This is a genomic window from Bacillus sp. Marseille-Q1617 (assembly GCF_903645295.1).
Lineage (GTDB): Bacteria > Bacillota > Bacilli > Bacillales > Bacillaceae_B > Rossellomorea.
On record NZ_CAHJXM010000001.1, the window covers coordinates 1,578,085 to 1,693,427 of the forward strand.

At 42.8% G+C, this 115,343-nt stretch carries 115 protein-coding genes and 1 other annotated feature (1 of these 116 running past the window's edge); of the genes, 114 read left to right on the top strand and 1 reads right to left on the bottom strand.

The annotated features are described in order from the left end of the window. The first annotated feature begins 244 nt into the window (after positions 1-244). The 35 genes from HWX64_RS07885 (at position 245) to pyrE (ending at position 35,901) form a co-directional block, all read left to right on the top strand. Positions 245-1,705 (top strand): UDP-N-acetylmuramoyl-L-alanyl-D-glutamate--2,6-diaminopimelate ligase, encoded by a 1,461-nt coding sequence (locus HWX64_RS07885; RefSeq protein WP_175989683.1) that lies wholly within the window; start codon positions 245-247, stop codon positions 1,703-1,705. A gap of 2 nt (positions 1,706-1,707) precedes the next feature. Further along, positions 1,708-2,124: a hypothetical protein gene (locus HWX64_RS07890; RefSeq protein WP_175988826.1), complete on the top strand. Its 417-nt coding sequence runs from the start codon at positions 1,708-1,710 to the stop codon at positions 2,122-2,124. 1 nt (position 2,125) lies between these two features. Further along, positions 2,126-3,100 (top strand): phospho-N-acetylmuramoyl-pentapeptide-transferase, encoded by a 975-nt coding sequence (mraY, locus tag HWX64_RS07895; RefSeq protein WP_175988828.1) that lies wholly within the window; start codon positions 2,126-2,128, stop codon positions 3,098-3,100. Then, on the top strand, positions 3,101-4,450 hold the full coding sequence (gene murD / locus HWX64_RS07900) for a UDP-N-acetylmuramoyl-L-alanine--D-glutamate ligase (protein WP_175988830.1): 1,350 nt from the start codon (positions 3,101-3,103) through the stop codon (positions 4,448-4,450). 115 nt (positions 4,451-4,565) lie between these two features. Continuing rightward, positions 4,566-5,666: a stage V sporulation protein E gene (gene spoVE / locus HWX64_RS07905; RefSeq protein ID WP_175988832.1), complete on the top strand. Its 1,101-nt coding sequence runs from the start codon at positions 4,566-4,568 to the stop codon at positions 5,664-5,666. Positions 5,667-6,416: 750 nt separating this feature from the next. Then, positions 6,417-7,229, top strand: coding sequence for a cell division protein FtsQ/DivIB (locus HWX64_RS07910; protein ID WP_175988834.1), 813 nt, complete (start codon positions 6,417-6,419; stop codon positions 7,227-7,229). Then, entirely contained in the window at positions 7,207-7,914 is a 708-nt protein-coding gene (locus HWX64_RS07915; RefSeq protein WP_175989684.1) for a DUF881 domain-containing protein, read from the top strand. Before HWX64_RS07910 ends, HWX64_RS07915 begins: the two co-directional genes overlap by 23 nt. A 50-nt stretch (positions 7,915-7,964) precedes the next feature. Then, positions 7,965-8,693, top strand: a complete 729-nt coding sequence (locus tag HWX64_RS07920; protein ID WP_175988835.1) for a DUF881 domain-containing protein — start codon at positions 7,965-7,967, stop codon at positions 8,691-8,693. A 1-nt stretch (position 8,694) separates the two neighbouring features. Continuing rightward, the gene (locus HWX64_RS07925; protein WP_175988837.1) at positions 8,695-9,057 is read left to right on the top strand and encodes a small basic family protein; all 363 of its coding nucleotides are present in this window, start codon (positions 8,695-8,697) and stop codon (positions 9,055-9,057) included. A 115-nt stretch (positions 9,058-9,172) separates the two neighbouring features. After that, entirely contained in the window at positions 9,173-10,474 is a 1,302-nt protein-coding gene (gene ftsA, locus HWX64_RS07930) for a cell division protein FtsA (RefSeq protein ID WP_175988840.1), read from the top strand. A gap of 40 nt (positions 10,475-10,514) precedes the next feature. Beyond that, positions 10,515-11,672, top strand: coding sequence for a cell division protein FtsZ (ftsZ, locus tag HWX64_RS07935; RefSeq protein ID WP_175988842.1), 1,158 nt, complete (start codon positions 10,515-10,517; stop codon positions 11,670-11,672). 267 nt (positions 11,673-11,939) lie between these two features. Beyond that, complete coding sequence (gene spoIIGA / locus HWX64_RS07940) at positions 11,940-12,863, top strand: sigma-E processing peptidase SpoIIGA (RefSeq protein ID WP_175988844.1); 924 nt, start codon at positions 11,940-11,942, stop codon at positions 12,861-12,863. Between the two features lie 44 nt (positions 12,864-12,907). Further along, a complete protein-coding gene (gene sigE / locus HWX64_RS07945) occupies positions 12,908-13,627 on the top strand; it encodes an RNA polymerase sporulation sigma factor SigE (protein WP_175988845.1) in 720 nt (239 codons plus the stop codon). 194 nt (positions 13,628-13,821) lie between these two features. Further along, on the top strand, positions 13,822-14,598 hold the full coding sequence (gene sigG, locus HWX64_RS07950; RefSeq protein WP_032088921.1) for an RNA polymerase sporulation sigma factor SigG: 777 nt from the start codon (positions 13,822-13,824) through the stop codon (positions 14,596-14,598). Positions 14,599-14,763: 165 nt separating this feature from the next. Next, entirely contained in the window at positions 14,764-15,045 is a 282-nt protein-coding gene (locus tag HWX64_RS07955) for a YlmC/YmxH family sporulation protein (protein ID WP_175988847.1), read from the top strand. A 60-nt stretch (positions 15,046-15,105) separates the two neighbouring features. Next, complete coding sequence (gene pgeF / locus HWX64_RS07960; protein ID WP_254871067.1) at positions 15,106-15,930, top strand: peptidoglycan editing factor PgeF; 825 nt, start codon at positions 15,106-15,108, stop codon at positions 15,928-15,930. Then, on the top strand, positions 15,930-16,604 hold the full coding sequence (locus HWX64_RS07965; protein ID WP_175988851.1) for a YggS family pyridoxal phosphate-dependent enzyme: 675 nt from the start codon (positions 15,930-15,932) through the stop codon (positions 16,602-16,604). Before pgeF ends, HWX64_RS07965 begins: the two co-directional genes overlap by 1 nt. Positions 16,605-16,620: 16 nt before the next feature. Next, positions 16,621-17,070, top strand: a complete 450-nt coding sequence (locus HWX64_RS07970) for a cell division protein SepF (RefSeq protein ID WP_175988853.1) — start codon at positions 16,621-16,623, stop codon at positions 17,068-17,070. A gap of 8 nt (positions 17,071-17,078) precedes the next feature. Then, positions 17,079-17,342, top strand: coding sequence for a YggT family protein (locus HWX64_RS07975; RefSeq protein WP_175988856.1), 264 nt, complete (start codon positions 17,079-17,081; stop codon positions 17,340-17,342). Between the two features lie 114 nt (positions 17,343-17,456). Beyond that, the gene (locus tag HWX64_RS07980) at positions 17,457-18,224 is read left to right on the top strand and encodes an RNA-binding protein (protein ID WP_175988858.1); all 768 of its coding nucleotides are present in this window, start codon (positions 17,457-17,459) and stop codon (positions 18,222-18,224) included. A gap of 89 nt (positions 18,225-18,313) precedes the next feature. Beyond that, entirely contained in the window at positions 18,314-18,829 is a 516-nt protein-coding gene (locus HWX64_RS07985; RefSeq protein ID WP_175988860.1) for a DivIVA domain-containing protein, read from the top strand. Between the two features lie 54 nt (positions 18,830-18,883). Beyond that, positions 18,884-19,128 (top strand) — a binding site (T-box leader). Positions 19,129-19,309: 181 nt separating this feature from the next. Then, complete coding sequence (gene ileS, locus HWX64_RS07990; protein WP_175988862.1) at positions 19,310-22,081, top strand: isoleucine--tRNA ligase; 2,772 nt, start codon at positions 19,310-19,312, stop codon at positions 22,079-22,081. A 188-nt stretch (positions 22,082-22,269) separates the two neighbouring features. Further along, the gene (locus tag HWX64_RS07995; RefSeq protein WP_175988864.1) at positions 22,270-22,557 is read left to right on the top strand and encodes a hypothetical protein; all 288 of its coding nucleotides are present in this window, start codon (positions 22,270-22,272) and stop codon (positions 22,555-22,557) included. Between the two features lie 100 nt (positions 22,558-22,657). Then, the gene (gene lspA / locus HWX64_RS08000; protein WP_175988866.1) at positions 22,658-23,158 is read left to right on the top strand and encodes a signal peptidase II; all 501 of its coding nucleotides are present in this window, start codon (positions 22,658-22,660) and stop codon (positions 23,156-23,158) included. Beyond that, positions 23,124-24,029, top strand: a complete 906-nt coding sequence (locus tag HWX64_RS08005; RefSeq protein WP_175988868.1) for an RluA family pseudouridine synthase — start codon at positions 23,124-23,126, stop codon at positions 24,027-24,029. Before lspA ends, HWX64_RS08005 begins: the two co-directional genes overlap by 35 nt. Positions 24,030-24,245: 216 nt before the next feature. Continuing rightward, complete coding sequence (gene pyrR, locus HWX64_RS08010) at positions 24,246-24,791, top strand: bifunctional pyr operon transcriptional regulator/uracil phosphoribosyltransferase PyrR (RefSeq protein WP_175988870.1); 546 nt, start codon at positions 24,246-24,248, stop codon at positions 24,789-24,791. Positions 24,792-24,939: 148 nt separating this feature from the next. Continuing rightward, a complete protein-coding gene (locus tag HWX64_RS08015) occupies positions 24,940-26,271 on the top strand; it encodes a uracil-xanthine permease family protein (RefSeq protein ID WP_175988872.1) in 1,332 nt (443 codons plus the stop codon). A 143-nt stretch (positions 26,272-26,414) separates the two neighbouring features. Continuing rightward, on the top strand, positions 26,415-27,293 hold the full coding sequence (locus tag HWX64_RS08020) for an aspartate carbamoyltransferase catalytic subunit (RefSeq protein ID WP_175988874.1): 879 nt from the start codon (positions 26,415-26,417) through the stop codon (positions 27,291-27,293). A gap of 15 nt (positions 27,294-27,308) precedes the next feature. Beyond that, entirely contained in the window at positions 27,309-28,595 is a 1,287-nt protein-coding gene (locus HWX64_RS08025) for a dihydroorotase (RefSeq protein ID WP_175988876.1), read from the top strand. After that, a complete protein-coding gene (locus HWX64_RS08030; protein ID WP_175988878.1) occupies positions 28,592-29,683 on the top strand; it encodes a carbamoyl phosphate synthase small subunit in 1,092 nt (363 codons plus the stop codon). Before HWX64_RS08025 ends, HWX64_RS08030 begins: the two co-directional genes overlap by 4 nt. Then, positions 29,676-32,888 (top strand): carbamoyl-phosphate synthase large subunit, encoded by a 3,213-nt coding sequence (carB, locus tag HWX64_RS08035; RefSeq protein ID WP_175988880.1) that lies wholly within the window; start codon positions 29,676-29,678, stop codon positions 32,886-32,888. The genes HWX64_RS08030 and carB overlap by 8 nt, the downstream gene beginning before the upstream one ends. After that, positions 32,885-33,661 (top strand): dihydroorotate dehydrogenase electron transfer subunit, encoded by a 777-nt coding sequence (locus tag HWX64_RS08040; RefSeq protein WP_175988882.1) that lies wholly within the window; start codon positions 32,885-32,887, stop codon positions 33,659-33,661. Before carB ends, HWX64_RS08040 begins: the two co-directional genes overlap by 4 nt. After that, entirely contained in the window at positions 33,658-34,599 is a 942-nt protein-coding gene (locus tag HWX64_RS08045; RefSeq protein WP_175988884.1) for a dihydroorotate dehydrogenase, read from the top strand. Before HWX64_RS08040 ends, HWX64_RS08045 begins: the two co-directional genes overlap by 4 nt. Next, positions 34,571-35,281 carry an orotidine-5'-phosphate decarboxylase gene (pyrF, locus tag HWX64_RS08050; protein WP_175988886.1) on the top strand — a complete coding sequence of 237 codons (711 nt, stop codon included), beginning with the start codon at positions 34,571-34,573 and terminating at the stop codon, positions 35,279-35,281. Before HWX64_RS08045 ends, pyrF begins: the two co-directional genes overlap by 29 nt. Then, complete coding sequence (gene pyrE, locus HWX64_RS08055) at positions 35,278-35,901, top strand: orotate phosphoribosyltransferase (RefSeq protein WP_175988888.1); 624 nt, start codon at positions 35,278-35,280, stop codon at positions 35,899-35,901. The genes pyrF and pyrE overlap by 4 nt, the downstream gene beginning before the upstream one ends. A 46-nt stretch (positions 35,902-35,947) precedes the next feature. Here pyrE and HWX64_RS08060 read toward each other — a convergent pair whose 3' ends face one another. Then, on the bottom strand, positions 35,948-37,651 hold the full coding sequence (locus HWX64_RS08060; protein ID WP_175988890.1) for an NFACT RNA binding domain-containing protein: 1,704 nt from the start codon (positions 37,649-37,651) through the stop codon (positions 35,948-35,950). 484 nt (positions 37,652-38,135) lie between these two features. Between HWX64_RS08060 and HWX64_RS08065 the strand changes: the two genes are divergently transcribed. From HWX64_RS08065 to HWX64_RS08455, 79 genes are all read left to right on the top strand, one after another. Then, a complete protein-coding gene (locus HWX64_RS08065; protein WP_175988891.1) occupies positions 38,136-40,814 on the top strand; it encodes a cation-translocating P-type ATPase in 2,679 nt (892 codons plus the stop codon). A 183-nt stretch (positions 40,815-40,997) separates the two neighbouring features. Further along, positions 40,998-41,873, top strand: coding sequence for a YicC/YloC family endoribonuclease (locus HWX64_RS08070; protein ID WP_175988894.1), 876 nt, complete (start codon positions 40,998-41,000; stop codon positions 41,871-41,873). 56 nt (positions 41,874-41,929) lie between these two features. Then, a complete protein-coding gene (gene remA / locus HWX64_RS08075; RefSeq protein ID WP_172248446.1) occupies positions 41,930-42,202 on the top strand; it encodes an extracellular matrix/biofilm regulator RemA in 273 nt (90 codons plus the stop codon). Further along, complete coding sequence (gene gmk, locus HWX64_RS08080) at positions 42,203-42,817, top strand: guanylate kinase (RefSeq protein WP_175988896.1); 615 nt, start codon at positions 42,203-42,205, stop codon at positions 42,815-42,817. Then, entirely contained in the window at positions 42,818-43,039 is a 222-nt protein-coding gene (gene rpoZ / locus HWX64_RS08085; protein ID WP_071617929.1) for a DNA-directed RNA polymerase subunit omega, read from the top strand. 142 nt (positions 43,040-43,181) lie between these two features. Further along, on the top strand, positions 43,182-44,405 hold the full coding sequence (gene coaBC / locus HWX64_RS08090; RefSeq protein WP_175988898.1) for a bifunctional phosphopantothenoylcysteine decarboxylase/phosphopantothenate--cysteine ligase CoaBC: 1,224 nt from the start codon (positions 43,182-43,184) through the stop codon (positions 44,403-44,405). Further along, positions 44,389-46,815 carry a primosomal protein N' gene (gene priA / locus HWX64_RS08095; protein ID WP_175988900.1) on the top strand — a complete coding sequence of 809 codons (2,427 nt, stop codon included), beginning with the start codon at positions 44,389-44,391 and terminating at the stop codon, positions 46,813-46,815. Before coaBC ends, priA begins: the two co-directional genes overlap by 17 nt. Positions 46,816-46,841: 26 nt before the next feature. Further along, complete coding sequence (def, locus tag HWX64_RS08100; protein WP_175988902.1) at positions 46,842-47,327, top strand: peptide deformylase; 486 nt, start codon at positions 46,842-46,844, stop codon at positions 47,325-47,327. Continuing rightward, positions 47,324-48,265 carry a methionyl-tRNA formyltransferase gene (fmt, locus tag HWX64_RS08105; RefSeq protein WP_175988904.1) on the top strand — a complete coding sequence of 314 codons (942 nt, stop codon included), beginning with the start codon at positions 47,324-47,326 and terminating at the stop codon, positions 48,263-48,265. The genes def and fmt overlap by 4 nt, the downstream gene beginning before the upstream one ends. A gap of 1 nt (position 48,266) precedes the next feature. After that, positions 48,267-49,607 (top strand): 16S rRNA (cytosine(967)-C(5))-methyltransferase RsmB, encoded by a 1,341-nt coding sequence (gene rsmB / locus HWX64_RS08110; protein ID WP_175988906.1) that lies wholly within the window; start codon positions 48,267-48,269, stop codon positions 49,605-49,607. A gap of 259 nt (positions 49,608-49,866) precedes the next feature. Further along, entirely contained in the window at positions 49,867-50,616 is a 750-nt protein-coding gene (locus HWX64_RS08115) for a Stp1/IreP family PP2C-type Ser/Thr phosphatase (protein WP_175988909.1), read from the top strand. Positions 50,617-50,622: 6 nt separating this feature from the next. Then, entirely contained in the window at positions 50,623-52,632 is a 2,010-nt protein-coding gene (gene pknB, locus HWX64_RS08120) for a Stk1 family PASTA domain-containing Ser/Thr kinase (protein ID WP_175988911.1), read from the top strand. Positions 52,633-52,765: 133 nt separating this feature from the next. Beyond that, positions 52,766-53,647 (top strand): ribosome small subunit-dependent GTPase A, encoded by an 882-nt coding sequence (gene rsgA / locus HWX64_RS08125; protein ID WP_175988912.1) that lies wholly within the window; start codon positions 52,766-52,768, stop codon positions 53,645-53,647. Between the two features lie 3 nt (positions 53,648-53,650). Then, positions 53,651-54,304, top strand: coding sequence for a ribulose-phosphate 3-epimerase (gene rpe / locus HWX64_RS08130; RefSeq protein WP_175988914.1), 654 nt, complete (start codon positions 53,651-53,653; stop codon positions 54,302-54,304). 65 nt (positions 54,305-54,369) lie between these two features. After that, positions 54,370-55,026, top strand: a complete 657-nt coding sequence (locus HWX64_RS08135; protein ID WP_175988916.1) for a thiamine diphosphokinase — start codon at positions 54,370-54,372, stop codon at positions 55,024-55,026. Positions 55,027-55,127: 101 nt separating this feature from the next. After that, positions 55,128-55,208, top strand: a complete 81-nt coding sequence (gene spoVM / locus HWX64_RS08140) for a stage V sporulation protein SpoVM (RefSeq protein ID WP_032088878.1) — start codon at positions 55,128-55,130, stop codon at positions 55,206-55,208. Positions 55,209-56,027: 819 nt separating this feature from the next. After that, a complete protein-coding gene (gene rpmB, locus HWX64_RS08145) occupies positions 56,028-56,216 on the top strand; it encodes a 50S ribosomal protein L28 (protein ID WP_032088875.1) in 189 nt (62 codons plus the stop codon). A gap of 194 nt (positions 56,217-56,410) precedes the next feature. Beyond that, positions 56,411-56,773 carry an Asp23/Gls24 family envelope stress response protein gene (locus tag HWX64_RS08150; protein WP_175988918.1) on the top strand — a complete coding sequence of 121 codons (363 nt, stop codon included), beginning with the start codon at positions 56,411-56,413 and terminating at the stop codon, positions 56,771-56,773. Between the two features lie 15 nt (positions 56,774-56,788). Beyond that, positions 56,789-58,453: a DAK2 domain-containing protein gene (locus HWX64_RS08155; RefSeq protein WP_175988920.1), complete on the top strand. Its 1,665-nt coding sequence runs from the start codon at positions 56,789-56,791 to the stop codon at positions 58,451-58,453. 94 nt (positions 58,454-58,547) lie between these two features. Continuing rightward, entirely contained in the window at positions 58,548-59,210 is a 663-nt protein-coding gene (gene sdaAB / locus HWX64_RS08160; RefSeq protein ID WP_175988922.1) for an L-serine ammonia-lyase, iron-sulfur-dependent subunit beta, read from the top strand. Between the two features lie 51 nt (positions 59,211-59,261). Further along, on the top strand, positions 59,262-60,155 hold the full coding sequence (gene sdaAA, locus HWX64_RS08165) for an L-serine ammonia-lyase, iron-sulfur-dependent, subunit alpha (protein WP_175988925.1): 894 nt from the start codon (positions 59,262-59,264) through the stop codon (positions 60,153-60,155). After that, entirely contained in the window at positions 60,136-62,193 is a 2,058-nt protein-coding gene (gene recG / locus HWX64_RS08170; RefSeq protein WP_175989685.1) for an ATP-dependent DNA helicase RecG, read from the top strand. The genes sdaAA and recG overlap by 20 nt, the downstream gene beginning before the upstream one ends. 93 nt (positions 62,194-62,286) lie before the next feature. Beyond that, entirely contained in the window at positions 62,287-62,868 is a 582-nt protein-coding gene (fapR, locus tag HWX64_RS08175; protein WP_175988927.1) for a transcription factor FapR, read from the top strand. Further along, positions 62,869-63,864 carry a phosphate acyltransferase PlsX gene (gene plsX, locus HWX64_RS08180; RefSeq protein ID WP_175988929.1) on the top strand — a complete coding sequence of 332 codons (996 nt, stop codon included), beginning with the start codon at positions 62,869-62,871 and terminating at the stop codon, positions 63,862-63,864. It begins immediately after the preceding gene. Beyond that, positions 63,857-64,801, top strand: a complete 945-nt coding sequence (gene fabD / locus HWX64_RS08185) for an ACP S-malonyltransferase (RefSeq protein ID WP_175988931.1) — start codon at positions 63,857-63,859, stop codon at positions 64,799-64,801. The genes plsX and fabD overlap by 8 nt, the downstream gene beginning before the upstream one ends. Then, entirely contained in the window at positions 64,802-65,545 is a 744-nt protein-coding gene (gene fabG / locus HWX64_RS08190; protein WP_175988933.1) for a 3-oxoacyl-[acyl-carrier-protein] reductase, read from the top strand. It abuts the gene before it with no gap. A gap of 105 nt (positions 65,546-65,650) precedes the next feature. Continuing rightward, on the top strand, positions 65,651-65,884 hold the full coding sequence (gene acpP, locus HWX64_RS08195) for an acyl carrier protein (RefSeq protein ID WP_032088865.1): 234 nt from the start codon (positions 65,651-65,653) through the stop codon (positions 65,882-65,884). A 170-nt stretch (positions 65,885-66,054) separates the two neighbouring features. Then, on the top strand, positions 66,055-66,801 hold the full coding sequence (rnc, locus tag HWX64_RS08200; RefSeq protein ID WP_175988935.1) for a ribonuclease III: 747 nt from the start codon (positions 66,055-66,057) through the stop codon (positions 66,799-66,801). A gap of 11 nt (positions 66,802-66,812) precedes the next feature. Next, positions 66,813-70,382 (top strand): chromosome segregation protein SMC, encoded by a 3,570-nt coding sequence (smc, locus tag HWX64_RS08205; protein ID WP_175988937.1) that lies wholly within the window; start codon positions 66,813-66,815, stop codon positions 70,380-70,382. A 14-nt stretch (positions 70,383-70,396) separates the two neighbouring features. Next, positions 70,397-71,383 carry a signal recognition particle-docking protein FtsY gene (gene ftsY, locus HWX64_RS08210; RefSeq protein WP_175988939.1) on the top strand — a complete coding sequence of 329 codons (987 nt, stop codon included), beginning with the start codon at positions 70,397-70,399 and terminating at the stop codon, positions 71,381-71,383. Positions 71,384-72,201: 818 nt separating this feature from the next. After that, on the top strand, positions 72,202-72,537 hold the full coding sequence (locus tag HWX64_RS08215) for a putative DNA-binding protein (protein ID WP_175989686.1): 336 nt from the start codon (positions 72,202-72,204) through the stop codon (positions 72,535-72,537). A gap of 12 nt (positions 72,538-72,549) precedes the next feature. Beyond that, a complete protein-coding gene (gene ffh, locus HWX64_RS08220; protein WP_175988941.1) occupies positions 72,550-73,893 on the top strand; it encodes a signal recognition particle protein in 1,344 nt (447 codons plus the stop codon). 118 nt (positions 73,894-74,011) lie between these two features. Continuing rightward, complete coding sequence (gene rpsP, locus HWX64_RS08225) at positions 74,012-74,284, top strand: 30S ribosomal protein S16 (RefSeq protein ID WP_032088859.1); 273 nt, start codon at positions 74,012-74,014, stop codon at positions 74,282-74,284. A 12-nt stretch (positions 74,285-74,296) separates the two neighbouring features. Further along, the gene (locus HWX64_RS08230) at positions 74,297-74,530 is read left to right on the top strand and encodes a KH domain-containing protein (RefSeq protein ID WP_175988943.1); all 234 of its coding nucleotides are present in this window, start codon (positions 74,297-74,299) and stop codon (positions 74,528-74,530) included. A 184-nt stretch (positions 74,531-74,714) separates the two neighbouring features. Continuing rightward, positions 74,715-75,101: a YlqD family protein gene (locus HWX64_RS08235; protein ID WP_175988945.1), complete on the top strand. Its 387-nt coding sequence runs from the start codon at positions 74,715-74,717 to the stop codon at positions 75,099-75,101. Positions 75,102-75,118: 17 nt separating this feature from the next. Continuing rightward, positions 75,119-75,637, top strand: coding sequence for a ribosome maturation factor RimM (rimM, locus tag HWX64_RS08240; protein ID WP_175988947.1), 519 nt, complete (start codon positions 75,119-75,121; stop codon positions 75,635-75,637). Beyond that, positions 75,637-76,371, top strand: a complete 735-nt coding sequence (trmD, locus tag HWX64_RS08245; protein WP_175989687.1) for a tRNA (guanosine(37)-N1)-methyltransferase TrmD — start codon at positions 75,637-75,639, stop codon at positions 76,369-76,371. The genes rimM and trmD overlap by 1 nt, the downstream gene beginning before the upstream one ends. 135 nt (positions 76,372-76,506) lie before the next feature. After that, positions 76,507-76,851, top strand: a complete 345-nt coding sequence (gene rplS / locus HWX64_RS08250) for a 50S ribosomal protein L19 (RefSeq protein WP_175988950.1) — start codon at positions 76,507-76,509, stop codon at positions 76,849-76,851. Between the two features lie 282 nt (positions 76,852-77,133). Then, on the top strand, positions 77,134-77,673 hold the full coding sequence (lepB, locus tag HWX64_RS08255) for a signal peptidase I (protein ID WP_303049469.1): 540 nt from the start codon (positions 77,134-77,136) through the stop codon (positions 77,671-77,673). Between the two features lie 29 nt (positions 77,674-77,702). Next, positions 77,703-78,569: a ribosome biogenesis GTPase YlqF gene (gene ylqF / locus HWX64_RS08260; protein ID WP_175988952.1), complete on the top strand. Its 867-nt coding sequence runs from the start codon at positions 77,703-77,705 to the stop codon at positions 78,567-78,569. Between the two features lie 104 nt (positions 78,570-78,673). Further along, positions 78,674-79,444 carry a ribonuclease HII gene (locus tag HWX64_RS08265; protein WP_175989689.1) on the top strand — a complete coding sequence of 257 codons (771 nt, stop codon included), beginning with the start codon at positions 78,674-78,676 and terminating at the stop codon, positions 79,442-79,444. Between the two features lie 17 nt (positions 79,445-79,461). Next, on the top strand, positions 79,462-81,246 hold the full coding sequence (locus HWX64_RS08270) for a hypothetical protein (protein WP_175988954.1): 1,785 nt from the start codon (positions 79,462-79,464) through the stop codon (positions 81,244-81,246). After that, entirely contained in the window at positions 81,243-81,527 is a 285-nt protein-coding gene (locus HWX64_RS08275) for an EscU/YscU/HrcU family type III secretion system export apparatus switch protein (protein ID WP_175988956.1), read from the top strand. The genes HWX64_RS08270 and HWX64_RS08275 overlap by 4 nt, the downstream gene beginning before the upstream one ends. A 221-nt stretch (positions 81,528-81,748) precedes the next feature. Continuing rightward, positions 81,749-82,909 carry an ADP-forming succinate--CoA ligase subunit beta gene (sucC, locus tag HWX64_RS08280; RefSeq protein ID WP_175988958.1) on the top strand — a complete coding sequence of 387 codons (1,161 nt, stop codon included), beginning with the start codon at positions 81,749-81,751 and terminating at the stop codon, positions 82,907-82,909. Positions 82,910-82,925: 16 nt separating this feature from the next. Further along, complete coding sequence (gene sucD / locus HWX64_RS08285; protein ID WP_071617899.1) at positions 82,926-83,828, top strand: succinate--CoA ligase subunit alpha; 903 nt, start codon at positions 82,926-82,928, stop codon at positions 83,826-83,828. 83 nt (positions 83,829-83,911) lie between these two features. Continuing rightward, the gene (dprA, locus tag HWX64_RS08290; protein WP_175988960.1) at positions 83,912-84,787 is read left to right on the top strand and encodes a DNA-processing protein DprA; all 876 of its coding nucleotides are present in this window, start codon (positions 83,912-83,914) and stop codon (positions 84,785-84,787) included. 296 nt (positions 84,788-85,083) lie between these two features. After that, entirely contained in the window at positions 85,084-87,159 is a 2,076-nt protein-coding gene (topA, locus tag HWX64_RS08295; protein WP_175988962.1) for a type I DNA topoisomerase, read from the top strand. A 265-nt stretch (positions 87,160-87,424) separates the two neighbouring features. Next, on the top strand, positions 87,425-88,732 hold the full coding sequence (trmFO, locus tag HWX64_RS08300; protein ID WP_175988964.1) for an FADH(2)-oxidizing methylenetetrahydrofolate--tRNA-(uracil(54)-C(5))-methyltransferase TrmFO: 1,308 nt from the start codon (positions 87,425-87,427) through the stop codon (positions 88,730-88,732). Between the two features lie 57 nt (positions 88,733-88,789). Continuing rightward, positions 88,790-89,689, top strand: a complete 900-nt coding sequence (gene xerC / locus HWX64_RS08305; RefSeq protein WP_175988966.1) for a tyrosine recombinase XerC — start codon at positions 88,790-88,792, stop codon at positions 89,687-89,689. Between the two features lie 16 nt (positions 89,690-89,705). After that, positions 89,706-90,248, top strand: a complete 543-nt coding sequence (gene hslV / locus HWX64_RS08310) for an ATP-dependent protease subunit HslV (protein WP_175988968.1) — start codon at positions 89,706-89,708, stop codon at positions 90,246-90,248. Between the two features lie 51 nt (positions 90,249-90,299). Further along, positions 90,300-91,715 (top strand): HslU--HslV peptidase ATPase subunit, encoded by a 1,416-nt coding sequence (gene hslU, locus HWX64_RS08315; RefSeq protein WP_175988970.1) that lies wholly within the window; start codon positions 90,300-90,302, stop codon positions 91,713-91,715. Positions 91,716-91,819: 104 nt separating this feature from the next. Then, complete coding sequence (gene codY, locus HWX64_RS08320; protein ID WP_175988973.1) at positions 91,820-92,599, top strand: GTP-sensing pleiotropic transcriptional regulator CodY; 780 nt, start codon at positions 91,820-91,822, stop codon at positions 92,597-92,599. Between the two features lie 608 nt (positions 92,600-93,207). Then, a complete protein-coding gene (flgB, locus tag HWX64_RS08325) occupies positions 93,208-93,597 on the top strand; it encodes a flagellar basal body rod protein FlgB (protein WP_175988975.1) in 390 nt (129 codons plus the stop codon). A 2-nt stretch (positions 93,598-93,599) separates the two neighbouring features. Then, positions 93,600-94,064: a flagellar basal body rod protein FlgC gene (flgC, locus tag HWX64_RS08330; protein ID WP_175988977.1), complete on the top strand. Its 465-nt coding sequence runs from the start codon at positions 93,600-93,602 to the stop codon at positions 94,062-94,064. A gap of 14 nt (positions 94,065-94,078) precedes the next feature. After that, positions 94,079-94,384 carry a flagellar hook-basal body complex protein FliE gene (gene fliE, locus HWX64_RS08335; protein ID WP_175988978.1) on the top strand — a complete coding sequence of 102 codons (306 nt, stop codon included), beginning with the start codon at positions 94,079-94,081 and terminating at the stop codon, positions 94,382-94,384. A 33-nt stretch (positions 94,385-94,417) separates the two neighbouring features. Next, positions 94,418-96,007, top strand: a complete 1,590-nt coding sequence (gene fliF, locus HWX64_RS08340) for a flagellar basal-body MS-ring/collar protein FliF (protein WP_175988980.1) — start codon at positions 94,418-94,420, stop codon at positions 96,005-96,007. Positions 96,008-96,019: 12 nt separating this feature from the next. Next, entirely contained in the window at positions 96,020-97,033 is a 1,014-nt protein-coding gene (fliG, locus tag HWX64_RS08345; RefSeq protein WP_175988982.1) for a flagellar motor switch protein FliG, read from the top strand. Next, positions 97,026-97,805, top strand: coding sequence for a flagellar assembly protein FliH (gene fliH, locus HWX64_RS08350; RefSeq protein ID WP_175988983.1), 780 nt, complete (start codon positions 97,026-97,028; stop codon positions 97,803-97,805). The genes fliG and fliH overlap by 8 nt, the downstream gene beginning before the upstream one ends. Then, complete coding sequence (gene fliI / locus HWX64_RS08355; RefSeq protein ID WP_175988985.1) at positions 97,802-99,130, top strand: flagellar protein export ATPase FliI; 1,329 nt, start codon at positions 97,802-97,804, stop codon at positions 99,128-99,130. The genes fliH and fliI overlap by 4 nt, the downstream gene beginning before the upstream one ends. Continuing rightward, entirely contained in the window at positions 99,127-99,573 is a 447-nt protein-coding gene (gene fliJ, locus HWX64_RS08360; protein WP_175988987.1) for a flagellar export protein FliJ, read from the top strand. The genes fliI and fliJ overlap by 4 nt, the downstream gene beginning before the upstream one ends. A gap of 4 nt (positions 99,574-99,577) precedes the next feature. Continuing rightward, the gene (locus HWX64_RS08365) at positions 99,578-100,162 is read left to right on the top strand and encodes a MotE family protein (protein ID WP_175988989.1); all 585 of its coding nucleotides are present in this window, start codon (positions 99,578-99,580) and stop codon (positions 100,160-100,162) included. 30 nt (positions 100,163-100,192) lie between these two features. Next, complete coding sequence (locus HWX64_RS08370; protein ID WP_175988991.1) at positions 100,193-101,428, top strand: flagellar hook-length control protein FliK; 1,236 nt, start codon at positions 100,193-100,195, stop codon at positions 101,426-101,428. A gap of 8 nt (positions 101,429-101,436) precedes the next feature. After that, positions 101,437-102,069: a flagellar hook assembly protein FlgD gene (gene flgD / locus HWX64_RS08375; protein WP_175988993.1), complete on the top strand. Its 633-nt coding sequence runs from the start codon at positions 101,437-101,439 to the stop codon at positions 102,067-102,069. 14 nt (positions 102,070-102,083) lie between these two features. After that, positions 102,084-102,476, top strand: coding sequence for a TIGR02530 family flagellar biosynthesis protein (locus tag HWX64_RS08380; protein ID WP_175988995.1), 393 nt, complete (start codon positions 102,084-102,086; stop codon positions 102,474-102,476). A 71-nt stretch (positions 102,477-102,547) separates the two neighbouring features. Further along, positions 102,548-103,771 carry a flagellar hook protein FlgE gene (locus HWX64_RS08385; RefSeq protein ID WP_175988997.1) on the top strand — a complete coding sequence of 408 codons (1,224 nt, stop codon included), beginning with the start codon at positions 102,548-102,550 and terminating at the stop codon, positions 103,769-103,771. 79 nt (positions 103,772-103,850) lie between these two features. Further along, entirely contained in the window at positions 103,851-104,066 is a 216-nt protein-coding gene (locus tag HWX64_RS08390) for a flagellar FlbD family protein (RefSeq protein ID WP_175988999.1), read from the top strand. After that, positions 104,063-104,488: a flagellar basal body-associated protein FliL gene (gene fliL, locus HWX64_RS08395; RefSeq protein WP_175989001.1), complete on the top strand. Its 426-nt coding sequence runs from the start codon at positions 104,063-104,065 to the stop codon at positions 104,486-104,488. Before HWX64_RS08390 ends, fliL begins: the two co-directional genes overlap by 4 nt. Before the next feature lie 33 nt (positions 104,489-104,521). Continuing rightward, on the top strand, positions 104,522-105,517 hold the full coding sequence (fliM, locus tag HWX64_RS08400; RefSeq protein WP_175989003.1) for a flagellar motor switch protein FliM: 996 nt from the start codon (positions 104,522-104,524) through the stop codon (positions 105,515-105,517). Further along, positions 105,507-106,712, top strand: coding sequence for a flagellar motor switch phosphatase FliY (gene fliY, locus HWX64_RS08405; protein WP_175989004.1), 1,206 nt, complete (start codon positions 105,507-105,509; stop codon positions 106,710-106,712). The genes fliM and fliY overlap by 11 nt, the downstream gene beginning before the upstream one ends. 52 nt (positions 106,713-106,764) lie before the next feature. Beyond that, positions 106,765-107,127 carry a response regulator gene (locus HWX64_RS08410; RefSeq protein ID WP_032088822.1) on the top strand — a complete coding sequence of 121 codons (363 nt, stop codon included), beginning with the start codon at positions 106,765-106,767 and terminating at the stop codon, positions 107,125-107,127. A 24-nt stretch (positions 107,128-107,151) separates the two neighbouring features. Continuing rightward, positions 107,152-107,805: a flagellar biosynthetic protein FliO gene (locus tag HWX64_RS08415; protein WP_175989005.1), complete on the top strand. Its 654-nt coding sequence runs from the start codon at positions 107,152-107,154 to the stop codon at positions 107,803-107,805. After that, complete coding sequence (fliP, locus tag HWX64_RS08420) at positions 107,798-108,463, top strand: flagellar type III secretion system pore protein FliP (protein WP_175989007.1); 666 nt, start codon at positions 107,798-107,800, stop codon at positions 108,461-108,463. The genes HWX64_RS08415 and fliP overlap by 8 nt, the downstream gene beginning before the upstream one ends. 12 nt (positions 108,464-108,475) lie before the next feature. After that, the gene (gene fliQ / locus HWX64_RS08425; protein WP_175989009.1) at positions 108,476-108,745 is read left to right on the top strand and encodes a flagellar biosynthesis protein FliQ; all 270 of its coding nucleotides are present in this window, start codon (positions 108,476-108,478) and stop codon (positions 108,743-108,745) included. Between the two features lie 4 nt (positions 108,746-108,749). Continuing rightward, a complete protein-coding gene (gene fliR / locus HWX64_RS08430) occupies positions 108,750-109,526 on the top strand; it encodes a flagellar biosynthetic protein FliR (protein WP_175989011.1) in 777 nt (258 codons plus the stop codon). Between the two features lies 1 nt (position 109,527). Continuing rightward, positions 109,528-110,610, top strand: coding sequence for a flagellar biosynthesis protein FlhB (gene flhB / locus HWX64_RS08435; RefSeq protein WP_175989013.1), 1,083 nt, complete (start codon positions 109,528-109,530; stop codon positions 110,608-110,610). Between the two features lie 21 nt (positions 110,611-110,631). After that, positions 110,632-112,668, top strand: coding sequence for a flagellar biosynthesis protein FlhA (gene flhA, locus HWX64_RS08440; RefSeq protein WP_175989015.1), 2,037 nt, complete (start codon positions 110,632-110,634; stop codon positions 112,666-112,668). After that, complete coding sequence (gene flhF / locus HWX64_RS08445) at positions 112,665-113,828, top strand: flagellar biosynthesis protein FlhF (protein ID WP_175989017.1); 1,164 nt, start codon at positions 112,665-112,667, stop codon at positions 113,826-113,828. Before flhA ends, flhF begins: the two co-directional genes overlap by 4 nt. Next, a complete protein-coding gene (locus HWX64_RS08450) occupies positions 113,809-114,675 on the top strand; it encodes a MinD/ParA family protein (RefSeq protein ID WP_175989018.1) in 867 nt (288 codons plus the stop codon). Before flhF ends, HWX64_RS08450 begins: the two co-directional genes overlap by 20 nt. A gap of 1 nt (position 114,676) precedes the next feature. Beyond that, positions 114,677-115,343, top strand: partial view of a chemotaxis response regulator protein-glutamate methylesterase gene (locus tag HWX64_RS08455; protein ID WP_175989021.1) — the 5' portion only. 452 nt of this gene lie beyond the right edge of the window; 667 of the gene's 1,119 nt are visible here — the first part of the coding sequence; the start codon lies at positions 114,677-114,679; its stop codon lies off the right edge, out of view.

Genomic DNA, 115,343 nt, shown 5'->3' on the forward strand with positions numbered 1-115,343 from the left:
GGTCGGTTCGGCTTATGACATGTGCCTCCAAGCCCTGCAGTTGGACATTGAAAACCCCCTTAAGATTTTTGGAGGAGGCTCACGGGTCACCCGCGGAAAGTGAAGTCTTGCACGGAAATCACGACTGCGGTGTTTATCAGAGCAGCTAAGAATTTAAGAACTAAGTTAAAAGGTTGATAGCTTTCAAGTCTGTTTTTATGTAAAATATAAAAAGGTTGCTTTCTACCTGTGAGGAGTTGAAATGATGAGATTGCACACTTTGCTGGAAGTACTTCCGTTTTATAAAGTACATGGTGAAGGAAATCCGGCTATTTCAAACATCGCTAATCACCATAAGAAAGTAAGGGATGGTGACTTATTTATCTGCATTCAAGGACTGGAGGTCGACAGCCACTCCCTTGCCCATGTTGCAGAGATGAATGGTGCAGCTGCTATTCTTGCAGAAAGGAAAGTGGATGTTCATATACCCGTCATCCTTGTACCGGACACTAAAAAAGCCATGGCTGTGCTATCGGATTATTTCTATAAACAGCCTTCACATCAATTATTGCTGGTGGGTGTGACCGGCACGAATGGTAAGACGACAACCACGCATCTCATCGATCAGGTTTTTACCGGTAACGGAATAAAAACCGGCCTTATCGGTACGATGCATATTAAAGCGGGCGACGAGCTCGAGGTGAGTCATAATACGACGCCGGATAGTTTGACCCTGCAGCAGACGTTCTACCGATTTTGTCAGAAAGGGATTACTTCTGCCATTATGGAAGTTTCTTCGCATGCCCTTGATCAGGGCAGGGTGCATGGATGTGATTACGATATTGCAGTTTTCACAAATTTATCGCAGGACCACCTGGATTATCATCGCACCATGGATGAGTATCGGAATGCGAAAGGCTTATTGTTCTCTCAATTAGGAAATACTTATTTTAAAAAATCACCTAAATATGCCATTATCAATTTGGATGATGATTCAGCTGAATATTTTATCCGATCTACTGCAGCACATGTGTTCACATACGGCTTAACAAATGAAGCCGATTTCTATGCTAAAGACCTAGAGTTGAAATCCTCGGAATCTTCCTTTAGGCTGGTGAGTCCGTTCGGGGAGAAGGAAATGGTCCTTAACATGGCAGGCAGGTTCAATGTATACAACGCATTAGCTGCCATTGCTGCAGCATCGGCTGCCGGCATCCCCATCGAACAAAGTGTAAAGGTCCTGGAAAAAGCACAGGGGGTCAGAGGAAGGTTTGAATCAGTCGCTGAAGGCAAGCCTTTTTCAGTGATCGTTGATTATGCTCATACACCGGACGGTTTGAAAAATGTGCTGGAAACCATTCAATCCATTACTGAAGGTGAAATCATCGTTGTAGTCGGATGCGGAGGGGACAGGGATAAAATCAAACGTCCCATCATGGCTGAAATTGCATGTGACTACGGTGATTTTGCAATCTTCACCTCGGATAATCCCCGTACTGAAAATCCGAGGGATATCTTGAAAGATATGGAAGCGGGGGTTGTCGGCAAACAATATAAGTTGATTGCCGATCGAAAAGACGCGATAAAAGAAGCTATTCTTCGTGCAAAAGAAGGAGACATTGTGCTCATTGCCGGTAAAGGGCATGAAACCTATCAAATAATCGGGCATGATGTATATGATTTTGATGACCGTGATGTTGCAAGACAAATCATAAGGGAGATGTAACCATGCTCGTTTATGATGATGTTAAGAAGTTGTTTCCGAAAACACGCGGCGTCGGTCTGCAGGGGATAGGATTCCATAAGGTTTCCTCTTTGCCGGATGTAAGATTGGAAAGGGGCTTATATATTCCATTGGAGTCTCATGAAAAGCTTTTTGAGAGCATAAATAATGGTGCAGTCGCTTCTCTTTGGCAGGGAAGTGAAAAGGTCCCTTTATTCGTACCGAATCATTTTCCGTTGTTCATTGTGGAAGATGTCCATTCAGCTTATCGTGAACTAATACAATATTACAAACAAAAAAACAATCAAGAAAAGTGGGAAATTATGACGAAGTTTATATGTGGTAATGAATCTGATTTATTCGAAACAGTTGACGCAGAGTTTTTTGAAGTTTTGAACCTGAAGAAGAAAGGAGGGGAATAAAGTGCTGGAACAAGTTATCTTTTTTACAATCATAATGGCGTTTCTGATAACTGTGCTTCTGGCTCCAATCTTTATTCCCTTCTTACGAAGATTGAAGTTTGGCCAGAGTATCCGGGATGAAGGTCCCCAGTCCCACCAAAAGAAAACAGGGACTCCCACGATGGGGGGGATTGTATTCCTGCTTTCCATTATCATCACGACCTTTGTGATGACAGGCAAATATTCAGAGCCTGGACCAGAGACATATTTATTGCTTCTTGTCACAGTCGGGTTTGGATTGCTTGGATTCCTGGATGACTTCATTAAAGTTGTCATGAAACGTAACCTGGGATTGACCTCCAAGCAGAAGCTTCTGGGGCAGATTGTAATATCGGCTATATTTTATTTCATCTTTAAACAAAACGACTTTCCTACGACTGTATCCATTCCTTTGACAGACTTTTCTTTTGATCTCGGATGGTTTTATGTCGTGTTCATCGTATTCTGGCTGGTCGGTTTTTCAAATGCCGTGAATATTACAGACGGCCTGGATGGATTGGTATCAGGTACATCGGCTATTGCTTTTGGTGCCTTGGCAGTTCTTGCCTGGAATCAAGGCCAATATGATGTTGCGATATTCGGTGTGGCTGTAGTCGGAGCGGTACTTGGGTTCCTGGTGTTTAACGCTCACCCTGCCAAGGTTTTCATGGGTGATACCGGTTCATTGGCACTAGGTGGAGCGATTGCAACGATTGCCATCTTAACGAAATTAGAGATTATCCTGATCCTGATCGGCGGGGTCTTTGTCATCGAAACATTGTCAGTGATATTACAAGTTGCTTCGTTTAAAACGACTGGAAAACGAATCTTCAAAATGAGTCCTCTTCATCATCACTACGAACTTGTCGGGTGGTCTGAATGGAGAGTCGTCGTTACATTTTGGACGGTTGGTTTGCTTTTTGCCGTATTAGGAATCTATATCGAGGTGTGGTTATAATTGAAGAAAATTACGAAGTTTAAACACAAAAAAGTTCTTGTACTGGGGTTGGCAAAGAGCGGGGTAAGCGCCGCTTCCTTACTACATAAGCTCGAAGCTTTTGTCACAGTGAATGATCGAAAGCCGTTGGCGGAAAATCCCGAGGCTCAGGGTCTTCTGCAGGAAGGAATCAAAGTGATCTGTGGAAGCCATCCGATCGAGCTGTTGGACGAAGGTTTTGAATATGTCGTCAAAAATCCGGGTATTCCCTATCATAATCCTCTAATAAAAAGGGCGGTTGAAAAAGGGATCCCCGTCATTACAGAGGTGGAGCTTGCTTATTTAGTATCAGAAGCAGAAATGATCGGCATCACCGGGACGAATGGTAAAACGACGACTACCACTTTACTTTATGAAATCCTGAATGAGGACAGACAGCAGCCCCTGATTGCGGGTAATATCGGAACAGTGGCCTCGGAAGTGGCACAAAAAGCGAAAAAAGATGAAAAGATGGTGGTGGAATTATCCTCCTTCCAACTAATGGGGATCGAGGAATTCTCCCCTCATATCGCGATCATTACGAACTTATATGATGCACATTTGGATTACCACGGTCATATCGAGGAGTATTGGAACGCTAAAGCCAATATTACAAAGAATCAAACAGAAAAGGATTATTTGATTGTCAATCAAGACCAGGAGCATCTTTTAAACGTCACAGCATTCACCAAGGCATCCATCATTCCTTTTTCCACTACCCAGGAAGCGGAAGAAGGAGCTTATATAAAAGATGGGGCAATCTATTTTAAGCAGGAACGTATCGGTGAATTATCCGCTGTTGTATTACCCGGTGCTCACAACCTTGAGAATATCCTTTGCGCAGTCGCGGCTTCAAAATTATATGGAGTCTCTAATGACAGCATCATGAATGTGCTTGGTACTTTTACAGGTGTGAAGCACCGTACTCAATTTGTAAAAGAAGTGAGTGGAAGAAAATTTTATAACGATTCCAAAGCGACAAACATTCTTGCGACCAAAAGTGCCCTTAATGCCTTTGACGGTCCTACCATTTTATTGGCAGGGGGTTTGGACAGGGGGAACGCTTTTGATGACCTTATTCCTCATTTGAAAAATGTGAAGACGCTGGTCACATTTGGTGAAACGGCTGATAAATTACAGCAAACTGGTCAACAGGCAGGGATACAAACCATTATTCGTGTCGATAATGTTGAGAAGGCAGTGCCGGCTGCTTATGAACATTCAGAAGCTGGTGATGTGATCTTGTTATCTCCGGCATGTGCAAGCTGGGATCAATATCGAACTTTTGAAGAACGCGGTGACATTTTTATTAAAGCGGTGCATAACCTTTAATAAGGGCTTGTCATAAAAAAGCAAAATTACTAAAACAACCAGAAAGGCAATCTAAGAAATTGAACAGTATGTATTGCTTGAAACGGCTCAAATACGTCTATTCGAGGTGTTAAGATTGCCTTTAAAAAAATCGACTCCCGATTTTATCCTAATCATCGTCACCCTTACACTTTTAGCTGTGGGGCTGATCATGGTTTACAGTGCAAGTGCGGTATGGGCGGATTATAAATTTGATGATTCATTTTTCTTTGCCAAAAGACAATTGCTCTTTGCAGCTGTAGGGGTCTTTGCCATGTTCTTCATTATGAATGTGGAATATTGGACCTGGAAAAACTGGGCGAAAGTCCTTATCATCATTTGTTTTGTCCTATTGGTGCTGGTATTGATCCCCGGTATCGGAGTTCTTAGAAACGGATCCCGGAGCTGGATTGGAGTCGGGGCATTTTCCATTCAGCCTTCAGAGTTCATGAAACTGGCTATGATTGCGTTCCTCGCCAAATATCTATCTGAAAATCAGAAATATATCACATCCTTCAGAAAAGGAGTGCTCCCTTCTTTACTGCTGGTGTTTTCAGCGTTTGGTATGATCATGCTCCAGCCTGATTTAGGGACAGGTACCGTGATGGTGGGGACCTGTGTGGTGATGATCTTCATTTCCGGAGCCAGGGTCATGCATTTTGCTTGGCTGGGGATCGCAGGATTGGCAGGGTTCGCTGCATTGGTTCTTTCGGCACCCTACAGGATAAAACGGATCACCTCGTTCCTTGATCCCTGGGAGGATCCATTGAACAGCGGCTTTCAAATCATTCAATCACTGTATGCAATCGGTCCAGGGGGGCTGTTTGGATTGGGGCTTGGTGAAAGCAGACAGAAGTTCTTCTATCTGCCTGAACCACAAAATGACTTTATCTTTGCTATATTGGCAGAGGAATTGGGTTTCATCGGCGGGACATTTGTACTTCTGCTGTTTTCCCTGATACTGTGGCGGGGTGTGCGTATTGCACTCGGTGCCCCCGATTTGTTTGGAAGCTTCCTGGCTGTTGGAATCGTGTCGATGATTGCGATTCAAGTCATGATCAATGTGGGAGTTGTAACCGGATTGATGCCTGTAACGGGTATCACCCTTCCATTCCTCAGCTACGGGGGATCTTCATTGACCCTCATGCTCATGGCCGTGGGAGTTCTGCTGAATATCAGTCGATATTCAAGACATTAACCAAAAAAAGATTGGCTTCATCATACATTCAGTAAAATCCTTCCCTCGATGCAGAGTAAGGTTGGGCTGAATGTATGATTGAGAGTCAATCTTTTTTGCTGTCTTTTATATCTATTGATGTTAATAAGTGCTGCCATTTTAGTGTTCCAGCAGTTGATTCGAGTGAAAGACGAAGACTCCTGCGGGGGATGCCGCCAATGTGAGGGGCTCACGGGCTGCCCGCGGAAAGCGAAGTCTTGCACAGAAATCAACAGCGGCCAGGAGAGGTATTTTTACTTAAAATCTTCGTAGAGTGAAAATAGTACTAATACGAAAATTTTATTGAAATAACAATAGGATATTTGAAGGTTAGATGTTACAATTAATTACATAAATGCAACCTGTGTAAGGGTTTCGGTTTTCAATAATATAGGAGGTTATATTACTTTTTTTAACCAAAACTTTTACAATTCAATGACATCCTTTCATAACATGGAATTCGTGTTTAAAATAGAAGGAAAGAGTGTAATATACAAGATGTTGTTCTCTTTTTAGATTCCATGTAATGTACATAAATATCATTTGAGATTTTCATTATGTTTGATGTTGTCAAGGGAATGTAAAATGACCTTTCAAATTGATAACCGTCCTATTCTCTTTCACATACTTTGCCTTCACACTGACAAAGAAGGTAACTCGGACAAGAGTACTTTCATTTTTAGGCGTGACGACCATGCCCCATAAATACGAAATGAAATTGAGGAAAACGTAATGAGAAAAGAAAATGTTGTTTCCATTGAAGAAAGAATCCCCAAACTGAAACAGCACAGAAAAAAGAAAGCAAACAGAAGGCTGCTATTCTTACTGACACTTTTCCTGATCATGATTTTATCTGTTATTTATTTCCAATCACCGCTGAGTCATGTGAAAACAATCGAGGTCAAGGGAAATGAAATTGTCTCCAGTGAAACGATTCTTTCTGAAAGCAAGCTTAAACCGGGAATGAATCTCTGGAGCGTCAATAAAAATGAAACTGCTGAACGATTAAATAAACTTCCTGAGGTAAAGAGTGCAGAAGTCAAATTGTCTTTTCCCAATTCCTTTGTGATTGAAGTGGATGAATTAGGCAAAAAAGCCTATCTCCTAAAAGATAATAAGTTTCTGATCATCCTTGAAAATGGTAAGGTCCTGAATAAAGGAACAGAATCCATCCCTGTAGATGCTCCGCTCCTAAGAGGGTTCAAAGAGGACAAGACACTCAAAAAGATGATCTCGGAACTGGGGGAGCTTCCCAAAGAGGTTCAGCACCTGATCTCAGAAATAAACTTAGTGCCAAAGAAGACGGATCAATACCATTTGACATTATTTATGAATGACGGTTATGAAGTAAGTGCGACGATTCGTACATTTTCAGAGAAAATGGAGCATTACCCATCGATTGTCAGTCAATTGGACCCTTCCAAAAAAGGGATCATTGATCTGGAAGTAGGCTCTTATTTCAGATCATATGAAACGGAAGCAGAAGCAGAAAGTGAAGCACAAGAGCAAGGCGAAGGAGATGATGGGGATGAAAGTGAAGGGTAAACATGTTATCCTCTCTCTCGTAAGTTTAGTGCTTGGTTTCATCCTTGCTTTTTCTTACAGCCTTGCCAATACTAAAGAAGCAGGACTGGGAAAACGCAGTAACGGTCAATGGAAGCAGGAAGAAGAACTTAGGGATCAGATCCTCTCCCAGCAGCAGAAGAATAATAACCTGCAGGAACGGCTCTATGAAAAACAGGAAAGAGTAGTCAATATGGAAAAGGAGTTCTCTAAAGAAAAGCAAATTTACTTCAACCTTGCTGAAGAAGCAGAGAAGTACCGCATGTTCTTAGGGAAAACCAAAGTCAAAGGTCCGGGAGTGAAAGTGACACTCTCAGATTCTGACTATAAACCAAACGAAGATAACGCAAACAATTATATTGTTCATGAACACCATATTTTCAAGGTAATAAATGAATTGTATATTGCCGGAGCCTCTGCAGTTTCCATAAACGGACAGAGACTGAAACATGATTCATACGTTTTGTGCTATGGTCCGGTCATACAAATCGATGGGGTTGAATACCCGGCTCCGTTTGAGATCACAGCCATCGGAGATCCGGAGGTACTCTCTTCTGCCATGAATATAACTGGTGGGGTAAAAGATCAATTGGTGAATGAGAATATTGAATTCTCCTTGGAAAAGAAAACAGATATTGTTCTGGAACCACTAATCGGTGAATCATGAAGTTTGCACTCCAATAAAAGGATAGTGATTGGAAAGCAAGGTGAAGGGGAATGGACAACAAGCTTAAAGCGAGTTTTACGGTTATCACCATCATCATCGGTTTCATGATTGCCATTCAATTCCAAACAGTCAAGGAACCTGTTGTCCGTGATACGAGAGACATTTGGGAATTAAGAGATGCATTGCTGAAAGAGAAAGAATTGAACTCGAGTCTGCTTGAGGAAATGCGAGCTGTGGAAGAAAAGCTTGAAACGTATGAAACAGAGAGAAAAGCAAGTCCTGAGCAGGCACTGAAACAAACGCTGGAAGAACTGAAAACAGAAGCAGGTTTAACCGAGAAAAAAGGTGCCGGCCTGATTCTGACGATCGAACCTGCCATGGAAGAAATACTGCTGGGTGAAAAAGTACGTAGCGTGTCCCCGCAGCTCCTTGAAAGGTTAGTCAATGAATTAAATCAATATGATGCGATGGATATCTCGATTGACGGACATCGTTTAATCAATTCATCGGTAATCCGGGATATAAACGGGGAAACAAATGTAGACGGTTACTCCATTACCAAAATCCCTTTTGAAGTCAGAGTATTGACAAAGGATCTTGAAACGGCTCAAAAATTGTATAACCGGATGCAGGTGTCACAATCTGTTGAGGATTTCTTTATCGATAATCTCAGGGTATCCATATCCAAGCCGTTAGAAGAAGTGGTTTTACCGGCATATGAAGATACAATCCGTGTCCGCTATATGGAACCGGTAAGTGAAAGAGGAGGTAACGGATAATATGTGGCTTCCCGTTTTAGGGTTGCTAGTAGGGGTCATACTCGGCCTCCTTACGGATATTAGAATTCCAGATGAATACTCGAATTATTTATCGATAGCAGTTCTCGCAGCTTTGGATACGCTGTTTGGCGGAATCCGTGCTCACCTCCAAAATATATACGATGATAAAGTCTTTGTTTCGGGATTCTTTTTTAATATTTTACTAGCAGCAAGTTTAGCTTTTCTAGGGGTCCATCTTGGTGTAGACTTATATTTGGCAGCTGTTTTTGCTTTTGGAGTCAGATTATTCCAAAACATAGCAGTCATCAGACGGATACTCATAAGCAATTGGACTACTAATCAAGAAAAAAGAGAAAAAAATTAGAATTTTAAAAGGGAATCGTTTTTGTCACGACGAATATCTTATTTAAGATATACTTAGAATTGAGACTATCTAGGGTTGTTGTTCCCATAAACATTCTTTAAGGAGGTGCCATAGAGTGAACAGCAATGAAATATACGTTAGCCTAGACATCGGTACATCCACAGTGAAAGTGATCATTGGTGAAATGTCAAATGATTCCTTGAACATTATCGGTGTAGGAAATGTAGAATCTGAAGGAATCAGAAAGGGTTCCATCGTAGATATAGACGAAACTGTTCATACAATCAAGAAAGCAGTTGAGCAGGCAGAAAGGATGGTCGGTTTATCCATAAGCCAGGTCATCGTCGGGATTACAGGAAATCATGTTTCTCTTCAAAATTGTCACGGTGTGGTAGCCGTTTCAAGCGAGAATCGTGAAATTGGGGATGAAGACGTCCTGAGGGTGATGGATGCAGCGCAAGTTGTTTCTATCCCGCCTGAAAGGGAAATCATCAATGTAATTCCAAGACAATTCATAGTTGACGGTCTGGATGAGATTACAGACCCGAGAGGCATGATTGGTGTCCGTCTCGAAATGGAAGGCACCATCATTACAGGATCTAAGACGATATTACATAATACTTTGCGTTGTGTGGAAAAAGCAGGGCTCGAAATTGTGGATATTGTTCTGCAGCCGCTGGCAGCAGGTTCGGTCGCCCTTTCTAAAGATGAAAAAAATCTTGGGGCTGCACTGATTGATATTGGCGGCGGTTCAACGACGATAGCTGTATTTGAACAAGGTCATTTAAAAGCCACTACAGTTTTACCTGTGGGGGGAGAACATATTACAAAGGATTTATCCATCGGACTCCGGACATCAACCGAGGATGCCGAAAAGATAAAGACAAAATATGGACATGCTTTTTATGATCATGCTTCAGAGGATGAAGTATTCAGTGTTCCAATTATTGGCAGTGATCAACATCAACAATTTAATCAATTAGAAATTTCTGATATTATAGAAGCAAGGCTTGAAGAGATACTTGACCTTATCAGTCATGAACTGAAGAGAATGGGTATCAGGGATCTGCCTGGCGGATATGTATTAACTGGTGGTGTAGTAAATCTGCCAGGTGTGTTAGAATTATCACAAATTGTTTTTCAAAATCGAGTTCGCGTAGCTATTCCGGATTATATCGGGGTAAGAGAGCCTCAGTATACGACGGCTGTCGGGTTGATAAAATATGCTCAGAAGAATGCCAGATTACAAGGGAAAAGCGTAAGTGCCGAACCTGTACCGGTTGATGCATCTGAGAAAAGACAGCAGTCGAAACAAACGAATAAGAAGCCAAAGCCAGCAAAAGTAACAGAGGAAACACACGAAGATGATAAGGCGATGTCAAAAGTGAAAAAGTTCTTTGGATACTTCTTTGAATAAATAAGGAATCCATTGATTCGACGAGTTAGGAGGATTTGTCATGTTGGAGTTTGATACAAATTTAGATTCATTAGCGACAATAAAAGTTATTGGTGTCGGTGGAGGAGGAAACAACGCTGTAAACCGAATGATCGAGCACGGTGTACAGGGTGTTGAATTCATCGCTGTAAATACAGATGCCCAAGCTCTTAATCTATCAAAAGCAGAAATTAAGATGCAAATCGGCGGCAAATTGACTAGAGGTTTAGGTGCAGGTGCCAATCCTGAAGTCGGTAAGAAAGCTGCTGAAGAAAGTAAAGAGCAGATCGAAGAAGCGTTAAGAGGAGCAGATATGGTCTTCGTTACAGCTGGAATGGGAGGCGGTACCGGAACTGGTGCGGCACCTGTGATTGCTCAGATCGCACGTGAAATCGGTGCATTGACGGTGGGGGTAGTAACCCGTCCATTTACCTTTGAAGGCCGTAAGCGTTCAAACCAGGCAAGCGGCGGTATCGCTGCCATGAAAGAAGGAGTGGATACGTTAATCGTCATCCCTAATGATCGACTTCTTGAAATCGTCGACAAGAGCACTCCGATGCTTGAAGCCTTCAGGGAAGCGGATAACGTATTGAGACAAGGTGTACAGGGTATCTCTGACCTTATCGCTACACCGGGCCTGATCAACCTTGACTTTGCAGATGTTAAAACGATCATGTCCAACAAAGGATCTGCATTAATGGGAATCGGTGCAGCTTCTGGTGAGAATCGTGCTGCAGAGGCTGCGAAGAAAGCAGTTTCCAGTCCATTGCTTGAGACATCGATTGATGGAGCACAGGGTGTTCTGATGAACATCACAGGTGGAACGAGCTTGAGCCTGTATGAAGTACAGGAAGCTGCTGATATCGTCGCTTCAGCATCAGACCAGGACGTAAATATGATCTTTGGTTCTGTCATCAACGAAGACTTAAAAGATGATATCATCGTTACTGTCATCGCTACTGGATTTAACGAAGAAGTTCTTCAAGCGCCAAAGCAGACACGTCCAACATTTGGCGGTGTGAAGCCTAATCCAGCTCCAAGTCAGCAGCAGATCAAGCGTGAACAGCCAAAACGTGAAGAACCTCAACAGCAAGAACCTGTACGTTCTTCGTCTAACCAGGGTGCAGAAGATACACTTGATATTCCGACATTCCTGCGTAACCGTAACCGCAGACGATAATCAGTGCCAGGTTCATACAGCTAAATAACTTTCACAAAAAAGACCCCTCATCGAGGGGTCTTTTTTGTGTTTACCTTCCTTCACTCAAGGGTTACTAACCCTTGAGTGAAGGGAGGTGACATATTTCGTTTCTTTCTCTTAAAAGTTTTCCTTCCTGGCATACATAAAATGACAAACTTTTAGAGGGTATGTACGATATACTTCGTATAAGTCATTCAGTTTCAGTAAATAGCGAGCAAACTAGATGAAGTTTAAGGAGGGTAGCGATTGACCTTATATTTAGATGTCATCTGGTTGTTGAATGTATGTGTGGATTTTATGTTGCTCTGGCTGACAGGTTTGCTCCTCAAAAGACAATTCGCTCTCTGGAGGATAGCGATAGGAAGTCTGATCGGTTCTGCCATTATAATACTTTCCTTTTCACCCTATGCCTATGTTGCCGGGAATCCTTTGGTTAAGCTGCTGTTTTCACTGATCATGGTTTATTCGTCATTTGGTTATAAGAGATTTCGTTACTATCTTACGAATCTTCTTATGTTTTATTTTGTCACTTTTCTGACAGGTGGAATCCTCATTGGTGCCCATTACTTCCTTACGTTTGATCCTGGAGCGGAGACGACCGTACTTTTGGCAAGTATCAAGGGATTTGGAGATCCAATCAGCTGGGTATTCGTCATGATTGCATTTCCACTTGCTTGGTATTTCTCGAAAGGCAGGATGGATAGTGTGGAGCACGTTAAGATCCAATACGATCAACTAGTGGATGTCACCATCATTATCGGGGATTATGAATTCAGCGTAAAGGGACTTGTGGACAGCGGCAATCAGCTGCAGGATCCTATATCAAAGGCACCCGTGATGATCGTTTCCACAACATCTTTAAAGGATACAGTCCCTGAAGAAGTGAAAATGTTATGTGAAGAAGCGGAGGACATCTTCTCGGGTCAAACAAACCTCGAAGTACAATGGTCTGACCGATTAAGAATCGTACCTGCCCAGTCGGTCGGAAGGAAAAGCCAGCTTTTAGCAGCAATTAAGCCTGATTCCATCATTTTAAAAGATCATGAATCCTCCTGGTCATCAAGCGGCTTGATCGTCTTCAGGCAGGAACCGCTCTCGGCTGATGAAAGCTTTGGAGCGATCGTTCATCCCAGAATGGCTTCAGGGAAGCCGGTACAGAATGTTTCATAGTATTACTATACTCACATTCTATAGAAATAGAAGGGGGAACAACGATGAAAAAATTAAAAATGAAATTTTTATATTTCTGGTACAAATTGTTAATCAAACTTGGAATAAAGACGGATGAAATCTATTACATAGGAGGCAGTGAGGCACTTCCTCCTCCCCTGACAAAAGAAGAGGAAGAAGTCCTTCTGAACAAATTGCCAGGTGGCGATAAAGCGGCACGCTCATTACTCATTGAACGAAATCTGAGATTGGTCGTATATATTGCCAGAAAATTTGAGAACACAGGCATAAACATTGAAGATTTGATCAGTATCGGTACGATTGGATTAATCAAAGCAGTAAACACCTTCAATCCAGAAAAAAAGATCAAACTTGCCACCTATGCATCCAGATGTATTGAAAATGAAATCCTTATGTATCTAAGAAGAAACAATAAAATACGTTCAGAAGTCTCATTTGATGAACCGTTGAATATTGATTGGGATGGAAATGAACTGCTGCTTTCAGATGTCCTTGGGACGGATGAGGATATTATCACGAAAGACCTCGAAGCCACTGTGGATAAGAAATTGTTGTTCAATGCACTCCACCAGCTTTCCGATCGTGAAAAACAAATCATGGAGCTGAGATTCGGCTTGATGGGGGAAGAAGAAAAGACTCAAAAAGATGTGGCGGATATGCTGGGGATTTCACAGTCTTATATCTCCAGGCTCGAGAAAAGGATTATCAAGAGGTTGAAAAAAGAATTCAATAAAATGGTATAAATTCTAAACGGCTGATCTTTCAAACAGGATCAGCTTTTTTATTTGTCCCCATAAAATTTTTTTCGACCATTCTTTCTTGTATTTACAAGGGGTTCGACGGAAACAAGCCATCATCCAACTGAAAGAAATGCATATTTTTCCTCCTCAAGGAAATACTGAAATTTGTACAACAGCTCCTGCAAGGAGGGGAAAGAATGACACGTAATAAAGTTGAGATTTGTGGTGTAGATACTTCCAAATTACCAGTATTGAAAAATGAAGAAATGAGAGTCCTTTTCAAACAAATGCAAGCAGGCGATATATCCGCAAGAGAAAAGCTTGTGAATGGAAATTTACGCCTCGTCTTAAGTGTAATTCAACGCTTTAACAACCGTGGTGAGTATGTTGATGACTTGTTTCAAGTCGGGTGTATCGGATTGATGAAATCTATCGACAATTTTGATTTAGGTCAAAATGTACGGTTCTCCACCTATGCAGTACCGATGATAATAGGAGAGATACGTCGTTATCTGCGTGACAATAACCCGATCCGTGTCTCGCGCTCTCTGCGTGACATTGCTTACAAAGCGTTACAAGTGAGAGAAAAGCTGATGGGTGAAACCTCCAAAGAACCTACTGCAGAAGAGATTGCCAAGGTTTTGGATGTCCCGCATGAAGAAATTGTTTTTGCTCTGGATGCAATCCAGGATCCGGTTTCCTTGTTTGAGCCCATTTATAATGACGGAGGCGATCCGATCTTTGTAATGGACCAGCTCAGCGATGAACGAAACCGTGATTTCCACTGGATAGAGGAAATCGCCTTGCAAGAAGGTATGCGAAGATTGAATGATCGGGAAAAGCTGATTATCAGTAAACGCTTTTTTCAAGGAAAAACTCAAATGGAAGTAGCAGACGAAATAGGGATTTCACAAGCTCAAGTATCTCGATTAGAAAAAGCAGCCATAAAACAAATGAATAAGAATATTCAATAAGAATCATCGGGGGAAGAAGAAATATTTCCTCGCTGATCAACTTGAGAAAGGCAGATCCATAAATCCCGGGTCTGCCTTTCTTTTTGCTGCATACAATGTAGTAAGGTGCATAATGTTGTCCGGCAGGTTTTCCGGTCACATTCAAAAGTTGCAGGAGGGGATCTTGTGGTACGAATATCTGAATTCCAAATTAAAGACGTGGTCAATATATCGGATGGAAGAAAGTTAGGGAATATTGGAGACATTGAAATCAATTTGGATACGGGCAGGATTGAAGCGATCGTGATCGGGGGAGGCGGTAAGCTGCTTGGGTTCTTTGGGAAAGATGAGGATATTGTCATACCGTGGAAAAGTATCGTGAAAATTGGTGAAGACGTCATACTGGTCCGGCATAAAGAAAGCCATTATATACAAGGTCAGCTTGAGGAACCCAAAGAATCTTCGTGATGATAAATGACGAATATTCAGATTCTGTGGTACACTTATAAAAAAGAAGGAGATTCAATCGTGTCTAACGAGCCATTTTACAAAGAAACCGATTCGTATTATACAATTAAGAAATGGACAGAAGAATTTCCCGGGTTGAAAGCTGGTATGACTACAAGACTTGGTGGAAACAGTAAAGGCTGCTATGATTCATTAAATATGGGCCTGCATGTTGGTGATGAAAGCCAAGCTGTTGTAAAAAACAGAACATTGATATCCCGTTCATTACAATTCCCTCTGGAAAACTGGATAGGTGCTGAACAGACACACGGGAACAGGATTCATACAGCGATCCCTTCTGATGGGGGAAAAGGGAGCCTGTCATATTCCACGAGTATCAAAGATACGGATGGTTTTTTGACTGACCATAAAAATATTCTGTTAACGATGTGTTACGCAGATTGTGTCCCTCTATATTTTCTTGATAAAAAGACTGGGAAGATCGGGGTGGCTCATGCTGGCTGGAAGGGAACAGTAGATGAGATAGGACCGGCCATGATAACCGAATTCATGGACGAAGGTTCCCTGCTACCAGATCTTGAAGTCGTCATCGGTCCTTCCATTTGTGAAAAATGCTATGTTGTAGATGACAGAGTATTGAATCGAGTAAAAAAAGTACTAGAAGATGGTAACGACTTGCCCTATAATTTAAAGGAAGAGGGGCAGTATCATTTGGATTTGAAGAAGTTGAACAGACTCCTTCTGCTTCAAACCGGTTTAGATGAACAGCAAATCCATACTTCTGGTTATTGTTCTTCCTGCAGCAGTGAATTTTACTCTTTCCGAAGAGATGATGGAAAGACAGGAAGAATGATGAGTTTTATAGGCTGGAAGGAGAAAATGTAATGAGAGTTGAAGAAAACCTGAAAATCATACAGGATAACATTAACGAGGCTTGCAGCAGGAGTGGAAGAAAGCCTGGAGATATTAATATTGTCGCCGTAACCAAGTATGTTTCGACAAAAAGAGCCGAGGAAGCCCTGCAGGCCGGGTTGATTCATTTAGGTGAAAACAGGGATTCAGGCCTCCTGTCCAAATGGGAAGAGCTGAAAGATGAACCCGAATGGCATTTCATCGGTACACTTCAATCTAAGAAGGTTAAGAATATCATTGACAAAGTATCATACATACACTCCTTGGACAGGTTATCCCTGGCCAAGGAAATTCATAAAAGAGCGGACAGGCCTATATCTTGTTTCGTTCAGGTGAATGTATCGGGAGAGGATTCAAAACATGGCATGCCTCCCCAGGAAGTAGAAGACTTCATCAGAAGACTGCAAGATTACCCTTCAGTAAGGGTGATCGGATTAATGACGATGGCGCCTAACACTGATGATGAAGGATTTTTAAGAAAGTGCTTCCGTACCTTACGAGACCTTCAGGAGAAGATCCATTCCTTGGACTTATCAAATGCACCATGTACAGAGCTATCAATGGGGATGAGTAATGATTACACGATTGCGATTGAAGAAGGAGCTACTTTTATCCGTATTGGATCAGCGTTAGTTGGAAATGACTGAGAGGGGATGTACGTAAATGGGCATTAAATCTAAATTGAAAACCTTCTTCTTGTTAGATGAAGAAGAATATGATTATGAAGAAGATGAGAAGTTCGAAGAGGAATTCGAGGAGAAGAAGAAAATGAAAACACAACCAGTATCCGGATCGAAGCAGAATGTAGTGAGCCTTCAGAGCGTCCAGAAATCCTCCAAGGTGATTCTGGTAGAACCAAGAGTATATGCAGAAGCACAGGAAATTGCAGACCATCTGAAAAATAGGCGTTCAGTGCTTGTGAATCTGCAGCGTATTCAGCATGATCAGGCCAAACGCATTGTCGACTTTCTCAGCGGAACAGTTTACGCGATAGGAGGCGACATTCAGCGTGTAGGTATGGACATCTTCCTTTGTACACCTGATAATGTCGAAGTAAGCGGGAATATTTCAGAATTCCTGAAAGAAGAAGATATATCTGATTCAAGGTGGTAATGTAAATTATGGCATTTGTTTATGACGTTTTATCTACACTTATTCAGCTTTATTCATGGGCATTAATCATTTATATATTAATGTCATGGTTCCCTAATGCGAGGGAATCTTCCATCGGCCAGTTTTTGGCCAGGATTTGTGAACCTTACCTGGAACCATTCAGACGGTTCGTGCCGCCGCTTGGGATGATCGATATCTCCCCGATCGTTGCATTCATTGTGTTGAATTTGGCACAAATGGGTCTCCGCCAATTATTCCTTTGGTTCATTTGAATGGATGCATAGTAAAAATGTTTTTTTCCGTAAAGAGCTGAAACAATTCAAATCGTTTCAGTTCTTTTATTTTGGGGTCATCGGTATACAAGAATTTGTTAGGAGGTGAGGAAGATGTCCATATATCAGCATTTCAGACAGGATGAAAAAGAATTCGTTGACAGTGTGCTCCAGTGGAGAGAGCAAGTGGAAAGTCAATATGCACCTAAACGGACGGACTTTCTTGATCCCAGGCAGCAGCACATAGTAAAGTCGATCATCGGGCAGAATGAACAGGTGCTGCTATCCTTTTTTCCAGAACATACAGAAAGGAAAAGGGCTTTGCTGTATCCCTCCTATTTCCAGCCTGAAGAAGAAGATTATGGTATACGCTTATTCGAGATTGAGTACCCAAGTAAGTTTGTTACAATAGAACATAGGCAAGTATTAGGAAGTATCATGTCTTTGGGTCTAAAGCGTGATAAATTTGGCGATATCCTGACAAATCAACAAAAAGTCCAGCTGATTCTCGCCGAAGAGATCTCTGAATTCGTCAGAATGGAATTAAATGAGATCGGGAAAGCAAAAGTGACATTACAATCCGTCCCTTTTACAGAATTGATCGAGACAGGCGAAAAGTGGCAGGAGAAAGTAACGACTGTGAGTTCACTTAGACTGGATGTTGTGCTCTCAGCAGTTTATAATATTTCACGTCAGAAGGCTCAAACCTACATCAAAAGCAACCTTGTGAAACTGAATTGGAAGATCACAGAAAATCCCTCCATGGAAGTCGAAACAGGAGACGTATTGTCAGTAAGAGGTTACGGAAGAAGTAAGCTTATTTCGATCGAAGGCAGGACCAAACGGGAAAAATGGCGAATTTCTTTAGGGATTCTCAAATAAATTGAAGAAAAAAGAAGGAAATCCCCCACATACTGTCGAAATTTTAGTTATAATAAAAGTGTAATCACCAAGTACTGGAGGTGGCTCCCATGCCTTTAACGCCATTAGACATACATAACAAGGAGTTTAGTCGTGGCTTTCGCGGTTATGATGAGGATGAGGTTAATGAATTCTTAGATCAAATCATTAAAGATTACGAAATTCTTATCCGTGAAAAGAAAGAAACTGAAGAACGTTTGAATTCCCTTAATGAACGATTAGGTCATTTTACAACCATTGAAGAAACGCTTAACAAATCCATCGTCATCGCTCAAGAAGCAGGGGAAGAAGTAAAGAGGAACGCAACGAAAGAAGCCAAACTGATTATCAAAGAAGCTGAAAAGAATGCAGACAGGATTGTCAATGAATCACTTTCAAAAGCAAGAAAGATCGCGATTGAAATTGAAGAGCTTAAGAAGCAGTCGAAAGTATTCCGCACACGTTTCAAGATGTTGATTGAAGCGCAGCTTGATCTGCTTGATACTGATGATTGGGATCGGTTGATGGAATTTGATTTAGATGCGACTGAATTGAAAACTCTTAAAGAAGAAGAGACTCTTTCTTGACGAAAGCTGCTTTCATTTCATATAATTGTAAAACAATCTGATTTGCCATAATAAATAAAGGCTGAGATAGGGACAGTACGTTTCTACTTTGATTCCTATATAGCGAGCCGGGGATGGTGCGAGCCCGGTAAGGAAATAGAAGCGGAAGATCACCCTTGAGCTCCATGCATGAAAAGCCCAACTGACTCGGGAAGACTAGTGTATGGCGTTTTATTCACGTTACGAATGAAACGAGTGAAAGTGTCCTATAGGATATTTTTATGAGGGTGGTACCGCGGGAAAGCTTTCTCGTCCCTTTTTAGGGATGAGAAAGCTTTTTTGTTGTTCCGGATTGATTTTTAAAAGTCCGACTCTATTCAGAAAAGGTTTTTAAAGGTTGAGTGATTCCAGCAGTTGCACGGAAATCAACCGCGGTGTTTAAGAACACAAGAAAGTAGAAAAGATGGCAATTAAGATACATGCTGAAGGAGGAAAAAATAAATGGAGTATAAAGATACTTTATTAATGCCGAAAACTGAGTTTCCAATGAGAGGGAACTTACCTAAAAGAGAACCTGAAACGCAAAAGAAATGGGAAGAAATGGATATCTACAAAAAGGTTCAAGATCGCACGAACGGACGCCCGCTATTTGTCCTTCATGATGGACCTCCATATGCAAATGGAAATCTTCACATGGGCCACGCATTGAATAAAATCCTTAAGGATTTCATCGTGCGTTACAAATCGATGAACGGGTTCCATGCACCATATGTACCAGGCTGGGATACACACGGACTCCCAATTGAGCAGGCACTTACGAATAAGGGCGTGAAGCGTAAAGAGATGACGGTCGCAGAATTCCGTAAACTTTGCGAAGAGTACGCTTATGAGCAAGTAGATATCCAGCGCACTCAATTTAAACAATTGGGAGTCCGCGGTGACTGGGAAAATCCTTATATCACATTAAAACCTGAATATGAGGCGCAGCAAATCAAGGTGTTTGGCGACATGGCTAAGAAAGGCTATATCTACAAGGGGAAAAAGCCAGTTTACTGGTCTCCTTCAAGTGAATCTGCATTAGCCGAAGCCGAGATCGAATATCAGGACAAACGTTCACCATCCATTTATGTAGGGTTCAGCGTAACCGATGGAAAAGGAATCCTTGAAGAAGGTACCCAGTTCATCATCTGGACGACAACTCCATGGACAATTCCTGCCAACCTTGGGATCGCGGTTCATCAGGACCTCACATACGTTGTTGTATCGGTTAATGACAATTCCTATGTAGTGGCTGAAGACCTTGTGGAAGATGTTGTTGAAAATCTAGACTGGGAAGGTTATGAAGTAACGAAAAAAATCAAAGGGGCTGAGCTTGAGCGCCTTAAAGCTAAACATCCGCTATATGACCGCGAATCCCTGGTCATCCTTGGGGATCACGTTACTACCGACTCAGGTACAGGCTGTGTACACACTGCACCGGGCCACGGGGAAGATGACTTCCTTGTCGGGAAGAAATACGGATTGGAAGTACTCTGCCCTGTTGATGATAAAGGTGTAATGACTTCTGAAGCCCCAGGCTTTGAAGGGCTGTTCTATGACAAAGCAAACAAACCGATCACCGAGAAGTTGGAGGAAGCAGGAGCATTATTGAAGCTTAACTTCATCACGCATTCATATCCACATGACTGGCGTACAAAAAAACCTGTTATTTTCAGAGCGACAGCACAATGGTTCGCGTCCATCGATAAATTCCGCGATGAGCTCCTTCAAGCTGTCAAGGATACGAAATGGGTCCCAAGCTGGGGAGAAACCCGTCTCTTCAATATGGTGAGAGACCGCGGCGACTGGTGTATATCAAGACAGCGTGCCTGGGGTGTCCCAATTCCGGTATTCTACGCTGAAAATGGCGAAGAAATCATCACAGATGAAACCATCAATCATGTTTCTGGTTTATTCAACGAGCATGGTTCAAATATCTGGTTTGAAAAAGAAGCGAAAGATCTGCTTCCAGAAGGATTTTCTCATGAAGGAAGCCCTAATGGCCAGTTCACTAAAGAGCAGGACATCATGGATGTTTGGTTTGACTCAGGTTCTTCCCACCAGGCAGTTCTTGAAGCACGTGATGACCTGCAGCGTCCTGCAGACCTTTACCTTGAAGGCTCCGATCAATATCGCGGATGGTTCAATTCATCCTTGACGACAGGTGTTGCTGTTACGGGGAAAGCACCTTATAAAGGCGTATTGAGTCATGGTTTTGCGCTTGACGGTGAAGGAAGAAAGATGAGTAAATCACTTGGAAATGTAGTTGTTCCTGAAAAAGTCATGAAACAACTGGGTGCAGATATCCTGCGCCTTTGGGTAGCTTCGGTTGACTATCAATCAGATGTCCGTGTATCTGATCCAATCTTAAAGCAAGTAGCTGAAGTTTATAGGAAAATCCGTAACACTTACCGCTTCCTGCTTGGTAACTTAGCTGATTTTGATCCGAAGGCCGATGCGGTCTCCTATGAAAAGCTCCGTGAAGTCGATCAGTTCATGATGGTGAAGTTGAATGACTTAGTGAAAAATGTGAAAAAATCTTATGACAACTATGAATTTGCAAGCATCTATCATGCTGTGAATAACTTCTGTACACTTGATTTGAGCTCATTCTATCTCGATTTCGCTAAAGATGTGCTTTACATCGAAGCAAAAGACAACTATGAGCGCAGAGCGATGCAGACGGTATTGTATGAAGCTCTAGTTGTTCTTGCTAAATTAATGTCACCGATCCTTTCACATACAGCAGACGAAGTTTGGGCTCATGTTCCTGGTGTGGAGGAAGAAAGTGTACAATTAACAGATATGCCTGAATCCAAGGAACTTCCTAATGCAGATTCACTTAAGGAAAAATGGAATGCCTTCCTTGAGCTGAGAGATGATGTATTAAAAGCGTTGGAAGAAGCGCGTAACCAAAAGCTGATCGGTAAGTCGTTAACAGCAAAAGTCACTCTTTACGTTAATGAAGAAACAAAATCTTTATTGAATTCAATTTCAGAAGACCTGAAACAATTGTTTATCGTTTCAGCCATTGAAATCGGCGGTGGAGCAAATGATGCACCGGAACATGCCTTAAAAGTCGGACAAAACAGCATTGTCGTTGAAAAAGCGGAAGGCGAAACTTGTGACCGCTGCTGGGTAGTCACTCCGACAGTAGGAGAAGACAAAGATCACCCAGACCTTTGTACGAGATGTGCTTCCGTCGTCAAAGAAAATTATTCCCACTTAGCATAATTCACGATAGAGACTGGTCCGATAATGCCGGACCAGTCTTATTTGTGTCTGAATATCAAAAAGAAATCATTAACATTTTTCATTAAATGGCTCTGTAACGTCACTACTGGGCGTGATTCCATAATTACTATATCTTGCAAGACAAATTTTATGACGCTTACCTCCATACTAAGAGTGGAGGGATCAAGATGACATATGACCGATACACAACCATCATTCAAGAATTAACTGCATCCTTGAAAGAGCTGGAGGCAAGTCAATCTCAACATCCTTTAATACAACATTATATAAACCAGGAAATTTCAGATGTAAAGCATGCACTATACCTCGCCTCGCAAAACCGTTATGGTCTCTGTGAGTTTAGCGGAGAAGAAATTCCTTTTGATTTAATGAAAATGAACCCGACACTCACTTCATTAACGGAAGCAAATGATTGGAGACAATACGGGAAAATTCATATGGGCAAGTATTCATAATGCAACCTTTCAAAAAGGACCTTCAGTTTAAGTGTCTTTATTCTATTGTTTGTGCTAAAATGCAAAGGTAATCATTTCTTACGATGTGGAGGTTGCCTTTGTGTTTTATTATTTATTGGCTTTGGTTGTAATTGGATTGGATCAACTGACCAAATGGTTGGTTGTGAAAAGGATGACAGAAGGGGAAAGCATAGAAATCATTGGAAATATTTTCTATTTGACTTCTCATCGAAATCAAGGTGCAGCATGGGGAATACTCCAGGGGCAAATGTGGTTTTTTTACATTATTACGTTAATAGTTATTGTAGGTATTGTGTATTATATGCAAGTCCATGCAAAAGGGCAGTCCTTATTTAGTTTAAGCCTTGCCTTTATGCTTGGCGGAGCAATTGGAAACTTTATTGACCGTGTTTTTCGAAAAGAAGTTGTCGATTTTTTAAATACATATATTTTTTCCTATGATTTCCCGATTTTTAATATTGCCGATGCGGCATTGACAATTGGAGTAGCACTATTAATTATTTATATGTATCTGGACGAACGAAAAGCAAAGAAGGAGAAAGAGAATGGAAGTAATTCAGCACATCATACGACAGAATGAACAGGGCGAACGAATTGATAAGATTGTCAGCGGTTTGAATAAAGAATGGTCACGTTCACAGGTCCAGCAATGGATTAAAGAAGGACATATCAAAGTGGATGATGAGAAGGTCAAACCAAACTTTAAATGTCCGGTGGAATCGACCATAACCGTTACGATTCCTGCACCGGAAGAATTGGATGTCGAACCGGAGAACCTTCATCTTGACATAACCTATGAAGATTCAGACGTCATCGTAGTAAACAAGCCAAAAGGGATGGTTGTGCACCCGGCACCCGGTCACTATTCAGGAACGATGGTGAACGGGCTCATGTATCATTGTAATGACCTTTCAGGAATAAATGGTGTATTAAGACCGGGCATCGTTCATCGAATTGATAAAGATACATCAGGTTTACTGATGGTGGCGAAAAATGATTTAGCACATGAACATTTAGTCAACCAGCTTGTAGAAAAGACGGTCACAAGAAAATATACTGCTGTCGTCCATGGATTGATCCCGCATGAATACGGGACGATTGATGCTCCTATTGGACGCGATCCCAAAGACCGCCAAAGCATGACCGTCGTTGACAATGGGAAGAATGCTGTCACGCATTTTAGAGTACTTGAGCGGTTCAAGGATTTCACTTTAGTACAGTGTGAATTGGAAACAGGCAGAACACATCAAATTCGTGTCCATATGAAGTATATCGGGTATCCACTCGCAGGAGACCCTAAATATGGTCCCCGTAAAACGTTAGACATTGGCGGACAGGCACTCCATGCCGGCGTATTGGGGTTCAACCACCCGAGGACGAATGAATATATGGAATTCAAGGCCGAGCTGCCAGCGGAGTTCAAAGAGCTGTTAGCTCATTTGAAAAAATAATGATTGACAAAGCATGGCACAACCTGTACCATGTAGTTAATTGAATAATACCTTTAATACGGTCCCGTGAGGCTGAGAAGGAGCAATGTACGGCCAAACAATTGGCGTGCAATGAAACTATACGATAAGTGTGCCCTCTCATCCAAACGGTGAGAGGGATTTTTTATTGATGTACATCCATAAATTAAGATGAACGATTAGAAAAGAGGTGCAGTAATGACAAAGAAAGCTACGGTATTAGATCAGCCGGCCATCAGAAGGGCACTTACACGAATCGCGCATGAAATAATCGAACGAAATAAAGGGATCGAAAATTGTGTCCTCGTCGGTATCAAAACGCGAGGGATCCATATTGCCAACAGACTGGCTAAACGCATCCATGATATCGAAGGGGAAGAAATTCCTGTAGGTGAAATTGACATCACACTGTACAGAGATGATCTCAGCAAAAAGACCGCTGATAACGAACCGGAAGTAAAAGGATCGGATTTGCCGGTAGATATTACAAATAAAAAAGTCATACTTGTTGATGACGTATTATTTACAGGAAGAACAGTAAGGGCCGGGCTCGATGCACTTATGGATAGAGGGCGTCCAAGCCAGATTCAATTAGCGGTCCTTGTAGACAGAGGCCACAGGGAACTCCCGATCAGAGCAGACTTTGTCGGAAAGAATATTCCAACTTCAAGTTCTGAAAAAATTATGGTCTTGCTTTCTGAAGTAGACGGAGAGGAACAAGTAACCATACACGAAAAAGAATAAAGGATAATCCTTTTAAGATTGGTCCAGAGAGGCTGACAAAGGATGGGAATGAAGTGCACCACGGACTTCTTATACCCTCTTTGTACCCTCTTACAGGACAAAGAGGGTTTTTTTATGGAGTAAAACAGAATCAAGGGAGGAACAAGTAATGAATGAAAATCAAAAAGCAGTACTTGATGTAGAAGAAAGACCGAATCCAGGAAAATGGCTCACATTAAGCATACAGCATCTTTTCGCTATGTTCGGCGCAACGGTATTGGTTCCTTTCCTGGTAGGGTTGAGTCCCGGAGTTGCACTGATTTCAAGTGGTTTGGGAACACTGGCATACATGCTCATAACAAAAGGAAGAATACCCGCGTATTTAGGTTCATCCTTTGCTTTCATTGCACCGATACTTGCAGCTAAAAGCTTCGGGGGACCGGAAGCAGCCATGATGGGAAGCTTCCTGGCAGGGATTGTTTACGGGATTGTCGCACTGCTTATTTCAAAACTGGGGTTAAAATGGCTGACACGGATTCTGCCGCCGATTGTAGTAGGGCCTGTAATCATGGTGATCGGGCTTGGGCTTGCAGGAACTGCAGTCAACATGGCGATGTATGAAAACCCTGGTGCAGAAAATCTGGTTTATAGCAACACTCACTTCATGGTGGCACTAGCTACGCTGGCCATAACGATCATTTGCTCGATTTACTTCAAGGGGTTCCTTGGGATGGTACCGATACTTGCGGGGATAGTCGGCGGTTATATCATTGCCATATTTGCCGGTCTGGTTGACTTTCAAAAAGTGATCGATGCTCCAGTCTTACAAATGCCTGACTTCTTCATACCTTTTGTAAACTATACACCAAGCTTTTCATGGGAGATTGTTTCGATCATGGTACCGGTTGCCCTCGTAACATTGGCTGAGCATACTGGAGACCAGATGGTACTAAGCAAGGTCGTCGGCCGGAACTTCATTGAAAAACCAGGACTTCATCGTTCGATTCTCGGTGACGGGGTGGCAACAGTGATTGCATCCTTGATTGGAGGGCCGCCAAATACAACTTACGGTGAAAACATAGGAGTCTTGGCCATTACACGGGTATTCAGCGTATTCGTCATTGCCGGCGCAGCTGTGCTGGCCATCACATTCGGGTTCATCGGTAAGATCACAGCACTGATCAGCTCGATTCCATCAGCTGTAATGGGCGGTGTCTCGATCCTCTTATTTGGAATCATCGCTTCAAGCGGACTTCGCATGCTGATCGACAACAAAGTGGATCTAGGAAATAAGCGTAATCTGGTAATCTCATCCGTTATCCTTGTAATCGGGGTCGGCGGCGCATTCGTAAAAGTGAGTGATGAGGTCTCATTATCGGGCATGGCACTGGCTGCCATTGTAGGAGTAGTGCTGAACCTGGTCTTACCTGGCAGAGAAGAAAGTGAAGGGAATAATAATCTCTTTCAAGAAGAACACTCTTCAAAAAATGAAGTTGCATAGAAACACCTTTTAAAGTTAGTCCAGAGAGTCTACAAGGGTGAAATTGAACAGGACAGGGAGCCGTCTGCTCTCATGTCTTAAGACGTATGTTCAAAGCCACCCTGTCGATCTTAGACAGGGTGGTTTTTTTAGGAGGGTTCATCGTGAAGAACTTATTGACTATGAATGAATTAACGAAAGAAGAAATCATCGATATTCTTGACCAGGCTGAACGATTCAAGGAAGGAGAGTCCTGGGACAAAGGTTCAGATAAATATGTGGCGAACCTATTCTTTGAAGCAAGTACTCGTACCAAGTGCAGTTTTGAAATGGCGGAAAGGAAGTTGGGACTCCAGGTGATTCCATTTGAAGCACATACTTCAAGTGTGCAAAAAGGGGAAACACTCTACGACACAGTACGGACCTTGGAAGCGATCGGGGTTGAAACGGTCGTCATCCGACATACACTCGAGCGCTACTTTGATGGGTTGGAGGGTATGAAGGTAAAGGTGATCAACGGAGGCGACGGCTGCGGGAATCACCCAACTCAATGCTTATTGGATCTTTTAACCATACGTCAGGAATTTGGTGGATTTGAAAACCTGCAAGTGGCGATCATTGGAGACATTGCACACAGCCGGGTTGCACGGTCAAATGCCGAGGCGCTGAAGAAATTGGGAGCCAAAGTTGTCTTCTCAGGACCCCGTGAATGGTTCCCGCCTGAATATCAGAACAAGTATATGACGGTGGATGAAAGTGTGGCGACCTCTGACGCCGTGATGCTTTTAAGAATCCAGCATGAACGCCACGGCAGCACTTCAAACCTCACGAAAGAAGAATATCACCAGAGCTTTGGACTGACGGTAAGCAGAATAGAAAGAATGAAAGAAAACAGCATCATCCTTCATCCGGCACCTGTCAATCGCGGGGTCGAAATTGCAGATTCATTGGTGGAATGCGATAAATCAAGAATCTTCAAGCAGATGGAAAACGGAGTATTTGTGAGGATGGCTGTCTTGAAAAGGGCTCTGGATAACAACTAATAGGGGGAATGACAAATGAACTGGTTAATCCGAAATGCAAGTATCATAAAAGAGAACGGTGAACTTGAGAAAATTGATATAAAGCTCCAAGGAAATAAAATCTCCGCAATGGGTGCAAAGCTTGACAGCAGCGAACATCAAGAATTCCAAGCGGAAGGTTTGTTGATCTCCCCGGGGTTCGTCGACCTGCATGTTCATTTGAGAGAACCTGGCGGCGAACATAAAGAAACGATAAAAACGGGAACGAGAGCGGCGGCAAGGGGAGGGTTCACGACAATTGCAGCAATGCCGAATACGAGGCCTGTACCCGATTCAGAAGAAACATTGAGATCCCTGAATGAGAGGATCGCAGAAACAGCCAGCATCCGGGTCTTGCCCTACGCAGCGATTACTGAACGGCAGACAGGTAAGAAGTTGAATGACTTATCATCCTTAAAAGGAAATGGGGCATTTGCTTTTACGGATGACGGTGTAGGGGTTCAATCGGCAGGGATAATGCTGAAAGCGATGAAAAAGGCTGCAAGCATCGGTGCATCGATTGTCGCTCACTGTGAAGAAAATACATTAATCAACAAAGGAGCGGTGCACCAAGGGGAATTTTCAAGGAAACACGAAATCGCTGGAATCCCATCTGTATGCGAAGCCGTACATATCGCAAGGGATGTGCTGCTGGCTGAAGCAGCGGGCGTTCATTACCATGTATGTCATATTTCAACGAAAGAGTCAGTAAGGGTGGTAAGGGATGCAAAGAGAGCTGGAATCAACGTCACTGCAGAAGTAACACCTCATCACCTTCTACTATGTGAAGACGATATTCCGGGTCTGGATCCAAACTTTAAGATGAATCCCCCGCTTAGAAGCAAAGAAGATCAACAGGCTTTGATCGAAGGATTAATGGAAGGGACGATTGATTTTATCGCTACAGATCATGCACCGCATACAGAAGCTGAAAAATCAGAAGGGATGCAGCTGGCCCCTTTCGGGATCGTCGGTCTTGAAACAGCATTCCCGCTGCTATATACAAACTTTGTAGCTAAAGGAATTTTTACTCTTAAGCAGTTAGTCGAGTGGATGACGATTAAACCGAGTTCGGCATTCAATCTTCCATTTGGGCGCCTGGAAGTGGGTGGAGAGGCTGATTTTACACTAATCGATTTATCAAAACAAAAGGCCGTTGATCCCGCTGAATTTTTATCCAAAGGAAAAAATACTCCTTTCAAAGGATGGGAGTGCAAAGGCTGGCCTGAAGCGACTTTTTATCAAGGATCCCTTGTATGGGAAAAAGGAGGAAATGAAGAATGAAAAGACAACTCATTTTAGACGATGGAACAGTATTCATTGGGGAAGGTTTTGGAGCAAATGAAGAAACGATCGGGGAAGTTGTATTTAATACAAGCATGACAGGCTATCAGGAAATTCTTTCAGACCCCTCCTATTGTGGACAGTTGGTTACAATGACGTATCCCTTGGTAGGAAACTACGGCATCAATCGGGACGACTTTGAATCCATCACTCCAGCCATCAAGGCATTCATCGTAAGGGAAGCGGCTGACTTCCCGTCGAACTGGAGAAATGAATCAACGCTGGATGAGTTATTGAAAGTGAAAGGCATTCCAGGAATTGCCGGTATCGATACAAGAAAACTGACTCGGATCATCAGGAAGCATGGAGCAATGAAAGGAATCGTTTGTTCAGCCGAATCGGACACAGAAGAGATGCTTGTAAAGTTACATGAAACATCCTTGAGAAGAGATCAAGTTAAACAAGTATCAACAAAAACGGCTTATGCGAGTCCGGGAAGAGGATTCAGGGTTATCCTGATGGATTTTGGCATGAAACACGGAATCCTGAGGGAACTCAATAAACGTGATTGCGACGTTGTTGTAGTCCCTCATGATACTTCAGCAGAAGAAATCCGCAGGCTTCAGCCGGACGGCATCATGCTGTCGAATGGACCTGGAGACCCGAAAGACGTACCTCATGCAATTGAAACGATCAGGGAGTTGATTGGTGAAATACCGCTATTCGGAATCTGCCTGGGCCATCAATTATTCGCACTTGCTTGCGGAGGGGATTCATTCAAGATGAAGTTCGGCCATCGCGGCGGCAATCATCCGGTGAAAGACTTGATCACGGGAAAAATAGCATTGACTTCACAAAACCACGGATATGCAGTCGAAGAAAAATCACTCGCAGGAACCAGAGTGGAAGTCACTCATATCGCAATCAATGACGATACAGTTGAAGGTTTGAAACACCTTGATTATCCTGCATTCACGGTTCAATATCATCCGGAAGCCTCACCGGGGCCGGAGGATTCAAATTACTTATTCGATCATTTCATGAAACTAATGGAAGATGAGAAAAGAAAGGAGCTTCAACATGCCTAAACGTACAGACATTAAAAGCATTTTAGTAATCGGAAGCGGACCAATCATCATAGGACAGGCAGCGGAATTCGACTATGCAGGGACCCAGGCCTGTATAGCCCTTAAAGAAGAGGGGTACCGTGTCATACTGGTCAATTCCAACCCGGCAACGATCATGACAGACGCTGAAATGGCTGACAAAGTTTACATTGAGCCGCTGACACTCGAATTTGTGAGCAGGATCATCCGTAAGGAACGCCCGGATGCCGTCCTTCCTACACTTGGGGGACAGACCGGCTTGAACCTGGCTGTTGAGCTTTCAAAATCTGGAGTATTAGATGAATGCGGCGTTGAAATACTCGGAACTAAACTATCTGCCATTGAAAAAGCCGAAGACCGTGATTTATTTAGAAATCTTATGAATGAACTTCATGAGCCGGTACCAGAAAGCGAGATTATCCGAAGTGTAGAGGAGGCATTTCATTTTGTCGATGGAGTCGGCTTCCCGGTCATTGTAAGACCAGCTTACACACTCGGAGGGACTGGCGGCGGAATCTGCCATAATGAAGAAGAGTTGATTGAAATCGTAAGCTCCGGCTTAAAATACAGCCCTGTGACACAGTGTCTTCTTGAGAAGAGTATCGCAGGTTTTAAAGAAATAGAATACGAGGTTATGAGGGATGGAGCCGACAATGCGATTGTTGTGTGTAACATGGAAAACATCGATCCTGTAGGAATCCATACTGGGGATTCTATCGTGGTGGCACCGAGTCAGACCTTAAGTGACAGGGAATATCAAATGCTCAGGAACACAAGCCTTAAGATCATCCGTGAACTGGGTATTGAAGGAGGCTGCAACGTTCAGCTCGCACTGGATCCCGACAGTTTCCAGTATTACATCATTGAAGTGAATCCGCGTGTGAGCCGTTCATCGGCACTTGCTTCAAAAGCAACCGGTTATCCGATTGCCAAGCTTGCAGCGAAGATCGCTGTAGGTCTTACATTGGATGAAATGAGGAATCCGGTCACTGGAAAAACATACGCCGCCTTCGAACCGGCGCTTGATTATGTGGTAACTAAGATCCCGCGCTGGCCATTTGACAAGTTTGAAGCAGCCAAACGGAATCTTGGCACCCAGATGAAAGCAACCGGTGAAGTGATGGCGATCGGCAGAACTTTTGAGGAATCATTGTTAAAAGCCATCCGCTCATTAGAAAGCAATACGTATCACATGGAGTTAAGCGATGCGGAGCAAATGACCGATCAGTGGATTGAGAAAAGGATCCGTAAAGCTGGTGATGAACGTCTCTTCTATGTAGGTGAAGCACTCAGGAGGGGAGTGAAGATCGAAACCATTCACGAATGGAGTAAGATTGACCTCTTCTTCTTATATAAGATGAATAGAATTGTAGAGTTTGAAAAGGAATTAAGTGATTTGCCATTCCATGTTGAACTGGCTCTAAAAGCAAAACGTATGGGCTTCTCTGATATCACTTTAGCAAAACTTTGGGGCAGTACGGAAAATGAAGTCTATCAGTGGAGAAAAGAAAACAGCCTTCTTCCGGTGTATAAAATGGTCGATACCTGTGCAGCCGAGTTTGAATCTGAAACACCATACTTCTATGGGACGTACGAGGATGAAAACGAATCTAAAGTCACAGATAGAGAAAGTGTCATCGTTCTTGGCTCAGGACCGATCCGAATCGGTCAGGGCGTGGAATTTGATTACGCAACCGTCCATTCTGTATGGGCAATTAAAGAAGCAGGATATGAAGCGATTATCATAAATAACAACCCTGAAACGGTATCAACGGACTTCAGTATTTCAGATAAGTTATACTTTGAGCCGCTTACGGTTGAGGATGTCATGCACATCATTGATTTAGAGAAACCTAAAGGGGTTGTGGTCCAATTTGGAGGACAGACGGCGATTAACCTGGCAGAGGAATTGGTGAGAAGGGGTGTCACGATTCTTGGAACTTCACTTGAAGATCTCGACCGTGCTGAGAACCGGGACAAATTCGAATATACACTTAACCAATTAGGGATTCCCCAGCCAGAAGGAAAAACCGCAGTTTCTGTAGAAGGAGCACTTGAAATCGCAGAATCCATCGGGTATCCGGTACTGGTCAGACCTTCTTATGTACTCGGCGGAAGGGCAATGGAGATTGTATATAGGAGAGAAGAGCTCCTTCACTATATGAAAAACGCAGTAAAGGTTAATCCGCAGCATCCTGTACTGATCGACAGATACCTGATCGGGAAAGAGATTGAAGTGGATGCGATTTCAGACGGAGTCGATGTCGTTGTACCAGGAATCATGGAGCATATCGAACGGGCAGGCGTCCATTCAGGGGATTCCATTGCAGTGTACCCCCCGCAGCAGTTGACACAGGAACAAAAAGAAACATTAGTGGATTACACTACCCGATTGGCAAAAGGGTTGAATATTGTCGGCCTGCTTAACATTCAATATGTCATATCAAAAGGGGAAATCTTTGTTCTCGAAGTGAATCCGCGCTCAAGCAGAACGGTGCCATTCATAAGTAAAATCACGAATGTGCCGATGGCCAATATGGCAACGAAATCAATCCTGGGAATTTCTTTGAAGGAGCAGGGGTACGAATCAGGTTTGATTCCAGAAAAGCAAGGAGTTTTTGTCAAGGTGCCGGTATTCTCTTTTGCAAAGCTTAGAAGGGTCGACATCACATTGGGTCCTGAAATGAAATCCACCGGGGAAGTCATGGGGAAAGACTCTACTTTAGAGAAAGCACTTTACAAAGGAATGGTCGCGGCAGGAATGGAAATGAAGGAGCATGGATCCGTCCTGATGACAGTGGCAGATAAAGATAAGGAAGAAGCGGTGTTATTAGCGAAACGCTTCGTGAATATCGGCTATCAGATCCTTGCCACGAAGGGGACCGCTCAGCATTTGATGAAAGCAGGTGTCGGTGTTAAAGAAGTCGATAAGATCGGTGCTGAGGGTCCGACACTGCTTGACCTCATTCAAAGCGGAGAGACGCAGCTTGTCATCAACACCCTTACTAAAGGAAAGCAGCCGGCCAGGGACGGTTTCAGGATCCGAAGAGAATCAGTGGAAAATGGAGTCCCATGCCTAACTTCTTTAGATACGGCAGAAGCGATCTTGCGGGTGATCGAATCCATAACCTTCTCGGCAGAGGCACTGCCAGCGTCGCCGGAGAAAAGAAAGGCGGTTCATCAATGATCGTAAACGACCAGATGACGGTGGTTTCCCATGAACAGATTGCAAAGAACATCTTTGAATTGGTCCTGAAAGGGGAATTGGTGAATCAAATAAAGGCCCCTGGACAGTTTGTCCATGTGAAAGTCGGGACCGGGATCGACCCTCTGTTAAGGAGGCCGATCTCCATTGCAGCACACAATCAAGAAGAGCAAAGCATGACGTTGATTTACCGTGCTGAAGGCAAGGGGACGAAACTTCTTTCCCTCGTCGATATAGGGGAAACAGTTGATATTCTGGGCCCTCTTGGAAATGGATTCACTGTGGAAGAGGGGGAAAGCAAAACCGCATTATTGGTAGGCGGGGGAATCGGTGTTCCTCCCCTATACGGTCTTTCCAAGAGTTTAATCGCTAAAGGCTGGGAAGTAAAACATATCCTGGGCTTTCAAGACCGGTCTGTCAGCTTTTATAAAGAACGATTTGAGGAACTGGGTGAAACGTTTATTGCCACAGTGGATGGATCACTCGGGACAAAAGGGTTTGTCACCGATGTCATTCAGAAGGAAGCACCCGGTTTTGATGAGTATTTTTCTTGCGGTCCGACACCGATGCTAAAAGCCTTACAATCCAGATTAGAGATGAAAAGCGGTTTCATTTCTTTAGAGGAGAGAATGGGCTGCGGAATCGGCGCATGCTTTGCATGCGTATGTCATAAACAGGACGATCCTGATGGTTACAGTTATGTGAAAGTATGCAGTGACGGCCCAGTATTTCCGGCAGGGGTGGTGCAATTATGAGAAGGTTGGAAATTGAATTACCAGGATTATCGCTGAAAAACCCAGTCATGCCGGCTTCAGGCTGTTTTGGGTTTGGACGCGAATACAGTCAATTCTATGATTTAAGTGAACTTGGCGCAATCATGATAAAGGCGACAACCGAAGAACCGCGCTTCGGGAACCCCACTCCTCGTGTAGCGGAAACAAACGGGGGGATGTTAAATGCAATCGGGCTTCAAAACCCGGGGCTTAAAGGGGTTATGGACAATGAACTTCCATGGCTCTCCCAGTTTGATGTCCCAATCATTGCCAATGTGGCCGGTTCAAAAATGGAAGATTATGTTGAAGTCGCAAAGGAAATCTCAACAGTATCCAATGTAAAAGCACTGGAACTAAACATATCATGCCCGAATGTTAAAACGGGCGGAATCGCATTTGGGACCATTCCGGCAGTGGCAAAGGAACTGACGAAAAGAGTCAAAGAGGTGTCGGAGGTCCCGCTATATGTAAAGCTTTCACCGAATGTCTCCAATATTGTTGAAATGGCCAAGGCGGTTGAGGCAGGCGGAGCGGACGGTTTAACGATGATCAATACTCTCCTTGGAATGAGACTGGATATCAAAACCGCCAAGCCCGTACTGGCCAATAAAACAGGCGGTTTATCCGGACCTGCGATCAAGCCGGTTGCCATCAGGATGATCTATGAAGTAAGCCAGGCAGTCGACCTCCCAATTATAGGGATGGGCGGCATTCAGACAGCCGAAGACGTCATTGAATATTTTTATGCAGGTGCGAGTGCAGTGGCAGTCGGGACAGCTAACTTCGTCGATCCTTTTGTATGTCAGCGGATCATTAACGAACTTCCTGCATTACTCGATGAACTTGGAGTGGATCAAATCTCCGAACTTATTGGAAGGAGCTGGGGTAAGCATGAATCAAAAACCATTTATAGCTCTTGATTTTCCATCGTGGGAAGATACGTCTTCATTTCTGGAATTATTCGATGAGAGTTTGAATGTGAAAGTTGGTATGGAATTATATCTTCAAAACGGGCCATGCATCATAGAAAAACTATTGAAGGATAATCACCGTATATTCCTTGATTTGAAACTCCATGATATCCCCAACACCGTTTATGGGGCAATGAAGGGTCTTGCCCAATATGACCTGGAACTTCTCAATGTGCATGCCGCAGGGGGCACTGCAATGATGGAAAAGGCTTTGGAAGGCCTTCATGCTGGGAGACCGGCAAATCAAAATCCCACAAAACTGATAGCAGTGACCCAATTAACATCCACTTCCGAAAAGCAGATGAGGGATGAACAGCTGATTGCTCGATCAATTAATGATTCAGTCTTGCATTATGCAAGTCTCGCAAAACAGTCAGGGCTCGATGGAGTGGTATGTTCACCTCATGAAGCAATGCTGATCAGGGAACATTGCGGGAAGGATTTTTTGAGGGTTACCCCAGGGATCAGATTATCTGACGAGGATAAGGGGGATCAGCAAAGAATTACAACCCCTGAAAAAGCGAGGGAAATGGGGTCTTCATTAATCGTAGTCGGAAGAAGCATCACCCAAGCAGAAAATCCACAACTCGCTTATGAACAAGTTGTAAAAAAATGGGAGGGTTTGAAATGAAAATAGAAATTGCCAATAAACTATTAGACATCGAAGCTGTCTTTTTAAATCCTGCAGAGCCTTTTACATGGTCATCGGGGATTAAGTCGCCGATTTATTGTGATAACCGTTTAACCATGTCCTATCCATCGTTGAGAAATGAAATTTCAAGCGGACTTTCAGAGATAATAAAAGATCGCTTTCCCGAAGCAGAAGTGATAGCCGGTACAGCTACAGCAGGTATTCCGCATGCAGCCTGGGTAAGTGAAAAACTGAACCTCCCGATGTGTTATGTCCGATCCAAAGCGAAGGCACATGGAAAAGGTAATCAAATTGAAGGTAAAGTCACTGCCCGCCAAAAAGTAGTGGTGGTAGAGGACCTGATTTCTACAGGCGGCAGCTGCATCACTGCAGTTGAAGCATTAAGGGAAGCAGGGTGTGAGGTATTGGGGGTAGCTGCCATCTTCACTTATGAACTTGAAAAAGGCAAAGCAATGCTCGAAGAACATAACATCAATGCTCATGCATTATCGGATTACTCCAGTTTACTTCAAGTAGCACTCAAACGTTCAATCATCAAGGAAGAAGAGCTGGAAAATTTGAATGCTTGGAAAGAAAATCCCGAAGCATGGGGGAATTAACCCAAAAAAGCACTTTTACCAGGAAATCGGTAAAAGTGCTTTTTTATCAATCCTTTAATGAACGTACAAGGTCCAAGTCAGGAGTAACATAAACCGTCTGCTGCCCTTCATAAATGACAAACCCGGGCTTTGCTCCTTTTGGCTTCTTAACTTGTCTGACGGCGGTGAAATCGACTGGAACCGAACTGGATTCCCGGGCTTTGCTGAAATATGCAGCGATATTTGCTGCTTCTTTAATGGTTTGTTCGGATGGGTCGTTACTTTTGATCACCACATGAGACCCTGGTATATCTTTGGTGTGCAGCCAGATGTCATCCCTGCCTGCCGCTTTATTTGTTAAATAATCATTTTGCTTGTTATTCTTTCCTACCAAGATTGGAGTTCCGTCACTTGAAGTATAGCTTTCAAGTACAGGTTTCCCATTTGATTTCTTCTTTTTCGTCTGCTTACGCACCCTCAGGTAGCCTTCTTCCTCTAACTCTTCCCGTATTTCCTCCACGTCCTTTGTGGATGCTGATTCAAGCTGCTGAAGCAGCCTCTCCAAATAAATGATTTCTTCACCTGCTTTTTCAATCTGCTCATTCACAATATCAACCGCATTTTTGGCCTTTTGATAACGGGAGAAATAAAGCTGAGCATTTTCCGAAGGCGATTTCTGGGGATTAAGAGGGATGGTGATGCTTTCCCCGTCCTCGTCATAGTAATTGACGACACTGACTTCAGTCATCCCTCGTTCCACTGCATACAGATTTGAAGTAAGAAGTTCGCCTAATAATTGAAAGCGGTCAGCCTGCTCGGCATCTTTCAATGTCAGTTTCAGCTTTTCAATCTTATTTACGTTTTTATCCCTTTCATTCCGGATAAACCGCTCCAGATCATTTCCTTGCTGCTTCACTCGGTCCCTTGCAGCTTTTTGATAGAAGAAACGATCCAGTAATTCACTTAATGAAGAAAAGACAAGCTTTTCTCCTTCCACATGCTCAAGGTCTGTCCAATAAAATACTTCTTTCTGCCCGATGGAAAGAGTAGGAGACACTTGATTCTCTTTTGATTTTCCTACTAAATCAAGGAAGGACTGAGCGATCGCCGACTGTGTACCGAGGCCAGCATGGTGAATGACCTCTTTGGCAAACAACGGAGATATACCGGCGAATGACTGCACGATTTGTTTATCCAATTTACCTGCATTGAAATCGAGCGCTCTCAGCACATCATCGCCCGTTGCGTCCAGTGGGTTTCTTTTGTCCTGCTGCGGAGGCATGACATACTCATGACCTGGTAAAACGGTACGGTGAGTATTCATGCTGGGAGAAATATGCTTGATACTGTCCAGGATCATGTTTCTTTCTTTATCGACTAAAATGATATTGCTGTGTCTTCCCATCACTTCAATGATCAGCTGCTTATAAGAAACATCACCTATTTCATTTCTTCCTTTAACTTCAAAAACAATCATCCGGTCGAGCCCCGATTGTTTGATATCTTCAATGATGTACCCTTCCAAATGCTTGCGAAGAAGCATGCAGAACATAGGAGGGACCGACGGGTTCTCGTAATCTTCTTTCGTAATCTGAACCCTTGAATAACTTGGGTGGGCGGATAGGAGAAGCTTATGATTCTTACCGTTCGCCCGCACGATCATAATGATCTCATTCTTATAAGGCTGATGAACCTTATTGATCCTTCCATTCACAACCTCATCCTTCAATTCCAACGTCATCGCTCTAGTAAACAATCCATCAAATGACATAACCAACATCCTCTTCAACATTACGTATTTTATATATTCTCTTGCATTTTGTTTATTTAGAAATGAAAAAATCATTTCGATAACCAAGTCTTTATGGAAATATCTGCTTCCATAAAACATATTTCTACTTATGATTCAATTATTTTTTTGCTTGTCTCTCTTAGTAATCATAAACCTTTTTGTTGATTTAGGGGCGTCACCAGCTGTTGGTTGGAGTGAAAGACGCAGACTCCTGCGGGAAAAGCGGGACAGGTGAGACCCCGCAGGAGCGCAGCGACGAGGAGGCTCACCGCCCGCCCGCGGAAAGCGAAGTCTTTCACGGAAACCAACAGCGGTATTTAGGCACTTGCTTAATAATAAATGATTAACCAAGACTAGCCTAAAATTCATATTTAAATCATATCATTTTTTAGGACGAGTCTGAATAAGAATGCTAAGAGAAGATCAACTTTTCGTTATCGTAGGAGGAGAGTGAATTGGTTGAATGAAATATCATGAGATGAGACAGGAAGATATAGAAAAGTCATTGAACACCGATTATACCAATGGATTGTCAGAAGAAGATGTATCTAAAAGAAGAAAACAATTCGGTTATAACCAGCTTGAAGAAGCAGAGAAACAATCAAATCTATTATTGTTCTTCAGCCAATTTAAAGACTTCATGGTGCTTGTGTTGCTCGCAGCCACACTCATTTCGGGACTGCTGGGTGAATATATTGATGCGGTCGCTATCATTGCCATCGTGCTTATTAATGGATTCCTCGGATTCTTCCAGGAAAGGAAAGCCGAAAAATCACTTCAGGCACTCAAAGAGCTGTCAGCTCCCCAAGTGACAGTATTGAGAGAGGGAAGCTGGGTGAAAGTCCTTTCCAGGGAAGTGATTGTAGGGGATATCATGCGCTTTGGAAGCGGTGACCGCATTGGAGCGGACGTCCGCTTGATCGATGCAAATAATTTAGAAATTGAAGAGTCAGCGTTGACCGGGGAATCCGTACCTGTATCGAAGTCCACCTCTCCAGTCGCGGGCGACCATATCAGTCTTGGAGATTTAGAGAATATGGCTTTTATGGGAACGATGGTCACAAGAGGGAATGGCGTCGGAGTTGTAACGGCAATTGGAATGAAGACCGCGATGGGGCAGATTGCCGACATGCTTCAAAAGGCGGAATCAATGGTCACCCCGTTACAAAGGAGACTGGAAGAATTAGGTAAAATACTGATAACAGTTGCGTTGATTCTCACAGCATTGGTTGTGGGAGTGGGCGTGATACAAGGGCATGATATCTATACCATGTTCCTGGCGGGTGTGTCACTGGCGGTAGCGGCCATTCCCGAGGGACTGCCAGCCATCGTGACAGTCGCTCTTTCACTCGGGGTACAGAGAATGATCAAAAAGAAAGCGATTGTAAGAAAGCTCCCAGCTGTGGAAACTCTGGGGTGCGCCTCTGTCATTTGCTCGGATAAAACCGGCACTCTCACTCAGAATAAAATGACTGTCACCCATCTCTGGAGCGGAGGCAGAAACTGGTCCGTGACGGGTACCGGGTATGAACCTGATGGGCAATTTTACAGTGGGGAGGAAAGGGTCTCACCTCACAATCAAAAAGCACTCAATCAATTACTCACATTTGGGATGCTGTGCAATCATGCAGAACTTGTCACCCGGGATGACAGCTTTGCAGTAGATGGTGATCCCACTGAAGGAGCTCTTCTGGTAGCAGGGATAAAAGCTGGGTTAAACCGGGAAGCTTTGTTACAAAAGTTTAAAATCGTAAAAGAGTTTCCATTTGATTCGACACGGAAGATGATGAGCGTCATCGTAATCGATCAAAATGGAAAACAATTTTCGGTAACGAAGGGTGCACCGGACGTGCTGGCAGCCAATAGTGAGTCAATCCTCTGGGATGACAAGCTGCAGTTCAAAACTGGTGATTTATCACAAAGGGTAGATAATGCAATCAGTGAAATGTCATCAAATGCACTGCGCAATATTGCTATAGGTTACAAGCCTTTGAATGGGGTGAAGGCTGAATCTTTGAGTGAAAAAGATGTGGAAGAAGGAATCACATTCATCGGACTTCAAGGAATGATCGATCCGCCAAGGCCGGAAGTAAAACAAGCTGTCAGGGAGTGTAAGGCTGCGGGCATCAAAACAGTCATGATCACAGGGGATCATCTGTTGACCGCTAAAGCCATCGCTGCTCAGTTAGGGATCTTAAAAAGAAATGACAAGGTGCTGGATGGAAAAGCGTTGAATGAAATGGATGTCGAAGAACTTCAGGAAGTCGTAGAAGATGTATCTGTATTCGCGCGCGTCTCTCCGGAGCATAAATTGAAAATTGTAAAGGCATTACAAAACAGGGGCCATGTCGTTGCGATGACAGGTGATGGGGTGAATGATGCCCCTGCGATCAAGTCAGCTGATATCGGAGTGGCGATGGGGATTACTGGTACTGATGTTGCCAAGGAATCGTCTTCCCTGGTCCTGCTCGATGATAATTTTGCAACGATCAAATCTGCCATTCAGGAAGGCCGCAATATATATGAAAACATCAGGAAATTCATCAGATATCTGCTTGCATCCAATGTAGGGGAGATCCTCGTCATGTTATTTGCGATGCTGCTGGCATTACCGCTTCCTCTTGTTCCCATTCAAATCCTTTGGGTCAATCTCGTCACAGACGGGCTTCCTGCCATGGCACTCGGACTTGATAAGCCTGAAGATGATGTGATGAAGAGAAAGCCGAGGAATATGAATGAAGGGGTATTTGCCAGAGGATTGGGTTGGAAAGTCGTTTCAAGGGGTTTCTTGATCGGGCTGGTTACATTGCTTGCGTTCATCCTTGCTTACAAAGCGCACCCTGATCATCTTGCTTATGCTCAAACCGTCGCCTTTGCTACATTAGTAATGGCACAATTGATCCATGTGTTCGACTGCCGGAGTGAAGTGTCGGTTTTCTCAAGGAATCCATTCGGGAATATGTATTTGGTCTGGGCCGTCATCTCGTCACTTGTCCTGATGCTTCTGGTCATTTACATTCCGTCCCTTCAGCCGATCTTCCACACGGTTCCAATAGAATTGAAGGATTGGATGTTGATCCTCGGTCTCAGCTCTTTGCCGACCTTTTTATTGGCAGGGTCATTTTTTGCAAGAAAAAAATAGTTAATTGTGGTATAATCCAAAAGGTAATAGAGTTTCGACCTCTATTACCTTTTTTCATATATTCCGAATGATCATCATCGGATTTTCCCGATGCTTTCAACACTGCTTGAAAGTTGGGGGCTTTTATACATAAATGAACAACATTACATACACTATTACACATACAGATAGGAAGTGATCGTAATGGTTGTCAGCATGACAGGCTTTGGAAGAAGTAAGCTGGATTCTGAACTACATACAATAACAGTCGAAATGAAATCGGTGAATCATCGATACCACGAATGTTATATCAGACTGCCGCGGCAGTTGCTGAAGCTTGAAGAAAAGATCAAAAAGCAGGTCTCTGAATTCATTAAAAGAGGGAAAGTGGATATTTTCATCACCATTAACGGAGATGGACTCGTTCACAGGAACCTGCATATTGACTGGAAGCTCATTCGAGATTATTATCAGTTAGTACATGAAGTAAAGAATAGTTTTTCATTGAAAGGTGACGTTGAGTTAAATCAACTATTATCAAGAGAAGAATTCATCACCATCGAAGAGATGGAAGAAGAAAACGAAGAACTTGAACAATTGGTACTGGACGCCGTTATCCTGGCTGCCAGGGAATTGAAGGAAATGAGGATGCAGGAAGGGAAGGCACTTGAAGAGGATCTCAATGCCCATCTGAATCATTTCGAGCAAAAAGTTTCTGAGTTAAACAGTTTTGCACCTAACGTTGTCACTGAATACAGGGAAAGACTGAAAAAGAAAATGTTGGAGTATAGCGAAGGGGCAATCGATGAACCCCGTTTGTTGAACGAAGTGGCCATCATGGCTGACAAATCCGATATAACGGAAGAATTGACCCGCTTGAAGAGTCATTTCCATTATTTTCACTCCACATTGAGTCTGAATGAACCCGTTGGCAGAAAACTTGATTTTTTGATTCAGGAGATGAACAGGGAAGTAAATACCATCGGTTCAAAAGCGAATGATTCAAACATCACGGCTTCCGTGGTAGAGTTGAAATCTACGCTTGAAAAGCTTCGGGAACAAGTACAAAATGTAGAATAAGAAGTTTAGTTTATTCGGAATACGGAGAAACTAAGCTATTGATTAGGAGGAGCGTCATGTCTATTAAGCTCATCAATATAGGGTTTGGAAATATTGTATCAGCCAATCGGATCATCTCGATTGTCAGTCCTGAGTCTGCGCCGATAAAGCGTCTAATTCAAGATGCAAGAGACCGGGGTACTTTAGTGGATGCTACATACGGAAGAAGAACCAGGGCAGTCATCATCACCGATAGTGATCATGTCATATTATCAGCTGTTCAACCCGAAACAGTTGCTCACCGCTTAACTGATAAAGAGGATTTGCAAGAAGAAGGGCAGGGTAAATAAATGAATGAAAAAGGATTGCTGATCGTACTTTCCGGCCCATCTGGAGTAGGAAAAGGAACAGTGCGTAAGGCGATTTTTTCCCAAGAAGATACGAAATTTGAATACTCCATTTCGATGACGACCCGCAAGCCGCGGGAGGGAGAGGTAGACGGAGTTGATTATTTCTTTAAATCAAGAGAAGAATTTGAAGCATTGATCGAACAGGGGAAGCTGCTTGAGTATGCTGAATTTGTAGGTAACTATTACGGCACTCCGGTCGACTATGTCCGTGAGACAATCAACAAAGGAAAAGATGTCTTCCTGGAAATTGAAGTGCAGGGTGCACAGCAGGTCCGTGATAAGTTCCCGGAAGGATTATTCATTTTCCTGGCACCTCCAAGCCTTTCAGAACTTCAAAACCGTCTTGTAACAAGAGGGACTGAAACAGATGAAGTCATTCAGGGAAGATTGAACACTGCCAGAAAAGAAATTGAAATGATGAATCTTTACGATTATATCGTAGAGAATGACAAGATTGAAAATGCTGTAGAAAAAATCAACTCGATCGTGCAGGCTGAGCACTGCAAAAGAGAAAGAGTTCAACAACGATATATTAAAATGCTGGAGGTTGAATAGATGTTATACCCATCCATTGACTCATTGATGAAAAAGATTGATTCCAAATATTCCTTAGTAAGTGTCGCGGCTAAACGCGCAAGGAACCTTCAGGATACGGGTGATTTCCGCCTGGATAAGTATTCTTCACAAAAATTTGTAGGGAAAGCGCTTGAAGAAATACATGCAGGTCAATTATCCATGAAAGAAAGAGACGAAAAAGCTGTTTACTCCGATGAGTAAAAAAAGCATTTCAACTTCATGAAAAAAACAGAGGGGTGACCCGGGAGATTTTTATTAATCTTTCTGGGACAGCCCCTATTTTCTTTTTAGGTCAACATCCTTCATAATAAAAGGAAGTATAAAGGTACTGGGGGAAAGATCGATGAATCAGGGGAAAAAAATCCTATTATGTGTAACAGGTGGAATTGCTGTATATAAAGCTGCAGCTTTGACGAGTAAGCTCGTCCAAAGCGGAGCGGAGGTAAAGGTCATCATGACAGAATCTGCCCGGAAATTTGTAGCACCTCTTACGTTCCAGGCCTTATCCAGACAAGATGTCTATTATGATACGTTTGACGAAAAGGATTCTTCTAAAATAGCACATATCGACTTGGCCGATTGGCCGGATCTCATTCTCGTTGCGCCAGCCACTGCAAACATAATCGGAAAACTTGCGAATGGAATTGCGGATGACATGATTTCGACCACTCTGCTGGCAACCAAAGCGCCAGTGTGGGTTGCCCCGGCTATGAATGTACATATGTATGATCATCCTGCAGTCCAAAGAAATATTAAGACGTTATTTGAAGACGGATGCCGCTTCATCGAACCAAGTGAAGGATATTTGGCTTGTGGATATATTGGAAAGGGAAGGCTTGAAGAGCCGGAAAAGATCGTTGAAATCATACATGACCATTTTTCCCGGTCAAAGCAAGAACAATCTTTACTCAAAGGCAGACGAATCGTCATTACAGCAGGTCCGACAAGGGAAATGGTAGATCCCGTCCGTTTCTTCTCGAACCGTTCCACTGGGAAGATGGGGTATGCGTTAGCGAAGGCGGCTCTACACCTTGGGGCCAATGTGACATTGATATCAGGCCCAACAAATTTAACACCGCCAGCAGGGGCTCATTTTGTTGGGGTTAATTCTGCGGAAGAAATGTACGAGGCTGTTCACTCCGTGTACACTCATGCGGATATTGTCGTGAAAAGTGCTGCAGTAGCAGACTATCGTCCAAGGGACGTGCTGGATGAAAAACTAAAGAAAAAAGACGGTAACCTGGTTCTAGAATTTGAACGGACCAGGGATATTCTCAAAAGTTTGGGTGAACAAAAGGATGGGCAATATTTAATCGGATTCGCAGCAGAAACAACGAATGTCGAGGAATACGCCAAAGCAAAACTTCATAAAAAAAATGCAGATATGATTGTAGCGAACAACGTGAAGGAAACGGGTTCAGGCTTCGGGACTGACACAAACAAAGTATCCATTATCACCGCAGATGCTGTACGTCATTTGCCGCTGCTCACGAAAGAGGAAGCTGCAAAGGAAATTTTTATAGAAGCAATAAAGCAAATGAGGGGCAAGCATGAAGAACGTAGCTAGTGTCATTGTCGATGTTCCCGCCATGCAGACAGACCGGACCTACGATTATCTTGTTCCTGATGAATGGCTTGGCAGTATCTCACCCGGTATGAGAGTGGTCGTCCCGTTTGGCCCTCGAAAAATTCAGGGATTTGTGATTGAACTTAAAGAAAAAGGTGAAGTGTCAAAGCTGAAGGCGATTACTGAACCTATGGATTTAGTACCGGTGCTGAACGAAGAGTTGTTATCACTCGGGAATTGGCTGACTGATAAAACATTATGTTTTAAAATTTCAGCCTTCCAGGCGATGCTCCCTGCAGCCATGAAGGCAAAGTATGAAAAGTTTTTTCGTTTGGAAGACCCGATTGAGATCGAACAAATTCCCGAATCCTTAAGGCGCTTTTTTATAAAAGGCAGCGAGGTTTCCTGGAAGCCTGTTGAAGAAGCAGGTTATCTCCCGCTTATTCAGAAGCAGGTGAAAAAAGGGCTGATTGACGTCATATATAAAGTCAAAGCCAAAGGGAAGAAAAAGACGGTTAAGAAAATCCTCCCGAATTTCACGGAAAACCAGCTTCAGGATATACTCGCAGACCTCCCGCCCCAAGCGAATAAACAAAAGGAAGTCATGGAATATATGGGCCGTACTGTACAACCGAAAGGCGGGATGCTTCTAAATGAAATCATAGAAGGAGCTGGCACGACTGCTTCCACAGTCAGAGCATTGGTTAAAAAAGGGTTGCTGCTGGAAAAAGAGGAAGAGGTATACCGTGACCCTTTTGAAAACAGGGCGTTTGAAAAGACATCGCCACTGCTTTTGACTCATCAGCAGGCTGAAGCCATCGAGCCGATTAAGGAAAAAATCGATCAATCCGCTCATCAAACGTTTCTCTTGTATGGAGTGACCGGCAGTGGTAAAACTGAAATTTACCTTCAATCGATCCAGCGGGTGTTGGAAGAAGGAAAAGAAGCGATTGTTTTGGTTCCGGAAATTTCCCTCACCCCGCAAATGGTCCATCGCTTCAAAGGCAGGTTTGGAGATGACGTTGCTGTGCTGCACAGCGGGTTGTCGGTAGGGGAAAAGTATGACGAATGGAGAAAAATCCAGCGGAAAGAAGTAAAAGTGGTAGTGGGTGCAAGATCAGCCATTTTTGCGCCATTTGAGAACCTTGGGATCATCATCATCGATGAGGAACACGAGACAAGCTATAAGCAAGAGGAAAATCCCCGCTATCATGCAAGGGATGTAGCTGTTCACAGAGCGGAAACCCACCAGTGCCCCGTCATCCTCGGGAGCGCGACTCCTTCTTTGGAGTCATTCGCCCGTGCTTCAAAAGGGGTCTATCAACTGTTGACCTTAAATAGAAGGATGAATGATGGAGACCTTCCCAAAGTATCGATTGTAGATATGAGAGAGGAATTAAGAAGCGGGAACCGCTCGATGTTTTCACAAGAACTCTTTGACAAGCTCCAAACAAGATTGGAAAAAGGTGAACAGACGGTCCTTTTCTTAAACAGGAGAGGTCATTCTTCATTTATCATGTGCCGTGATTGCGGATTCGTCGTCCAATGTCCGAATTGCGATATATCGCTGACATACCACCGCTTTTCTAATGGAATGAAGTGCCACTATTGCGGTTATGAAGAGAATGTACCAAACACCTGCCCTGAATGTACCAGTGAGCATATCCGTTATTTCGGGACCGGCACACAGAAAGTGGAAGAGGAACTTAATAAACTGTTGCCCGGTGCGCGGATCATCCGGATGGATGTCGATACAACGGGCAGGAAGGGGTCGCATGAAAAGCTGCTGACAGCATTCGGCGAAGGGAAAGCGGATATCCTTCTTGGCACTCAGATGATTGCGAAAGGCCTGGATTTCCCGAATATCACACTGGTCGGTGTATTGAGTGCGGATACCATGCTGCATTTACCGGATTTCCGGGCTGCTGAGAAGACTTTTCAGCTATTGACCCAGGTCAGCGGACGGGCTGGCAGGCATACCCTGCCGGGGGAAGTGGTCGTCCAAACCTATACCCCTGAACATTATTCAATCGAGTTAGCGGCAGAGCATGATTATGACCGCTTTTATATGCAGGAGATGATGATGAGGAAAATGGGGGCCTATCCACCATTTTACTTCATTACATTGATCACTCTGAGTCATGAAGACTTGATGAAAGTCGTCGGCATCGCTGAAAAACTGACAGGTTTTGTACGTTCACGCCTGTCGGAATCAACGGTTATCCTCGGACCGGCTGCTTCTCCCATTCCCCGGATAAAAAATAGATATCGTTACCAATGTTTGATAAAATACAAGCGGGAACCGAATCTGGCACCGACACTTAAAACAGTGCTGGATCAATTTCAACAACAATATGCATCTGGGGGGTTATCAATCTCGATTGATGTGAATCCTTATATGATGATGTAAAGCTATATAGAAAGTCGAGGATATAAATGGCGATTCTTCCAATTGTAATGCATCCTGATCCAATCTTGGAAAAAGAATGTGACCAGGTAACTGCATTTGATAAGAAATTAAAAAAACTATTGAACAACATGTATGACACGATGATAGAAGCAGACGGCGTAGGTTTGGCAGCGCCGCAGGTAGGTGTTGACCTGCAGGTGGCGATTGTTGATATCGGGGATGAAAACGGTACGATTGAGTTGATCAACCCTGAAATCATAGAAAGTGATGGAAAGCAGACAGATCTTGAAGGCTGCCTCAGTTTTCCGGGTTTATATGGAGAGGTCACGAGACCGTTCTCCATTAAAGTGCGTACGTATAACAGAAAAGGGAAAATCTCAGAATTTCAAGCCAAGGATTTCCTGGCACGTGCCATACAGCATGAAATAGATCATTTACATGGAATTCTATTCACAACGAAAATAGAAAAATATATTACAGAAGATGAATTAGAAGGGTATGAAGTTGAATGACAAAAATCGTTTTTATGGGTACACCGGATTTTTCAGTACCGGTTTTACAGTCTTTACTGAATGAGGAGTATGAAGTAATCGCGGTGGTTACTCAGCCGGACCGTCCTGTAGGAAGAAAACGTGTAATGACGCCGCCTCCTGTAAAAGCGGAGGCAATGAAGCACGGAATCCCTGTATATCAGCCTGAGAAAATCAGAAATAAACAAGATTTGGATGAAATACTCGCCTTGAATCCAGACCTTATCATCACTGCTGCGTTCGGGCAGATCCTTCCAAAAGAATTACTGGAAGCCCCAGAACATGGCTGTATTAATGTCCATGCATCCCTGCTGCCTGAACTTAGAGGCGGAGCCCCGATACATTATTCAATTATCCAAGGCAAGGAAAAAACCGGAGTAACCATCATGTACATGGTTGAAAAATTGGATGCAGGTGATATGATCAGCCAGGTTGAAGTGGAAATCGAAGAAAAAGACCATGTGGGGACACTTCACGATAAACTGAGTGCCGCGGGTTCTAGTCTGTTGATCAAAACATTGCCTGACTTATTATCCGGGAAGCTTACCCCTGAAAAACAAGACGACTCAAAAGCGACTTTTGCCAGAAATATCAAGAGGGAACAGGAAAAGATCGATTGGACGAAACCAGGTGAAGAAATCTATAACCATATCAGGGGGATGCACCCTTGGCCAGTCGCCTATACCACATTGGATGGAACGGTGATGAAGGTTTGGTGGGGAGAAAAAGTCAGCGGTCATTCTTCAACCCCCGGAGAAATCATTGGGGTGCAAAAGGACGGGTTCGTCGTATCCACCGGAAACGAAACGGCAATAAAAATAACAGACCTGCAGCCTTCGGGAAAGAAAAGGATGAGCGCTGTGGATTACCTCCGTGGAGCAGGCTCTCATTTAGAAGAAGGAATGAAGTTAGGAGAATGATATGAGTAAACATAAGAAAAGCGTGAGGGAAGCTGCCCTAGACGTCATCGAAGCGGTCGAAAAGAATCAATCGTATAGCAATCTATTGTTAAATTCGGTGATTGAAAAAAATGAGCTTCCTTCCAAGGACATAGGCCTCTTGACCGAACTCACCTATGGAACGATACAGAGGAAACTGACTTTGGACTATTTTCTTGCTCCCTTCATCAAAGGGAAGCTGGACGACTGGGTGCGCCACTTATTAAGGCTGTCGCTTTATCAAATTGTCTATCTGGACCGGATACCTGACAGAGCCGTATTACATGAAGCGGTGGAAATAGCCAAAAAGAGAGGGCATAAAGGAATCTCCGGACTGGTGAATGGTGTGCTTCGATCTATCCAGAGAAAGGGCATCCCGAGCCTTGACGAGATAAAAGATCCCATCGAAAGGGTTTCCATAGAAACCAGTCATCCTTTCTGGCTGGTGAAACGCTGGGAAGAGCAGTTCGGGCTGGATAAAACCCGGGAGATGTGTGAGATGAACCTGGTCGCTACTAAACAAACAGCGCGCGTGAATACGACTAAATTGACAAGAGATGAACTTATACATAACTTGAGTAACATAGGTGTAGAAGTGAAACCCAGTCCCGTTACAGAAGAAGCTGTCCAAACACTTCGGGGGAATTTGGTGAAGACGGACGCTTACCAGAACGGCGAATTGACCATTCAGGACGAGAGCTCCATGCTGGTTGCACATGCCCTCGAATTAGAAAAGAACATGAAAGTCCTGGATGCTTGCGCAGCTCCCGGAGGCAAGACAACTCACATAGCTGAACTGCTTGGAGGAACAGGCGAGGTATACGCATTGGATTTACATAAGCACAAGGTCAAGCTGATTGATGAAAACGCCTCCCGCCTGGGTCTTTCAAATATATTCACATCCACACTGGACAGCAGGAAAGCCGGAGAAAAATTTGAAAAAGAGAGTTTCGATCGGATCCTTGTGGACGCCCCATGCTCGGGCTTGGGTGTCCTTAGAAGGAAACCGGATATTAAATATGCGAAAAAAGAAGCTGATCTGCATTCTCTTCAAAAAATACAGCTCGACATATTGTCAGCAGCAGCGCCGCTTCTCAAAAAAGACGGGATACTGGTATATAGTACCTGCACTGTAGATAAGAATGAAAATGAAGGAACGGTGCGGACTTTCTTAAGTGACCACCCTGAATTTACAGCATATCATTTGAAGAATCTTCCCGAAGCGGTACAGCCTTTCATTGAAGGGAATGAACTTCAAATATTTCCACAGGATTTTGGAGGAGACGGTTTTTATATTTCCTGCTTCATCAAAACGGGACACTGAACGATGCCCTAATGGAAAATATCGTAATTTGAAGGAATTTGTACTTTGCAAGCAGGAAAATACTCGATTTAAGTCGTACATGTACTAGAAGAACAGCATAACCATTATAGGAAGATTGTTATATTGTTTTGTTCCACTCATGCTTTAGCCGCTTGTGTTTCACTCTGAATCTTTTGAACCATAAACGAGGAAGCTGGCGGCTTTGAGGATGACGGAGCTTCTACATAGGGGAGCGGAAAGAAGAGAAGAGGTGACCTGAGTGAAAACGGTTTTTTATACGGATAAAGGGAAAGTGCGTCAACATAACGAAGACAGTGTCGATGTATTCAAAAATTCACATGGAGACTATCTCGCAGTTGTAGCTGATGGTATGGGAGGACATCGTGCGGGTGATGTGGCGAGTCAACTGGCGATTTCCACTTTGAAGAACATCTGGGAAAATACGGATAAATTCAAGACTGCAGACCAGGCTGAAAATTGGTTAAAAACGACTATTAACGAAGTGAACCAAGAAGTTTATAGTTATTCTCAATCCCATACAGAATGTGAGGGGATGGGCACCACCCTGGTAGGTGCGATATGCACCCCGTTGTTTGCGACCATTGTGAATATAGGGGACAGCAGGGGTTATATTTTAAATGAAAACGGATTTCACCAGCTGACAGAAGATCATACACTGGTGAACGAACTTGTCAGAAGCGGTGAAATCTCAAAAGAGGATGCGGAGCACCATCCAAGGAAAAACGTGATCTTAAGAGCAATCGGAACAGAGACGACGATCTCAATGGATATCAAGACGATCATGTTTGAAGATGATGATGTTCTCTTATTATGCTCGGATGGTTTATCAAACAAAGTTTCAGAACAAGAAATGAAAGAGATCTTATCAAATGATGACTCTCTCGAGAACAAAGGCGAGAAGCTCGTTCATTTGGCTAACGATTATGGCGGGGAAGATAATATCACCGTCCTGATCGTTGAGTATGCCGCTGAAACGGAAAGCGGGTGATAGTACATGATGAATGGAAAGCGCATCAGCGGCCGATACAGGATCATTAAACTGATCGGCGGCGGAGGGATGGCCAACGTATATCTTGCCCACGACATGATTCTCGATCGTGAAGTGGCCATTAAAATGCTCCGAATGGATTTTGCAAATGAAGAAGAATTTATTAAACGATTTCAACGGGAGGCACAATCTGCTACCAGCCTTGTCCACCCGAACATTGTCAGTATTTATGATGTCGGGGAAGAAGATGATCTCTATTATATCGTAATGGAATATGTACAAGGCATGACCTTGAAACAATACATACAGCAGCATTCACCTGTAGGCATCGATACGGCATTGGATATTATGAAACAGCTGACCCTGGCTATTTCACATGCCCATCAGAACCATATCGTCCATCGGGATATCAAACCCCATAACATATTGATCGATGAGGAAGGTACGGTGAAAATCACTGATTTCGGTATTGCCATGGCACTTAGTGCCACCTCCATCACTCAGACAAATTCTGTACTTGGGTCTGTGCATTACTTGTCGCCTGAGCAGGCAAGAGGAGGAATGGCGACTAAGAAATCGGATATTTATTCACTTGGAATCGTGATGTTCGAGTTATTGACCGGCCGACTGCCGTTTTCCGGCGAGTCAGCTGTTTCAATCGCGTTGAAGCACTTGCAGTCAGAAACACCCTCATTGAGAAGGTGGAATCCTGACATCCCGCAAAGTGTAGAGAACATTGTCCTAAAAGCCACTGCCAAAGATCCTTTCAGAAGGTATGACAGCCTGGAGGAAATGGATGATGATCTGACAACGGCACTCGATCCAGAACGGATGGATGAGCCTAAATTTTCAGTACCCATGGATGATGAAGCCACAAAAGCAATTCCTGTCATAACAGATGATAAGGGTTCATCAAATCTTGATGATACCATCATCCACACCCAATCCAGCCCTGAGACAAAACCGGCGAAACCGGTCAAGGCTGCAGATGACACAAAGCCTGTGAAAGGGAAAAAGGAAAAACCCAAAAAGAAAAGCAAGAGGAAATGGCCTGTGCTGATCATCAGCCTGTTCTTTTTACTTATACTGTTGGGGGTTGCTGCTGTGACGGTTGTTCCTGAATTGCTGGGTCCAAAGGAAATAAAGGTTCCTAATGTCGAAGGAAAAGAGCCTACAGAGGCAGTATCCATAATCGTTTCTGCCGGGTTCGTGGTCGGAGAAACGAAAGAGATGTCAAGTGAAGAAGTTCCTGAGGGACAAGTAATCAAGACAAACCCGAAGGAAGGCCGTATGGCAAATGAAGGCTCATCAGTAGATATATATGTGAGTACAGGTAAAGAAAAGATAGAGGTAGATAATTTTATAGGAAAGAATTTTGAAGAGATTGCTTCCAGACTTGAAGAACAGGGCTTTACCGTAAAGAAAGAAGAAGAACCATCAAATGAAGAAGAAGAGGGTACAATCATCGAGCAGGACCCTTCCCCTGGTAATGAAGTCGTAGCAAGTGACACAACGATCACCCTTACTGTCAGTACAGGACCATCATCTTTTGAGTTGCTTGATTTAACAAACTTGAATCAGAAGGTGCTTGATGATTATGCAAATTCACGCGGTATATCTATTGTAACGTTAGAAGAACAATATTCAGATGATATACCAGAAGGTCATGTGATCTCGCAAAAAACAAAGGCAGGTACTCCTATATTTCCTGGTGATGAAGTATTAGTAGTGATGTCGAAGGGACCAGAACCTGTGAAAGAAAAAGAAGTGCCCGTCGAAATTGAAGTGCCCTATACTAAAGAAGACGGAACTATGCAGGCCGTAGAAATTTTCGTTCAAGACAAAACCAGGACCTTAGAAGATGAAGATGGTGAAATTAAAGACGGCATTACTGCAAATAAAAAATATAATCTGACCCTTATTCTCGAAGATGGAAAACCAGGGAAATATAAAATTGTGATTGACGGCGAGGAGTATAAAACCGAAACCGTTGAGTATCCTAAAGACGAAGAATAAACGATGAGCGGGACTGTACCCGGGTTACTGTAAACCTAAGGGGACAGTCCTCTTATTTTCATTTATAATGGAATTATGATATAAAATGAAAGTATACATAGTGATTGTTTATAGATCTAAAAGGAGGTCCCGAATGGCAGAAGGGAAAATTATCAAAGCATTAAGTGGATTTTATTATGTTCTTTCCGACGGGGAAATCACTCAATGCCGCGGCAGAGGAGTATTCCGGAAAAATAAAGTGAACCCTCTTGTAGGAGATTATGTGGAATTCCAGGCGGATAACGAGACAGAAGGCTATATCATGAAGGTATTAGAACGGAAGAATGAACTGGTACGACCTCCCATTGCAAATGTTGATCAGGCCATATTAGTATTTTCAGCCCGTGAACCAGATTTCAGCACCACGTTATTGGATCGTTTCCTTGTTTTGGTTGAAAGCAAAGACATAGCCCCGCTCATTTGCATAACCAAAATGGATTTGCTGCAATCCGATGAAATAAATGAAATTGAAGAGTATGTGGAACATTACCGGTCTTTCGGCTATGAAGTGGTCATCACATCATCCAAGACTGAGCAGGGAATAGAAGAATTGTCCCCATACATGAAAGGTAAAACGTCGGTATTTGCCGGTCAATCCGGAGTGGGCAAGTCGACCTTATTGAATGTGATAAAACCCGAACTCGAGTTGAAAACAGCCATGATTTCATCTCATTTGGGCAGAGGGAAGCATACCACCCGGCATGTTGAGCTCATTCATATCGATAATGGATTGGTGGCGGATACACCAGGGTTCAGTTCCTTGGAGTTTACTGATATTGAAGTCGAAGAGCTGCCTCAATGTTTCCCTGAGATGGTTGAAGCATCGGAGCAATGCAAATTCAGGGGCTGCCTGCACATCAACGAACCGAAATGCGCTGTGAAGAATGCGGTTGACACAGGTGACATCCCAAGTTACCGATATGATCACTACCTGACGTTCCACCAAGAAATAAAAGATAGAAAGCCGAGGTATTAAGTAATGAAAATAGCACCATCCATTCTTTCTGCAAATTTTGCAGAACTGGGAAAAGAAATCAAGGACGTAGAAAATGGAGGAGCGGATTATATCCATATTGATGTGATGGACGGTCATTTTGTCCCGAACATCACGATGGGACCGATGGTAGTCAAAGCCATTCGCCCCCTTACAGAACTTCCATTGGATGTTCACCTTATGATCGCGAATCCCGATCAGTATATCGAGGCATTTGCCGATGCCGGCGCTGACTACATCACGGTACATGTAGAGGCAGCACCTCACCTGCACAGAACCATCCAGTTGATAAAGAGCAAAGGTGTGAAAGCGGGAGTCGTCTTGAATCCGGCTACGCCTGCAGACTGGATTAAACCGATCCTTGAGGATATTGATATGGTATTGTTAATGACGGTTAACCCGGGGTTTGGCGGGCAATCTTTCATTCCATCAGTCGTTCCTAAAATCAAACAGATCCGTAGCTGGGCCGAAGTGATGAACCCGGCACTTGAAATTGAAGTGGATGGCGGGATCAATCCAGAAACGGCAGCGGTTTGTGCTGATGCCGGAGCAGACGTGTTTGTCGCCGGGTCAGCTATTTACAACAGATCCGACAGAGGAGCAGCGATTCAGGAATTAAGAAAATCGCTTTCAAAATAATTTACACGGACTGATCCAGCGGGAATTGATGGATCAGTCCATTTTATATACGTGAGGTGAAAATATTGGAGTACTGTATCGTTGCAGGTGGACCAGAAAAATATTTACCGGATTTGAAATCTTTCCATTCCGAAAATGTAAATTGGATCGGAGTTGACAGGGGCGTATTTACCATCCTTCAAAACGGCCTTGAGCCAATGGGAGCGTTCGGCGACTTTGACTCGGTGAATGATATAGAATGGTCATTGATCGAGGATAGGGTAAAGACCGTAAACACTTATCAGCCCGAAAAAGATGAGACGGATCTAGAGCTTGCGCTGAATTGGGTGCTCACCCAAAACCCTGAATCCATCAAGATTTTCGGGGCAACTGGCGGCCGTCTGGATCATTTTATGGGGAACGTCCAATTATTGATGCAGCCGGACCTCCTTGGATCCGGAGTAAAAAGTGAATTGATCGATGTTCAAAACCATCTCCGGGTCGTAGAAGCAGGAGAGCATATGGTATTTGAATCCCCTTCACACAAGTATATTTCGTTTGTCCCAATGACTGGATCGGTAGAGAATCTGACACTCACCGGATTCAAATACCCGCTAAAAAACCGGAATATTTTCCGCGGTTCCACACTATGTATTAGTAATGAACTTATACAATCATCTGGTACTTTTTCTTTTACAAATGGCATATTAATGGTGATAAGAAGCAGCGATAGCACTTCTTGACCCAATGAAGAAAGAAGACGTACTTAAATGCACCTGCTTGAATAGACTGAAATGATGTCAAGCGAAACATTACGTTCTTTAGATTGCGGGGAGGGACTGAAATGCGATTTTATACAATTAAATTACCAAAGTTCTTGGGCGGGCTTGTTCGAGCGATGTTAGGAACATTTAAAAAGGAATAAAGATGGGATTGAAGGCAGCTGGGGGCTGCTTTCTTTTTTTGTTGTTGGGGATAGTATTTGGTGCATTTCTATTGTCTGCTAGTTTCGTATGGGAAAGAGGTTATTTGGCAGGAAACCAAAGGGTTTTTTATATAAATAATGAAAACAGTAAGCCTTTTAAGGTGTAAAAGGGGGTCTTCAGGATTTAAAGGACAGTTGATGTTATACCCGTCGAGGTGTTTATGATCCTAATTTCAGGATTTACGTGCAACTTTTGAAAAATACAATCCACTTTCACCGAAATACGTGCAACTTGTCGAAAAATCTTTAGGCTGCACGGGCAAGGATGCGGGAGCCGCCGTCCTCGCCCTTCTGATGCCGCACTTCCCATCCGGTTCGTTTTATGCCACCTGCCTCTGAGCAAAGCCCTTCCACTTTTCTACCTGTCCAGCTTCAGTGGTCTGCTCCCGTTTGAAAATTAACCTTCGTCTTTTGAGGCAAAAAGCGCCTCTAAAGACGAAGAACATTTTTCAAAGGGAGCAAAACGCCCACTTCCGCATTTCTCGTTGTCCAGCTCAGGCGGCTAAAGACTCGAGACATAAGCCATGCCATCCCATAAGGCAAAAACCGCCTTTTAGGCTGCCTTGTCTTATGCTTGTCGTCTCTAAGCGAGCCGCCTCCGCTTTTCTACCTGTAAAGTATTTTTTCTTGAAACCTTTTAATTGAACTGTTGCATTATGGGAGCTTGTGTGATAAATTATTAAAGTATCTTTATGAAAAAAGCGAAATGTAGAACTGAAATGTAACTTCAGCTTCTTGTTAGTGAGGAGGGAATAGATTATGGCAAAGAAATGCGTAGTAACAGGCCGTAAAGCTAGCGCTGGTAACGCTCGCTCTCACGCTATGAATGCGAACAAGCGTACTTGGGGTGCTAACCTGCAAAAAGTTCGTATTCTTGTGGACGGAAAACCTAAAAAAGTTTGGGTTTCTGCAAGAGCGTTGAAATCAGGTAAAGTCGAGCGTGTATAATACTTAAAAATGAGGAGACGTCTTTCTAGAAGGGCGTCTTTTTTCTATTTATAAGTGTAAAGCGAAATAAATTGGAAAAAATGATAGATATTGATGCAGAAATAGAGGATAGAATATACTTTAGCTTTCATTAAGCGCATAGTTATAGTAAAATGTTTTTAGCCAAGCATGTATTTAAAGGGGGAGAACATTCCATGTCCATCGAATTAAAAACGCAGTACGGACAAATTGATATTACGAATGATGTCATTGCAATGATTGCTGGAGGTGCAGCGGTGGATTGCTACGGAATTGTTGGAATGGCTTCAAAAAATCAAATTAAAGACGGTTTTACAGATATCTTACGTAAAGAAAACTTCACTCGCGGAGTGATTGTTCGTCAAGGTGATGAGGAAGTACATATTGATATGTATATTATTGTGAGCTATGGTACAAAAATTTCTGAGATTGCTCATAACGTACAATCCAAGGTTAAATATACCCTTGATAAGACCGTCGGCTTGGCGGTAGATTCAGTAAATATTTTTGTGCAGGGGGTTCGAGTAACGAACCCGTAGTGAGGAGGAAGATTTGTGTCGATTACATCTTTGGAAGGAAAACGTTTTGCCGAAATGGTCATCCAAGGCGCTGCTAAGCTGTCTGCTAATGCCCAGCTGGTTGACGCGTTGAACGTCTTTCCTGTTCCTGATGGTGATACTGGAACAAACATGAATTTATCAATGACTTCAGGTGCAAAAGAAGTTAGTCAGAATACCCAAGATCATATTGGGAATGTTGCTTCTGCACTTTCAAAAGGGTTATTGATGGGAGCGAGAGGTAACTCAGGTGTTATCCTTTCCCAGTTGTTTAGAGGATTTGGGAAAGCAATTGAAGGGAAAAGCTCCTTAACAACTAAGGAATTCGCCGATGCCCTGCAGTCAGGAGTGGAAACTGCTTATAAAGCTGTAATGAAACCTGTCGAAGGAACGATCTTGACGGTAGCCAAGGACGCAGCCAAAAAAGGCGTGAGTTCTGCACAAAAAGAGAGCGACTTTATAAAGGTGATGCAGGCGATTGTAAATGAAGCAAAGGCATCTTTGGATCGCACGCCTGATCTGCTTCCGGTATTGAAGGAAGTTGGAGTGGTGGATAGCGGCGGACAGGGGTTACTATTCGTCTATGAAGGTTTCCTGGCTGAATTGAAAGGTGAAAAAGTTTCTGAACAAGCGTCATTGCCTTCCATGAATGATCTTGTAAGTGCTGAACATCATAAGGCAGCCCAGGATTTCATGAGTACCGAAGATATTGAATTTGGCTATTGTACTGAATTCATGGTCAAATTTGAAGAAGATAAGCAGGCTTTTAATGAAGAGGATTTCCGCAATGATTTAAGTGAATTTGGTGATTCACTGCTGGTGATCAGCGATGATGAACTGGCAAAAGTACATATTCACTCTGAACAGCCGGGTAATGTTTTATCTTATGGACATAAATACGGAAGTCTCATCAATATTAAGATTGAAAATATGAGACAGCAGCACAGCAGCATCGTAGGTGAAACACATGCAGTCAAGGCGGAAGCTCCACCTGTTAAAAAGGAAGTGGACTTCGCCATCGTGACGGTTGCCATGGGTGAAGGGATTTCAGACCTCTTCAAGAGCATCGGTGCGACTGCGGTGATCGAGGGCGGTCAGACGATGAACCCAAGCACCGAAGATATCGTGAAGGCTGTGGAAGAAGTGAATGCCAAGAAAGTCATCATCATGCCTAATAATAAAAATATTATCATGGCAGCGGAACAGGCCGCGGAAGTATTGGGTTCAGAAGTGGCTGTTGTCCCTACGAAGACTGTCCCTCAGGGGATGGCTGCATTACTTGCTTTCAATCCTGCCGCTTCTGTAGAAGATAATAAGAAGACGATGAGCGAAGCGTCTCAGCACGTTAAGACAGGTCAGATCACCTATGCTGTGAGAGATACGAACATCGACGGAATGGCAATTTCGAAAGATGATTTCATGGGGATCGCTGAAGGCAAGATTGTGATTGCAGAGAAGGATCGAGCGACTACAGCAAAAAGTCTATTGGACGAGATGCTTGATGAAGATTCCGAAATTCTTACCATTTTATATGGTGAAGATGTAACTGAAGATGATGTAAATTCAATACAGGAATATGTAGAAGAAAACTATGAAGATGTGGAAGTGGAAGTTCATAACGGAAAACAGCCACTTTACTCCTATATATTCTCAGTTGAATAAAAGGATGAAGGGGACAGCGCTTAACATGCGCTTGTCCCCTTAAATTATGTTAGAATAAAAGTAGTTTGCTTGTTTAGACAGGGGGAAATCTACGATGAAATACAAAAGTGTATTCGATATTATCGGTCCCGTGATGATTGGACCATCAAGCTCTCACACTGCGGGGGCCGCACGAATCGGGAGGATTGCACGAAACCTCTTCCGCCGTGAGCCTAAGTGGGTGACGATTTCGTTTTACGGCTCTTTCGCTAAAACGTATAAGGGTCATGGAACCGACGTTGCGATAATAGGGGGAATCCTTGATTATGATACGTTTGATGAACGAATCATCCATTCAATCGATCAGGCAAGGAAAAAAGGAATCAGAGTAAAATTCCAGGAAGAGGATGCGGTTACGGACCACCCTAATACAGCCAGAATCCAAATGGGCGACGACCAGGGTGAATTGGAACTTGTCGGCATCTCCATTGGGGGAGGAAAGGTTGAAATCATTGAGTTAAATGGTTTTGAACTGAAGCTGTCAGGCCACCATCCTGCCATACTGGTCGTTCACGATGATCGATTCGGTGCGATTGCATCTGTTTCAAATATATTGGCCAAACATCAGTTGAATATCGGTCATATGGATGTTTCCAGGAAGGAAAAAGGCAAGATGGCACTGATGACGATCGAAGTGGATCAACCGATAGAGGAAGCCGTAATCGAAGAAATAACATCACTTCCAAATATCACACAGGTAACAAGGATTTCAGATTAAGCTACTATTTTTATGAGAACGTTTACATCACCATTGTGAGGGGGGTTCTATATGTTTAGAAATGTTGCCGAGTTAATAGAACTGGCTGAAAGTCAAAATAAAAAAATATCGGATATCATGATCGAGCAGGAGATGGAGTTTACAGGTAAATCTTATGACGAAATCTATGCTCAAATGGAAAAAAACCTTGAGGTTATGGAGCAGGCAGTGGCGCGCGGCCTCGAAGGTGTAAAATCTCATTCTGGTTTGACAGGAGGAGACGCTGTTCTTTTGCAGAAATATATAGAAAAAGGCAAGTCATTATCAGGAGACACCATCTTGGATGCTGTCAGTAAAGCTGTAGCTACTAATGAAGTAAATGCAGCCATGGGAACGATTTGTGCAACGCCGACAGCGGGTTCTGCCGGGGTGGTTCCGGGAACCTTATTCGCCGTGAAAAATAAATTAAACCCTTCAAAAGATGAAATGGTCAGATTCTTATTTACGTCTGGTGCATTTGGCTTTGTCGTGGCAAATAATGCTTCGATCTCAGGCGCTGCAGGAGGATGTCAGGCTGAAGTGGGATCGGCAAGCGGGATGGCTGCGGCCGCTATTGTTGAAATGGCTGGAGGCACTCCAGGTCAATCAGCTGAGGCCATGGCCATTACATTGAAGAACATGCTCGGACTTGTATGCGACCCTGTCGCAGGATTAGTCGAAGTCCCATGTGTAAAACGGAATGCGATGGGGGCGGCCAATGCAATGGTTGCGGCCGATATGGCACTGGCCGGGATCACAAGCAGGATTCCGTGTGATGAAGTGATTGACGCTATGTATAAAATCGGTCAAACAATGCCTGTTGCCTTAAGGGAAACAGCACAAGGCGGTTTAGCCGCGACTCCTACGGGCAGGGAAATAGAAGCGAAAATTTTCGGGGTTTCTCTGAATAAACGTGAAGATTCATAACGAAGAACCTACAATCCAGAACATAAAGGGGATTGGTGAGGAAACTGCTCTGCAGCTGAATCAAATGGGGATACACAGTGTTCTGGATTTGTTGGAATATCTGCCTTATCGATACGAGGATTACAGGCTGAGAGATTTAGAGGAAGTCGCACACGATGAAAGAGTCACTGTCGAAGGGAAAGTCCATTCCGAACCTTCACTGATGTATTATGGAAGAAAGAAATCCCGGCTGACCGTCAGGATTCTGGTCGGGCGATATTTAATTCAAGCTGTGTTCTTCAATCAGCCTTACTTGAAAAAGAAGATCAATTTGCATGATACGGTAACAGTGACGGGTAAATGGGATAAGAACAGGCAGGTCATAACAGCCCAGCATTTCCAGGCCGGCCCTCATAACAAAGAGGGTGATTTCGAACCGGTATATTCTTTGAAGGGGAATGTGAAGAATAATACCCTGAGAAAATTCATAAAAAAAGCTTTCACGGATTACCAGCACATTATCTCGGAAAATCTGCCTGCCGTCCTTCTTGATAAGTACAAATTGATGAAGCGCGAAGAAGCACTTTACCAGCTGCATTTCCCTTCTTCCCCCTCTGATATGAAGCAGGCAAGGCGGAGATTCGTTTACGAAGAATTTTTATTGTTTCAGCTGAAAATGCAAGCGCTCCGGAAATTTGAAAGGGAACAATCATCAGGAATTCAGCAGCACTATGATGTTGAAAAAATAAAAGCATTCACGGATTCCCTCCCGTTTCCATTAACAGGGGCACAAAAAAGAGTGGTGAATGAAATTTCATCCGATCTGAAGTCCCCTTTTCGAATGAACCGTCTTCTGCAAGGGGATGTAGGATCAGGAAAGACCGTCGTCGCGGCCATCGCCTTGTTTTCGTCTGTTACAGCAGGGTATCAGGGGGCTCTCATGGTCCCGACTGAAATCTTAGCCGAGCAGCATGCAGAATCTCTTAGTGAGCTTTTATCCCCAGCCGGATTATCCGTCGCACTTCTCACCAGTTCTGTTAAAGGGAAGAGGCGAAAACTTCTTTTAGAGAAATTAAAAGAAGGAGAAATCGATATTTTGATCGGCACTCATGCGCTTATCCAGGAAGATGTCGAATTTAAATCATTGGGCTTGGTCGTAACCGATGAACAGCACCGTTTTGGTGTCAATCAAAGAAGAGTGCTAAGAGAAAAAGGGGAAAGCCCGGATGTTTTATTTATGACTGCCACTCCTATTCCGAGAACTCTTGCCATCACGGTTTTCGGTGAAATGGATGTGAGTATCATCGACGAGATGCCGGCGGGAAGAAAAGCGATTGAAACCTATTGGGCAAAAGCTGACATGCTTCCCCGTGTCTTGACGTTTATGGATAAAGAGCTTGATCAGGGAAGGCAGGCATATGTCATCTGCCCGTTAATCGAGGAATCCGACAAATTGGATGTCCAGAATGCGATTGATGTCTATAATCAGCTTCTCGTATATTTTGAAGGCCGCTATAAAGTGGGCCTCATGCATGGCAGGCTTCATCCGGATGAAAAAGATGATGTAATGAGACAATTCAGTTCAAATGACCTTCAAGTCCTGGTATCAACTACAGTGGTAGAAGTCGGGGTCAATGTTCCAAATGCCACGTTTATGCTCATTTATGATGCTGAGAGATTCGGTTTATCTCAGCTGCATCAATTACGTGGACGTGTAGGACGGGGCGAGGACCAGTCTTATTGCATTTTATTAGCGGAACCGAAAACAGAGGTCGGTAAAGAACGCATGAAAATCATGACCGAAACCAATGACGGCTTTGTGTTAAGTGAGAAGGACCTTGAACTGCGCGGACCAGGTGATTTCTTTGGTAAAAAACAAAGCGGTATGCCCGAATTCAAGGTAGCAGATATGGTTCATGATTATCGTGCATTGGAGGTTGCGAGGGATGATGCCTCTGCATTGATAAACTCCGAAGGCTTCTGGAAAGACGCGGACTGGAAAGAATTACGTTCATTCTTATCGGAATCGGGTGTGATGGAAGGTGAAAAGCTCGACTAGAAAGGCAGATTGTGAGATTATTTCTTGCAATCTGCTTTTTTAAATTATATACTACTATTAGTACCTAGTACTAATAGTGGACGGTGTTGAATAATGAGACTTTCAAAAAAAGAAAGACAAACGAACCTATTAGAAACGATAAAGGAAAACCCCTTTATTACCGATGAAGAATTGGCAGAGCGCTTTGGTGTCAGTGTACAAACAATACGCCTGGACCGAATGGAACTCTCGATTCCGGAGCTTCGTGAACGCATTAAAAACGTAGCCGAAAAATCATTTGAAGATGAAGTTAAATCGCTGCCGATTGAAGAGGTCATCGGTGAAATTATTGATATAGAGTTGGATGAAAGTGCAATATCTATTTTCGATGTCAAAGCTGAGCATGTTTTTGTGAGAAATAGAATTGCAAGGGGACATCATCTATTTGCACAGGCTAATTCACTTGCAGTCGCTGTAATAAATGATGAACTGGCTTTAACGGCCAAGTCTACGATCCGCTTTACACATCCGGTAAAAGAAGGCGAAAGAGTAGTGGCGAAGGCCAAGGTGATACATAATAAAGGTGAAAGAGACCGAACGATGGTGGAGGTACATAGTTATGTCGGAGGCGAACTCGTGTTCAGAGGGGACTTCGAGATGTACCGCTCCAAAAAAACAGAAAAGGATGAATCATAGATGAAGTTAGCCGTTGATGCAATGGGCGGAGATCATGCTCCTAAAGATATTGTCCTTGGTGTAAAGAAAGCACTGTCAGAGTTTCATGATATAGAGGTTTTATTATATGGGGACGAAAATAAAATCAAAGAGTGGCTTCCTTCACATGGACGATTGACCATCGTCCATACAGATGAAGTGATCGAAGGCACTGATGAACCTGTGCGCGCTGTCAAGAGGAAGAAGAATTCTTCGATGGTATTGATGGCCCAGGCTGTGAAAAATGGTGAAGCAGATGCATGCATTTCTGCAGGGAATACAGGAGCACTGATGACAGCCGGCTTATTCATTGTGGGAAGAATAGATGGCATAGAGCGCCCGGCTCTTGCTCCCACCCTTCCGACCCTTGACGGGAACGGCTTTTTGATGCTTGATTTAGGGGCAAATGTAGATGCAAAACCGGAACATTTGGTTCAATATGCGATCATGGGCAGTATTTACGCTGAAAGGGTAAGAGGAATAAAACAGCCTCGTGTCGGTTTATTGAATATCGGCACCGAAGACAAAAAGGGTAATGAGCTGACTAAGAAATCGTTCAGCCTTATGAAAGACGCTCCTGTGAATTTTATTGGGAATGTGGAGTCACGCGATTTATTGAATGGTGCAGCAGATGTCGTCGTCACGGACGGCTTCACGGGAAATATGGTATTAAAAACCATTGAAGGAACCGCGCTATCTATCTTTTCACTATTGAAAAAGACGCTCACATCTTCTGTAAAGAACAAGATCGCAGCAGGCCTTGTGAAAAACGACTTAAAGGAATTGAAAGGCATGCTTGATTACACAGAATATGGAGGAGCGGGATTATTCGGATTGAAAGCACCTGTCATCAAAGCTCATGGATCATCCAATGACGTAGCTTTATACAATGCAATAAGACAGGCAAGAGAAATGGTAAAGAATGACGTATCAACTACCATCAAGGAAGCTGTAAAAGGAGGAGATGCACATGAGTAAAATTGCATTTGTTTTCCCAGGTCAGGGTTCTCAGACAGTAGGAATGGGGAAAGAACTGGCAGATAAGTATAGTGAGGTTGCGGGCTATTTTAAAAAAGCTGACGAAAAACTTGGCACTGATCTATCTTCTATCATATTTGAAGGGCCTCAGGATGAGTTAACGCAAACAACGAATGCTCAGCCTGCACTTTTAACCACGAGTGTGGCGATCCTGGAGAGATTGAAATCAGAAGGAATCCAGGCAGACTATACGGCAGGTCACAGCCTCGGTGAATATTCTGCGTTGGTTGCAGCCGGCTCCCTTTCTTTCGAGGATGCTGTCTATGCTGTGAGAAAAAGAGGAGAACTCATGGAAGAAGCTGTTCCTAGTGGTGAAGGGACAATGGCAGCAGTCCTTGGGATGGACAGGGAAGCTCTAAAAGAGGTTACGGATGGAGTGACTGAAGAAGGTTATCCAGTCGGGCTCGCAAATCTGAACTGTCCTGGGCAAATCGTGATTTCCGGTACCGTGAAGGGAGTGGAAGCCGCTTCAGAGCGTGCAAAAGAGGCAGGCGCAAAAAGAGTGATCCCCCTCCAAGTAAGCGGTCCTTTCCATTCACAATTAATGAAGCCTGCTGCAGAGAAATTCATTGAGATCCTGGATTCAATTCAAATCAGTAATGCAGATGTACCTGTCATTGCAAATGTGACTGCTTTACCGGTTTCGGAAGCAGAAGAAATCAAGCGGCTGCTGATTGAACAGCTGTATTCTCCTGTACTATGGGAAGATACCGTGGAAAAACTTTTGGACCTCGGGGTCGAAACATTTATTGAAATAGGTTCGGGTAAAGTACTATCAGGTCTCATCAAAAAAGTGAACCGACGTGTGAAGACATTTGCGGTCCAAGATGAGGCTTCCTTGACTGAAGTGATTGAAAAGTTAAAGGAGGAAGCTTAAATGAACTTAGATGGAAAAGTAGCACTGGTAACCGGGGCATCCAGGGGGATTGGAAGAGAGATTGCCTTGGAGCTTGCCCGTGAAGGTGCCAAAGTAGTGGTGAATTATTCAGGCAGTGAGGCGAAAGCCAATGAAGTGGTCGATGAAATCAAAAGCACCGGGAGAGAAGCGGTCGCCATCCAATGCAATGTTGCAGACAGTGACTCTGTACAGGCGATGGTAAAAGAAACGATCAGTCAATTTGGCGCTTTGGACATACTAGTAAATAACGCCGGCATCACGAAAGATAATTTATTGATGCGCATGAAGGAAAATGAATGGGATGATGTTATCAATATCAACCTTAAAGGTGTTTTCCTTTGTACAAAAGCGGTGACCCGCCAGATGATGAAGCAAAGAAGCGGGCGCATTATTAATATCTCATCCATCGTTGGTGTAAGCGGAAATCCCGGGCAGGCGAATTATGTGGCTGCCAAATCAGGTGTCATCGGGTTAACGAAGACAGCCGCAAAGGAACTGGCTCCCCGCGGAATTACAGTAAATGCAATTGCACCTGGCTTTATCTCTACTGATATGACAGATCAGCTGCCGGAAGATGTACGAAATGAAATGTTAAAACAAATTCCTCTGAACCGTTTCGGGGATCCAAAAGATATCGCACGAGTTGTGAGCTTCATCGCATCTGATTCGTCTTCTTATATGACGGGGCAGACCCTCCATATTGACGGCGGAATGGTGATGTAGTAAGAACAAGGAAAGAGGCTTAAGCCTGAAAAAATGAAAATTCAGCAGATATGCTTTTCATTCCGTGTTAAAATACACTATAATACTTGAGGGGAGGTGACAAAAATGGCAGAAGTTTTAGATCGTGTAACAAAAATCATTGTTGATCGTCTAGGTGTAGATGAATCTCAAGTGACTCTTGAAGCTTCTTTCAAAGAAGACTTAGGAGCTGACTCCCTTGATGTAGTTGAGCTGGTTATGGAACTTGAAGATGAATTCGACATGGAAATTTCTGACGATGATGCTGAGAAAATTGGCACAGTGGGTGATGCTGTGAACTACATAAAAGCAAACGCATAATCGTTCGTTTAATTGCAGGCCCGTGAGTCTGTACTTAAACCATCTCAAACTTGGCAGAATTCCTCTGCCAAGTTTTTTGTCATTTAAATTAACTTTTGATTATTTGTTTTATTTATCATAAACTTGATAAGTGTATATTTGAGAACCTATAGAGCAAGGTGGAGTGCTTTATGCGAAAGCATAGTAGAAACAAAGGAATAACAAAACAAAAGAATGACTTGAAATTCAAAAAATTCCAGGAGGAAACAGGAATTAAATTTCAAGATGAAAAACTACTTAAACAAGCTTTTACTCATTCATCCTATGTGAATGAGCATCGCAGAAAACCTTATGAAGACAACGAACGCCTTGAATTTCTTGGCGATGCAGTTCTGGAATTGACTGTTTCGCAATTTCTCTTTAAAAAATTCCCCATGATGTCTGAAGGTGAACTGACCAAGCTGAGAGCGGCAATTGTTTGCGAACCTTCTTTGGTCAAATTCTCAACCGAGATGAATTTCGGGGAATTGATCCTTTTGGGCAAGGGAGAAGAAATGACAGGCGGAAGGGAAAGGCCGGCTCTTTTGGCGGATGTCTTTGAGGCATTCATCGGAGCGGTATATCTCGACCAGGGACTTGATACAGTGATCAGCGTACTTGAAAAAGTTGTCTATCCTAAAATAAATATCGGTGCTTTTTCTCATGTGATGGATTATAAGAGTCAATTGCAGGAATTCGTTCAAAGAGGTAATGCAGGTACGATTGAGTATGGAATCCTTGAAGAAAGCGGCCCTGCACACAACCGCCAGTTTATTTCTCGTGTCTGTCTTAATGACGAGGAACTTGGCATAGGAAAAGGACGCTCGAAAAAAGAAGCTGAACAACAGGCTGCGCAAAGAGCGCTTGAAAAGCTAAAACAGAAGTTAGACGTTAAATAGGGGGAAAGAAGATGTTCCTCAAACAACTGGAAGTAATGGGGTTTAAGTCTTTTGCAGAAAGAATATCGGTGGAATTCGTACCTGGTGTCACGGCTGTAGTGGGACCTAACGGCAGCGGAAAAAGCAATATCATCGATGCAATACGATGGGTTTTAGGCGAGCAATCTGCCAAAAGTCTTCGCGGTTCAAAGATGGAAGATGTTATTTTTGCCGGGAGTGACTCTAGAAAAGCTCTGAATATAGCAGAGGTCACACTGGTTCTTGACAACGAAGACGGTGCTCTGCCGATCGATTATAGTGAAATAAGTGTAACAAGACGGGTGTTCCGTTCAGGGGACAGCGAGTATCTCCTGAATAAACAGCCTTGCAGACTCAAGGATATTGTTGAGTTATTTATGGACTCGGGACTTGGGAAAGAAGCTTTTTCCATCATCAGTCAGGGGAAAGTAGAAGAAATATTAAATAGTAAGCCGGAAGAGAGAAGAACGATTTTTGAAGAAGCTGCCGGTGTGCTGAAATATAAATCAAGAAAAAAGAAAGCGGAATCCAAGCTGTTTGAAACCCAGGAAAACCTGAATCGTGTGAATGATATTCTTCATGAACTCGAAGGGCAGGTAGAGCCTCTAAAGATCCAGGCTTCGATGGCAAAAGATTATCTTGAGAAAAAGGAAGAACTGGAAAAATTCGAGGTGGCTCTGACCGTCTATGATATTGAAGATTTACATAAACAATGGGAACGTTTGAGTGTCGACTTTGAAAAGCATGGAAAAGAAGAGCTGGCTCTTTCTTCCCGGGTTCATAAGAAAGAAGCGGTCCTTGCCCAAACCCGCGATAAAATCTCGGCTCTGGATGAATCTATTACGGGTCTGCAGGAGATATTGCTTTCTACAAGTGAAGAACTTGAGAAACTCGAAGGCAGGAAGCAGGTGCTGGTCGAACGTAAGAAAAACTCATCTACCAATGAAACCCAATTAAGACAGTCGATCGAAGATGCGGAGATTCGTTTAGGTCAGTTATCCTCGGAAAAAAATAGTCTGCAGAAAAGTTACAAGGGTATCGAAGCTGAAGTGAGTGCCCTTAAAGATGAATTGTCAAAGAAGCAGAATCAGCTGAAGCACTACAGTGAAAATATTGAAGACATCATCGAATCATATAAAAGTGATTATATTGAAAAACTGAATCAGCAGGCTGCCGCTAAAAATGAAATCCAATACCTTCAGCAGCAGCTTGACCAGCAGTCGAGCAGGAGCGGCCGCTTAGAAGCAGATAATGAGAAATATGTGCATCAGCGGGATGAACTGCAGAGAAAACATAAAGATCTATCCAAGGAACTTCAGCAGCAAAAAGAAATGATAGACGAGCATATCTTTTTATATAGAGAAGAGAAGAAAAAGCTGGAATCTATCAGGGCAAAGTACGAAAAACAGGAAAAAACCCTTTATCAGGCATACCAATTCCTGCAACAGGCAAAATCCCGTAAAGAAATGCTAGAAGAAATGGAGGAGGATTACTCCGGTTTCTTCCAGGGTGTCAAAGAAGTGCTAAAAGCAAGGGATGGCGTCCTTACAGGGATTGAAGGCGCTGTAGCGGAGCTGATCCAGGTTCCGAAGCAGTATGAAACTGCAATGGAAACTGCACTGGCTGCGTCCATGCAGCACATCGTCACAGCAACTGAAGAAGACGGCCGTAAAACGATCGGCTTTTTGAAAAAGAATCAATATGGACGAGCTACATTCCTGCCGATGAATGTCATAAAAGGGAAATCCATATCAGAGAGTCAGTTGAATATGCTAAAAGGTCACTCGTCCTTCATAGGTGTGGGTTCTGAACTAATCGGTTATGATTCACGCTATCAGATGATCATATCCAACTTGCTTGGAAATGTTTTGATCACGAAGGATTTAAAAGGAGCAGGTGAAATCGCCAAGCTTATTCAGTACCGATACCGTCTCGTGACGCTTGATGGGGATGTTGTAAATGCCGGCGGGTCAATGAGCGGTGGTACGATGAAGCAGAAGAAAAATTCATTGCTTTCCAGAAAAGGCGAACTCGAAGAAATGAAAGAGAAGCTTTCAGCAATGGAAAAACAGACCGAGCAGCTTCAAATCCAGGTGAAATCCCTTAAGGAAGAGAGTTCTTTCAGAGAGAGGAAACTGGAAGAAATGAGAGTATCCGGAGAGCGTCAGCGCCTGAGAGAGCAGGAGCTCTTATCCCAGTTGCGTGAAAATGAAATATCCCGGCAAAACCTGGATGAGAGACTTTCTTTGTACGATCTTGAAAAGAAGGATTATACCTCCATTAAAGAAAAACATGATTCACGAACAAGTGAACTGCGAAAACTACTGGATGAAATCCAACATGAAATAAAAGAGCTGGATAGTAAAATTGAAGAGTTGACCCTGCAAAAGAATTCGGATAGAACCTCCAAAGATGCTTTGGCTGATGAGATAAGCGATATGAAAGCGAAATTGGCAGCCAGGAATGAACAGCTGGTAAATACGAGAAATCAATTAAATCGTGTAAAAGAAAATGCTCTAGAAACTGAAAAAAGGTTAAATACCTTAAAAGAAGACCTTCAATGGCTTCAAAGTGAAATGAAGGACAATTTTTCAGGGGAGAAGCAGCTTATAGAAGAGGCCGAAAAATGCGCCTCCCAAAAAGCAGAAACGACAGAACTTATTTCCATGCGTCGTGAAGAACGCTTAAAGCTGCAAAAGTCGGTTGAAGACGAAGAACTCGAACTGAAAGAATTAAAGCGTCAGCACAAAGGCCTTGTAACCGCCTTGAAAGACGAAGAAGTAAAGATCAATCGTCTTGACGTGGAGCTTGAAAACCGTCTGGATCATCTTCGAGAGGAATACATGCTATCATTTGAGGCTGCGAAGGCAGATTATCCGCTTACGATTGAAGTGGAAGAAGCCAGAAGAAAAGTAAAGCTTGTTAAATTAGCCCTTGAAGAGCTGGGAACGGTAAATATAGGAGCAATCGATGAGTATGAGCGTGTGAAGGAAAGGTATGAATTCCTGCTCGAACAGAAGAATGATCTGACTGAAGCAAAAGACACGCTGTATCAAGTCATCAACGAAATGGATACAGAAATGATAAGACGTTTCGATCAAACATTTTCAGCGATACAGGTTGAATTTGAGGGCGTCTTCAAAGCACTCTTTGGAGGCGGACGTGCTGAACTTAAACTCACGGATCCATCAGACCTCCTTCATACAGGTGTCGATATAGTGGCGCAGCCTCCTGGAAAAAAGCTCCAAAATCTTGGTTTGATGTCCGGTGGAGAAAGAGCATTAACAGCGATCGCCCTCTTGTTCTCCATTCTTAAAATACGGCCCGTGCCATTCTGTATTCTTGATGAAGTCGAGGCGGCACTGGACGAAGCGAACGTACAGCGGTTCAGTCAATACTTAAAGAAATTCAGCGGCGATACCCAATTTATCGTCATTACCCATCGTAAAGGGACGATGGAAGAAGCCCATGTACTGTACGGGGTTACGATGCAGGAATCAGGAGTATCCAAACTTGTTTCTGTAAGGCTTCAAGAGACAAATGAATTACTTGAAACTAAATAGGCGAGGTGTCAAAGATGAGTTTTTTCAAAAAACTTAAAGATAAATTCACGGAATCCAGTGACAGTGTAACTGGGAAATTCAGAGATGGGTTGAGCAAAACCCGAAATAATTTCAGTTCCAGAGTGAACGACCTGGTTGCACGCTATCGTAAAGTGGATGAAGATTTCTTCGAAGAACTTGAAGAAATACTAATCGGTGCAGATGTCGGTTTCGATACGGTGATGGAACTGATCGATGAATTGAAAATGGAAGTTAAACGACGCAATATCCAGGACACTGAAGAAATCCAGCCGGTTATATCTGAAAAGCTGGTGGAAATCTATCAGGGGGGGAATGATGAGGACGGCTCATTGAATATCAAGGAAGATGAGCTCACCGTCATTTTGTTTGTAGGAGTAAACGGAGTGGGGAAAACCACTACCATTGGAAAAATGGCTCATATGTTTAAGGAAGAAGGAAAGAATGTCGTTCTTGCAGCAGGGGACACCTTCCGTGCCGGTGCAATCGAACAATTGGAAGTCTGGGGAGAAAGAGTGGGAGTGCCGGTCATCAAACAAGCTGCCGGCAGCGATCCTGCAGCTGTGATGTTTGATGCTGTCCAATCGGCAAAAGCCAAAAAAGCGGATATCCTGATCTGTGACACAGCAGGACGTCTCCAAAACAAAGTAAACTTGATGAAAGAATTGGAAAAGGTGAAACGGGTAATCGAAAGGGAAATCCCAGGGGCGCCGCATGAAGTGCTGCTTGTACTCGATGCCACAACCGGTCAAAATGCCATGATCCAGGCAAAAACATTCAAGGAAGCTACAAATGTATCAGGAATCGTGCTGACAAAGCTTGATGGAACAGCCAAAGGTGGAATCGTCCTAGCGATCCGAAACGAACTGAACGTACCAGTCAAATACGTCGGACTCGGAGAAAAAATGGACGACCTCCAGCCATTCGATGCAGAAAAATACGTCTATGGACTTTTCTCCAACCTGGTGGATAAAGAAGAATAAACTACAAAGAAAAGCAGCTTTTATAGTAACGGGTTCTTTTTTAGGTACAAACTATAAAAAAAGGGAAGCAAATCGTAATGATTTTGCAACCCTTTTTTTATTGGATATAACAAGCTTTTTAAGGAATACCGGATCTAATTTGTATATGAACTGGTTACCGAAACTGCGCTAAATAGAAGCGTTACAGAACATTCTGTAATGCTTCAATTACAATGTTTTTTATAATCTGGCTAACGTGTTCGTTTAGTTTCCAAAGTTGAAAGATATGAAAATGAGGTAAACATTTATTAAACTAGAGAACAGGTTGGTAATTTTCGAATTCGCAGGATACTTTATCCTTTATAGAATAACTAAAGATATAAATAAGGGGAAATTTTCCCGCTAATCTGCTGAAGCTCGCTTGGATACGGGTAAATAAAAGGAAAATCTTCTTCTAATCGTGCATAGATCCCCAATTTTAATGGTTTTTAAGTAAATAGAAGTAAAACTTCCCGTTATTTTAACTGTTTTCAGTTCCATTTCTTCATTAAGGGAAATTTCTCCCCTTATTTAATCATCCAATGTTATGGATACTTTCATATGGATCGCGATTCACCTTATGCAACGCGCCTTTGAGCAAAGCCCTTCCGCTTTTCTTCCTGCAGGCGAAGCCGAGGAGGCTCACGGGCTACCCGCGGAAAGCGAAGTCTTGCACGGAAATCAAAAGCGGAGTCAAGCAGCCCTGGTTTACATCTAAAAAATATAGACGAAACCTTGACAAACACGCTCAAAATCTGTATTCTTCATATGTAAAGGTTTTTCACTTAACAAGGAGGGATATCGTGTTAGAGAAAACAACCAGAATGAACTATCTCTATGACTTTTATCAATCTTTGTTAACTCCAAAGCAAAGAAGCTATATGTCCCTCTATTACCTGGATGATTTCTCACTGGGTGAAATTGCTGAAGAGTACCATGTATCCAGACAAGCAGTCTATGATAACATTAAACGTACAGAAGCAATGCTTGAGGAATACGAAGAAAAGCTTTTATTATTTAAGAAATTTCAAGAACGCAACGAGATTCTTGCTCAATTAAGAAATAGTATAGAAGATTCATCAATTGATTCTTCTGTCTGTCTGAAGCTCATTGATGATCTTGAAATATTGGATTAGGAGGCGGCATGAATGGCATTTGAAGGATTAGCCGACCGACTGCAAGGTACAATTCAGAAAATCCGCGGTAAAGGTAAAATCTCTGAAGCGGATGTTAAAGAAATGATGCGTGAAGTTCGTCTTGCTCTCCTAGAAGCAGACGTTAATTTTAAAGTGGTTAAGCAATTCGTTAAGAAAGTAAGCGAACGTGCTGTCGGGCAGGAAGTCATGAAGAGCCTCACACCCGGACAGCAAGTCATCAAGGTGGTTCAAGAAGAGCTTACTGAATTAATGGGCGGCGAACAAAGTCAGATTGCTGTGGCCAAACGACCACCGACGGTCATTATGATGGTCGGATTACAGGGTGCCGGTAAAACGACGACCACTGGAAAACTTGCAAATCTGCTCCGGAAGAAACATAATCGGAAGCCTTTGCTTGTAGCGGCAGATATCTATCGACCGGCTGCCATCAAACAGCTGGAAACCGTCGGGAAGCAGCTCAGTCTGCCTGTCTTCTCTTTAGGAGATCAAGTGAGCCCGGTTGAAATTGCGAAGCAGGCGATCGAGAAAGCAAAAGAAGAACATCACGATTATGTACTGATTGATACCGCAGGCCGGCTGCACATTGATGAAAACCTGATGGGAGAATTGAAAGAGATCAAGGAACTTTCAAATCCGGATGAGATTTTCCTCGTTGTCGATGCGATGACAGGTCAAGATGCTGTTAATGTTGCGCAAAGTTTCAACGAAGCGCTTGGCATCTCTGGTGTTGTATTAACCAAGCTTGATGGTGATACACGAGGCGGGGCAGCTTTATCAATCCGTTCTGTCACTGACAAACCGATCAAATTTGTCGGTATGGGTGAAAAAATGGATGCACTAGAACCTTTTCATCCAGAACGAATGGCTTCAAGGATCCTCGGCATGGGTGATGTCCTCTCTCTAATCGAGAAGGCACAGGCCAATGTGGATGAAGAAAAAGCCAAAGAACTGGAACAAAAAATGCGCACCATGTCTTTCACATTTGATGATTTCCTGGAGCAATTGGGACAGGTAAGACAAATGGGTCCTCTCGATGAATTATTGAAAATGATGCCGGGAGCGAATAAAATGAAAGGCCTGGATAAGCTTCAGGTTGATGAAAAGCAGATTAGTCATGTCGAAGCGATCATCCAATCGATGACTAAAAATGAAAAGATTCATCCTGAAACTATCAATGCAAGCCGCCGTAAACGCATTGCAAGAGGAAGCGGAACGTCCATCCAGGAAGTGAACCGCCTGCTGAAGCAATTTGAAGACATGAAAAAAATGATGAAACAAATGAGCGGCATGCAGGGTAAAGGTAAGAAAAAAGGGATGAAATTCCCATTCATGTAGGTTATTCCGTTCAGTTTTTGCAAAAAAAATTGAACTGTTAAGAAAAAACACTTTACAAACAAAATACACATTTGATATCATACTAACTTGTGTGAAACTATTCGGAGGTGCTTTAATAATGGCAGTAAAAATCAGATTAAAACGTATGGGAGCAAAAAAATCTCCTTTCTATCGTATCGTAGTAGCAGATTCTCGTTCACCACGTGATGGACGTCAAATCGAAACAGTTGGAACTTACAACCCGGTTGCTAAGCCAGCTGAAGTGAAAATCGATGAAGAGCTTGCTCTTAAATGGCTTTCAAATGGTGCGAAGCCATCTGACACAGTTCGTAACTTATTCTCAAAACAAGGCATTATGGAAAAATTCCACAATGCTAAAAACAGCAAGTAATCGATCAGATCGATGAAAGATCTTATTCTAACGATTGTGAAACCCTTGGTCGATTATCCTGAAGATGTTCATATCGATATCGAAGAAGGATCAAACGGGGTAACCTATAAGTTGTCTGTTCATCCTGAGGACATGGGAAAGGTGATCGGAAAACAAGGGAGAGTAGCTAAATCGATTCGAACTGTGGTATACGCTGCAGCAGGATCTTCACAACAGAAAAAAATCTTTTTAGAGATTGTTGAATAATAGCGGTAATTAATCGCATTCAATCATCTCTTGGAGAGTAGGGGACTGACCCAAAAAGGTTCATACAGCCTTATCAAAGTCAGTCCCCTTTTTCATATCCCGAAACATGTGTACATCTACAACTCCCTAAGAAAACACCCTTTTTCAAGTCATCTCTGGGGGTGAAATAAGGAGGGGAAAAACGTTGAATATTATACATACAATCACTGTTAAGCAAGTACTGACTGAGAGTACGAAAGAAGTCCTGCTGAAACGATATGAGAATCAAAAGGTTCAATTGAAACGTGAGCATGAACAGCTGCAATTCGAATGGAAGAAGATTGAACGTGCAAAGAAATATCCTTCTCATAAACTAAGCCAGCATTTTCAAAAGGAAATGGATGAGAAACTTGATAAAATCAAGCTGTTGGATTTTCAACTGGAGCAGCTGGAGATTCTCCCGATCGGCAGTGAATTGAAAGAGAAGGAAGTTAAAGGTATGATAGATATTCAAGTTGGTGACAATTGGGATGAAGAGGCTTTGTCAAAAACAATCATAATAGAAGACGGAATCGTCAAAGAAATTCGGTGACAACAAGAGGTGGAAGTATGGAAAAATGGTTTAATGTAGGTAAAATCGTCAATACGCATGGAGTCAAAGGGGAAGTGAAGGTTGTATCCAGTACGGACTTTCCTGAAGAACGTTATAGTAAAGGGAATGAGCTCTACCTTTTTCTTCCCAAAAAGAAAGAACCTATTTCGCTGACCATTGAATCTCACAGAACGCATAAGAGTTTTGACCTTTTAACTTTCGAGGGATACCACGATATCAATCAGGTGGAGATATTCAAAGAAGGGGTTCTGAAGGTTCAGGAAGATCAATTGCAGGAACTTGAAGAAGGCGAGTACTACTACCACGAAATCGTTGGCTGCAAGGTCGTAACAGGCCTTGGTGAAGAGATAGGTACGGTGAAAGAAATTCTGAGTCCGGGTGCGAACGATGTATGGGTCGTTAAGGGAGAGAAAGGAAAAGAGCATTTGATTCCTTATATTGAGGATGTTGTAAAGGAAATCGATATAGAAGAAGGGTTGATTACGATTGAGCCATTGGAAGGGCTGCTTTCATGATGAAAATCGATGTATTGTCTTTATTCCCTTCTATGTTTGATGGTATTTTTGGAGAGTCGATCTTGAAGAAAGCCCATGAAAAGCAAGCTGTGACGTATAACGTAGTTAATTTCCGCGAGTATGCCGACAATAAACATGGCCAGGTCGATGATTATCCATACGGCGGCGGAGCCGGTATGGTCCTCAAACCTCAGCCGATTTTTGATGCGGTGGAAAGCCTCAAAAGCGAGAATGAAACAAAGCCGCGAGTCATCTTGATGTGTCCACAGGGAGAGCGCTACACCCAAGCCAAGGCTGAGGAGTTAGCAAAGGAAGAACACTTGATTTTCATCTGCGGCCATTATGAGGGATATGATGAGAGAATTAGGGAACATGTGGTGACAGATGAGGTTTCAATCGGGGACTATGTATTGACAGGCGGCGAGCTTGGAGCGATGGTCGTCATCGACAGTGTTGTGAGGCTCCTGCCGGGCGTCCTGGGTAATGAAGATTCCCCGATTCTGGATTCGTTCTCTTCAGGTCTGCTTGAACATCCACATTATACTCGTCCAGCCGACTTCAGAGGGATGAAAGTGCCTGCTGAGCTTATCTCCGGCAACCATCGTGTAATTGAAGAGTGGAGAGAAAAAGAAAGCTTCAGGAGAACGTTCGAAAGAAGGCCGGACTTACTCGAAAGCCACGATTTATCCCATAAACAAAAACAATGGATAGAGGAATGGGAAAAGTCCAGATAATCTATTGCATCCTGACATTCAGTATGTTAATATATTCTTTGTGGCTTGAGGAGTTATCCTCATAACCACTGATCCCGATGTTCCGCTGCAATCCATCGCTTTTGTAAGAGCATCTGTTGGAAGGAGTTGAATAAGATGCACAAATTAATCGAAGATATTACTAAAGAACAGCTTCGCTCTGATCTACCATCTTTCCGTCCTGGTGATACTGTACGTGTACACGTTAACATCGTTGAGGGTACTCGTGAACGTATTCAGGTATACGAAGGTGTAGTAATCAAACGCCGTGGAGGCGGAATCAGCGAAACATTCACTGTTCGTAAAATTTCTTACGGTGTAGGTGTTGAGCGTACTTTCCCAGTACACACACCTAAAATCGCTAAATTAGAAGTAGTACGGCGCGGTAAAGTCCGTCGTGCGAAACTTTACTACCTGCGTAACCTTCGCGGTAAAGCGGCTCGTATTAAAGAAATTCGATAATCAAGAACGTACGAAAAGGAGCTTGGAGACAAGCTCCTTTTCTTCTTGTTTAATTTGTATTGGATGAAGGTCCAGCATAATTTACTTGCTCTTTAAAACATCCTGCTGTTCATAATGAGTCAATCAGTAAATTTCCTGAGGGACATAATAAGAGTGGAATCCCCGGATTACCATGGTTCAGAGGTTGGGGCTAATGGAGTAATTCCTCCTTTTATAATGAGAAAAAAAGGATTTTCTAGTAGAATAGAAAAAGATAGGAAATTACATAGGGTGGTGGATGTGTTGGCGAAAGAGAAAAACGAGTGGTGGGAATGGATGAAGGCTCTTTTGATCGCGGTGGGCCTGGCGGCTATTATCAGATATTTTTTATTTGCACCGATCGTGGTTGACGGATTATCTATGACACCGACTTTAGAAAATGGCGATCGGATGATTGTTAATAAGCTAGGAGAGCCTGACAGATTCGATATCGTCGTATTTCATGCTCCAGAGCAAAAGGACTATATTAAACGTGTGATAGGCCTGCCCGGAGATAAGATAGAATATAAGAATGATACATTATACGTAAACGGCAAGGCCTTTAAAGAGCCATATTTACAAGAGTACAAAGAGCAGGTGAGTGAAGGTCCGTTAACAGAGGACTTTTCACTAAAAGATATCATAGATAGAGAAACCGTACCTGAAGGCGAAATTTTTGTAATGGGTGACAACCGCCGATTCAGTAAGGACAGCCGTCATATCGGAACGATCCCATTTGAAGAAGTAATCGGTGACACCAAATTCATTTATTGGCCTGTTAAAGATATGGGTATAGTGGAATAATAGTTAAAAGTAAGTTTGGAGGTGGTCATATGACGATACAATGGTTTCCGGGACATATGGCTAAAGCCCGCAGGCAGGTAAGCGAAAAATTAAAGCTCGTAGATATTGTCATTGAACTTGTGGATGCACGCATCCCATTATCTTCGAGGAATCCCATGATTGAAGAAATCATCGGGCAGAAGCCCCGGCTCGTCCTGCTTAACAAGGCAGATATGGCAGATCCGGTGAAAACCGATCAATGGATCTCTTATTTTGAAGAACGCGGTATCACAGCACTTGCTGTAAATGCCCAGGGTGGAAAAGGTCTCCATTCAATCGTTCAATCAGCGAAAGAAATCCTTAAAGAGAAATTTGACCGTATGAAGTCCCGCGGTATGAGACCCCGTGCTATAAGAGCGATGATTGTGGGGATACCTAATGTTGGAAAATCTACGCTAATCAATCGTCTTGCAAAAAAGAATATCGCCAAGACTGGAAATACTCCAGGAGTAACAAAAGCCCAGCAATGGATCAAAGTGGGCAAAGAACTTGAACTTCTTGATACCCCTGGGATTCTTTGGCCAAAATTCGAAGATCAACAAGTCGGTTATAAACTCGCTCTTACAGGAGCAATCAAAGATACCATCTTGAATTTACAGGATATCGCATTATTTGGTTTGAAATTCCTCGAGGCTCATTACCCTGAACGTTTGATGGAACGCTACAGCCTTGACGAGATTCCGGACGAAATCCTTGAGAAATTCGATGCAGTAGGTAAAAAGCGGGGATGCCTGATGGGTGGGGGCCAAGTCGATTACGATAAGACTTCAGAAGTGATCATCCGTGATATCAGGAGTGTCCAGCTTGGGCCGATGACATTCGATATGATCGAAGAGTTGGAAAGCGAAGAGGAATGAAATAAAGATAGAGGCTCTTTAAAGAGGTAAACGCCCTTTATGGATGCCTCTTTATTTTTGTGAGAAAGATCCGATATATAGAAAAGGAGTACAATTCATTGGACCTGAAAAATATGACGATCAAGGAAATCAAGTCGCTTGTAGATAAGATGTCAAAAGATGATCCGCTGATGAAACGATTACATCAAGACAAAAGAAAAGGTGTACAAAAAATCATAGAGAACTATAACCGGAACCAGCAAAGGCTCGAAAAAGAAAAGGAAGACTTTGCGATTCTGACTGTCTTTGAAAAGAAATTATACGGGGAAGGTTTTTCATTGATTGCAGGTATAGACGAAGTGGGCAGGGGACCATTGGCAGGACCTGTCGTTGCTGCCGCGGTCATTTTACCTCAAGACTTTTACCTGGCAGGCTTGAACGACAGTAAAAAGCTATCTGAATCGAAAAGAAATGAATATTTTGACGTGATCCGGGAAGAAGCTCATTCCATAGGAATCGGGATGATTGAAGCAGACGAAATCGATTCGATAAATATTTATGAAGCCACAAAGAAAGCAATGCTCCATGCCATCGCAAATCTGGATTATCAACCGGATTATCTATTGATCGATGCCATGAAACTGCAAACTCCTTATCCGCAAGAATCAATCATAAAAGGGGATTCGAGGAGTATTTCAATTGCTGCAGCTTCAATCATTGCGAAAGTGACACGTGATAAACTCATGAAAGATTATGCTGTGAAATACCCTGGATATGGATTTGAGCAAAACGCCGGCTACGGGACCAGGGAACATCTGGACGGTTTAAGCGAAAAAGGGGTAACACCGATACACAGAAGGAGTTTTGCTCCGGTAAAAGACTGTGACTTGAAATGATAGGGGAGTAATAAGAGATGAATGACATTCAAGGAGCATACAATTCACAAGCTTCATCCCATGTAAAAAGCAAGCCGTTCTCCATGCAGGACGGAAGGATTCTACATGTATCTGTACATAAGCTTATTGGAGATGGTATGGCTGAGGTATCCTCCGCAGGTCAAAAGTTCATCGCAAAGCTTGATGCGCCCCTGGAGACAGGCAGACACTATTTAGTCAGGGTAAATCAAACGGAAGACATGCTAAGTCTCAGTCTCATTCAAAAGATTCCAGGAGAAAAAAATAGTGCAAATGCAGCACAGGCTTTGATCAACCAATTACATAAGCAGCCCGCCGACAAAGTACTCCTCAATGTTGTAAAAGAAATGATCGACAATAAGATCCCTGTCACCAAGGAACTCATTCAATTTGCATCAGAACAGATCAATACCGGGAATCTAAAAACACGACTCCCGGTATTGATTCATATGCTGAAAAATCATCTGCCTTTGTCAGAGAAGGTGATGCTCTCATTGGAAGCAGGAAAGGCTCAGGATACTTTCAGCGGACTGTTAAACAGCCTTAAAGAGCGTTTAACAGTATCAGGATCCGAGCATGACACGCTGATTCTCATTAAGAAGATTCAAGAACCTCTTCAGTTTCATACTGCAAAGCAAATGGCGATTAAAGCGATGGAAAATGCACTGAATCAGTCAGAACCCTTTTCAAAACGACTCGGAAATTTTGAGCTGCTGAAGTCTTTGGGAATACTTCCTAAAGACCTTACCTTTCATCGGCTGACCGAAGGATTGAAGAGTTCGCTTTCCAGTGCATTAGTTGAAAACAATACCATAATCAAGCAACTTCAAACACTAATGGCCAATATGAAGGAAGTGCTTGCTCTTCAGGATTCTAAATCCTTGAAGGAACTGGATAAAATCATTTCTACGTTAGCTGCTGAAGGAAGTAAAGAGGGGACGGCTAATAGAAAAAGTATCGAACAAGTCGTGAAATATACCTTGGAACACTCATCGGATGGAAAGACGGGGAATGTGATTGATCTGTTGGGTGATAGCAAAAAGCAACAGCTCGAAAGGAACTATTCCACGCTTCTCTCAAAATGGGAATCCAGGCTGCCGCTAACAAATGAAGGGAAAATCTTCAACATGATAAGCGCTGGTATTGACGCAGAATTGATGTCCAATCTGAGAGGCGAAGATTTGGGACAAGCCTTGAAAAAAATGTTGCGCACATTCGGATTCAATTTAGAATCCCAGCTTCACAGCCAGCCGCAAAACGCTGCTGCTTCTACAACACTAAAAGAGAAGCTGACCCAGTTATTCCTTTACCACCCGGGTGCAGAAATAAGGGACCTTGCAGAAAGGCTCGTGATGAAAATGAACCACCCGGCTCTGATTTCATGGGAGCAATCCTCCATTATGAATATCGTCCACCAATTCCCGCTGTATTTATTCGGACGTCACACAGACATAACCGTGCAGTGGATGGGAAAAGAAAAAGAAAAGGGAAAAATCGACAGTGATCACTGCAGAATCTTATTCTATCTCCAATTGGACAGCCTTAAAGAAACACTTGTGGACATGCACGTGCAAAACAGGGTCATTTCTCTATCAATCTGGAATGAACAAGATTCAGTGAATCAATATTTTCAATCATTCATCCCGGCCCTTAAAGATTCACTCCACCGGATGAATTATCAGCTTTCTTCGGTGAAGGTGAAAAAACCGGAAAATCAAGATGCCTTTACGCAGATGCAAGAGATTCAGAACGTCTCTTATACAGGAGTGGATTTGAAAATATGACATCACATCCAAGAAAAGAAGCAATCGCCCTTGGATACGATCAATCAGGTGAATCTGCACCGAGGGTCCTGGCTAAGGGAAAAGGCATCATTGCGGAAAATATCATTTCTAAAGCAAATGAACACGGGGTTGCGATTCAGGAGGATAAAAGTCTTTTATCTCTCCTCGGCAGGCTCGATATCGGTGAGTCCATCCCTGAAGAGCTCTATGGAGCTGTAGCGGAAGTGTTTGCCTTTATATACAGACTGGATAAAGAAATGGAAAATAGTAAACGCCGATAAGTTGGAGTAGTTCGAAAATAGTCGAAAATAATTTTATGAGAATAATAAATTGCAGCTGTAAAAGAGTTGATAACCCGCCAAATAATGTGAATCAGGATGAAGACTGTTCAGAATTTTTAAATTAATATAATATTTTTAGCATAATGGTAGACAGATAAACTGTCATTTTATACAATGAAAGCGCAGTCTATTTTTTGAAGAGTTTGATAGGAGGATGGAAAATGAATATCCATGAATATCAAGGTAAAGAAATCCTCAGAAATTACGGGGTGTCCGTACCAAATGGTAAAGTGGCTTTTACAGCTGAAGAAGCAGTAGAAGCGGCGAAAACGCTAAATTCAAGCGTTTATGTAGTAAAAGCACAAATTCACGCAGGTGGCCGCGGTAAAGCGGGCGGTGTCAAGATTGCTAAGAGCCTTGACGAAGTGCGTACATATGCAGAAGAGTTACTAGGGAAAACATTGGTCACTCATCAGACTGGTCCGGAAGGTAAGGAAGTAAAGCGCTTACTTATCGAAGAGGGCTGTGATATCAAGAAAGAGTATTATGTTGGACTAGTATTGGACCGTGCCACTTCACAGGTTGTTCTGATGGCTTCCGAAGAAGGCGGAACTGAAATTGAAGAAGTTGCGGAAGCGACTCCTGAAAAAATCTTTAAAGAGTACATCGATCCAGTGGTAGGATTGACTGGATTCCAGGCACGCCGTATCGCATTCAACATCAATATTCCAAAAGAGCTAGTGAATAAAGCTGCGAAATTTATGTTGGGACTTTACAACGTGTATGTCCAAAAGGATGCTTCAATCGTTGAAATCAACCCTTTGGTTGTGACTGGTGATGGGGATGTAATGGCATTGGATGCGAAGTTCAACTTCGATTCAAACGCATTATACCGTCAAAAGAATGTCACGGAATTACGGGACCTTGAAGAAGAAGATGCAAAAGAAATCGAAGCTTCTAAGTACGACCTAAGTTATATTTCATTGGACGGTAACATTGGCTGCATGGTCAATGGTGCAGGACTTGCAATGGCAACGATGGACATCGTGAAGCATTACGGCGGAGATCCGGCTAACTTCCTTGATGTAGGGGGCGGTGCAACTGCTGAGAAAGTAACGGAAGCATTCAAGATCATCCTTTCTGATGAAAACGTAAAAGGTATTTTTGTCAATATCTTTGGCGGAATCATGAAATGTGATGTGATCGCAACCGGTGTTGTTGAAGCAGCTAAGCAAATCGGTCTGGAAGTACCGTTAGTCGTTCGCCTTGAAGGTACTAATGTAGATTTAGGTAAAGAGATCCTGAATAAGTCCGGATTGAATATCATTGCAGCTGAATCAATGGCAGATGGTGCACAAAAAATCGTTGAGCAAGTAGGCTAAGAAAGGCGGGGGACAAATGAGCGTATTTATTAATAAGGATACAAAGGTTGTTGTACAGGGGATCACTGGATCAACAGCTCTTTTCCATACAAAGCAAATGCTTGAATACGGCACACAAATCGTGGCAGGTGTCACACCTGGTAAAGGCGGAACTGAGGTTGAAGGCGTACCTGTCTTCAATACAGTTGAAGAAGCTAAGAAAGCAACAGGAGTCAACGCTTCAGTAATCTATGTTCCTGCTCCATTTGCAGCAGATGCAATCATGGAAGCGGTTGATGCTGAACTTGATTTAGCTATTTGTATCACAGAGCATATCCCGGTACTCGATATGGTTAAAGTGAAACGTTATATGGAAGGCAAGAAAACACGTCTGGTAGGACCAAACTGTCCGGGAGTCATCACTCCTGAAGAATGTAAAATCGGTATCATGCCTGGATACATTCATACAAAAGGCCATGTGGGCGTTGTATCCCGTTCAGGGACATTGACATACGAAGCCGTCCATCAGCTTTCCCAAGCTGGAATCGGCCAGTCAACTGCCGTTGGTATCGGTGGAGATCCAGTAAATGGAACGGATTTCATTGATGTATTGAAAGCTTTCAATGAAGACGAAGATACGTATGCAGTCATCATGATCGGTGAAATCGGAGGAACGGCTGAGGAAGAAGCAGCTGAGTGGATCAAAGCCAATATGACCAAGCCTGTAGTAGGCTTCATCGGTGGACGTACGGCTCCTCCAGGAAAACGCATGGGGCATGCCGGTGCAATCATTTCAGGAGGTAAAGGAACGGCTGATGAAAAGATCCGCGTGATGAACGAATGTGGAATTCAAGTGGCTCCTACTCCTTCTGATATGGGAGAAACATTAATTAAGGTTCTTAAAGAAGAAGGAATCTTCGATAAATGTAAAACACATTAATCAATCAGATGTAAGAGGCTGGGCATGTTTGCTTTCAGCCTCTTTGCATCTGTTCCCTATTAAACTATCTACAGGAGGCTCGAATGAAGGAAATAACCCGCTTGCTATTTCAGATGCAGCATTGCAGAGGTCTTGGGCTGAAAGGGACTAAGCTGCTATTATCCAGGATGTCAAACCCCTCAGGGATCTACGATCTATCTCCAGCTTCAATACAGCAACTATCGCAGTCAACAGCATCAAATGCTGAAATGTTTCACAGCGATCTCCACACCATTCCATTCCATATATATGAAGAACGTTATCGCAGGAATGAGATTCATTGGCTATCATTATATGATGAAGAATATCCCGAACTTCTTAAAAATGTGTATGATCCCCCGTTTATCATTTTTCTGAAAGGAAAAAAAGAGCTCCTTCACTTTCCTATAAAGCTTGCAGTTGTCGGTTCGAGGCAGGCTACCTCTTATACCGAAGATAATCTCCGAAAAATGATGCCGGAACTGGCAGGAAAGGAGATAGTGATTGTCAGCGGGCTTGCCCGGGGGGCAGATACAATGGCCCACAAAATGGCTATCCACTGCAAAGGGCATACCATAGGTGTGATAGCGGGTGGATTCCAGCATATCTATCCGCATGAAAATATTCAGCTTGCCGAATACATGATGAAGCATCAGCTCGTTATATCTGAATATCCCCCCCATACAAAACCTCAGAAATGGCAGTTCCCTATCAGAAACAGGATCATAAGCGGTCTATCCCATGCAATATTAGTAACGGAAGCAGAAAAGAAGAGCGGCACCTTTATTACGGCAGACTATGCGTTGAATGAAGGAAGAGAAATTCTCTGTATTCCAGGGGCCCTCGATCATAAGCTTTCCGAAGGAACCAATACCTTGATAAAAGAAGGGGCTAAAATGGTATTATCTATAGAAGATATTTTTTCTGAGCTCCATGTATAAAGTTCCAGAAAATTATATAAAATCATGTAATAAAGCATCACTTTTTCCATCAAATAGAGATTTTATAGCAGTATTTTATACAAAAAGGTTGCAATTCTTTGCAAACTGTTATACATTTTGCAACAGGTATCGAAAACAATAGAAGAGAAGTTAACGAGATAACCGGGGTGAAAACTCCGCACTGAATGAAAAAACTTTATACTGTATGGAGAGGCATGAAACCGTTTACCTCGGTGCCTTTTATACAGGTTGTAAAATAAACAGTGATTATTATCCTCTTCAAGGAGGCATATTGGATGGCAGATTATTTAGTAATAGTGGAATCGCCGGCTAAGGCGAAAACGATTGAACGTTATTTAGGAAAAAAATATAAAGTACGGGCCTCCATGGGGCACGTGAGAGATTTACCAAAGAGTCAAATGGGTGTCGATGTGGAAAAAGAATTCGAGCCTAAATATATAACCATACGCGGTAAAGGACCAGTGTTGAAAGAGCTGAAAACAGCTGCTAAAAAAGCAAAAAAGATCTTTCTCGCAGCCGACCCCGATAGAGAAGGGGAAGCAATTGCATGGCATCTGGCTCACAGCTTGGATATGGATACTGAATCCCAGTGCCGGGTAGTATTCAATGAAATCACAAAAGATGCGATTAAAGAATCTTTTAAACATCCGCGTCCAATCAATATGGATCTAGTCGATGCACAGCAGGCCCGAAGAATACTAGACAGACTGGTCGGTTATAACATAAGCCCGCTGCTATGGAAGAAAGTAAAAAAAGGTTTAAGTGCCGGAAGGGTGCAGTCCGTTGCGGTAAGGTTGATCATTGACCGAGAAAACGAAATAAAGAATTTCACGCCAGAAGAATATTGGTCCATTGAAGCTGAATTCAAGAAAGATAAAGAAACCTTCCAAGCTTCTTTTTATGGGCTGGATGGAAAAAAAGTCGATTTAAAAACCGAAGAGGAAGTAAAGTCTGTCCTCGAAAAAGTAAAAGGTAAATCCTTTGAAGTGAATAAAGTGACGAAAAAGGAAAGAAAGCGTAATCCCGCTCCTCCTTTTACCACTTCATCATTACAGCAGGAAGCTGCCAGAAAATTAAATTTCCGTGCAAAGAAAACGATGATGCTTGCACAGCAATTATATGAAGGTATCGCCATAGGGAAAGAAGGCACCGTGGGTTTGATTACCTATATGAGAACCGATTCCACGCGTACTTCTGAAGTAGCTCAAAAGGAAGCTAACGAATATATCACAACAAAATATGGTGATGATTTCGTAAGACAGTCGGAAAGAAAAGAAAAGAAACAACAGAAAGCCCAGGATGCGCATGAAGCAATCCGTCCGACAAGCACGCTCAGAGACCCCGGTTCAGTAAAGGAGTTCCTTTCAAGGGACCAATACCGCCTGTATAAACTAGTCTGGGAACGTTTTGTGGCCAGCCAGATGGCACCAGCCATAATGGATACCATGAGTGTAGATCTGGTGAATGGTCCGGTCTATTTCAGGGCGAACGGCTCGAAAGTCAAGTTCCAGGGGTTTATGAAGGTATATGTCGAAGGGTCTGACGACCAGAAGGAAGAAAAAGACAATCTCCTCCCTGAACTTAAAGAAAACGATAAAGTAAAAAGTGAACTGATTGATCCTAAACAGCATTTCACTCAGCCGCCCCCAAGATATACGGAGGCACGACTTGTCAAGACGCTTGAAGAACTCGGGATCGGCCGACCATCTACGTACGCGCCGACACTTGATACGATTCAAAGAAGAGGGTATGTCTCCCTTGATAATAAAAGGTTTATCCCGACCGAACTGGGAGAGATTGTTTTGGAACTCGTCAGGGAGTTCTTTCCCGAAATCATCGATGTAGAATTCACTGCCACGATGGAAAGAAGCCTGGATGATATTGAGGACGGGAAAGTGAAATGGGCAAGAATCATAGACGAATTCTATCGCGATTTTGAAAAACATTTGGTCAAGGCAGAAAATGAAATGGAAAAAATCGAAATCCGTGATGAACCTGCAGGCGAAGACTGCGAGCAGTGCGGACATTCCATGGTCTTCAAGATGGGCCGGTATGGAAAGTTCATGGCATGCAGCAATTTCCCAGACTGCCGGAACACGAAGCCGATTGTTAAAGAAATAGGCGTTAAATGCCCTAAATGTGAAAAAGGGAATATTATAGAAAGAAAAAGTAAAAAGAAACGGATTTTTTACGGCTGCGATCAATATCCGGAATGTGATTTCCTCTCATGGGATAAGCCGATTGAAAGAAAATGTCCAAAATGTTCAGAACTGCTGGTAGAGAAAAAGCTTAAAAAAGGCAACCAGGTACAGTGTACGAACTGTGATTATAAAGAAGAACCGCAGAAATAAGAGGGAGTCAATAAAAAACGATTGCTTCTTCGCTGAAGTACTTATACAATGTAACGAGGGACTGTCCCAGAAGGCAATCATTCTATTGCCTGCCGGGTCAGTTCTTTTCTGTTTTTGAATGATTGTAAAACATTTTTCATATTTGTAAATTTATACAAAAGACCTAACATCTTTAATTTCGAATTGCTTATAACTTTTTTACATAATAGGTGTAGTTGTACAATGCAAAATGGATAAAATGAGGGTATAGTGGGAGGACGTTAAAATGACAGTTGTGAATGTAATCGGTGCCGGGTTAGCCGGAAGCGAGGCCGCTTGGCAGATCGCAAAAAGGGGTATAAAGGTAAATCTGTTTGAAATGAGGCCGGTCCGTCAAACGCCAGCACATCATACAGATAAGTTTGCGGAGCTTGTTTGCAGCAACTCCCTTAGAGCGAATACGCTAACGAATGCTGTGGGTGTCTTAAAAGAGGAAATGAGACATCTCGATTCCGTCATCATTTCAGCTGCTGATGCATGCTCGGTACCAGCAGGCGGAGCCTTGGCAGTTGACCGCCATGAATTTGCAGAACATGTTACAAATAAAGTCAAAAACCATCCGAATGTGACTGTATACCATGGAGAAGTCACTGATATTCCGGATGGTATCACTATCATTGCAACAGGTCCTTTAACCAGCGAAAGTCTGTCAGAGAAGATAAAAAGCATGACCGGAGAAGAACACCTGTACTTTTATGATGCAGCAGCACCCATTATTGAAAAAGATTCGATCGACATGGATAAAGTCTATCTTAAATCCCGTTATGATAAAGGGGAAGCGGCGTATCTCAACTGCCCAATGACCGAGGAAGAATTCAACACTTTCTATGAGGCACTGATCTCTGCTGAAACCGTTCCTTTAAAGGAATTTGAAAAGGAAATATTCTTTGAAGGCTGTATGCCGATTGAAGTGATGGCTTCGAGAGGAAAGAAAACAATGTTGTTCGGCCCCATGAAACCTGTCGGATTAGAAGATCCCAAGACAGGAAAACGCCCGTATGCGGTTGTACAATTAAGACAAGACGATGCAGCTGGTACGTTATATAATATCGTAGGATTCCAGACCCACCTGAAATGGGGTCCTCAAAAGGAAGTACTCCGACTGATCCCTGGACTGGAGAATGCAGAAATCGTGCGTTATGGGGTCATGCACAGAAATACCTTCATTAATTCGCCCAATGTTCTAAAAGACACTTATCAGATAAAGGGAAGGGAGAACCTGTTATTTGCAGGTCAAATGACAGGAGTGGAAGGGTATGTTGAATCCGCAGCAAGCGGACTGATAGCGGGTATCAATGCTGCAAGGCTTGCTTTAGATACAGAACCTGTTGTCTTCCCTCATGAAACAGCCATAGGGAGCATGGCAAGATATATCACGAAAGCCAATCAGAGGAATTTCCAGCCTATGAATGCCAACTTTGGTCTGCTCCCGGACCTTCCTGAAAAAATAAAAGGAAAAAAAGAACGAAATGAAGAGTATGCTGCGCGGGCGTTGGAAACAATTCAGAACTTTGTGAAAAAATTGTTAAATTAATTGCATGGGCTTCAAGGTTGTGTTACTATTTAGTAGCCCTTGTGAGGTGTTAACGATATGTCAAATACATTATCCGAACAATTACATTCATTTATAGAGTATTTACAAATAGAAAAGCATTATTCCACTTATACTTTTGAACAATATCGTCATGATATCGAGGAGTTCTACGTATTTATGAAAGAACAGGGCCTTCGTTCATTAGGGGAAGTGGAATATTCTGATGCGAGAATTTTCTTGACGGGTCTTCATGAAAAGAAATTAATGAGAGCATCCATTTCTAAGAAAATCTCAAGCTTAAGAAGCTTTTACCGATTTCTGAATCGGGAAGAACAGCTTAGCACGAATCCTTTTTCTTTTGTAAATCTTCCAAAGAAAGAACAACGGCTTCCCAAGTTTTTTTATGAGGAAGAAATACAGATCCTGCTCGAGGCATGTGACGGAGATACTTTATTGGATATCCGCAACAAAGCGATTTTTGAGCTCCTCTACGGCACAGGGATTCGTGTAAGTGAATGTGCTGACCTGCAATTGAAAGATGTTGATATGGCTTTGTCAACAATTCTTGTAAGAGGGAAGGGCAACAAAGAAAGGTATGTCCCTTTCGGAAGCTTTGCTCATGATGCATTGACAGCATACATAAATCAATCACGGCCTTCGCTCATTAAAGACCGAAGTCACTCTGCCGTATTCGTCAATCATCGTGGAGGTGCCCTGACAACGCGGGGCATACGTCTTATCCTGAATAAGATAGTTGAAAAAGCATCTCTGACTGGCAGGATAAACCCGCATAAGTTAAGACATACTTTTGCAACACATTTATTGAATAATGGGGCAGACTTGCGAACAGTACAAGAGCTATTGGGACATTCTGATTTGTCTGCAACCCAAGTATACACGCATGTGACGAAAGATCAGTTAAGAAAAACATATCTGGCACACCATCCGCGTGCTTAATATTGGAGGTCATACAATGGATCAATTCCATGCTACCACTATTTTTGCTGTGCAGCATAAAGGCGAGTCTGCCATGTCCGGTGATGGACAGGTGACGTTTGGTAATGCAGTCGTGATGAAACATACTGCAAAAAAAGTACGGAAACTGTTCAATGGTAAAGTGCTGGCGGGCTTTGCAGGATCGGTCGCGGATGCCTTTACATTGTCTGAGAAGTTTGAAGGGAAACTTCAGGAGTTCAATGGAAACCTGCAGCGGGCAGCCGTGGAACTTGCGAAAGAGTGGCGCAGTGATAAAGTATTAAGAAAGCTTGAAGCAATGCTTATCGTCATGGATGAAAAACACTTACTTCTTGTATCTGGAACTGGAGAAGTAATTGAACCTGATGATGGCATTTTAGCCATTGGTTCAGGCGGGAATTATGCTCTATCGGCCGGACGTGCTTTAAAGCAATATTCCGGCGAACATCTGTCAGCTAAAGAAATTGCTAAAGCATCATTGCAAATTGCTGCAGATATATGTGTCTATACAAACGAACAGATCATTGTAGAAGAATTGTAACAGCTCATTATATAATTTTCTCACACTATTCAAAAGTTAGGAGTGTGTCATTTGAAAAAAAATGCTGAGCAATTAACCCCAAGGGAAATAGTTGAAAGATTAGATCAATATATAGTCGGTCAAAAGGATGCAAAAAGAGCCGTAGCGGTGGCACTGAGAAATCGCTACCGCAGAAGTCAGCTTCCTGAAGGAATCAAAGAAGAAGTAATACCCAAGAATATCTTGATGCTCGGTCCCACAGGGGTGGGGAAAACGGAAATCGCAAGAAGGATTGCGAAATTGGTACGTGCTCCTTTCGTCAAGGTTGAAGCAACAAAGTTCACAGAAGTCGGCTATGTAGGCCGTGATGTCGAATCTATGGTAAGGGACCTTGTGGAAACGGCTGTTCGACTTGTAAAAGAGGAAAAAATGGCAGGCGTGCGTGAGCGTGCGGCTGAAAATGCAGAAATGCGACTTGTCGAGCTGCTCGTTCCTTCTAAGAAGAAATCGTCATCCTATAAAAATCCTTTTGAGATGATCTTCGGCGGGAATGGCACTGGTCAAAGTCAGGATGAGGATGAAGAAAAACAAGAAGAGCTTTCTTTAAGGGAACAAAGAAGAAGGGCAGAACAGCGATTGAAAAACGGGGAGCTTGAAGAAGAATTCATTTCCATTGAAGTGGAAGAACAGCAAGCTTCGATGTTTGATATGCTGCAAGGTTCCGGGATGGAACAAATGGGCATGAACATGCAGGATGCCCTTAGTAACTTCATGCCGAAGAAAAAGAAAAAGAGAAAGCTGAAAGTTAAGGAAGCACGAACAGTACTCATTAATGAAGAAGCACAGAAACTGATCGATATGGATGAAGTAACACAGGATGCCATCGTCAGAGCAGAACAATCGGGAATCATCTTCATTGATGAAATTGATAAGATTGCAAGTAAAGGTTCTGGTCAATCATCAGCAGATGTCTCCAGGGAAGGGGTTCAACGCGATATATTACCGATCGTTGAAGGCTCGACCATCGTGACAAAATATGGATCAGTCAAAACTGATTATATGCTATTTATCGGGGCAGGTGCATTCCATATGTCTAAACCCTCTGATTTGATTCCGGAATTACAAGGACGCTTTCCAATCAGGGTTGAGCTCCAGAAGCTTTCGACCGAGGATTTTGTACGTATCCTGATTGAACCTGATAATGCGATTGTAAAGCAATATATAGCATTAATGGAAACTGAGGGTATACAAATTGAATTTTCTGACGATGCTATTCGTAGGCTGGCAGAAATTGCATATGACGTCAATCAGAATACCGATAACATTGGTGCGCGGAGACTTCATACCATTATGGAGAAGCTGCTTGAAGACTTATCTTTTGAGGCACCTGAGATTACGCTGGAAACCATTAAAATAACTCCTCAGTATGTCGATGATAAATTAGGGGCCATCTCAAAAGACAAGGATCTAAGCCAATTCATCCTATAAGTTTTTTCTATCGCTCATTTGGGTATAGAAGAGAAGATTAGTGAATTCGAATAATAAAAAATATAATATTAGATGCAATTTAGTTGTACTAGGAGGAAATGAAAATGAATTTATTAGGAAAAACAAGAACGATTAATGCCATGCTCCAAAAGGCGGCCGGCAAACCGGTAAACTTCAAGGAAATGTCAGAGACTCTCAGTAGTGTAATTGAAGCAAATGTATTTGTAGTAAGCCGCCGAGGTAAGCTGCTAGGATTTGCGATTAACCAGCAAATCGAAAATGAAAGAATGAAACAAATGCTAGAAGATCGTCAGTTCCCGGAAGAATATACTCAAAATCTTTTCAATATCCAAGAAACATCTCCAAACCTGGATGTTGAAAGTGAATATACAGCGTTCCCAGTTGAAAACAGAGAGTTATTCAAGAACGGTTTAACTACAATCGTACCAATCATCGGCGGTGGTGAGCGTCTTGGTACATTGATCCTTGCTCGTCTGCAAGCAAGTTTTGAAGACGATGATCTTATTCTGGCTGAATACGGTGCTACAGTAGTTGGTATGGAAATCCTCCGTGAAAAAGCTGAAGAAATAGAAGTAGAAGCCAGAAGCAAGGCAGTCGTTCAAATGGCGATCAGTTCCCTGTCATACAGTGAACTGGAAGCGATTGAACACATTTTTGAAGAATTGAATGGAAATGAAGGTTTGCTGGTAGCTTCTAAAATCGCTGACAGAGTGGGTATCACCCGTTCTGTGATTGTGAACGCTCTTCGTAAATTAGAGAGTGCAGGAGTTATTGAATCCCGTTCACTTGGAATGAAAGGAACATACATCAAAGTTTTAAACAATAAATTCCTTCTTGAACTGGAAAAACTACGCACAAATTAATGACTAATAATCAAAATCCGTTATTTCTTTTTAGAAATAACGGATTTTTTGTGTTTATAAAACTAAGAACTGCTGATTAGGTCTTGTATTTAGACATTTACTGGCTGCTAAATAAGCCAAAAGAACTACAGGTAGATATGTGAGGGGTCTTGTCTTCTATTATAAGGATAGTAAAATTAAGTTGTTACATTACTGTTACGACTTTTTTCGACAATATTACAAACTGAAAGTGTATTTGGCTAGTAAAGTAAGAAAGTAAAGGTAAATAAAGATAAACGATTGAAAACATTTCCAAACAGTCAATTAAATTGGAAAAAAATACAGCTAGTGGAAAGAAGATTACGTTGATAAAATTAAGTTTGTAAAACTTTGTAATGATATAAAAATATAACTGAAACACTATGGTAAAAATACATAAAATAAATTTCCAAATACAGGGCGTAATATAGGTTTAAAGTCATAATTTCTTCATTTTTCGACGTTTTTCTTTAAAAAATACTGAATATTCATAGACACTATTCGACCTAAACATTACAATAAGGACGGACAGAAGTTATATTTGTAAAAATAACCGTATCTTGCTAAATAAATGGATAGAGGTGTTTTATGTGAAATTATTTTCCAGCACTTTTGCGAATTTAGAAAGAGGTTTGGATTATGCCTCATTAAATCAGAAAGTGATCTCTCAAAACATTGCCAATGTAGATACCCCAAACTATAGAGCGAAAGAAGTAGAATTTAAGGCAGTCTTACAGGATTCAATTAATCAATTAGAAGCGAAAAGAACCAATGCCAGGCATTTTACTTTTCAGTCCTCTAACCAGCATCCAGCAGTAAAAACGAAAAGCGCGTATCAATATAACCATAACGGGAACGGTGTTGATTTAGACCGCCAAATGTCTGAAATGGCATCCAACCAAATCTATTTCAATGCTTTGACAGACCGTATTAATGGAAAATTTAACTCGTTGCAGTCAGTTGTAAGAGGAGGGAAATAGCATTGTCAATCTTCACTAGTATGAATACTACTTCTTCAGCATTGACAGCACAAAGGTTACGAATGGACGTCATTTCTTCCAATATGGCCAATGTCGATACCACAAGGGCGAAAGTGAATGGAAATGGAGAATGGGAACCATATAGAAGAAAATCCATCGTAATGGCACCAAAGGAAGCAGGTTTTTCTTCATTCTTGAATGCAGCGATGAATGACAGAGAAACCCATTCAGTAGGACAGGGAGTAAAAGTTTCGAAAATCCAGGAAGACGAAAAGACTCCTTTTAAGATGGTTTACGACCCCGAACATCCCGACGCAAATGGTGATGGTTATGTACAACTCCCTAACGTCGATCCCCTGCGCGAAATGGTAGACCTTATTTCAGCGACACGTTCCTATGAAGCAAACGTCACTGTTTTCAACGCAAACAAATCAATTTTAATGAAATCATTAGAAATAGGTAAATAAGGAGGCACATACTTATGGCCATTCACAGTATAAGTTCGGTGAATCCCGGAGTTTTAAGTCCGTCTTTTTCAAAAAAACAAGTTTCACCTTCAAATGCTACAGAGAATTTCGGTCAATTGCTTAAGAAGACAATCGAAGAGGTAAACCAAACACAGATACATTCTGACCGAATGACTGGAAAGCTGGTACGGGGTGAAAACGTTGACCTTCACCAAGTGATGATTGCATCACAGAAAGCCAGCATCACCCTTCAAACCACCATGGAAGTGCGCAATAAGGTTGTCGAAGCGTATCAGGAAATAATGAGAATGCCAATGTAATAGATACATGCAGTCGAGTACCGGAGGATTGTAATGAATGAATCGTTTAAGAATTATACAGAACAAATAAAGACTTATTGGTCAAGCAGAACGAAGAAACAAAAAATCAGCATGGGAGCAATCTTGCTGTCTGCCATTATTCTTATAAGTATCGCAGTATTTCTATCAACCAGAACCCCGATGGCTCCCCTTTATAAAAATCTGTCGCCTTCAGAAACTGGCACCATTAAGGAAAACCTGGATGGGAGGGGTATTCCTTCTCAAATAACAGAAGGTGGAACGGCTATTTTGGTTCCAACTGAACAAGTTGACACGTTAAAAGTAGAGTTGGCGGCTGAAGGAATCCCGAATTCCGGCAGCATCGATTACTCTTTCTTCAGTAAGAATGCAGGCTTTGGAATGACGGATAATGAGTTCAATGTAATGAAGCTCGATGCTATGCAGACAGAGCTTGTAAATTTGATAAAAGGTATTGATGGTGTCAAAGATGCGAAGGTCATGATAAATCTGCCTGAAGAGCAGATCTTCCTGAATGATGATGTTCAGAATGCAACCGCTTCGATCGTGCTGAACACAAATCCCGGTTTTAATATGGATAAGCGGCAAATCAAATCGCTTTATCATTTAGTTTCCAAAAGTGTACCAAGCCTTCCTACTGAGAATATCGTCATCATGAATCAATTTTTTGAGTATTTCGACTTGGAATCTCAAAATAATTCAATGGGAAGCGGGAATATCGCGCAGCAAATGGATGTAAAGAAAGAAATTGAGCGCGATATTCAACGTCAGGTTCAAAATATGCTGGGTACATTGATAGGTTTCAATAAAGTAGTCGTCTCGGTATCGACTGATATTGACTTTACCCAGGCAAACCATGAAAAAAACATGGTTACCCCAGTAGATGAAGAAAATATGGAAGGGATTGCCGTCAGCGCACAACGGATTACAGAAACATTTTCCGGTGAAGGTGCCGGTCCCGGCGGGGTACCATCAGGGGGAGATACTGATGATACTCTTGATTCGTATCAAGAAGGAACAGAATCGGGCGGCGATTATGAAAGAATTGAAGAGACCATCAATAATGAAGTGAATCGAATAAGATCCGAGATAGTGGAGAGCCCTTATAAAATCCGGGATTTGGGAATCCAGGTTATGGTCGAACCACCGAATCCTGAAGATGAGAACTCGCTTCCGCAAAATCGCATCGATGATATACAGCAAATATTATCCACCATCGTTAGAACTTCCATTGATAAAGAAGCTGTACCTGAGCTGACAGATGAAGCAGTAGAAGATAAAGTCGTCGTTTCCGTTCAGGAATTCAACGGGAAGATGGAATTTGAAGGAGACACTAAGCATGAGCTTCCATGGTGGATATACCTGGTTGGCGGTATTTTGCTTGTTATCATTCTATTACTAGTATTCTTCCTTCTGAGATCTCGTAAAAAGAAAGAGGAAGAAGAATTGTTCTATGAAGAGGCTCGTATTCCTGAAGAAATACCGGATATCGAACCTAAAGAAGAGACAGAGGGTTCAATCAGACGCAAGCAGCTTGAAAGAATGGCTAAAGAAAAACCGGAAGAGTTCGCAAAATTACTTCGAACTTGGTTAGCGGAAGATTAGGAGGGTGATCACTTGGTTAGAAGAGAGAAGGAATTATCAGGCAAACAAAAAGCGGCCATCCTCTTGATCTCACTTGGTCCCGATGTGTCCGCATCAGTCTATAAACATTTGTCGGAAGAAGAAATCGAGAAGCTCACTTTAGAGATATCGGGAGTAAGAAAGGTAGAGACTGAAGCTAAAGAAGATATTTTAGAAGAATTCCACAATATCGCAATTGCTCAGGACTATATATCCCAAGGCGGAATCGGCTATGCGAAAACAGTATTGGAGAAGGCCCTTGGATCAGACCAGGCTGCAGCTATAATCAATCGGTTGACATCCTCCTTACAAGTAAAGCCTTTCGACTTTGCTCGAAAAGCGGATGCAGCTCAAATACTGAATTTCATTCAAAATGAGCACCCGCAAACGATTGCTCTCATTTTATCTTATTTGGACCCACAGCAGTCGGGCCAGATTCTTTCTGAGCTTCCTCAAGAAGTCCAGGCAGATATTGCAAGAAGAATTGCCATCATGGATGGTACGTCACCGGAAGTGATCAGTGAAGTTGAAGCCATCCTCGAAAGAAAGCTATCAGCGACTGTTACACAGGATTATACTCAAACCGGAGGAGTAGAGGCGGTAGTGGAAGTCCTGAATGGAGTGGACCGCTCTACAGAAAAGACCATTCTTGATGCGCTTGAGATACAGGATCCTGAATTGGCTGAAGAAATCAAGAAAAGAATGTTTGTATTTGAAGATATCGTTACTCTCGACGGCCGTTCCATTCAAAGGGTCATCAGAGATTGTGACAATGAGGATCTCCTTCTGTCACTTAAAGTCTCCAGCGATGAAGTGAAGGAAATCGTGTTTAAAAATATGTCTAACCGTATGGTCGAAACATTGAAAGAAGAGATGGAATTTATGGGTCCTGTCAGACTTCGTGATGTAGAGGAAGCACAGTCAAGGATTGTAGCAATCATCAGAAGATTAGAAGAAGCCGGGGAAATCATCATTGCCCGTGGTGGAGGAGACGATATTATTGTCTAGGATCATCAAATCTTCCATGGCTCAAACCCGGGAGAAGAAAGAAAAGGTCATCGAACTTAAGGAAATCCTTTCTTCAAGGTCAGTGGTTACCCATGAAGATGTTACAAAGCAACAACCGCTTCAAAATATAGAAATAGAGAAATTAATTTCAGATGCAAAAGGTAAAGCTGAAAGGATACTGGAAGAGGCTTCTGAAGAGAGAAATCGTATTCTTAACCAGATTCAACAGGAAAAAGATAACTGGGTGAAAGAACGCGAGCAGTACATTCAAGAAGCCTATAATGCCGGGTTTCAGCAAGGTGAAGAAGAAGGGATGAAAAAGGGTTACCAGGACTACACCCTACGCCTCAAAGAAGCTGAAGATATTGTCGAATCAAATAAACAGCAGTATTATTCCTATTTGGAAAATGCAGAAAAAGTGATAGTATCCCTTGCGATCGCAAGTGCCGAAAAAATCATCGGACAAAAGATGAATGATGATCCTGAGACATTTCTCTCTATCATTAAACGTGGATTGAAGGAAGTAAGGGAATTACCCGAAGTGCAAATTCATTGTCACCCTTCGAAGCACCCCCTCCTAATGGAGAATAAAGAGGAAATCGAAGTGATATTTCCAGCTAATGTACAATGTTTTATCTATGCGAACGATGATTTGGATCCCAAGCAAAGTTACATAGAAACAAATCAAGGAAGAATCATCGTCAGTATCGATTCCCAGCTTAAAGAATTAAAACTGAGACTGCTTGACATTCTGCAGGGGGATGGATCATGAAAGCAAAAGACTTACTACCCCATATAACCCAGATTCCTACGTTTAAAAAATATGGGAAAGTCAAACGGGCAGTCGGCCTGATGATCGAGTCTCAAGGTCCCGAAAGCTCTGTCGGCGAGGTCTGCCATATTCATATTCTCAGCCGCGGTGTCCCGAAAATCATCCCGGCTGAAGTCGTGGGTTTTAATGGTCAACTGGTTATTCTGATGCCCTACTCGAATATGCAGGATATTTCACCGGGTAGTCTGGTGGAAGCCACATCAAAACCACTTGAAATTAAGATTGGTCCGGCGTTGATCGGAAAAGTCGTGGACTCTTTGGGGAATCCATTGGATGGAAGTGTGCTGCCTGGTGGATTGACTGCCACTCATACCGACCAAGAACCTCCAAACCCTCTATCAAGGCCTCCGATAGATGAACCCATGGAGGTGGGAGTGAAGGCGATCGACAGTATGCTGACTGTTGGCAAAGGACAGCGGGTGGGTATTTTCGCAGGAAGCGGAGTCGGAAAAAGCACTTTGCTTGGTATGATAGCCCGTAATACAAAAGCTGATTTGAATGTCATTGCTTTAATAGGGGAACGCGGAAGGGAAGTCAGGGAATTCGTTGAGAGGGACTTAGGCGAAGAAGGGTTGAAGAGGACAATTGTCGTTGCTGCTACTTCGGATCAGCCCGCCCTCATGAGAATAAAGGGTGCTTTTACGGCAACTGCCATTGCGGAATATTTTCGCGATAAAGGCTTGAATGTGATGTTGATGATGGATTCCGCAACCCGCGTAGCAATGGCGCAGCGGGAAATCGGCCTTGCAGTCGGGGAACCGCCGACGACAAAAGGATATACTCCTTCAGTGTTCGCCATTCTTCCAAAGCTGCTTGAAAGGACGGGGACGAACCTAAAAGGAAGCATCACTGCATTTTATACCGTGCTGGTGGATGGTGATGATCTTAATGAACCGATATCTGATACAGTCAGGGGAATTTTGGATGGTCATATTGTGTTAGATCGCCAAATAGCCAACAGGGGACAATACCCGGCAATCAATGTATTAAAAAGCGTGAGCCGTCTCATGAATCATCTTGCTTCCGCCCAGCATCTGCAAGCATCGGTGAAGATCCGGGAATTGCTCAGCACCTATCTTAACTCTGAAGATCTCATTCAAATAGGAGCATATAAGAAAGGCTCTTCCAGAGAAATAGATGAAGCGATTCACTTCTATCCGAAAATTATTTCATTCCTCAAACAGGGAATGTATGAACAAATTACGCAGGCAGACAGTATAAGCCAGCTGATCCAGCTGGCAGTAAAAGGTGATGGGGGACAATGAGTTATCAATATCGGTTTGAACGGATCTTAACCCTTAAGGAAAAAGAGAAAGATGAAGTGAATGAGCAATACAAAGGTGCCGTATCAAAGTTTGAACATGTAGCAGAAAAGCTTTATGAATTTCTTAAAAAGAAAGAAGAGCTTGAACTGCACCAGGCCAATAAACTTCAAACGGGACTTTCTGTACAAGATATCCGTCATCATCAGCAATTTATAACAAATTTGGGTAAAACCATTTCTTATTACCAGGAACTTGTGATCCAAGCGCGCAATCGTATGAATTGGTACGAAGAAAAACTGGTCGATATGAATGTGGAAGTAAAGAAGTACGAAAAGATTAAAGAAAAAGATTTGAGTCTTTTCTTGCGAAGATTGAAAGAAAATGAAAATAAACAGTTGGATGAAGTGTCCGTTGTTCAATATATGAATCGGGGAATTAGGTGATAGAATGCCAAAAGTGATCGAAGAAGAGAAAGAAACCAAGTCAAATAGTCGCTTTCAATGGATTGTTTTTGTTGTCTTCATTCCTCTTTTATTTGCCATTACCATCGCTTTGGTTGTCATGACGGTGGCAGGAATAAATGTATTTGAAAAAGCACAGTCCGTCCCTTTCGTGTCTAAAATACTCCCATCTGAAAATGAGCAGGATCAAGAGCAGCTTAAGAGCCGGATCGTCTCATTGCAAGCATCCATTGAAGACAAAGAGGCGAAAATCTCCCAGCTTCAAAATGAGCTCGGCGGCCAAGAAAAGGAAAATGAGAAGCTCCATGCAACCATTGAACAGCAAAAGCTTGAGCTCGAAGAACTGAGACAGATTGGTGAAGAAAATAAGCGGGCGTTTAAAGAAGTGGTAAGTACATTTGAATCAATGTCTGCAAAAAGCGCGGCACCGGTACTATTGAAAATGGATGATCAAGAGGCTATAAAAATCCTATCCAGTATCAAACCCGATGATCTCGCTGACATTTTGGAGAAAATGCCGCCTGAAGATGCTGCAAGATATACGGGATTATTATCCACGGATGAAAGCTAGATAATGAAAGGCTTTAGAGGAGGTGAAATAGTGGATATAGGGGGACTAAAAACCGCTCAGCATAAAGGGACAGTCATACAGGGGCTGAATTCGGTTAAATACAGGCCTGTGAATGAATCAAGTAAAGGTTTTTCCCGTCATTTGCTTGGAAGTTTAAACGGCACAAGCACCCAGGGTACTTTGATAGATAATGAAGTTGCCACAGATCTATCTGCGATAAGTCGATTGCTGGGTGCAGAAGATTTGGAAGGAATGGACCTTTCTGATGGACAATTAATGGCCTTGGAACAGATCGGTGAATTGGATCTTGAAATGATTGCGGATATTTTAGAAATCGATCTATCTGAAATCAACAAGCTGCATTCTGACCTTCAGGATCTGATCTCTTCTCTTTCAGAGGAAGAGATTGACGAGGAGATCTCCATGGAAACTCTGGCTTCAGTTTTACACCTTGTTCAGTTGTCTTTTAGTAATGAATCGAAACAGTCCAAGAGCCTTCACGGCCTGGACCAACTCGTAAAGCTGTCTAAAGTAATTGAATTACTTGCAAATCAAAAAGAACTTTCTATCCCCGAAGCTCAAAAAGCCATGGAAGTGAAGGATCTGCTGAAACATCTTCAGCAAAAAATGGATGTTGCCATGTCTGGTTTTACGAGCCGGACCAAAACATGGAATGAAGTCATGCAGGCTGCCTATAACCGTCACCTCCCAACAGAGATATCGAGGGAAGGGGTAGTAACGGAACAAAACAGGAACGGGCAGGCAGTATCAGGAAACAACATTCATATTTCACTTCCCAGAACGGAACAATTTACTATGACTTTGTCACAGGCAAATGGCCAGATGCGGTATGAACAATTTGTAAAGGAGTTACAGACCATATTAAGCAGGTCGCAAATGCAGACCCAGCCGAATATGAGTAAGCTGTTGATTAAATTGTATCCGGAACAATTGGGTTCATTGCGTATCGAGCTGCTTCAGCAAAATGGGATCATGACAGCAAAGATCCTGGCTACGACAGCAACTGCGAAAGAGTTGCTCGATTCGCAGCTTCAAGGATTAAAGCAGGCATTTACTTCTCAAAATTTACAGGTTGAGAAGATTGAAATCTCACAGGCACTCACAGATCCTGAAAGACAATCCAAAGGTCAATCTCAGCAGCAGCCCAATGGGCAGTCAAAACAAAGCCATCAGGATACCTCTAAAAATGATGAGGAACATGATTCGGCATCTTTTAAAGAATATCTCGTAAACAGCGAAGTATAGGTGATGATATGACAAAAATAGATCCAAAATTACTTTATTCAACCTTGCAGACAAAGAAGCGTGAAGGCGGGAATGATATTTTAGGAAAAGACGATTTCCTGAAAATCCTGATGACCCAGCTTCAAAATCAGGACCCGATGAATCCCATGCAGGATAAAGATTTTATTGCTCAAATGGCTACATTTTCATCATTGGAGCAGATGACGAATCTCACTAAGACAATGGAAAAGTTTGTAGAGAATCAAAATCAATCCCAATTGATTGCTTACAATCAATTCGTCGGCAAACAGGTGACATGGCATAAGGTCACTGAGTCGGATTCCGATGAAGCACCGGAAATTGAAGAAGGACAAGGGATTGTCAAAGGAGTCCGTTTTAAAGCGGATAACGTTGAATTTGTCATGGAAGATGGCACCATCCTCACACCGGGCAATATCTCACAAGTGAATGATGGAAAAGCTTCTGAAGTATCCCTGGTCAATGCATCGATGTTAATAGGGAAAAAAGTGACTTGGGAAGGGGAAGAAGGGGAAATCAGCGGGATTGTGCAGTCTGTGTCAACAAAGGATTCACGAATCTGGATCCATACCGATGCAGGTGATAAAGTCCTGAGCGATAGTCTATTAAAAATCGAATCTTAACAAGGAGTGGTGGTATGGATAAAGCCTTCTTGCACCGCGTTCCATCGCAGCCTCTTACACCAGCGTTCAAGTCGAAGGCAGTTGGTTCCATTACTGAGAAGGGCCCCTCATTTGCAGCCGAATTAAATAAGGCCGTAAACCGCTCGACTGAAATGCAGATCAGTAAACACGCAAAGGTACGGATGGAACAGAGAGGAATATCGATTTCCCCCCAGACTTGGGAAGAAATAGGGGAAAAAGTAAAAGAAGCAAAATCCAAAGGAGTTCATGAGTCACTCGTTCTTCTGAAAGACGCTGCATTAATCGTCAGTGCACGAAATCAGACAGTCATAACGGCGCTGGACAGGCAGGAAGCTAACTCGCAGATTTTCACAAATATTAACGGCACGATATTAATAGATTCATAGGCTGGACCTATAAAGGAAGCCTAAAAGCTGTGGAATGACAGAAACAGCTAATCACGAAAGGGGAAAAATTCATGCTACGTTCAATGTATTCAGGTATCAGCGGAATGAAGAACTTTCAAACAAAACTAGACGTCATTGGGAATAATATTGCGAATGTCAATACTTATGGGTATAAGAAAGGCCGTGTAACGTTTCAGGACCTTATGAACCAGACAGTTTCAGGAGCAAGCCGCGCAACTGAAAACCGCGGCGGTCAAAATGCGATGCAAGTAGGATTAGGTTCCACCTTAGCCTCGATTGACAGTATCCAGACCCAAGGAAGTCTTCAAACTACAGGAAGATCACTGGATGTCGCGGTCTCAGGCGACGGGTTCTTCATGGTCAGACAAGGTAATAATGAACTCTATACAAGAGCAGGAAACTTTTATCTGGATTCAAACGGAAGTCTTGTCACTGGCGGGGGAGCACTTGTGCAGGGTTATCCGGTTGATGCAGATGGTATTGTCAATCGATCAGGAGTAACGGATATCAAAATAGATACCGATACCACAATGGCACCGCAAGCGACAACCAAGGCAGCATACAACGGGAATTTAAAAGCTACTGCGGAAGCAGGTACCGAAGTAAACATTGAAACAAAAGTCAAGGACTCTCAAGGAAATGATATTAGCTTAAATATCACCCTCACGAAAGGTACAGGCAATAACTCCTGGACGGCCGCTATATCCAGTTTGACCGGGGGGGTGACTGTAGCCGGGGGCGGAAGCTTAGCGTTTAATTTTGATGCAGATGGTAAATTGACCACTGCTATGCCACATGTATTGAATCTGACTAACACGAATGGGGCTAACGACTTGGAGATTGAAATGGACTTCACTAACATCACCCAATTCGACAGCTCTTCATCCGCTAATACAGATACTGTTAACGGGAACTCTGAAGGGTATTTAGAGAGCTTCAATATCGGTTCTTCTGGGGAAGTGAACGGGGTGTTTTCAAATGGTGAAGTGAGAGTTTTAAGCCAGCTTGCGTTGGCTACATTCTCTAATCCCGGAGGACTGACGAAGGCAGGTAATAATTTATTCCAGGCTTCCAATAACTCCGGGCTTCCTAATATGGGATTAGCCGGAGAAGGAAGAGGCTCCCTTCAATCAGGGTCGCTCGAAATGTCCAATGTCGACCTGTCTGAAGAATTTACCGAAATGATCACAGCACAGCGCGGATTCCAGGCAAACACCAGAATCATCACTACCTCGGATGAAATCTTACAGGAACTGGTTAATTTGAAGCGATAACACGTTATTAAGGGAGGTAGGGGGCTGACTCATACATGAAGCTGTTTCCGATATGGGGTGTGGGTCAGTTCTACATAATATGATTACGTTAACTAGATTGAACGGTAAATCCTTTAGCTTAAATGCTTTTTACATAGAAACCGTTGAGGCATTTCCGGATACGACGATCCAATTAACCAACGGGCGAAGATACGTAGTGAAAGAATCGGTTGATGAAGTGATTGTGCAGTCTCTTGATTTTTATCGTAAAGTTAACCTTCTTGATCCTGCATTCAAAGGGGGCGGTACAGATTGAAAAACAAATTCTTGACTATCATGATGATTTTGCTGGTAACAATCACTCTTGCAGGAGTGATAGCCTTAGTGGTCATTATAAAATTCTCAGATGAGGAAGAAGCTAAGGAGCCTTCCATAGAGGAGGTCATTGAAGCCTCTGTCGATATACCGGAAATCACAACCAATCTATCAAGCAATGATTATATACGTATATCTTTCAAAATCCAAACAGACAGCAAGAAAGCTAAAGAGGAGTTAGAGAAAAGGGATTTCCAAGTGAACAACATCATCATAGAAGAACTTTCCGAAATGAAAGCAGAAGACCTGCAGGGGAAAAAGGGCAAAGAATTGATCGAAGGCAAGGTCAAGGAAAAGGTGGATGCCCTGATGCAAGAAGGCATGATAAAAAAAGTGTACATCACCTCTATGATGATTCAATGATGATCGCAAAATGCAAGGGCTGGGGGTGAAGAAATGGCAGATGTTTTATCGCAAAGTGAAATCGATGCCTTGTTATCGGCATTGAACACAGGTGAGATGAGTGCGGATGATTTTAAAAAAGAAGAAGAAGAGAGAAAAGTAAAAGTATATGATTTTAAGCGGGCCTTACGATTTTCTAAAGATCAAATTCGAAGCTTGACCCGCATACATGAGAATTTTGCAAGGATCCTGACGACGTATTTTTCAGCTCAGCTTCGTACATATGTTCAAATAAATGTTGCGTCTGCTGACCAGATACCATATGAAGAGTTTATCCGTTCCGTACCAAAGATGACGATTCTTAATGTATACGAACTTCCTCCATTGGATGGAAGGATCCTTATGGAAATCAACCCTAACATCGCATATTCGATGATGGACCGAGTCATGGGAGGTAAAGGTGTCAGTGTAAATAAGGTGGATAATCTGACAGAGATTGAAACCACTATCATGTCCCAATTGTTTGAGCGGGCTTTTGAAAACTTAAGCGAAGCATGGAGCACTGTAGTAGATGTTGATCCGGTATTTGCAGAGTTTGAAGTCAATCCACAATTCCTTCAGATGGTTTCCCCCAATGAAACAGTCGTAGTCATTTCATTAAATACGACGATAGGGGAAACAAGTGGAATGATCAATATCTGTATTCCGCATGTTGTGTTGGAGCCGATACTTCCTAAGTTATCTGGAAGCTACTGGATGGAAACGAAGAAAAAAGATATCAAGCCTGAAGAAGCGGCAAACTTGGAGAAAAGAATAAAGAAAGCTTACGTACCAGTGGTCGCAGAGCTTGGAACCTCCGAAATTTCAATCGAAGATTTCCTGATGCTCGATAGAGGAGATGTCATACAATTGAATGCCAGAATCGATGACCCGCTAACCATTAAAGTCGGCGAGATTCCAAAATTCACTGCCCAGCCTGGCAAATCCAATAACAGACTGGCCATTCAAATTTTAGAATCATTGAAAGGGGGAGACGACGATGATGAGTGATGATATGTTATCACAGGATGAAATCGATGCGCTTCTCAGAGGCTCTGCAGAACCTGAGGATCAGGATGCAGGCGAGATGAACATAGAAGATTATATCAGTTCCATAGAACAAGATGCTTTAGGCGAGGTCGGAAATATCTCCTTTGGGAGTTCTGCAACAGCTTTATCAACTTTACTTAATCAAAAAGTTGAAATTACAACCCCTAAAGTGTCCATTGTGAATAAGAATTCCTTAGAGGAGGAATTCCCTCATCCATACGTTGCAATAGAGGTTCAATATACGGAAGGCTTTTCGGGTGCAAACCTGTTAGTGATCAAACAATCGGATGCTTCGATCATAGCTGATTTGATGCTGGGTGGAGACGGGATGAATCCTTCCGGGGAGCTCGGGGAAATCCAGCTCAGTGCAGTTCAGGAAGCAATGAATCAAATGATGGGATCGGCGGCTACCTCGATGTCGACGGTATTCAGTAAAAAGGTTGATATATCACCTCCATCTGTGGATCTGATGTATATCCCTCACGGAGAAGGTCAGGAGAACATCCCGGATCAGGATTTGCTGGTTAAAGTGTCCTTTTCACTTAAAATCGGAAATCTCATCGATTCAAATATCATGCAGCTGCTTCCATTGAGTTTTGCCAAAAGTCTTGTGGATGAGTTGATGAATGGAGGAAGTGAAGAAATAGTAGAAGATACTAATCTTTCTCCTGAGCCAGAGGTCCATCATGAATCATCTGCTGAGCCTCAAGGGAACCATGGTCGTAATGATATGTCCAAGGAATTCGCTGGTGTTGGTGCTGCATCACCGCAGTCCGGCCAGCAGCAAACTGCGCCGCAGCACTTCGGAGGGCAAGGGTATTCCGGCCAGCAGTCTGTTCATGTGCAGCCTGCGACATTTTCAAATTTTGAACCAGCAGGGTTGGGGCAGCAGGAAACAAAAAATCTGGATATGCTTCTCGATATACCTTTACAGGTAACGGTTGAGCTTGGTAGAACGAATCGTTCAGTGAAGGATATTTTAGAAATGTCTTCCGGCTCTATCATTGAGCTCGATAAGTTAGCCGGGGAACCTGTTGATATTTTAGTGAACAGCCGCTTGATAGCAAAAGGGGAAGTTGTGGTAATTGATGAAAATTTCGGTGTTCGTATCACCGATATCGTCAGTCCGAGTGATCGGTTGAACAAACTTAGATAATCAATGAAAAAAGAGCCTGGATAAATAATTTGAAAGATGGAGGATGAGGGCGATGGCGAATAAAATTTTGATAGTAGATGACGCTGCATTTATGCGAATGATGATTAAAGATATCTTGACAAAGAACGGATTTGAAGTTGTAGGTGAGGCTGCTGATGGAGCACAGGCTGTAGAAAAGTACAAAGAGGTACAGCCTGACTTGGTGACAATGGATATCACGATGCCTGAAAAAGACGGTATCGCAGCTCTGAAGGATATTAAAGCAATGGATCCCGGTGCAAAAATCATCATGTGTTCGGCAATGGGCCAGCAGGCAATGGTAATCGATGCGATTCAAGCAGGGGCTAAGGACTTCATCGTCAAGCCATTCCAGGCGGACCGGGTAATTGAGGCGATCCAAAAGGCTTTAAGTTAACAGTTTTTTAAGAAGGTGTATTGATTGAAGAAGCTTCAACTAGTTGTGAGTTTAGTATTTATCTTATTAATGGCAAGTGCTGGAGGGACAACGGCACTTGCCGGCATGAAGTCTGTTGATGATTGGTACGAGAAGCCTGAAGGGGAGATTGAGGAAAACCAAAATGCTCCGGCTTCCAAAGAAGGTCCTGAAGAGGTTCAAACCCCGACTGTCACTTTTTTTGATTATGTGAAAATGATCTTAGCCTTGATTTTTGTCGTAGCCCTTATTTACTTTTTACTGAAATTTATCAATCAAAAAGGGAGATCATTTCAGCAAACGAAAATGATTCATCATTTAGGGGGGGCGCCTTTGGGAGGCAACCGCTCTGTGCAGATTGTGAAAGTGGGCAATCAGGTGCTGGTATTAGGAGTGGGTGAAGACATTCAGCTGTTGAAAGAGGTTCAGGACCAAAAAGAGAAAGAAGAGATTCTGGCTTTTTATAATAGTGGGAATGAACAGTTGAAAGATCCAAAAACAGTGGTTTCAAATCTGCTGATGAAAGTAAAGGGCAGTTCATCCGATACTGCACCGAGCTCTTTCCAATCCCATCTCAAAACACAGCTGGAGGAAATGAGCAAGGGAAGAAAAAGGATGCTTAATGATTTAAAGAATAAGGAGAGCCATTCAGATGAATGAATTTATGGAATTTTTTAATGGCAGCTCAGCGGATTCTGTCTCCACCAGTGTAAAGCTGTTACTATTATTTACGGTTCTTTCCCTGGCTCCGAGTATACTCATCCTTATGACCTCTTTTACACGGATCATGATTGTCCTTTCCTTTGTAAGGACTTCACTGGCAACACAGCAAATGCCGCCTAACCAGGTTTTGATTGGCCTTTCCTTGTTCCTGACCTTTTTTATTATGGCACCGACATTCCAGCAGGTTAACGATCAGGCGTTGACACCGCTCTTCAATGAAGAAATCAACCTTGAAGAAGCGTATGAGAATGCCGCTGTCCCTTTTAAAGAATTTATGAGCAAACATACAAGGCAGAAAGATCTGGAGCTTTTCTTAAATTACTCAGGTGCCGAAAGACCGGAATCGATTGCTGATATCCCGATGACATCACTTGTACCGGCTTTTGCTTTGAGTGAGATCAAAACTGCTTTTCAAATCGGATTCATGATTTTCATCCCGTTTCTGGTCATTGATATGGTCGTGGCAAGTGTTCTAATGTCTATGGGGATGATGATGCTTCCGCCGGTTATGATATCATTACCATTCAAAATTTTGCTCTTTGTATTGGTGGATGGCTGGTACTTAGTCGTTAAATCTCTATTAGAAAGTTTTTAAGTAGGTGAGTTTATGAATGCCGAGTCAGTTATAGCATTGGCCGAACGAGGGATTTATGTAACCTTGATCGTTTCAGGCCCATTATTGGTACTTGCACTTGTTGTGGGGTTGATCGTAAGTATTTTTCAGGCAACCACACAGATCCAGGAACAAACGCTTGCGTTTATTCCAAAGATTGTCGCTGTATTAATCGGAATTGTGTTTTTCGGTCCATGGATGCTGACGAAAATCGTCACCTATTCCTCTCAGATCTTTTCGGACTTAACAAGGTTTGTAGGTTAATAGAATGGCAGAGCTTGTACCTGTATTATCGGTATTCTTACTGGTTTTTGTTAGGGTTTCTGCATTTTTTGTCACTATGCCATTATTTTCATACCGGAATATACCCGCTCAGCACCGTATTGCCTTCTCACTGGTGCTTTCATGGGTGATGTATTATACGGTTGAATCAAAGGCATTTGAAATCAACGGGCAATACTTTCTGCTTGTGATGAAGGAAGCGATGGTCGGGCTTTTAATTGGTTTTGTTGCTTATATGATCATTTCTGCGATTCAAATAGCAGGAGGGTTTATCGACTTTCAGATGGGCTTTGCGATCGCGAATGTCATTGATCCCCAGACCGGGGCTCAGAGCCCATTGATGGGTCAGTATTTGTATACTTTTGCACTCTTATTACTATTAGCATTGAATGGCCACCATTTAATTCTTGACGGCATTTTTTACAGCTATCAGCTCATACCGATCGACAGCCCGTGGATACCTTTCGGTGATGAAGTGTTGATTGACTATATAGTCAAGGCATTTAATTCCATGTTCATTATCGCTTTTCAAATGTCCATTCCGGTTGTAGCCACTCTCTTCCTGGTGGATGTCGCCTTGGGGATCGTTGCAAGGACCGTGCCTCAGCTTAATGTATTTGTAGTGGGTTTCCCCATAAAAATAGCGGTGTCATTTATTGTTCTTTTTATTGTGATGGGTGTTAGTTTTAAGGTCATACAGGAGTTATTTGAAATGATGTTCGTGACCATGAGGGACTTAATGAAGTTAATTGGAGGCTCGTAAGGTGCAGTGGTTATCATTAGATTTACAGTTTTTCAGTGGTGAAAAGACAGAAAAGGCCACACCTAAAAAAAGGGAAGATGCCAAAAAGAAAGGGCAGACGGCAAAAAGTCAGGATGTAAACACAGCAATCATCCTTCTGGCCGTTTTCTTATTTTTAACCTTTGGTGCCTCATACATCGGAAATATCGTATTTGATTTATTTCGTCATTCCTTTCAGGAGTATATGCTGATGGAGGTAACGGAAAATACTGTTCAGGTCATCACATTGGATCTTATGAAAGAACTGGCTCTGCTGCTCGGGCCGATCATGCTGGTTGCACTGGTTGCAGGGGTTGTTTCCAACTACATTCAGGTGGGTGTCATGTTCACTACAAAACCACTTGAGCCGAAATTGGAAAAAATAGATCCAATAAAAGGATTTAAGCGCATTTTTTCGATGAGAGCCATAGTGGAACTATTAAAGTCTATCCTGAAAATCTCTTTCATCGGTGCTATCACCTTTGTCATTCTTTGGACCAATATTGAAGAAGTGCTGAGCTTATCTTTTAAGTCGCCGGGAGATTCTTTAGCCGTGATGGCAAAATTGGCCGTGCAAATGGGCATAGCCGCTTCATTGGCATTGTTATTTCTATCGGTCTTTGATTACCTCTATCAAAAATTCGATTTCGAAAAGAATATCCGTATGTCTAAACAGGATTTGAAGGATGAGCATAAAAACATCGAAGGTGACCCTTTGATCAAATCAAAAATTAAACAAAGGCAGCGGGAAATGGCCATGCGCCGCATGATGCAGGAAGTTCCGCAGGCAGATGTGGTGATCACGAACCCCACACACTTTGCCATTGCCCTTAAATATGATGAAACCAAAAGAGACGCTCCCTATGTTGTTGCGAAGGGAGTGGACTACTTGGCGCAAAAGATAAAATATATCGCCAAAGAAAATGATGTGGTGATGGTGGAAAACCGTCCATTAGCACGGTCCTTATACGATTCAGCCGAAATTGGTGATACAGTACCGGAAGAATTTTTTAAAGCGGTAGCTGAAATCCTGGCCTATGTGTACCGGATCAAAAACAAACTGTAAGAATGTTAGGAGAGTAATAGTATGTCAGCAAGAGATTTATCCGTATTAGCCAGTGTCATATTGATTGTAGCCATGCTGATCATCCCATTTCCATCGTGGATGTTGAGTGTGCTGATTATCATTAATATTTCACTTGCTCTTTTAGTGCTCCTAACCTCCATGAATATGAATGAGCCTCTTCAATTTTCTATATTTCCTTCATTATTACTGCTGTTGACACTTTTTCGCTTAGGTCTAAATGTTTCCACAACGAGATCGATTCTCAGTAAAGGAGAAGCAGGGGGCGTTGTGGAAACATTTGGAACATTTGTGGTCGGCGGAAATGTTTTAGTGGGGCTAGTCGTCTTTGTGATCCTGATCGTCATCCAGTTCATAGTTATTACGAAAGGATCTGAACGTGTATCGGAAGTAGCAGCAAGGTTCACCCTCGATGCCATGCCGGGTAAGCAAATGAGCATCGATGCCGATTTGAATGCGGGTATGATCTCGGAGCATGATGCCAGACACCGAAGAGACAAAATCAGCAGGGAAGCAGACTTCTATGGTGCTATGGATGGGGCTTCGAAATTCGTAAAAGGTGATGCGATCGCAGGTATTGTGATTGTCATGATCAACCTGATCTTCGGCATCATCATCGGGATGACCCAGCAGGGACTTCCTATCGGTGAGGCAGCGACTCGCTATTCCCTTCTTACGGTAGGAGATGGAATCGTCAGTCAGATACCAGCATTATTGATTTCCACTGCCACGGGTATCGTGGTGACAAGGGCAGCTTCGGAAGGCAATCTCGGACAGGATATTATGAAGCAGCTCTTGGCGTACCCATTTATGCTGTATGTTGCTGCATTTACTATTTTCATGCTTGGAGTCGCAACACCAATCGACGATATTTTAACCATTCCCATTGCTGCAGCAATGGCATTTGGGGGATACATGCTTTCTCGCACCCCTGCTGAAAGTGAAACGGAAATGGCTGCCATGGAAGAAGAGGTAGAAACGGATGAAATGAAGAGTCCGGAAAGTGTGGTCAATCTTCTTAATGTCGACCCGATAGAGTTTGAATTTGGCTACGGATTAATCCCCCTGGCTGATACAAATCAGGGTGGAGATTTGCTTGACCGGATTGTCATGATCAGAAGACAATTGGCAATCGAGCTGGGACTGGTGATTCCCGTGGTAAGGATTAGGGATAATATACAGCTTCAGCCCAATGAGTACCGTTTGAAGATCAAAGGAAATGAAATGGCCCGCGGAGAATTATTGCTCGACCATTATTTAGCGATGAGCCCCGGAGTTGAGGATGATTCAATTGAAGGGATCGATACCATTGAACCATCGTTCGGACTGCCGGCAAAATGGATTTCTGAGGAAATGAAAGAACAGGCGGAAATATTCGGCTATACAGTTGTAGATCCCCCATCTGTCGTTTCCACGCATATTACTGAAGTGATCAAGACAAATGCCCATGAACTTCTTGGAAGACAGGAGACAAAACAATTAATCGATCATCTTCAGGAGTCTTATCCTATATTGGTAGAAGAGGTCACTCCAAATCCATTGTCTGTGGGGGAAGTTCAGAAAGTGCTTGCTAAGCTGTTGAAAGAGAACGTGTCGATTCGCAATCTTCCGATCATTTTTGAAACACTTGCCGACTTTTCAAAAATGAGTTCGGACACTGATCTACTTGCAGAGTACGCAAGACAGGCACTTGCACGACAAATCACGAATCAATTCGTTCAGGAAAACGGGTCTCTTAAAGTCGTCACCATGTCCGGAAAGGCAGAAAAACTGATTGCTGACTCCATCCAGCAGACTGAGCACGGAAATTATCTATCAATGGATCCCAATGATTCACAGAGGGTTCTCGAATCCATCGCTTCTCAGGTCGAACATTTATCCTTAATGGAAGAATCACCGATTATTCTTTGTTCACCTGCTGTAAGGATGTACGTAAGACAATTAACAGAAAGGTATTTCCCGCAAGTGCCGATCCTGTCATATAACGAATTAGAAGCAAATGTAGAAGTCCAAAGTGTAGGGGTGGTGAATGTGGAATGAAGGTAATAAAATACGTGGCACCAACGATGAATGAAGCCATGAAAAAAGTAAGGAACGATCTGGGGGAAGACGCGGTCATTTTAAATTCAAAAGTAACCCATTCAGGCGGGGTTTTGGGTTTGTTTAAGAAAAAAATGGTTGAGGTCATTGCAGCTGTCGATCCCGGTATCGAAAACGAAAAAGCGGAAATGAAAAGGATGCGCTCACAATCAGTTTTACCGAAACCGCTCCCTAAAGAAGATTTCAGAGAGAAACAGGCGATCGGGGAAGGATCTGTCCACCAAGAGTTGAGAGAATTAAAACAAATGATCGCTTCTTTTAAATCAAACAATCAATATGAAAGATATGATTCATCCATCCGTGAAATATTGATGCATTTACAGATGCAGGGGGTTAATGAATCTTTGTTATTACAAGCAGGTGATTACCTGGAAGATAAATTGAAGGCAGTAGAAGGAAATCCCCAAGTGTTGAGAGACTCATTGCTTTCGGACGCTAAACATTTCTTGAAGAACACAGTAAGTGATATCCCGATGAGCGGGTTAAGTTATAAGAAAAAATATATCAATGTGATCGGGCCTACAGGGGTAGGGAAAACGACGACTCTTGCGAAAATGGCTGCTGAAGCAGTGATTGATAAGAGAATGAAAATAGGGTTTATCACCACGGATACCTATAGAATAGCGGCCATCGAACAACTAAAAACTTATGCCGGCCTGCTAAATGTCCCGGTGGATGTAGTATATAAGCTGGATGACTACAAAAAAGCCATTGAAAAATTCAGAGATTTCGATCACGTATTCATTGATACGGCAGGAAGGAATTTCAGGGAAAAGAAGTATGTAGAGGACCTTGAAACGGTCATTGACTTCAAACGTGATATGGAAACGTTTCTTGTATTATCCCTTACCAGTAAAGAAAGCGATATGAAAGAAATCATTAAGCAGTTTTCTTCCATTGATATAGACCGCTTTATTTTCACCAAGCTCGATGAAACGTCAAGCTATGGATCGATGGTGAACATCATCACTGAATCAAAGACAGGTATTGCCTATATAACAACAGGACAGGATGTTCCGGAAGATATAACTGAAGTAAACGCCGATGAAATCGGAGAGCTTCTTCTGAAAGGGTTCAATTATGAAAGATCAAGCCTATAATTTAAGACAAAAAATGCTTATCAATTCATCCACTCCTGCTAAAACGATAGGTATTGTAAGCGGAAAAGGGGGAGTGGGGAAGTCAAACATATCCACCAACCTTTCAATTCTGTTGGGAGAGGCAGATAAGAAGGTTCTATTATTTGATATGGATATAGGCATGGGGAATATACACATTCTAATGGGCAGTCATCACAAGTATTCGATCATGGATTACATTGAGGAAAAAGAACTAGAAGTCCATGATGTGATATGTGAAAATGTTCATGGAATATCCTATATTAGCGGAGGGAATGGACTTAAAAGTATAGTAGAGTGGAAGGAAGAGCAGAAAGAACGTTTTTTTGAAGCGATGGGCCAACTGGTCCTAAAGTACGACTATATCCTATTTGATATGGGAGCAGGCGTCACCAAAGAAACATTGAACTTTCTATTGACGATGGAAGAAATATTGGTTGTGACGACCCCCGAGCCGACTTCAATTACGGATGCATATTCCATGATGAAATATATTCACTTGAGGGATACGGAGAAAGAATTTTACCTTGTCTGTAATCGGGCAGAGAACAATCAGGAAGGTATGTTGACCATTTCAAGGCTGCAGGAAACGGTCAGGAAGTTTTTGAATAAAGAGATTGTCTCATTGGGAATCCTGCCGGAAGACCCGGCTGTCAGAAAAGCGGTCAGCCAGCAGACCCCCCTGATTAAAAGTTTTCCACGTGCCCCTATCTCTATCAGCTTACGTTCACTTGCAGACAAATTCCTTTCGGAAGCTGACAAAATGATCATTCAAAACGAGAAACCATCGTTCTTGAAAAATATTAAGAATTTATTTTTCAGGAGGTAAGATGATGAAGAAAAAAGTACTGGTTGTAGATGATTCTGCATTTATGAGAAAACTGATCAGTGATTTTCTATCCATTTCAGAACAAATGGAAGTGGTGGGGACTGCCCGTAATGGAGAAGATGCGATAACAAAAATAAAAAAACTTTCACCAGATGTCATCACATTGGACGTCGAAATGCCCAAGATGAATGGTATTGAAGCATTGAAGAAAATAATGAAAGAATGCCCGGTTCCAGTCGTCATGCTTTCCTCCACCACCAAAGCAGGAGCGGAGGAGACATTCAAAGCGATACAGCTTGGTGCGGTTGATTTCATTGCAAAGCCATCAGGTACAATCTCGCTCGACTTACATGAAATACAAGGTGAAATCGTGCAAAAGGTATTATCAGCCAGTAAAGTATCCATCACTAAACTACTGAACAACCGGTCTTTAACTACTTTTCACCAAGACAAAACAATCATTCGTAATAAAATGGGAACGTTGATGGGGAAAGAAGAGTTCACGGCAAAAGGAAGTCCTGCTTTCCCTTTTCATGATCAGAAGAAAGCGGCTATCATTCTGATAGGGACCTCTACGGGAGGACCAAGGGCATTGCAGCAGGTGTTGACTGACTTACCTTCAACTCTGGATGCACCGGTGCTTATCGTCCAGCATATGCCTCCAGGTT

Excerpts from the sequence above, each read along its gene's own strand:
- HWX64_RS07885 (WP_175989683.1), top strand. The coding sequence starts at position 245 with ATGAGATTGCACACTTTGCTGGAAGTACTTCCGTTTTATAAAGTACAT.
- HWX64_RS07890 (WP_175988826.1), top strand. The coding sequence starts at position 1,708 with ATGCTCGTTTATGATGATGTTAAGAAGTTGTTTCCGAAAACACGCGGC.
- HWX64_RS07910 (WP_175988834.1), top strand. The coding sequence starts at position 6,417 with ATGAGAAAAGAAAATGTTGTTTCCATTGAAGAAAGAATCCCCAAACTG.
- HWX64_RS07915 (WP_175989684.1), top strand. The coding sequence starts at position 7,207 with ATGGGGATGAAAGTGAAGGGTAAACATGTTATCCTCTCTCTCGTAAGT.
- HWX64_RS07920 (WP_175988835.1), top strand. The coding sequence starts at position 7,965 with ATGGACAACAAGCTTAAAGCGAGTTTTACGGTTATCACCATCATCATC.
- HWX64_RS07925 (WP_175988837.1), top strand. The coding sequence starts at position 8,695 with ATGTGGCTTCCCGTTTTAGGGTTGCTAGTAGGGGTCATACTCGGCCTC.
- ftsZ (WP_175988842.1), top strand. The coding sequence starts at position 10,515 with ATGTTGGAGTTTGATACAAATTTAGATTCATTAGCGACAATAAAAGTT.
- sigE (WP_175988845.1), top strand. The coding sequence starts at position 12,908 with ATGAAAAAATTAAAAATGAAATTTTTATATTTCTGGTACAAATTGTTA.
- sigG (WP_032088921.1), top strand. The coding sequence starts at position 13,822 with ATGACACGTAATAAAGTTGAGATTTGTGGTGTAGATACTTCCAAATTA.
- HWX64_RS07965 (WP_175988851.1), top strand. The coding sequence starts at position 15,930 with ATGAGAGTTGAAGAAAACCTGAAAATCATACAGGATAACATTAACGAG.
- HWX64_RS07970 (WP_175988853.1), top strand. The coding sequence starts at position 16,621 with ATGGGCATTAAATCTAAATTGAAAACCTTCTTCTTGTTAGATGAAGAA.
- HWX64_RS07975 (WP_175988856.1), top strand. The coding sequence starts at position 17,079 with ATGGCATTTGTTTATGACGTTTTATCTACACTTATTCAGCTTTATTCA.
- HWX64_RS07980 (WP_175988858.1), top strand. The coding sequence starts at position 17,457 with ATGTCCATATATCAGCATTTCAGACAGGATGAAAAAGAATTCGTTGAC.
- HWX64_RS07985 (WP_175988860.1), top strand. The coding sequence starts at position 18,314 with ATGCCTTTAACGCCATTAGACATACATAACAAGGAGTTTAGTCGTGGC.
- ileS (WP_175988862.1), top strand. The coding sequence starts at position 19,310 with ATGGAGTATAAAGATACTTTATTAATGCCGAAAACTGAGTTTCCAATG.
- HWX64_RS07995 (WP_175988864.1), top strand. The coding sequence starts at position 22,270 with ATGACATATGACCGATACACAACCATCATTCAAGAATTAACTGCATCC.
- HWX64_RS08005 (WP_175988868.1), top strand. The coding sequence starts at position 23,124 with ATGGAAGTAATTCAGCACATCATACGACAGAATGAACAGGGCGAACGA.
- pyrR (WP_175988870.1), top strand. The coding sequence starts at position 24,246 with ATGACAAAGAAAGCTACGGTATTAGATCAGCCGGCCATCAGAAGGGCA.
- HWX64_RS08015 (WP_175988872.1), top strand. The coding sequence starts at position 24,940 with ATGAATGAAAATCAAAAAGCAGTACTTGATGTAGAAGAAAGACCGAAT.
- HWX64_RS08025 (WP_175988876.1), top strand. The coding sequence starts at position 27,309 with ATGAACTGGTTAATCCGAAATGCAAGTATCATAAAAGAGAACGGTGAA.
- HWX64_RS08030 (WP_175988878.1), top strand. The coding sequence starts at position 28,592 with ATGAAAAGACAACTCATTTTAGACGATGGAACAGTATTCATTGGGGAA.
- carB (WP_175988880.1), top strand. The coding sequence starts at position 29,676 with ATGCCTAAACGTACAGACATTAAAAGCATTTTAGTAATCGGAAGCGGA.
- HWX64_RS08040 (WP_175988882.1), top strand. The coding sequence starts at position 32,885 with ATGATCGTAAACGACCAGATGACGGTGGTTTCCCATGAACAGATTGCA.
- HWX64_RS08045 (WP_175988884.1), top strand. The coding sequence starts at position 33,658 with ATGAGAAGGTTGGAAATTGAATTACCAGGATTATCGCTGAAAAACCCA.
- pyrF (WP_175988886.1), top strand. The coding sequence starts at position 34,571 with ATGAATCAAAAACCATTTATAGCTCTTGATTTTCCATCGTGGGAAGAT.
- pyrE (WP_175988888.1), top strand. The coding sequence starts at position 35,278 with ATGAAAATAGAAATTGCCAATAAACTATTAGACATCGAAGCTGTCTTT.
- HWX64_RS08060 (WP_175988890.1), bottom strand. The coding sequence starts at position 37,651 with ATGTCATTTGATGGATTGTTTACTAGAGCGATGACGTTGGAATTGAAG.
- HWX64_RS08065 (WP_175988891.1), top strand. The coding sequence starts at position 38,136 with ATGAAATATCATGAGATGAGACAGGAAGATATAGAAAAGTCATTGAAC.
- HWX64_RS08070 (WP_175988894.1), top strand. The coding sequence starts at position 40,998 with ATGGTTGTCAGCATGACAGGCTTTGGAAGAAGTAAGCTGGATTCTGAA.
- remA (WP_172248446.1), top strand. The coding sequence starts at position 41,930 with ATGTCTATTAAGCTCATCAATATAGGGTTTGGAAATATTGTATCAGCC.
- gmk (WP_175988896.1), top strand. The coding sequence starts at position 42,203 with ATGAATGAAAAAGGATTGCTGATCGTACTTTCCGGCCCATCTGGAGTA.
- rpoZ (WP_071617929.1), top strand. The coding sequence starts at position 42,818 with ATGTTATACCCATCCATTGACTCATTGATGAAAAAGATTGATTCCAAA.
- coaBC (WP_175988898.1), top strand. The coding sequence starts at position 43,182 with ATGAATCAGGGGAAAAAAATCCTATTATGTGTAACAGGTGGAATTGCT.
- priA (WP_175988900.1), top strand. The coding sequence starts at position 44,389 with ATGAAGAACGTAGCTAGTGTCATTGTCGATGTTCCCGCCATGCAGACA.
- def (WP_175988902.1), top strand. The coding sequence starts at position 46,842 with ATGGCGATTCTTCCAATTGTAATGCATCCTGATCCAATCTTGGAAAAA.
- fmt (WP_175988904.1), top strand. The coding sequence starts at position 47,324 with ATGACAAAAATCGTTTTTATGGGTACACCGGATTTTTCAGTACCGGTT.
- rsmB (WP_175988906.1), top strand. The coding sequence starts at position 48,267 with ATGAGTAAACATAAGAAAAGCGTGAGGGAAGCTGCCCTAGACGTCATC.
- pknB (WP_175988911.1), top strand. The coding sequence starts at position 50,623 with ATGATGAATGGAAAGCGCATCAGCGGCCGATACAGGATCATTAAACTG.
- rsgA (WP_175988912.1), top strand. The coding sequence starts at position 52,766 with ATGGCAGAAGGGAAAATTATCAAAGCATTAAGTGGATTTTATTATGTT.
- rpe (WP_175988914.1), top strand. The coding sequence starts at position 53,651 with ATGAAAATAGCACCATCCATTCTTTCTGCAAATTTTGCAGAACTGGGA.
- spoVM (WP_032088878.1), top strand. The coding sequence starts at position 55,128 with ATGCGATTTTATACAATTAAATTACCAAAGTTCTTGGGCGGGCTTGTT.
- rpmB (WP_032088875.1), top strand. The coding sequence starts at position 56,028 with ATGGCAAAGAAATGCGTAGTAACAGGCCGTAAAGCTAGCGCTGGTAAC.
- HWX64_RS08150 (WP_175988918.1), top strand. The coding sequence starts at position 56,411 with ATGTCCATCGAATTAAAAACGCAGTACGGACAAATTGATATTACGAAT.
- sdaAB (WP_175988922.1), top strand. The coding sequence starts at position 58,548 with ATGAAATACAAAAGTGTATTCGATATTATCGGTCCCGTGATGATTGGA.
- sdaAA (WP_175988925.1), top strand. The coding sequence starts at position 59,262 with ATGTTTAGAAATGTTGCCGAGTTAATAGAACTGGCTGAAAGTCAAAAT.
- fapR (WP_175988927.1), top strand. The coding sequence starts at position 62,287 with ATGAGACTTTCAAAAAAAGAAAGACAAACGAACCTATTAGAAACGATA.
- plsX (WP_175988929.1), top strand. The coding sequence starts at position 62,869 with ATGAAGTTAGCCGTTGATGCAATGGGCGGAGATCATGCTCCTAAAGAT.
- fabD (WP_175988931.1), top strand. The coding sequence starts at position 63,857 with ATGAGTAAAATTGCATTTGTTTTCCCAGGTCAGGGTTCTCAGACAGTA.
- fabG (WP_175988933.1), top strand. The coding sequence starts at position 64,802 with ATGAACTTAGATGGAAAAGTAGCACTGGTAACCGGGGCATCCAGGGGG.
- acpP (WP_032088865.1), top strand. The coding sequence starts at position 65,651 with ATGGCAGAAGTTTTAGATCGTGTAACAAAAATCATTGTTGATCGTCTA.
- rnc (WP_175988935.1), top strand. The coding sequence starts at position 66,055 with ATGCGAAAGCATAGTAGAAACAAAGGAATAACAAAACAAAAGAATGAC.
- smc (WP_175988937.1), top strand. The coding sequence starts at position 66,813 with ATGTTCCTCAAACAACTGGAAGTAATGGGGTTTAAGTCTTTTGCAGAA.
- ftsY (WP_175988939.1), top strand. The coding sequence starts at position 70,397 with ATGAGTTTTTTCAAAAAACTTAAAGATAAATTCACGGAATCCAGTGAC.
- ffh (WP_175988941.1), top strand. The coding sequence starts at position 72,550 with ATGGCATTTGAAGGATTAGCCGACCGACTGCAAGGTACAATTCAGAAA.
- rpsP (WP_032088859.1), top strand. The coding sequence starts at position 74,012 with ATGGCAGTAAAAATCAGATTAAAACGTATGGGAGCAAAAAAATCTCCT.
- HWX64_RS08230 (WP_175988943.1), top strand. The coding sequence starts at position 74,297 with ATGAAAGATCTTATTCTAACGATTGTGAAACCCTTGGTCGATTATCCT.
- rimM (WP_175988947.1), top strand. The coding sequence starts at position 75,119 with ATGGAAAAATGGTTTAATGTAGGTAAAATCGTCAATACGCATGGAGTC.
- trmD (WP_175989687.1), top strand. The coding sequence starts at position 75,637 with ATGAAAATCGATGTATTGTCTTTATTCCCTTCTATGTTTGATGGTATT.
- rplS (WP_175988950.1), top strand. The coding sequence starts at position 76,507 with ATGCACAAATTAATCGAAGATATTACTAAAGAACAGCTTCGCTCTGAT.
- ylqF (WP_175988952.1), top strand. The coding sequence starts at position 77,703 with ATGACGATACAATGGTTTCCGGGACATATGGCTAAAGCCCGCAGGCAG.
- HWX64_RS08270 (WP_175988954.1), top strand. The coding sequence starts at position 79,462 with ATGAATGACATTCAAGGAGCATACAATTCACAAGCTTCATCCCATGTA.
- HWX64_RS08275 (WP_175988956.1), top strand. The coding sequence starts at position 81,243 with ATGACATCACATCCAAGAAAAGAAGCAATCGCCCTTGGATACGATCAA.
- sucC (WP_175988958.1), top strand. The coding sequence starts at position 81,749 with ATGAATATCCATGAATATCAAGGTAAAGAAATCCTCAGAAATTACGGG.
- sucD (WP_071617899.1), top strand. The coding sequence starts at position 82,926 with ATGAGCGTATTTATTAATAAGGATACAAAGGTTGTTGTACAGGGGATC.
- dprA (WP_175988960.1), top strand. The coding sequence starts at position 83,912 with ATGAAGGAAATAACCCGCTTGCTATTTCAGATGCAGCATTGCAGAGGT.
- topA (WP_175988962.1), top strand. The coding sequence starts at position 85,084 with ATGGCAGATTATTTAGTAATAGTGGAATCGCCGGCTAAGGCGAAAACG.
- trmFO (WP_175988964.1), top strand. The coding sequence starts at position 87,425 with ATGACAGTTGTGAATGTAATCGGTGCCGGGTTAGCCGGAAGCGAGGCC.
- xerC (WP_175988966.1), top strand. The coding sequence starts at position 88,790 with ATGTCAAATACATTATCCGAACAATTACATTCATTTATAGAGTATTTA.
- hslV (WP_175988968.1), top strand. The coding sequence starts at position 89,706 with ATGGATCAATTCCATGCTACCACTATTTTTGCTGTGCAGCATAAAGGC.
- codY (WP_175988973.1), top strand. The coding sequence starts at position 91,820 with ATGAATTTATTAGGAAAAACAAGAACGATTAATGCCATGCTCCAAAAG.
- fliE (WP_175988978.1), top strand. The coding sequence starts at position 94,079 with ATGGCCATTCACAGTATAAGTTCGGTGAATCCCGGAGTTTTAAGTCCG.
- fliF (WP_175988980.1), top strand. The coding sequence starts at position 94,418 with ATGAATGAATCGTTTAAGAATTATACAGAACAAATAAAGACTTATTGG.
- fliI (WP_175988985.1), top strand. The coding sequence starts at position 97,802 with ATGAAAGCAAAAGACTTACTACCCCATATAACCCAGATTCCTACGTTT.
- fliJ (WP_175988987.1), top strand. The coding sequence starts at position 99,127 with ATGAGTTATCAATATCGGTTTGAACGGATCTTAACCCTTAAGGAAAAA.
- HWX64_RS08365 (WP_175988989.1), top strand. The coding sequence starts at position 99,578 with ATGCCAAAAGTGATCGAAGAAGAGAAAGAAACCAAGTCAAATAGTCGC.
- flgD (WP_175988993.1), top strand. The coding sequence starts at position 101,437 with ATGACAAAAATAGATCCAAAATTACTTTATTCAACCTTGCAGACAAAG.
- HWX64_RS08380 (WP_175988995.1), top strand. The coding sequence starts at position 102,084 with ATGGATAAAGCCTTCTTGCACCGCGTTCCATCGCAGCCTCTTACACCA.
- HWX64_RS08385 (WP_175988997.1), top strand. The coding sequence starts at position 102,548 with ATGCTACGTTCAATGTATTCAGGTATCAGCGGAATGAAGAACTTTCAA.
- HWX64_RS08390 (WP_175988999.1), top strand. The coding sequence starts at position 103,851 with ATGATTACGTTAACTAGATTGAACGGTAAATCCTTTAGCTTAAATGCT.
- fliM (WP_175989003.1), top strand. The coding sequence starts at position 104,522 with ATGGCAGATGTTTTATCGCAAAGTGAAATCGATGCCTTGTTATCGGCA.
- fliY (WP_175989004.1), top strand. The coding sequence starts at position 105,507 with ATGATGAGTGATGATATGTTATCACAGGATGAAATCGATGCGCTTCTC.
- HWX64_RS08410 (WP_032088822.1), top strand. The coding sequence starts at position 106,765 with ATGGCGAATAAAATTTTGATAGTAGATGACGCTGCATTTATGCGAATG.
- fliP (WP_175989007.1), top strand. The coding sequence starts at position 107,798 with ATGAATGAATTTATGGAATTTTTTAATGGCAGCTCAGCGGATTCTGTC.
- fliQ (WP_175989009.1), top strand. The coding sequence starts at position 108,476 with ATGAATGCCGAGTCAGTTATAGCATTGGCCGAACGAGGGATTTATGTA.
- fliR (WP_175989011.1), top strand. The coding sequence starts at position 108,750 with ATGGCAGAGCTTGTACCTGTATTATCGGTATTCTTACTGGTTTTTGTT.
- flhA (WP_175989015.1), top strand. The coding sequence starts at position 110,632 with ATGTCAGCAAGAGATTTATCCGTATTAGCCAGTGTCATATTGATTGTA.
- flhF (WP_175989017.1), top strand. The coding sequence starts at position 112,665 with ATGAAGGTAATAAAATACGTGGCACCAACGATGAATGAAGCCATGAAA.
- HWX64_RS08450 (WP_175989018.1), top strand. The coding sequence starts at position 113,809 with ATGAAAGATCAAGCCTATAATTTAAGACAAAAAATGCTTATCAATTCA.